The following is a 110940-nucleotide window of genomic DNA, read 5'->3' as shown; positions in this document are numbered from 1 at the left end:
GCCGCGCGCGCGAGAGCGGTTTCGTGCACGGCGTGAAGCTCTATCCGGCGGGCGCGACGACGAACTCGGACGCGGGCGTCACCGATCTGATGAAGTGCGCGAATACGCTGGAAGTGATGCAGGAAGTCGGCATGCCGCTGCTCGTGCACGGCGAGGTGACGGATTCGGACATCGATCTGTTCGACCGCGAGAAGGTCTTCATCGATCGCGTGATGATGCCGCTGCGCCGGGCGTTTCCGGCGCTGAAGGTCGTGTTCGAGCACATCACTACGAAGGACGCGGCAGACTACGTCCGCGAGGCGGGCGTCGCGCCGGAACTGCTAGGAGCTACGATTACCGCGCACCATCTGCTGTACAACCGCAATGCGATTTTCCAAGGCGGCATCCGTCCGCATTACTACTGCCTGCCGGTGCTCAAGCGCGAGACGCATCGCGTCGCGCTGGTGGAGGCCGCGACCTCGGGCGATCCGCGTTTCTTCCTCGGCACCGACAGAGCGCCGCATCCGAAGGGACTGAAGGAGCACGCGTGCGGCTGTGCGGGCTGCTACACCGCGCTGCACGCGCTCGAGCTCTACACCGAGGCATTCGACAAGGCCGGCGCGCTCGACAAGCTCGAAGGCTTCGCGAGCTTCCACGGGCCGGACTTCTATCGTCTGCCGCGCAATACGGAGAAGATCACGCTGCGTCGTGAGGAATGGACGCTGCCGGCCGAGCTGCCGGCTGGTGATACGCCGGTCGTGCCGCTGCGCGGCGGCGAATCGATTGGCTGGCGTCTCGTTTGAGGCTACGGCAGATGCCCGAGCGTGAGGCGGGGCAGCGCACTGCCAATATTGATGTGGCGGTGAACGCGGGCTTCGCGCTAGCGCATGAAGCCGCGGCCAAAGCTGCGCGCGGCATGGCACCCGTGCCTGTGCCAGCGGGCTTCGCCGCAATCGACTGGTCGGCGCCGTGGTTCGCGCAATTCGCCGCACGCGGTCAGCGTTGGCAGCAAGCCGCGCTGACCGGCTACGCTGACCTGCTCGCCGCGATGAATGCCGACGCGGCCCAGATGCAACAGAGCACCGGCCGCGGCCAGCGTCTCACGTTTATCGCGCAGGACGATCTGCCACCGGGCGCCGCGTACGAGGGGCATATCGCGTCGACCGGTTGCGTGCCGACGCGCCACAATCTGCACGACTTCTTCAACGGTTCGATGTGGTTCGCCTTTCCCCGCATCAAGGCGGCGTTGAACGCGCGCCAGTCGGCGGAACTCGACGTGCGCGGCGTCGGCTCGACGCGTGGCGGCGTGCGCGACATGCTGACGCTGTTCGACGAAAATGCGCTGCTGTTCGCTTGCGCCGATCCTGCGCTGAGCGCCGCGCTACGTGGTTTCGACTGGCAAACGCTGTTCGTCGCACGGCGCGATGCATGGGGGCGCGCCTGCGAAGTACGTTGCTTCGGTCATGCGCTGCTGGAAAAGCTGATCGCGCCATTCAAGGGCTGCACCGGCCATGCGTGGATCGTCGACGTTCCGGCCGAATATTTCGATTGGGACACCCCGGCGCGCGACGCATGGCTCGATGAAGTGGTCAGCACGGCGGTGCTCGGCACCGACGCTTTGACGAGCCGCCTGTTCGCACCCCTGCCGGTGCTCGGCATCCCGGGCTGGTGGCCCGAGAACGAATCATCCGCGTTCTACGACGACACGACCGTGTTCCGAGCGGGGCGGCGCAAGCGCTAGGCGCTTTTGCGTTCGGTGTTAAAATCGGCGCCAGCAAAGCAGGCCAGGCAGTCGCGGCCTCGACGGCTTCGGCCAACGAGGGCGAGGAAAGTCCGGACTCCACAGGGCAGGGTGATGGCTAACGGCCATCCGTGGCGACACGCGGAACAGGGCAACAGAAAGCAAACCGCCGATGGCCCGGCGCAAGCCGGGATCAGGTAAGGGTGAAACGGTGCGGTAAGAGCGCACCGCGGCTGTCGCAAGGCAGACCGGCACGGTAACCTCCACCCGGAGCAATTCCAAGTAGGCAGGCGCGCATCTTCGCGATGCGGGACGGGGCCCCCGTCTCGTCTGCGGGTAGGAAGCTTGAGCGCGTCAGTAATGGCGCGCCTAGAGGAATGGCTGCCACGCGCGTCGCGTCTCCGGACGCGGCGTGTGCACAGAATCCGGCTTATCGGCCTGCTTTGCCGCTGAATAAGAAAAGCCGGCGTCCGTTGGGACGCCGGCTTTTTCATTTGGGGGCGCGGATGGCGGCCGTGGCCGCTATCGCTATCGTGCTCAGAGCGCGACGATGTCGAACGAATGCGTGAGCTCGGCGGTCTTCGCGATCATGATCGACGCCGAACAGTATTTGTCGTGCGACAGATTGATTGCGCGCTCGACGGTCGCCGGATTCAGATTCTTGCCCGTCACCGTGAAGTGGAAGTGGATCTTCGTGAACACTTTCGGATCTTCGCTTGCGCGCTCGGCCTTCAGCGTCACCGAGCAGCCGGCGATCTCCTGGCGGCTCTTCTTCAGGATCATCACGACGTCGTAGGCGGTGCAGCCGCCGGTACCGAGCAGCACCATTTCCATCGGACGCGGCGCGAGGTTGCGTCCGCCACCCTCGGGTGCGCCGTCCATCGCGACCAGATGACCGCTGCCCGTCTCGGCCGCGAACGCCATTCCGTCTTGTCCCATCCAGCTTACTTTGCATTCCATGCTGTCACTCCCACCGCGCATCGCTTTGTCGAGACGGCATTGTAGCCCGGTGTCTGACAATTAGCTCAGGCCGACCGCAGCCGGTGTCCATGCACACTGCTTGCTTTTTGCTGCAGTGCGGAATGGACCGGCGATTTCCTAGTCCCGCACCCGGTTTAGGGGTTTTAGTCTAGAGGATATCTGATGCTGTTGGAATTATTTCGCCATTAGTGCTTGATCCAAAAGGAGTTTTGCCAAATCTTAGTAGTACACCGAATTTGCCGCATTATGAAAACGCATTTCGCAATGCAAATATTCTTGCGTTGCACAAGGGCGACTCTTATAATCCACCCATCGTTGCAGCAGTTCTGCAACCTCCGCTGTCTCCTCCACCTCCTCCTTTGGTGGATTAAACCCGAACCACTTGTTCGGGTTTTTTTTCACTTGGCTTTGTCCGCCGTTTGCCCCGATTTCGGACCGCTCATGGAGAGCGCATCGCACGTTTTGACTTGCGAGTACAAATTCCTTTATAATTCAGGGCTTTTCCGCATCCGCGCCCGCGGAAGAAGAACCAGGGAGAGCCTGCACGCGCCTCGATGCGCAAACTACAAGCAGGAAAGAACACATTGGGCGCAGCAATTTTTTTGGATCGATCATGAAGACGTTTTCCGCAAAAGCCCATGAGGTGACGCGCGAATGGTACGTGATTGACGCGACGGATAAGGTTCTCGGGCGTGTCGCCAGCGAAGTGGCACACCGTCTTCGCGGCAAGCACAAGCCTGAATTCACTCCCCACGTCGACACCGGTGATTTCATCATCGTTATCAACGCTGGCAAGCTGAAGGTCACGGGCAACAAGGTTACCGACAAGAAGTACTACCGTCACTCGGGCTACCCGGGCGGTATCTATGAAACGACGTTCGGCAAGATGCAGGAACGCTTCCCGGGCCGCGCGCTCGAGAAGGCGGTCAAGGGCATGCTGCCGAAGGGCCCGCTCGGCTACGCAATGATCAAGAAGCTGAAGGTCTACGCTGACGCAACGCATCCGCATTCGGCACAACAGCCGAAGGCGCTCGAGATCTAAGGGGAGCCCACATGATCGGTAACTGGAATTACGGCACGGGCCGCCGCAAGAGCGCCGTGGCACGCGTGTTCATCAAGGCAGGCAAGGGCGACATCGTTGTGAACGGCAAGCCCATCGCCGACTACTTCTCGCGCGAAACGTCGCTGATGATCGTGCGTCAGCCGCTGGAACTCACGAACCACGGCACCACGTTCGACATCAAGGTCAACGTGACGGGTGGCGGTGAAACGGGTCAGGCCGGTGCGGTTCGCCACGGCATCACCCGCGCGCTGATGGACTACGACGCAACGCTGAAGCCGGAACTGTCGAAAGCTGGCTTCGTCACGCGTGACGCTCGTGAAGTCGAACGTAAGAAGGTCGGCTTCCACAAGGCACGTCGCCGCAAGCAGTTCTCGAAGCGTTAATCGTTTCGGGCGCAATCCGGGCTTCACGCCGGTTTGCAGCAAAAGCCGCCAACGCCACGAGCGAAGGCGGCTTTTTTTATGCTTCGCTGGCGTTCGCGGGCTGATCTCGTCCGCTCAGCGGCAACGGCTCGCCTTGCATCGACCTTGCAACAAGAACCCATTGATTTTGTGGGCATCAGCACGATATCCGGAACAGCCCTACAATATCGGCTAAAGCTTTTTGGAGAGTTCGAATGAACGCAGTCACCGACACCCCCGTGACCGAGATGCCGGCCCCCTTCGTCTTCACCGACGCAGCGGCGGACAAGGTCAAGCAACTGATCGATGAGGAAGGCAACCCGGAGCTCAAACTGCGCGTGTTCGTGCAGGGCGGCGGCTGCTCGGGCTTCCAGTACGGCTTCACGTTTGACGAAGCGATCAACGAAGACGATACCGTGATGAACAAGAGTGGCGTGCAGCTTCTGATCGACTCGATGAGCTACCAGTACCTGGTCGGCGCAGAGATCGACTACAAGGATGACATCAACGGCGCGCAGTTCGTCATCAAGAACCCGAACGCGACCACGACGTGCGGTTGCGGTTCGTCGTTTTCGGTCTGAGCGGTAAGGCTCATTAAACCACAGCGAAAACGGGGTCTCGGCCCCGTTTTTTTGCTTCCGCGCCGCGGAAGCAGCGCACGAAGGTAAAAGGCGTCGGTTTCTTCGCCTTGACCTCTCATCAGCGCGGATAAATCGCCCCCAGAACCCGCTCCGCGGACGCCCCCGTCACGCTTGGCAGACTGCCCGGCAGACGCGCGATGCAGCGCATCGCGAGCCATGCGAACGCGAGCGGTTCGACCTGGCTCGGCGGCACGCCCAGCGCGTCGGTCGTCAACACGGGCACGCCGCTTACGCCGCTGTCTTCGAGCGCCTGCTGCAACGCCTTCATGATCTCCGGATTGCGCGCGCCGCCGCCACACACGTACACGGCCCGCGCGTCGGATGCATGCCGCTCGATCTCGCGCGCAACCGTCACCGCGGTCAGCGCGACGAGCGTCGCCTGTACGTCGGCCGGTGCGAGCGCGGCGAACGGCTCGAGTTTCGCATCGAGCCATGCGCTGTTGAACAGATCGCGGCCGGTGCTCTTGGGCGGCTGTTCGGCGAAGAACGGCTCGTCGAGCAGCGCGTTCAGCAGCTTGCGATCGATCTGGCCGCTCGCCGCGAAATGACCGTTTTCGTCGAATGGCTTGCCAAGATGGCGCTCGGCCCAAGCGTCGAGCAGCGCGTTCGCCGGGCCGCAGTCGAAGCCGCGCACCCCGCCGGTCGCGTTCAGGATCGTGATGTTGCTGATGCCGCCAAGATTGCAGACGACACGCGTTTCGTTCTTCGCCCCGAAGATCGTCGCGTGAAAAGCGGGCACGAGCGGCGCGCCCTGGCCACCCGCCGCGACGTCGCGGCTGCGGAAATCGGCGACCACGTCGATATGCAACATCTCCGCGAGCAGCGCCGGGTTGTTGATCTGCCGCGTATAGCCCTTTTCCGGCCGATGCCGCACGGTCTGCCCATGCACGCCAATGGCACGGACCTCGTCGGCCGATACGCGGCTATCGCGCAGAAGATCGTGGCAGCACACCGTGTAGCGCGTCGCTAGCGCGTTGGCGGCGAGAGCTTCGCGCTCGATCTCGTTGTCCCCCGGCTGTTGCAACGCGAACAGCGCCTCGCGGATGCCGGCCGAAAAGCCGACGAACGCCTCGGCCAGCACTTCGGGCGGTTTCCCCGTGGCAAACCGGACGGCGACGCCGTCCACACCGTCCATGCTGGTTCCCGACATCAGTCCGAAATAGATGCCGTCTGCGGGATCTTGCGCCACGTCGCTGCTCCTGTCGATGTTCATTGCGATTCGTTGTAGCAGATTATCGGCGCAAACGCGGTAGGTGACGCGAGCGGCAACGAAATCGCCCGTCGCGGAGCCGCACGGGGCGTGTCAGTGGGCGCGGCGGCGCGCATCTATGGGACAATCCTGTTTTTTCGCGACTTCACGTTTCCAGCATGAGCACCGAGTCCACCCAGCCCAATCCCGCTTCCGCCTTCCCGATCACCGACGAAGTCCGTCACGCGCTCGCCGTGACCAAGCGCGGCGTCGACGAACTGCTGATCGAAGACGAATTCGCGCAAAAGCTCGCGCGCAGCGCGGCGACGGCCAAGCCGCTGCGCATCAAGCTCGGGCTCGATCCAACTGCACCCGACATTCACATCGGCCACACGGTCGTGCTGAACAAGATGCGCCAGCTGCAGGACCTCGGCCACACGGTGATTTTCCTGATCGGCGATTTCACGTCGCTGATCGGCGACCCGTCCGGGCGCAACGCGACCCGCCCGCCGCTCACGCGCGAGCAGATCGAATCGAACGCGAAAACCTACTTCGAGCAGGCCGCCCTCGTGCTCGATCGCGACAAGACCGAGATCCGCTACAACAGCGAATGGTCGATGCCGCTCGGCGCCGACGGCATGATCAAGCTCGCGTCGCGCTACACGGTCGCGCGCATTCTCGAGCGCGAGGACTTCACGAAGCGCTTCCAGGGCGGCGTGCCGATCTCGATCCACGAATTCCTGTACCCGCTGATGCAGGGCTACGACTCGGTCGCGCTGAACGCGGACCTCGAACTCGGCGGCACGGACCAGAAGTTCAACCTGCTGGTCGGTCGCGAGCTGCAGAAGCAGTACGGCCAGGAGCAGCAGTGCATCCTGACGATGCCGCTGCTCGAAGGGCTCGACGGCGTCGAGAAGATGTCGAAGTCGAAGAACAACTACATCGGCATCAGCGAAAAGCCGACCGACATGTTCGGCAAGCTGATGAGCATTTCCGACACGCTGATGTGGCGTTACTTCGAGTTGCTGTCGTTCCGTCCGATGGACGAAATCGCCGGCTTCAAGCGCGAGGCCGAGGCGGGCCGTAACCCGCGCGACTTCAAAGTGATGCTCGGCAAGGAAATCGTTGCGCGTTTCCACTCGCAGGCGGATGCCGAGCGCGCGCTCGAGGACTTCAATCATCGCGCGAAGGGCGGCGTGCCCGACGATATTCCGGCCGTGACGCTCGCAGGCGCACCGCTTGCGATCGGCCAGCTGCTGAAGCAGGCGAACCTCGTGCCGTCGACGAGCGAGGCACTGCGCAACATCGAGCAGGGCGGCGTGAAGATCGATGGCACCGCGGTGTCCGACAAAGGCCTGAAGGTCGAAGCGGGCGAGTACGTCGTGCAGGTCGGCAAGCGCCGCTTCGCACGCGTGACGCTGACGGCGTGATCGCGCTGATCCAACGTGTGCGGCGCGCCGAAGTGCGCGTCGCCGATCGGGTAACCGGCGCGATCGACGCCGGCCTGCTCGCGCTCGTCTGCGCGGAGCGTGGCGACACCGAGGCCGTGGCCGACAAGCTGCTCGCCAAGGTGCTCGGCTACCGCGTGTTCAGCGACGCGGCCGGCAAGATGAACCTCTCGGTGCAAAATCTCGACGGCGCAGGGCGCGCGGGCGGCCTGCTGCTGGTGTCGCAGTTCACGCTCGCGGCAGATACCAACAGCGGCCTGCGCCCGAGCTTCACGCCGGCCGCGCCACCCGACGAGGGCAAGCGCCTGTTCGACTACTTCGTCACGGCGGCGCGCGCGAAGCATCCGATCGTCGAGACCGGTGAGTTCGGCGCGGAGATGCAGGTGTCGCTCGTCAACGACGGGCCGGTCACGTTCTGGTTGCAGACCAACGCGTAAAAGAGCGCAAACGGTACCAGCGCGCGGCCGCGGCATGCGAGCCGCGCCGCCGCTTTTTGCGACAATAGCCGCTGCACAACCGCGAACCGCACCTCTCTCTCATGACGACGCAGATCCTGTTTATCCGGCACGGCGAGACCGACTGGAACCGCATCAAGCGGATTCAAGGCCACATCGACATTCCGCTCGCGACGACCGGCATCGCGCAGGCGCAACGTCTCGCGCAGCGCCTCGCCGCCGAGGCGAAGCAGGGCGCCCGGCTCGACGCGATCTATTCGAGCGACCTGCAGCGCGCGCAGCAGACCGCGCAGCCGATCGGCGAGGCGCTCGACCTGCCGCTGCAATCGCGCGAGAACTTGCGCGAGCGCTCGTACGGCGCGTTCCAGGGCCATGACAGCGACGAGATCGCGCTACGTTTCCCCGACGAATACGCGCAGTGGCAAACCCGTGATCCCGGCTTCGCGCCGCCCGGGGGCGAGTCGCACCGCGTGTTCTACCACCGCATCATGCACGCGATCGAGCCGCTCGTCGCCGCGCATCCGGGTGGGCGCATCGTGTGTGTCACGCATGGCGGCGTGCTCGACTGCGTGCACCGCTTTGCAACCAGTATGCCGCTCGACGCACCGCGCAATTACCCGTTGCTGAACACCAGCCTGAACGTCGTGGATTACGGGAACGATCGCGCGACGATCGTGACGTGGGCGGACGTATCACATCTCGAAGCCGGCAGCGCCGACGATGACGGTTTCAGGAAGGGACCGGAGTCGAAGCGGTAAGCCGAAGCCGACAATGGCCCGGCTCGCGCGGCGCGATCAATCCTGCCGCCGCACCGCCGCCGCGCGCCGCCGCGCCCGCTTCGATACGCCATTGATCAACGCCCAGCGGATTACCGGCGCGACGACCCGCATGCCAGGCCGTGCGAGAGTTCGACGCAGCACCGCGTAGCGATTCAAATCGAGCATCGACTGCGCCCAGTCGGGCAACAGATCGACGCCCGCGTTGAGCATCAGCGTGCCGGCGGGCCGCATCGCGAAGCTCGGTGCCGGCGCGTTCATCAAAATCCTGACGACTTCGCGCGTGCGCTCGCTGGCGACGAGGGCGGGCCGCATCGCGAGCAGGTAGGCCTCGATCTCGGCGCGCGAGCGCGGAATATCGACGGCGCCGAGCATTTCCGCGATGCGCGCGGTTTCCGCGAAGTATTGATCCTGCGCGGTGACGGACAGCACCGGATTCACATAGCGCAGATGAGCGGTCATGAAGCTCGACACCTCCGCGACGTGCACCCACGTCAGCAGCGCGGGCTCACTTGCGCGATACGACTGGCCGTCCGGTGCGACGCCGGTCACGTCGAGATGGATGCGCTTCACACGCTCGATCAACGCGAGCGCATCGCTCTTGCTGCCGTACGTCGTGCCGGCGATGAACGTCGCCGTGCGACGCAGCCGGCCCAGGATGTCGGTGCGAAAACTCGAGTGGTCCCAGACGCCCGCGAGCGCGAGCGGATGCAGCGCTTGCAGCAGCAGCGCGCTGATGCCGCCCGCCATCATCGACGTGAAGTCGGCGTGGACTTTCCAGCAGACGGAGTTCGGCCCGAACAGGCCGGGATCGCCCGGCGGCGACGAGTAGTCGAGCACCGGTCCGCTACCGGTCGTCAGATGCGTGACGCCGGCGGCGAGTTTGGAGCGCAGGCGGTGGGTGAGGCGCTGTGTGAAATTGCCGGACGGGTCGCCGGCGGGATTGACGGGTGAACGATTGGGAGGGCCGGGTTGCTGGGTTTGGTCGGACATCCTGGTCGGCCTCGTCGCGTGACTCAGTTCTTGGAATCCCACAGGCCCGGCAGCGCGCTCGACGAATCCGGCGCGGCCAGCCCGAAGTGCCTATACGTGAGCAGCGTGGCGACGCGGCCGCGCGGCGTGCGCTGCAGGTAGCCCTGCTGGATCAGATACGGCTCGAGCACGTCTTCGATCGTGTCGCGCTCCTCGCCGATCGCCGCCGCGAGATTGTCGACGCCGACCGGGCCGCCGTCGAACTTGTACAGGATCGCTTCGAGCAGCTTGCGGTCCATCAGGTCGAAGCCGACCGCGTCGACGTCGAGCATGCTGAGCGCGGCGTCGGCCACCTGCGCGGTGATGTTGCCGTCGGCCTTCACTTCGGCGAAGTCGCGCACGCGCCGCAGCAGGCGGTTCGCGATACGCGGCGTGCCGCGCGCGCGACGGGCGATTTCGAAGGCACCGTCCGGATGGATCTGCGCGCCGAGCAGCGCGGCCGAACGCGTGACGATGCGCGCGAGCTCCTCGGCGTTGTAGAACTCGAGTCGCGCGACGATGCCGAAGCGGTCGCGCAGCGGATTGGTCAGCATGCCCGCGCGCGTGGTCGCGCCGACCAGCGTGAACGGCTGCAGATCGAGCTTCACGCTGCGCGCGGCGGGTCCTTCGCCGATCATGATGTCGATCTGATAATCCTCGAGTGCCGGATAGAGGATTTCCTCGACGACCGGTGAGAGCCGGTGAATTTCGTCGATGAACAGCACGTCGTTGGCTTCGAGATTGGTGAGCAGCGCGGCGAGGTCGCCGGCGCGTTCTAGCACGGGCCCCGACGTTTGCCGCAGATTGACGCCCATCTCGCGCGCGATGATGTGCGCGAGCGTGGTCTTGCCGAGGCCCGGCGGGCCGAACAGCAGCACGTGGTCGAGCGATTCGGAACGGCGCTTGGCGGCCTCGATGAAGATTTCGAGCTGGCCGCGGACTTTCTCCTGCCCGACATATTCGTCGAGCTGACGCGGGCGCAGCGCGCGTTCGAACGCTTCTTCGTTCGGCGACACGGGCGTGGCCGCGATGATGCGCTCGGCGGCGAGTTTGTCGGTTTCGATCATCTGCTCATTGTACCGCGCACGGATCGCGCATCAGCCCTTCGAGAGCGCCTTCAGCGCGAGCTTGATGCCCTCGGACACGCCTGTGCCGGCCGGCACGTTCTTGATCGCCGCGAGCGCTTCTTTTTCCGAGTAGCCGAGCGCGAGCAGCGCATTGAGGATGTCCGACGCGTGGTCGGATGGCGACGCGGCGCCCGCCATTGCGCCGAGGTCGGCGCCGAGCTTGCCCTTCAGTTCGAGCAGCAGCCGCTCGGCGGTCTTCTTGCCGATGCCCGGCACACGCGTGAGGCGCGCGGCGTCCTGCATCGTGACGGTCTGCGCGAGCTCCGCGACGCTCATGCCCGACAGCACCGCGAGCGCCATGCGCGCGCCGATGCCGGAAATCTTCAGCAGCTCGCGGAAGGTCGCGCGTTCCTGCGCGGTGCCGAAGCCGTACAGCAGATGCGCGTCTTCGCGCACGATCATCTGGGTGAGCAGCACGATGCGCTCGCCGGCCGACGGCAGGTTGTAGAACGTGCTCATCGGCACGTCCACTTCATAGCCGACGCCGTTGCAGTCGACGAGCAGATGCGGCGGGTTTTTTTCCAGCAGAACGCCGGCGATGCGACCGATCATGGCGGATAAGTTTTCAGAGTCGGATGGGAATGCGCGAGTGTAGCGCAGCGGGTCGGCGGCGCGAACGGCATCGTGTATCTGCGTCGCGCTAGCCGACGAGACGCCCGCGCCGCACCCGCAGACCCTTCTTCGCGAGCGCCGGTGCGATGCCGCCTAGCGTGCTCAGCGTCGAGCCGCCGTGCGCATGGCAGATGGCCATGCCGAGCGCGTCGGCGGCGTCGGTGCCCGGCACGCCCGACAGGCTCAAGAGCCGCACGACCATCTGCTGCATCTGCTCCTTGGTCGCTCGGCCATAGCCGACCACCGACTGCTTCAGTTGCAGCGCGGTGTATTCGGCGACCGGCACGCCGCCCGCGACGAGCCCGCAGATCGCGGCGCCGCGCGCCTGGCCGAGCAGCAGCGTCGACTGCGGATTGACGTTGACGAAGACTTTTTCGATCGCCGCCTGATCCGGCGCGTGCTCGCGGATCAGCGTCGAGATGCCTGCGAAGATGGTGCCGAGCCGCGACGGCAGATCGGCGTCGGCGGTGCGGATCACGCCGCTCGCGACGTAGCGCAGTGTGTGGCCGTGTTGTTCGATCACGCCGAAGCCGGTCACGCGCAGGCCGGGGTCGATGCCGAGAATTCTCATGAAGTGCCGCACAAGCGATAAAAACCAGGTGCCTGCGATACTACAACGAACGCGGCGTGCGGCGGACCGCTGGCAGCATGCCTGGCGGAATAAAAGCTGCTAAAGGCTTTGCACGAGGAGGGCGATCGGGAATGGAGCGCTACCGCAATCTCAGCCGCGACTCGGGCGTCGACGCCTATGAAATCGGCGACGATTTCATCAAGGTGCGCTTTCGGCCGGGCGTCGTGTATTGGTACACAGAGGCAAGTGTCGGCGCCGAGCATCTCGCGGTACTGAAGCGTCTCGCGCGGCGCGGCCAGGGTTTGGGCACGTACATCAGCCAGCATGCGCAAGTGCGGGACGGTTACGCGCGCAAAGATCCGGATGATTGAACGCGTCGCTGCAAGACAAAAAGCCCGGCGGGACAACCCGCCGGGCCTTTTCTCAGCTACCGAACTTCAGCCGATCAATGACGGAAGTGACGCACGCCCGTCAGCACCATCGCGATGTTGTGCTCGTCGGCGGCCATGACCACTTCGTCGTCGCGCACCGAGCCACCCGGCTGGATCACGCAGGTCGCGCCTGCCGCGACCACGACGTCGAGACCGTCGCGGAACGGGAAGAACGCGTCCGATGCGACCGCCGAACCGGCCAGCGTCAGACCGGCGTTCTGCGCCTTGATGCTCGCGATACGCGCCGAGTCCACGCGGCTCATCTGACCCGCGCCGACGCCGAGCGTCATGCCGTTCGCGCAGAACACGATCGCGTTCGACTTCACGTACTTCGCGACACGCCATGCGAACAGCAAATCGTCCATTTCCTTCGGCGTCGGATGACGCTTCGTGACGACGCGCAACTCGCGCGGCTGCACGTTCCTGGAGTCGAGCGACTGCACCAGCAGGCCGCCACCGACGCGCTTCAGATCGAAAGTGTTGTGGCCTTCGCCCAGCGCGATTTCGAGCAGACGCACGTTCTGCTTCGCCGCGAACACCTGACGCGCTTCGGCGCTGAACGACGGCGCGATGAGCACTTCGACGAACTGCTTCGCAACGGCAAGCGCCGCCGCTTCGTCGACTTCGCGGTTGAACGCGATGATGCCGCCGAACGCCGAGGTCGGATCGGTCTGGAACGCCTTCGAGTACGCTTCGTGCGCGTTCGCGCCCACTGCAACGCCGCACGGATTCGCGTGCTTGACGATCACGCAGGCCGGCACGTCGAAGGTCTTCACGCATTCCCACGCCGCGTCGGAGTCGGCGATGTTGTTGTACGACAGTTCCTTGCCCTGCAACTGGTTGTAGTTCGCGAGCGCGCCGTCCGGCACGGTCAGGTCGCGGTAGAACGCTGCGCTCTGGTGCGGGTTTTCGCCGTAGCGCAGGTCCTGCACCTTGTTGAACGCCATGTTGAAGGTGGCCGGGTACTCGTTGCGCGACGAGTGCTGCAACTCGTCGGTCAGGCTCGTCAGGTAGTTCGTGATCGCGCCGTCGTACTGCGCGGTGTGCGCGTACACCTTGGTCGCGAGACGGAAGTTCGTCTTGTACGACACCGTGTTGCCGTTCGCTCGCATTTCGTCGAGCACGACCGCGTAGTCGGCCGGATCGACCACCACCGTCACGTCACGATGATTCTTCGCGGCCGAGCGCAGCATCGTCGGGCCGCCGATGTCGATGTTCTCGATCGCGTCTTCGAGCGAGCACTGTTCCTTCGACACGGTCTGCACGAACGGGTACAGGTTCACGACCAGCAGGTCGATGGTCGGAATGTCGTGCTTCTCGAGCGCGGCCATATGCTCGGGCAGATCGCGGCGCGCGAGGATGCCCCCGTGCACCTTCGGATGCAGCGTTTTCACGCGCCCGTCGAGCATTTCCGGGAAGCCCGTGTAGTCGGCGACTTCGGTGACGGACAGGCCCGCGTCCGCGAGCAGTTTCGCGGTGCCGCCGGTCGACAGGATCTTGATGCCAAGGTCCGACAGCGATTTGGCGAAGTCGACGATGCCGGACTTGTCGGAAACGGAGATGAGCGCTTGCTTGATCATGATGAAGACGAAAAGCCGAAGGGGAAACGTGGCAGGGCGCGAGAAACTGCAACGCGCTACAGCAAACCGTGTTGTTGCAGCTTCTTGCGCAGCGTATTGCGGTTGATGCCGAGATACTCGGCGGCCAGCGACTGGTTACCGTTGGCCTGCTCGAGCACCACTTCGAGCAAGGGTTTTTCCACGCATGAAATGACCATGTCGTAGACGTCGTGCGGATTGGAGCCGTCGAGATCCTGAAAATACACATCCAGGCTGTCGCGGACAGATTGTTCGATGTTGTTCTTGCTCATGCTGCTAGTCGGTCGGTGTTGTCCTCGCCCTGGCTGTCGAGCCCGGGGTTGCCGGGCGCTTCGTCGACGTAGACGAGGCGGTCTGAGATCGCCTTTTGCGCGTCAAAGAACTCGTTGACGGCGAGGAGTTGTTCGCGCGTGGTGTCCAGCGTATTCATGCGATGCCGGAACAGGTTGGCGCCGGAAAGGCCGCGAGTGTACCAGCCGATGTGCTTGCGCGCAGTGCGGACACCGGTAAATTCCCCGTAAAAAGCGTAGTGATCTTCGAGATGTTCGTTCATCACCTGCTGGATTTCGTCGATGCGCGGCGGCGGCAGCAGCTCGTCCGTTTGCAGGAAATGTTCGATCTCGCGGAACAGCCACGGACGACCCTGCGCGGCCCGCCCGATCATGATCGCGTCCGCGCCGGTCGCGGCCAACACCTCGCGCGCCTTTTGCGGCGACGTGATGTCGCCGTTCGCGACGACCGGAATGTTGACCGCCGCTTTCACTGCGGCGATGGTTTCGTACTCGGCGTCGCCGTGGTACAGGTCGGCGCGCGTGCGGCCGTGCACGGTCAGCATTGAAATGCCCGCCGCTTGCGCGAGACGCGCGACGTTCAGCGCGTTTTTGTTCTCGCGATTCCAGCCGGTGCGGATTTTCAGCGTGACGGGTACCGCGTCGGGCCCGACGCCAACTGCGTTTACGACGGCCTCGACAATGCGCTGCACGAGGGGTTCGTTCTGCAGCAGCGCCGAGCCGGCTGCCACGTTGCAAACCTTCTTGGCCGGGCAGCCCATGTTGATGTCGATGATCTGCGCACCGTTCGCGACGTTGTAGCGGGCGGCCTCGGCCATCATGTCCGGGTCGGCGCCAGCGATCTGCACCGCGATCGGTTCGACCTCGCCCTCGTGATTCGCGCGGCGCATGGTCTTTTCGCTTTTCCACAACTGAGCGTTCGACGCGACCATTTCCGACACCGCGTAGCCCGCGCCGAGCCGTTTGCACAGCTGGCGGAACGGCCGGTCGGTCACGCCGGCCATCGGGGCGACGAACAGGTTATTGCGCAGAATGTGGGGGCCGAGAGTGGGCATGACGTGAGCGTGCGCCGACGTCGGGTCAGATTTGACAATCGTGACGGCCGGCGCAGCGCGAAATGCGAGGGAAAACGACCATTTTAGCGTTAACGGGTTGCCGAGACTCGCGAACCGGGTCTCGTAACCTGTTAAATCTTCTATGAAAGTCGCGCGGCTCATAGAGCCGCGCGGCGTTTTGCGTCCTTAGCGGCGCTGGCCGAACATCATCTGGCGGGCGAGCGCGGTTTTCACCGGCGGGACGAATTCGAGTGCGGTCAGCGCGAGGCCGCGCAGTACCGCGAGCGGCGCGAAGTCGATGGTAAACAGGCGCGCGAGCGTGTCGGTCGAACCGATCGTCAGGCGCCGGTCGAGCGCGCGGCGCTGCGCGAAAGTGGCGAGCGCGAGCGGTGTCGGGCCCTCGGCCGACAGCGCATCGGCGAGAGCGTGCGCGTCTCGCAGGCCCAGGTTGAGGCCTTGGCCCGCCACCGGATGCAAGGTCTGCGCCGCATTGCCGATCGCGACGATGTGGCCGTTCACGAGCGTGTCGACCGTGTTGAGACCGAGCGGAAACGACGCACGGCCCTTGATGTGCGTAAAGCGGCCCATGCGGTCGCCGAACGCGGCATCGAGCTCGCGCAGGAACGCTTCGTCGGAGAGCTGAGCGCGGCGCGCGGCTTCGTCGGGCGCGCAGCACCAGACGAGCGCGTAGTCGGCACCGCGCACGCCGCCCATCGGCAACAGCGCGATCGGGCCTTGCGACGTGAAGCGCTCCCATGCGACGTGCGGCTGCGGTGCGGACGCAGTGACCGTGCCGACCAACGCGGTCTGGCCGTAGTCGCGCGAGCCGGCGTGATTTTTACCGATGCTGCGTGCGCCGGCGTCTTCGTCCGTGGCGCGGCTCGGGATTTTCGCGTGCTTCTGGTCGCCGAACAGGCCGCCCTCGGCGTTCACCAGAATCCGCGTGCGCAACTGGCGCGCGACGCCCGCGGTTTCGATCGGCAGCGTGACGCCGTCGAGCTCCTGAACCGGCGCACCGGCCGACGTCGAGCGGAACCAATGGACCGGCGTCGCGTGCACGGCGTCGGCGAGGCCATGCACGATCGAGCCGTAACGCAGCACGTAGCCGAGCGCGGGCAGGCCGTGCTCGCGATGATCGATCAGCGTGCGGCCGAAATGACCGCGCTGCGACACGTGGATGCGCTCGATCGCGGTGGCGTCGGCCGGCCAGCGCAGCGGCTCGAGGATCATCCGGCTACCGTGCGAGACCGCGATCGCGCGCGGATCGGCGATCGAGTCTTCCGGCTCGCGCGCGTCGACGAGCGCGATCTTCAGCTCGCGCGTCACGCTGCGGCGCGCGAGCCAGCCGGCGAGCGCGAGGCCGACCGGACCGGCGCCGACGATCGTCACATCGAAATCGAACCCTTGCCGGTGGGAGGCGGGCCTCAGGATCACCGCCGATGGAGACGCTTCATTCATCGCCGATCAGGTCCTCTGTTGATGAGCCGCTCGTGCTTGCTGCATCAGCGCCTCGATCTCGTCGGCGGCGACCGGCACGTCGCGCGTGATCAGCTCGCAGCCGGTCGGCGTGACGATCGCGTCGTCCTCGATGCGGATGCCGATGTTCCAGTAGCGCTCGGGCACACCTTCGGCCGGGCGCACGTACAGGCCCGGCTCGATCGTCAGCGTCATCGACGCGCGCAGCGTGCGCCACGGCAGCGCGCCCGCTTCGTCGCGCGGCGCGCCGCGCTCGCGGTAGTCGCCGCAGTCGTGCACGTCCATGCCCAGCCAGTGGCCGGTGCGATGCATGTAGAACGGCGCGTAGGCGCGCTCGGCGATCACGTCGTCGACCGATGCGAACTTCGCGCGCGGCACGATGCCGGTGTCGAGCAGCCCCTGCGACAGCACGCGCAGCGCGGCCTGATGCGGATCGTCGAAGCTCGCGCCGGCGCGCGTCGCATCGAAGGCGGCTTGCTGCGCGGCCAGCACGATGTCGTACAGCTCGCGCTGCGCCGGTGTGAAGCGGCCGCTCGCCGGGAACGTGCGCGTGATGTCGGACGCGTAGCCGTCGAGTTCGCAGGCCGCGTCGATCAGGATCAGGTCGCCGTCGCGCGCGATCGCGTTGCCGGCGGGGTAGTGCAGCACGCACGCGTTCGCCCCGGCCGCGACGATCGACGTATAGGCCGGCGCCTGCGCGCCGAACTTGCGGAACGTATAGAGCAGTTCGGCCTCGAGTTCGTACTCGCGGATACCTGGCCGGCACACCGCCATCGCGCGACGATGCGCGGCCGCCGAAATCTGGCCGGCGCGGCGCATGATCGCGAGCTCGTGGTCGTCCTTGACGAGCCGCATCTCGTCGAGCAATGGCAGCAGATCGCGCGCGGCCGTGGGCGCGACGGTGCCGCTGCGGCTTTGCGCGCGCACCGCGTCGAGCCAGCCGCGCACCTGCTCGTCCAGATGCGCCGAGGTGCCGAGCGCATAGTGCAGCGCCGGCTTGTCGGCGATGATGCGCGGCAACTGTGTGCCGAGTTCGCCGATCGGGAACGCGGCGTCGAGCCCGAATGCTTCGCGCGCACCGTCGGGGCCGAAGCGGAAGCCTTCCCACGTTTCGCGCTCGACGCTCTTCTCGCGGCAGAACAGCACCGACGCGGGCGCGCCGGGCGCCGCGCTGGCATCGAGCACCAGCAGCGCTTCGGGCTCGGTGAAGCCGGTCAGATAATAGAAGTAGCTGTCGTGGCGGTACGGATAGTCAGTATCGCGGTTGCGCAGCGCTTCCGGCGCGGTCGGGACGATGGCGACGCCGCCGCCCGCGGCGCGCAGCGCGGCGAGAACGCGCTCGCGGCGCGTGCGGTAGACGTCGATGGCGATGGTGGGTTCGGTCGGCTGGTTCATCGTGCGATTGTAGCGCCGCGTGTCTCCTCTCCCCATTCTCCGCACACGACATCGACTCCCTTTGTGCGGATTCCGACGGCGCGGCGGCCGCCGTCATGTTGCAATCCGTCCACAGCGGCTCGGCGGGCAGTTCGCGAAGATGCCGCCAGCACGTTCGCGAAAGCTTTAGACCACTTATACTTTCGCCGGATTCAGAAAAAGGCAGAAGGTCATGATGAAACTCATCGGTTCGTTCGGCAGCCCGTATGTGCGTAAAGCGCGCATCGTGCTCGCCGACAAGAAGATCGACTACGAACTGGTGCCCGAGAACGTCTGGGCGCCGGATACCCGGATTCACACCTTCAACCCCCTCGGCAAGGTGCCGTGCCTCGTGATGGAAGACGGCGAAGCCGTGTTCGATTCACGCGTGATCTGCGAATACGTCGATACGCTGTCGCCGGTGGGCAAGCTGATTCCGCCGTCCGGGCGCGAGCGCATCGAAGTGCGGTGCTGGGAGGCGCTAGCCGACGGCGTGCTCGACGCGGCCGTGCTGATCCGTCTCGAAAGCACGCAGCGCGCGCCCGAGCAGCGCGTGGACGCATGGGTCGCGCGGCAGCAGCGCAAGATCGACGAAGCGCTGATCGCGATGTCGCAGGGGCTTGGCAGCAAGCCGTGGTGCGCGAGCAATCACTACACGCTGGCCGACATCGCGATGGGCTGTGCGCTCGGCTATCTGGACTTCCGTATGCCGGAACTGAACTGGCGCGAAGCGCATCCGAACCTCGACAAGCACTTCCAGAAGCTGTCGCAGCGGCAGTCGTTCATCGATACGGCGCCGAAGGATTGATGAAGCTCGAATGAGCATAAAAAAATGCGCCTGCATGTCAGGCGCATTTTTTTGCGGGCGTTGTTCGTTTGACGTGGGCGCCGGCGTTACCGCTTGCCGTTGCGCCGCCGCGCGATCCCCGGTCCGAACGCGAAACCGATCGCGAGCAGCAGCACCGACACCGCGAGCACCGAGTTGTTGCCGCTCGTCACGTACGGCGTGTTGCCGGCGGTGCCTTGCACGTTGACGTCGAGCGAGCCGACCGTGTATGGCGTCAGGCGCCCGATCACGCGGCCGTTCGCGTCGATTGCGGCGGTCATGCCGGTGTTGGTTGCGCGCAGCATCGGCCTGCCGGTTTCGAGCGAGCGCATGCGCGCGATCTGCAGATGCTGGTCGAGCGCGATCGTGTCGCCGAACCACGCGAGATTGGTCGAGTTGATCAGCACGCCGGCGGGCGTCGCGTTCTCGCGCAGCGTGCGCGCGATTTCCTCGCCGAAGATGTCCTCGTAGCAGATATTCACCGCGACCGGCTGGTTATGCACCATGAACGGCTTTTGCACAGGCGGGCCACGGAAGAAGTCGCCGAGCGGTATGTTCATCAGGTTCACGAACCAGCGGAAGCCCCACGGCACGAATTCGCCGAACGGCACCAGATGGTGCTTGTCGTAGCGATAGATTTCGTGCGAGCCGGGCGTGACGCCGAACAGGCTGTTGGTGTAGTCGACCACCCGGCCTTCCGGCGTGATCGTGCCGCCGATCGCGCCGAACAGCAGCGAGCTGCCGGTCGAATCGGTGAATTGGCGGATCGCGGCCGCGAAGTTCGGCGGCAGCTGCTGCGCGAGCACGGGGATCGCGGTTTCCGGCGTGACGATCAGATCGGCCGGCTTCGACGTGATCATTTTCTGATACTCGTCGACCGCCGCGCGCAAGCCGGCTTCCTCGAATTTCATCTCCTGCTTCACGTTGCCTTGCAGCAGCCGCACCGTCAGCGGCGCGTTGGCGGGTGTCGTCCACTGCACGAGCGGCAGCAGCAGGCCGATCACGAGCAGCGCGAGCGCCACGCAGGCTGGCACGGTGATGGCGGCAACGCGCGCGCCGCGGCTGTCGACGTCACCAGCGGCGCCGGCGTTCGGCTCGCGCGATTCATTGGCACGCCCGGGGCGCCACGACGGCAGCAGCGCCAACAACGCCTGCACGATCAACGCGGCCGTCAGCGCGACCATCCAGCCGACGCCATATACGCCGACCACCGGCGCAAACCCCGCCAACGGGCCGTCGACTTGCGCGTACCCGGTGGCGAGCCAGGGAAAGCCGGTGAACACCGTGCCGCGCAGCCATTCGCCGATCGCCCACGCGCTGGCAAAAGCCAGCGCGCCGTGCCAGGTCGGCGAGAATGGCGCACGGTCGTCGGCTGCGCCGTTGCGCGCATGGCCCGCGCAGAACGACCATATCCCCGCGGCGAGCGCCGGATAGAGCGCGAGATACAGCGAGAACAGCACGAGCGCCGTGCCGGCGAGTGGCGCCGGCATGCCGCCGTAGTAGTGCATGCTCACATACAGCCACCAGACCCCGCTCACGAAGTTGCCGAAGCCGAACGCGCCGCCCGTCAACGCGGCGCTTTTCCAGCCGGTGCTGCGCGTGAGCCACGCGAAGAAGAACACGAAGATCGCGAGTTGCAGCCAGCCGCCATGCGGCGTCGGCGCGAACGACAGCGTATTGGCCGCGCCCGCGGCCAGTGCGACGAGGTAGTGCCAGCGCGGCAGCGCGCGGCTGCGCGTGACGTCGTCGGTGGCAGCGGGGGCGGGAGCGCTCACGCCGCGGTGCGAACGGGAAGTGATCGGGTCGGCCATTGTTGCGCGGTCGGCGTCGGAAGTTGAAAGGGTAAATCAGCAGGCAAACGAGTCGGCGCACGGCGCCCGCAATAACAACGCGCGGGCGCTCGGGCCGTGCATCGGCCCGAGCCGCCGGCTCAGGTCTGCACGTGCTGCGACTCGCGTTCGCGCTGGCCCGCGAGCGGGTCGCGGCGCACCAGCAGCATGTGGATCTGGCGGGCGTCGCCGCGCAGGATCTCGAAGATCAGATCGTCGAGGCGCACTTTCTCGCCCCGATGCGGCACCCGGCCGAAGTGATGCGTGACCAGCCCGCCGATCGTGTCGACTTCTTCGTCTGAATATTGCGTGCCGAAGGTGTCGTTGAACTGCTCGATCTCGGTCAGCGCGCGCACCCGGAAGCGTCCGTCCGGCGACGCGATGATGTTGCCGCTTTCCTCGTCGAAATCGTATTCGTCCTCGATGTCGCCGACGATCTGCTCCAGCACGTCTTCGATCGTGATCAGGCCCGCGACGCCGCCGTATTCGTCGACGACCACCGCGAGGTGGTTACGGTTCACGCGAAAGTCGTGCAGCAGCACGTTCAGCCGCTTCGACTCGGGGATGAACACGGCCGGGCGCAGCATGCCGCGCACGTCGAATTCTTCTTCGGCGTAGTAGCGCAGCAGATCTTTCGCGAGCAGCACGCCGATGATGTTGTCGCGATTGCCCTCGTAGACTGGATAGCGCGAATGCGCTTTCTCCAGCACGTAGGGGATGAATTCGGCGGGATTGTCGGCGATGTTGATCGCGTCCATTTGCGCGCGCGGCACCATGATGTCGCGCGCGCTCAGTTCCGAGACCTGGAACACGCCTTCGATCATCGACAGCGAGTCGGCGTCGATCAGGTTGCGCTCGTGCGCGTCCTGCAGAATTTCCAGAAGTTCGGCCCGCGAGTCGGGTTCGGGCGAGATGAAGTCGGTCAGGCGTTCCAGCAGCGAGCGCTTTTCCTGCGGTTTGTCGAGATGGCGTCCGGTATGGCGTCGACTGGGATACGTGTCGTTCATGGTAGTGCGCCCGGCGAGACTGGGCGCGCTGTTACAGAGCGTTAAGGATACACCAGGCACATGGCGGAACCGTGTCCGGCCGGGCCTGGCGATGAGTGAAGCCAAGGTGAAACGGCCGCGCCGCGAAGGCGGAGCGTGGAATCATCCTAACCGATTACGCGGGCAAAAGCGCTCGCCGGCAAAAAAGTCGCGGGTGGGGTTTTCGCCGAGATGACGAAATTACACGGCCGGCTTGCAGCGCGCGAGCAGCGCTTCGAGCGCGCGGTCCGGCATGCCGCTTTCGCGCAGCGCATGCACGGTGCGGCTTACGTAATCGAAAGTCGTGCCGTAGCGGCCGCTCGCGCAGCCCAGCACGGTCTGAATGATGTCGTCGCGCAGCTTGCCGGTGTAGCTTGGCACGTCGCGGCGCATCACGAAGGCGAGCGCGTCTACGCGCCGGCCGTCCGCGAGGACGCACGGCAGCCACGCGGGACGGTACGAGCCCATCGGCATTTCGCGGCGCCACAGTGCTTCGAGATGCGGCATCGAGCCATCGGCCGCGAGCCGGAACGCCATGCCGGTGCACGAGCCGCCGCGATCCAGCGCGAGCACGAGGCCGGGCTGCTCGGGCGTGCCGCGATTCACACGCGACCACAGATAGAGGCCGCGGTGATAGCCGTGCACCTTCGAGCGCATCGCTTCGACGGTGGGCAGTCCCGGGTTCCAGATCAGCGAGCCATAGCCGAACAGCCACAGATCGCTCTGGCGGTCCCAGCCGCGCAACGTGCATTCAAGCGACGCGCGCAGTTCGTCGTCAGTCAGAAGCCGCGAGTCGCCGAGCACCGGCGGGTAGTCCGGACAGGGCACAGGAATCTCGGTTTCGGGGGACGGAGTGCTCACGGCGGGTTCGGTTGGAGGAGGGGCGGGGACGTCTATTGATAAGGGTCCGGAAACCCGAGCCTGGCGAGGATTTCGGTTTCGATCGCCTCCATTTCCTCTGCTTCCTCTTCAACCTCGTGGTCGTAACCCTGTGCATGCAGTGTGCCGTGCACGAGCAGGTGCGCGTAATGCGCGGCGAGCGGTTTGCCCTGCTCGGCGGCTTCCTTCTCGATCACCGGGCAGCAAAGAATCAGATCGCCCGTCACCGGGTCGTCTTCCGATTCGGCATAAGCGAAGGTCAGCACGTTGGTCGCGTAATCCTTGCCGCGATAGGTGCGGTTCAGCGTGCGGCCTTCTTCGGCGTCGACGAAGCGAACCGTCAGTTCGCCGTCTGCGAACAGCGCCGCCTTGATCCAGCCTGCCACCGTCGCGCGCGGCAGTAGCGCCTTGTGTTCCGGCCAGGCTTTGGCAGCGGGGAATTGCAGGCTCAGTGTTAGTTTCGGGGTGCGGCTCATGCGGTTTATGTGCGTGGCGTTCGTGGCTCAGTCGTTTTTTGCGGCATGGTGGCGAGGCCACGCGGGCCTCGCGCTGCGAAGCCCATCGCTTTAGCGCGAATCGGCCGCGGCGGTCGACTTCTGCGCATGCGCATCGTACGCCTCCACAATTCGCGCGACCAGCGGATGACGCACCACGTCCGCGCTCGTGAAGCGCGTGAGCGCGATGCCGCGCACGTTCGCGAGCACCTGCTGCGCTTCGATCAGCCCGCTCTTCTGGCCGCGCGGCAGGTCGACCTGGGTCGTGTCGCCGGTGACGACTGCCTTGGAGCCGAAGCCGATCCGCGTGAGGAACATCTTCATCTGCTCGGGCGTGGTGTTCTGCGCCTCGTCGAGGATGATGAACGCGTGATTCAGCGTGCGGCCGCGCATGTACGCGAGCGGCGCGATTTCGATCATCTGCCGCTCGAACATCTTCGCGGTTTTGTCAAAGCCGAGCAGGTCGTACAGCGCGTCGTACAGCGGACGCAGATACGGATCGACCTTCTGCGCCAGATCGCCCGGCAAAAAGCCGAGCCGCTCGCCTGCTTCGACGGCCGGGCGCGTCAGCACGATGCGTTTGACCTGGTCGCGCTCGAGCGCGTCGACCGCGCAGGCCACCGCGAGGTAGGTCTTGCCAGTGCCGGCCGGGCCGACGCCGAAGGTGACGTCGTGCGACACGATCTGCTTCAGGTACTCGCGCTGCGCCGGCGTGCGGCCGCGCAGATCCGCGCGCCGCGTGTACAGTTTCGGGCCGTATTCCTCGAAGTCGTCTTCGCTCGCATCGGCATCGGCGGGCTGGTCGAACGGGTGATCGGGATTGCCGGCGAAGTGCGGGTCGACGGCGTCGCCGCCGTTGCCATTGCCGTTGCCATTCGAACGATGGCGCGCCGGATGGCGCACTTCGACGAGCGCGAGCTGGATGTCGTCGACCGACAAGGGCTCGCGTGCGCTGTTGTAGAAGTTTTCGAGCGCGGTGAGCGCGAGTTTCGCGCCGCGCCCGCGGATCGTGATGCGGTGGCCACGGCGCTGCAGGGTCACGTCGAGCGCCTGCTCGATCTGCCGCAGATTTTCGTCGAGCGGTCCGCAGAGGTTGGCAAGCCGCGCGTTGTCTTCGCGCGGTGCGGTGAATTCCAGATGCTGCTGAGTGGTCTTCAAGGCGGTGAGTCGATCCTGTCGGTTGCGATACTCAGAATGTCGGTCAGTGCGCTTAGCGTGCTCAGTGCGTCACGGCGGCGCTGTCGTCGTGAACCATCACCAATTCGCCGCGCAGCGAGTGCGGGTACGCGTGCACGATCTTCACGTCGACCATCTGACCGATCAGCCGTGCATGCGACGCCACCGGCGCCGGGAAATTGACGACGCGGTTGTTCTCGGTGCGGCCCGCGAGCTCGTTCGGGTCCTTGCGCGCCGGGCGCTCGACCAGAATGCGCTCGACCTTGCCGACCATCGCGTCGCTGATGCGCTGCACGTTCTCTTCGATCGTGGCCTGCAAGTGTTGCAGGCGCTTCAGCTTCACCTCGCGCGGCGTGTCGTCGTGCAGGTTCGCGGCCGGTGTGCCGGGGCGCGGGCTGTAGATGAACGAGAAGCTCGTGTCGTACTTCATCTCTTCGACGAGCGCCATCATCTTCGCGAAGTCTTCCTCGGTCTCGCCGGGGAAGCCGACGATCATGTCCGTCGACAGCGACAGATCCGGGCGGATCGCGCGCAGCTTGCGGATCACGGACTTGTATTCGAGCACGGTGTAGCCGCGCTTCATCGCCATCAGGATGCGGTCGGAGCCGTGCTGCACGGGCAGATGCAGGTGACTGACGAGCTTCGGCACCTTCGCATAAGTGTCGATCAGGCGCTGCGTGAATTCCTTCGGATGCGACGTCGTGTAGCGAATCCGTTCGATGCCGGGGATGTCCGCGACGTATTCGATCAGCGTCGCGAAGTCGGCGATCTCGGTCGAGCCCAAGGTCAGTGCGCCACGATAGGCGTTCACGTTCTGGCCAAGCAGCGTGACTTCGCGCACGCCCTGGTCGGCGAGGCCGGCGATTTCGGTCAGCACGTCGTCGAGCGGACGCGACACTTCCTCGCCGCGCGTGTACGGCACGACGCAGTAGCTGCAGTACTTGCTGCAGCCTTCCATGATCGACACGAACGCGCTCGGACCTTCGACGCGCGCCGGCGGCAGGTGATCGAACTTCTCGATTTCGGGAAACGAAATATCGACCTGCGCGCGGCCGCTCGCGCGACGCTCGTCGATCATCTGCGGCAGGCGGTGCAGCGTTTGCGGACCGAACACGATATCGACGTACGGCGCGCGCGCGACGATCGATGCGCCTTCCTGGCTAGCGACGCAGCCACCCACGCCAATGATCAGATTCGGATTCGCGTCCTTCAGCTCGCGCACGCGGCCGAGGTCGGAGAAGACTTTTTCCTGCGCTTTTTCGCGCACCGAGCAGGTATTGAACAGGATCACGTCGGCGTCTTCCGGCGTGTCGGTCTTGACGAGTCCTTCAGCGGCACCGAGCACGTCGACCATCTTGTCGGAGTCGTACTCGTTCATCTGGCAGCCAAAGGTTTTTACATAAACTTTCTTGGTCATCGAATTTCGCCGGTCGCAGTGGTTAACCTGGGGGCGTCGTAAAAAGGTGAAGGAGGCCGCGGCGCGGGGCAGCGCGGCGCTTGGTGGCCGGCTTGCGCGTGTCTTTGCAGCGTAACTGCATATTATAGCCCTTCACGCTGCGGGGGTTTTAGCGCTCATCAGGCGCTCATTGGCTGCTCCAGCGGCAGTCCCAGCGGCAGTCCCAGCGGCAGTCCCAGCGGGCTTCCCGGTTGACCCGACACCTGCGCGAAGCGCTCGGCGAGGAAATCGAGCAGCGCGCGCACGCTCGCCCAAGGCGCGTGAGTCGTCAGTTGCTTGCCTCCGCCATGCTGATAACAGTGTGACGATAACTTCGTTGGGCGCGGCGAGAGCCGATGCTATCTTGCCTCCACTTACTGCTCTTGCGCCGCTGGGCGGCGCTCTGGAGGCCAATATGCATTCCCCGCTCGCGCTGGTCCGCGATCCTTCGGCCGATGGCGATACCAACGCCGCGCCGCGCTCTGCCGAACCCTTCGATGCGCTCGAACAGCTGGTCGGCGTGAATCTGGCGCGGCTGCGCGCCGAACGCCAGCTTTCGCTCGATGCGCTGGCGCGCGCGTCCGGCGTGTCGCGCGCGATGCTCGCGCAAATCGAGTCGGCGCGCAGCGTGCCGTCGATCAAAGTGCTGTGCAAGGTGGCGGCGGCGCTGAAGGTGTCGGTGGCGGCGTTCCTGCGGCGTCACGCGACCAACGGCTTCGAGCATCTGCCGGCCGAGCGTTCGGCCCGCGTGGTCAGCGCGAACGGGCGCTACTCGGTGCGCCCGCTGTATCCCGACGACGAGTCGATCGCCGCCGAGTTTCACGAGCTGCGGATCGCGCCGCTGCATACGGAGGCGGGCATTCGCCGCGCGCCGGGCACGACGGTGAATCTGGTGGTCAGCGACGGCACGCTCGAAGTCAGCGTGCACGACCAGCGCCAGCTGCTCGCGACCGGCGACGCAATCGTGTTCGACGCCGACCAGCCGCACAGCCTGCGCAATCCCGGCGACACCGAGGCGCGCGCGTTTCGCGTGACGCTGCGAGCTGAGACGCCGCCGCGCTGGGAAGTGCAGGCCGCGAGCGCCGCCCGCGATGAAGCTGCGCGCGAAGGCGTGCCGGGTTGAGAATCGACGGCATTCGAGGTTCTGGCGCAGCTCGGGGCGTCGATGCACGGCCAACGCCGTCAGTAGGGTCTTTGTTCGTCGCGCTGCAGCGCTTGCGCGACTGTTGTATGCTTCGCCGGCCGGTCAAACCGGCAATCAGTGCGTCTTCAGGGCGGGGTGCAATTCCCCACCGGCGGTAGGCCGACAGCGCGACAGCGTGAGCCGGCAAGCCCGCGAGCGCCCGCATCGAGTGGTCTTCGCAGTAGCGGAGCTTGCGGCGGGGTCAGCAGATCTGGTCAGAAGCCAGAGCCGACGGTGATAGTCCGGATGGAAGAAGATGTGCAGATAGTCATGTGCGTTCCGCGATGCCGCCCGTAGCTTGGGCGGCTGATGATCGTCCGCTTTCGTGCGGCGTGTCAGGCGGCAGCGCGTCAGTCTGTTTGCAATGCCCTGAAACGTTTTTCGCCCAACTTTTGCGATGAGCGTTTCAACATGTCCTTTGCTACTTTTCCCGCTCCGTCGACGATTGCAGACGATGCCTTCGCCGATCTCCCTCTGCTTGCCACTGAAGCCGTTCCGCCACGTATCGCCGCCGCCTTGCAGGCACTGCGCGAGGGTCGCGCCGTGGTGCTGCAGGACGACCACGACCGCGAGAACGAAGCCGATCTGATCGTCGCGGCCGAGCGCCTGTCGGTCGAAACGATGGCGCTACTGATCCGCGAATGCAGCGGCATCGTGTGTCTGTGCCTGCCCGACGACAAGATCCGCGCGCTCGAGCTGCCGCCGATGGCCGTCAACAACGAAAGCCGTCACGGCACCGCGTTCACGGTGTCGATCGAAGCGCGCGAAGGCGTCAGCACCGGCGTGTCCGCGCAGGATCGCGTGACCACGATCCGCGCTGCGATCGCCGATACGGCCACGCCCGCCGACATCGTGCGCCCTGGCCACGTGTTCCCGCTGCGCGCGATGCCCGGCGGCGTGCTGGCACGGCGCGGCCACACCGAAGGCACCATCGATCTGGCGATCCTCGCGGGCCTGAAGCCGGCCGGCGTGCTGTGCGAACTGATGAACGCCGATGGCACGATGACGCGCGGTGCGGACGTCGAACGCTTTGCCGCGCAACACGATCTGCCGATGCTGACGATCGCCGAGCTGGTCGAGTTTCGCGAGACGCTCGCGCGGGTGCGCGAGGGCGCGATGGCCGAGGCTTGAAGGGCCATCATGCTTCGAGGGGCACGCAGTGCCATGACGCAAAAAGCCGGTTCTTCGCAAGAAGAACCGGCTTTTTTTATCGGCGTTGCGCGAAACCGCTACGACTGCACGTCGCCGAACTCGCCGCGCACGCCCGCGTCGATCAGCGCCGGCAGTTCATCCATATGCTTGATGATTCGCGTGATGCCCATCGCGCGCAGCGCATCCGCATAGCCGTCCGGAATATGGCTCGCGCCGACGAAGGCGATCGTCTTCATGCCGGCCGCGCGCGCCGCGTTCAGGCCCGAGACGCTGTCTTCGACGACGAGGCAGCGCGCGGGCTCGACGCCGAGCGACGTGGCCGCGAACAGATAGACATCGGGATGGGGCTTTGGCCGCGCGACCTGCTCGGCGCTGAACACCCGCTCGCCGAAAATCTGCTGCAGACCGGCCCGCCGCACCGATGCGCTCACACGTGTCATGCGGCTGTTCGACACGACTGCGGCTGGCAGCGTCACGCGCTGCAGCGCGTCGCGCACACCGTGGATCGGACCGAGCGACGCGGCGAGCGCGAGCTCGACATTGTGCTCGATCGCATCGAGGAAGTTCGCGGGCAGTGTGATGTCGAACTGCTTTTCGAGGCCGGCGAGAAAGCGCGAGGTTTGCTGGCCGAACGCGGTTTTGATGACGGGGGCGAAATCGATGCCGGGGAAGGTGGCCGTCAGCGTGTCGAACATCACGCGACCGGCGATGACTTCACTGTCGACGAGCACGCCGTCGCAGTCACAGATGAGGTGGTCGATCATGCCTGAAAAACGATAAGCGCAACGCGCGCGGGCGGCGAGTTGCGGGGCCCGCGCGCCACGGTGAAAAGCGACATCATACGTGCTTTCGGACCACGTCCTTTCGATGTTCTGCGTGCCCGCGGCCTTACGACCTTACGGTGTATCGGCCCAAGCCTTCGCCGCGCGGATCGCGCGCTGCCAGCCATCGAGGCAGGTCCTGATCTCCGCGTGCGGCCGCGCCGGTGTGAAGCGATGTTCGAGCTTCCACTGGCTCTTCAACTCGTCGATATCCTTCCAGTAGCCGACCGCGAGACCGGCCAGATAGGCGGCGCCGAGCGCGGTCGTCTCCGACACCTGGGGGCGGACCGTGTCGACGCCGAGGATGTCGGCCTGGAACTGCATCAGCAGATTGTTCGCGCAGGCGCCGCCATCCACGCGCAGCTCGCCGATGCGAATGCCCGAGTCGGCTTCCATCGCCTTCAGCACATCGAGCGATTGATACGCGATCGAATCGAGCGCCGCGCGCGCGATGTGCGCGGAGGTCGTGCCGCGTGTGAGCCCGAACAGCGTGCCACGCGCATGCGCGTTCCAGTGCGGAGCGCCGAGGCCGGCGAACGCAGGCACGAGATACACGCCGTCGCAATGCGGCACGCTGCGCGCGAGCGTTTCGATTTCGGCCGCGCTCCTGATGATGCCGAGGCCGTCGCGCAGCCACTGCACCACCGCGCCGGCGATGAAGATGCTGCCTTCGAGCGCGTAGTCGATACGCTCGCCGATCTGCCAGGCGATCGTCGAGACCAGATTGTTCTTCGATTCGATCGGTTTGGCGCCCGTGTTCATCACGAGGAAGCAGCCGGTTCCGTAGGTGTTCTTGACCATGCCGGACTCGGTGCACATCTGGCCGAACAATGCGGCGTGCTGATCGCCGGCGATGCCCGCGAGCGGAATCTTCGATGCGAACACGGTGGTCACCGTCGGTCCGTACACCTCCGACGAGGGCCGCACTTCCGGCAGCATGTTGCGCGGAATGTCGAGTGCGGCGAGCAGTTCGTCGTCCCACTTCAGCGTGTGGATGTTGAACAGCATCGTGCGCGACGCGTTGGTTACGTCGGTGATGTGCAGCGCGCCCTTCGTGAAGTTCCACATGAGCCAGCTGTCGACGGTGCCGAACGCGAGCCGGCCCTGACGCGCTTTTTCGCGTGCGCCTTCGACGTTGTCGAGAATCCAGCGGATTTTGGTCGCCGAGAAGTACGAGTCGATCGGTAGACCGGTCTTCGCGCGCACGCTCGCTTCGAGACCTTGCGCTTTCAGTTCGTCGCAGAAGTCGGCGGTGCGGCGGTCCTGCCAGACGATCGCGTTGTAGATCGGGTGGCCGGTTTCGCGATCCCACACGATCGTGGTTTCGCGCTGGTTCGTGATGCCGATCGCCGCGATCGATGTGCCGTTCATGCCGGCTCGCGTTACCGCCTCGGCGGCGACGCCGGCCTGGGTCGACCAGATTTCCCGCGGATCGTGCTCGACCCAGCCAGGCTGCGGGTAGATCTGCTGGAATTCCTTTTGCGCGCTCGACACGACGTTGCCGCGCCGGTCGAACAGCATCGCGCGTGAGCTGGTGGTGCCTTGGTCAAGCGCGAGGACGTACTGATCCTGCATTGTCTCTTCTCCATGCATGTTATGGATCGCCGGATCGTTTGGCCGGCGATGCGAGCGGCGTGTTGTTGTGAGCGAGCCGCCATAGTTTGAGGGTGCGTGCCGGCGTCGTCCAGCCGAAGCTGCGGTGGGTGGCCGGCTCCGCTCGCCGGGTGTCGTCTGCCGCGTCGCCTAGGCGCTCTGCCGGACCGGTTCACGCGCGAACCACGCGTCGATGTCGCGCGTGACATGCTCGAGCGTGTCCGGCTCCACATGCAGGCCGAGCTTCGAGCGCCGCCACAGCACGTCCTGCGCAGTGCGCGCCCATTCGGTATCGCGCAGATAAATCAGCTCGGCTTCGTGCAGACCCGGCGCGAACTCGCGACCGAGCTCGGCGCGCGAGTGCGCCGAGCCGATAACGCGATTCGCGCGCGTGCCATACGCGCGCGCGAGCCGATGCGCGAGCGATGCCGGCAGCCACGCATGTTCGCGCGAGAACTCGCCGAGGAAGCGATTGAAGTTCGCCTGCGCGATGTCGCCGCCCGGCAGCGGCGCGTCGGCGGTCCACGCGGGCGCGCCGTGGTGCAGCGCGTCGGTGAGCGTATCGACGGCCTGCTCGGCGAGCTTGCGAAACGTCGTGATCTTGCCGCCAAACACCGACAGCAGCGGCGCCTCATTCGCGGGCGCATCGAGTTCGAGCGAGTAGTCGCGCGTGACCGCCGACGGATTGTCCGCGTTCTCGTCCTCCAGCAGCGGGCGTACGCCCGAATAGCTCCAGCGCACGTCGGCGGGCGAGATCTTCTGCCTGAAGTAGCGGTTGATCGAATCGCACAGGTACTGCGTTTCGTTGGCGTCGATCGCGACTTGCGACGGGTCGCCGCGATATTCGAGGTCGGTCGTGCCGATCAGCGTGTAGTCGTGCTCATAGGGAATCGCGAAGATGATCCGCTTGTCCGGGTTCTGAAAGATGTACGCGTGGTCGTGCTCGAACAGGCGCCGCGTGACGATGTGGCTGCCCTTGACGAGCCGCACGCTATGCGACGACGGCCGGCCGAGCGCGGCTTGCAGCAGCTCGCCGACCCACGGGCCCGCCGCGTTCGCGATCGCGGCGGCGCGCGCGTCGAGAGTCGTGCCGTCCGCGCGTTGCAGTTGCGCGCGCCACTCGCCGCCGGCGCGCACCGCGTTGAGCAGCTTCGTGCGCGTGAGGATCGTCGCGCCGCGCTCGTGCGCGTCGAGCGCGTTCAGCACGACGAGGCGCGCGTCGTTGACCCAGCCGTCCGAATAAACGAAGCCGCGCTTGATCGTGTCGACGAGCGGCGCGCCGGCCGGATGCCGGCTCATCACGATGCCGCGCGAGCCCGGCAGCAGTTCGCGTTTAGCCAGATGGTCGTACAGGAAAAGACCCGCACGGATCAGCCAGGCGGGGCGCAGCTCGGGCATGTGCGGCATCACGAAGCGCAGCGGCCAGATGATGTGCGGCGCCGCGCGCAGCAGCGTTTCGCGCTCCTGCAACGCCTTGCGCACGAGCCCGAACTCGCGGTACTCGAGGTAGCGCAGCCCGCCGTGGATCAGCTTGGTGCTCGCCGACGACGTGTGCGCGGCCAGATCGTCCTGCTCGCACAGCAGCACCGACAGGCCGCGGCCGGCCGCGTCGCGGGCGATGCCGGCGCCGTTGATCCCGCCACCGACGACGAGCAAATCGTATTTCGTGCGTTGCGTCACCTGCTGAGCCCTCTGGATCGAATCTGGAAGTCAGTTGGAAAGCAAATTGAACGAATCATGTTCGTTTTCGAACTTTAATGAACATATTCGAAAAAGTAAAGTTCGCTTGATTTGCACGAACGTGGATCGAATGGCGACCGAGTGGCGTAACGCGCGAGCGCGGACGATACTCTTGGCAGCAGCCATTTCGAGGTGATGAATGCGAGGATTTTTGATGATCGGCGCTGCCGCGCTTCTGGCAGGATGCGTGAGTACGCCGAGTCTGGAAGGGACCAGGGGCGCGACGTCGTTCGAGGCGTTGCAGAAGATGTGCTCGCCGCAGACCGTCGACTACGGCCACGACGCGCAGATCGTCTACGAGACGTTCTTCGATGCCTATGTGGCGAACCGGCGCGGCCGGCTGTCGAACGACGACTTCTGCGCGTTCCAGGCGTCGATCGCGCAGCGCCATGAGAGCGAGGGGACGAGCAGCGATCCGAAGGTGCGCAACCAGTGGGTCGAGTTCTTCAACGAGCAGCGCGCAAGGGCGCTCGGCTGGCGGGCGACTGTCGACCCGACCTTGCGTAGCGGCTAAGTGGCAGCGGGTTGACCGGTGGGCCCGACTCTCGCGCCGCCTGCCAGGCGCACCGGTTCACTTTTGCGGCGCCAACGCTCCGCGCCACAGCATGCGCAGGATCTGCGCGAACACCGCTTCGCGCGACGGCTCATGTGCGCCGTCGTCGGCGGAATCGGCCTGTCGGGCCGCCGGCGGCGGCAACTGGTTCGCGAGCGCGAGCATCGTGAAGCCGTGCAGGCTCGTCCAGTACGCGTAGCCGATCAGACGCGGATCGCCTTCGAGAACACCCGCCTCGACGAGCCGCTCGAAGTGCGCTTCCAGCAGGCGCCACGCGCGTTGCGACGCCGCGGCCAGCTCGGGGTAAGCGCCTTGCTGTTGCGGCGTCTGATCGAACATCAAACGATAGGCGTGCGGCTCGTCGAGCGCGAAGTCGACATAGGCCCGGCTGACGGCGCTGTGATCGATGGCGGGGGCGTTCGCGGGGATCGCTTTCGCGGCCGCTTCGAGGCGCGCGGCGAAGCGGTTGAACGCGGCGGCGCGGACCATCGCCAGAATTTCTTCCTTGTCGCGGAAATAGCGATACGGTGTCATCGCGCTGCAGCCGAGCTCCTTCGCCAGCTCGCGCATCGTCACGCCTTGTGCGCCGCGGGTCGCAAACGCGTTTTCCGCGACGCGTCGCATCGCTTCGCGAAACTGCTGGATGTCGTCGGCGGAGAGCGTCTTGGGCATGCGCGAGGGCGGGAAGTCCGTCGCATGAATTTACCGTGTAAATGAGATGCGCACAACAAAGGGCCGCAAAGGCGGCCCGCTGTCAACTGTAGCGAAAACTCACGAATAACGTTTGATGGCCCGCAATGCGGTGTCGCCGGTTTCCGTCACGCGCCACTCTTCGTTGCCCGATGCGAGGCGTTCGAGTTGCACCAGTTGGCGTTCGAGCAACGCGTCGAGTTCTTCTCGGTCCATTTCGACCTGGTTGGGGGCGTCCTTGACGAGCAACAACGTGGCGAATTCATGCGGACTCAGCATCGTTCTCTCCATGTCAGCAAATTGCGGACAGCCTTGCAGTCGACCGGTAGGCCGGGGCGGGGGTCCGCTAAAGATCAGGGCGGGAGGTACGGCTTACACGACAGGTTCACAAAACCGACGCCGTGCGAAACTCGCAACGTACGCTGGGGAACTGGAGTGTAGGCGAGCACCGATGAAACGCCAACCTGGTCCCCGTAAATTTTCCATTTGACAATTGGCCGCGCGATAGGCGGTCCGGCCCTGCAGCCAAATTCTTGATTTCACGCGAGGTTTTGCGTGCACCGCAGCATGGCGGAGAACGCCTGGAATTATCCGGCGATGTAGATTTGACAATTGGCGGCGTTCAGAGCGTCGGCCACGTCGGCGGGTGGGGCGGCGTCGGTGAACAGCGCGTCGATCTGCTCGAGATGTCCCTGGCGAACTAGCGCGGGACGACCAAACTTGGAGTGATCGGCGGCGAGGAAAACGGTGCGCGCGTGCTCGATGATCGCCTCGGCGACACGCACTTCGCGCGTATCGAAATCGCGCAGCGTACCGTCCGTTTCGATGCTCGACGTGCCGATGATCGCGAAATCGACCTTGAACTGGCGGATGAAGTCGATCGCCAGTTCCCCGACGATGCCCTTGTCCCACGGTCGCACGATGCCGCCCGTCACCAGCACTTCGCAGTCCGGGTAGCCGCTCATCATGCTCGCGACGTTCAGATTGTTCGTGATCACGCGCAAGCCGCGGTGGCGGTTCAGCGCGCGGGCCACTTCCTCGGTCGTCGTGCCGAGGTTGATGAACAGCGATGCCTGGTCCGGAATGTGAGTGGCCACCAGCGCCGCGATGCGTCGCTTCTCTTCATGGAACATGCGCTGGCGCGCGGTGTAGGAGACGTTCTCGGAACTGGTCGGCAGACTGGCGCCGCCGTGATAGCGGCGCAGCAGGTTCATATCGGCGAGCCAGTTGACGTCGCGGCGGATCGTCTGCGGGGTGACGTCGAAGTGGCTCGCGAGGTCGTCCACGGTCACGAAGCCGTCGCGTTGCACCCACTCCAGCAATTCCTGTTGCCGGGCGTTGAGAGTCAGGCGGGGGTCTCGTGTCATGTGTGGTGTGTCGTGGCTGTTGTGTCGCGATTGCGGCTATTGTAAGACCATCGCATCCCTTGTCCGCCAACTGGCGCAATCCGCTGGAATTCGCCGCGAGCAACCGCATCTGCTCGAAACCCATTCAGGCGCATTCCGCATTTATTCATTTGATAAATGAATTTGTTTTTTGGCTCGCTTCGCGATGCAATCCAGGGTTTCGCGATTTACCTGCTTTACAACCTTTCCCCTGATGTCCGGCGACTTTTTCGTGCCGGCCGCGCTTTCGAGAGTGTTCGACATGACTGGCTTCAGCAACTGGCAAAACCCTTATCCGACGCAACGTCTGCCCGTATTCGCACGCAATATCGTTTCGACCTCGCACCCGCTCGCCGCGCAGGCCGGGCTGCGCATGCTGTGGAACGGCGGCAATGCCGTCGATGCGGCCATCGCGGCCGCCGCCGCGATCACGGTGGTCGAGCCGGTGTCGTGCGGCCTGGGCGGCGACGCGTTCGCGCTCGTGTGGGACGGCAAGAAGCTGCATGGTCTGAACGCGTCGGGCGTAGCGCCGGCCGCGTGGAACGTCGATTACTTCAAGCGCAAATATGGCGAGGAAAACGGCCTCGCGCAGCAGCCGAAGCGCGGCTGGGATGCGGTCACCGTGCCGGGTGTGATCGCCGGCTGGGAAGCGCTGCACCAGAAGTTCGGCAAGCTGCCGTTCGCCGACCTGATGGAGTCGGCCATCGAAATTGCCGAGCGCGGTCACGCGGTGGCGAGCATCGTCGCTTACAAGTGGGCAGCCGCGGTGCCGGAACTGAAGGACCAGCCGGGCTTCGCGCAAACCTTCATGCCGCGCGGCCGCGCGCCCGAGGTCAGCGAGCTGGTGCGCTTCCCCGGTCACGCGAAGACGCTGCGCCTCATCGCCGAGCAAGGCCCGCGCGCGTTCTACGAAGGCGAGATCGCCGAGCGGATCGCCGCGTTCGCGCGCGCAGGCGGCGGCGCGCTGAGCGCCGACGATCTGCGCAACTACCGCGCTGACTGGGTCGAGCCGATCGGCAAGGACTATCGCGGCTACACCGTGCACGAGATTCCGCCGAACGGCCAGGGCATCGCGGCGCTGGTTGCGCTCGGCATCCTGGAAAAGTTCGACGTGAAGTCGCTAAAGGTCGACAGCGTCGAGTCGCAGCATCTGCAGATCGAAGCGATGAAGCTCGCGTTTGCCGACCTGTATCGCTATGTCGCCGATCCGCGTTCGATGGAAGTCACGCCCGAGCAGATGCTCGACGACGCGTATCTGAGTTCACGCGCGAAGCTGATCGATCCGAAGCGCGCGACGCACTTCGACTTCGGCATGCCGAAGTCGGGCGGCACGATCTACCTGTCGGCCGCGGACGAGAGCGGCATGATGGTCAGCTTCATCCAGTCGAACTACATGGGCTTCGGCTCGGGTGTCGTGGTGCCCGACAGCGGCATCGCGCTGCAGAACCGCGGCTGCGGCTTTTCGATGGACCCGAACTCGCCGAACGTCGTCGAGGGCGGCAAGCGGCCGTTCCACACGATCATTCCGGCATTCCTCACGCAGCAGGTGAACGGCCAGCAGGAAGCGGTGATGAGCTTCGGCGTGATGGGCGGCGACATGCAGCCGCAAGGTCATCTGCAGACCGTGGTGCGCATGCTCGACTACGGACAGCAGCCGCAGGCCGCGTGCGATGCGCCACGCTGGAAGGTCAACCGCGACTTCACGGTCGATATCGAGTCGACGCTGGATCCGAAGACCACCGAGGGCCTGCAGAAGCTCGGCCACACGATCAAGTCGGTCGACGATCCGTACATGGACTTCGGCTCCGGCCAGTTCGTCTGGAAGCTCGATCGCAACGAGCCGGAGCGCGGCTACGTGGCGGCCAGCGACAGCCGCCGCGACGGTCTGGCGGCCGGCTTCTAGGCCACGACGAGGCAACGCGCGGAGCTGAGCTCGACACCGGAGCTCAGCTCAGATACCCGGGCAACAGGCGACGAACGCGCGGCATTCCGTATGCCGCGCCAATGCGCGCCCACCAGCCGCCTCGCCGATGCAGGCGAAGCCGCGCCCGACACAGCTTTCACGCAGCAGACACGCAGGAGACCATCATGAACACCCCCGCGTCGCATTCGACAAGCGCTTCCCCTCACGCCGCGCCGCTTTCGAAAGCGATGGTGCGGCGGATCGTTTTCTCGTCGTCGATTGGCAACGCGCTCGAGTGGTTCGACTTCCTGGTTTATGGCTACTTTGCGACGATCATCGCGAAACAGTTCTTCCCGATGCAGGACGAGTGGCTGTCGACGCTGCTCGCGATCGCCACCTTCGGCATCTCGTTCCTGATGCGCCCGCTCGGCGCGATCGTGCTCGGCGTGTACGGCGACCGCAAGGGCCGCAAAGCGGCGCTGACGCTCGCGATCGCGCTGATGATGGTCGGTACTTTCACGATGGCCGTGATGCCGCCGTTTTCGACGATCGGGCTCGCGGCGCCGCTGCTGGTGCTGTTCGCGCGGCTCGTGCAGGGCTTCGCGGTCGGCGGCGAGTTCGGCAGCGCGACCGCGTTCATGGTCGAACACAGCGCGACGCGGCGCGGCTACTACGCGAGCTGGCAGTTCGCGAGCCAGGGTCTCGCGGCGATCACCGCGGCCGCCTTCGGTTCGCTGCTGACCGCGTGGCTGCCGGCCGAGCATCTGAACAGCTGGGGCTGGCGTGTGCCGTTCGTGTTCGGTCTGCTGGTCGGGCCGGTCGGCTATTACATCCGCTCGCATCTGGACGAGACGCCCGAATTCCTCGCATTGCGTGAAGAGCGGGCGGCTAGCGAAGCGGCCGGCGAACACAAGGCCGTGAACGGATCGAAGGACGCGTCGTTCGCGAATCAGTGGGTCAACCTGCTGCTCGCGATCGGCATCGTTGCGCAGTCGACGGTCGGGGTGTACGTGCTGCAGCTCTACATGCCGCTCTACGCGGTCAAGCAGCTGCATATGGCGGCGGCCGCCTCGTTCGGCGTGGTCGTGCTGAACGGCGGCATGCAGTTCATCTTCTCGCCGATCATGGGCGCGCTGTCCGATCGCATCGGCCGAATTCGTATCATGCTGAGCACGTCGATCCTGATGGGCCTGCTGATCTATCCGATGTTCGCATGGTTGCAGACACATCCGACGATTGGCTGGCTGCTCGTGCTGCAAGGCGTCGCCGGTATTTTCAAGGCCTCGTACTCGGGGCCGATGCCCGCGCTGATGTCGGAGATCTTCCCGACCCAGGTACGCTCGACTGGCCTTTCAATCGGTTACAGCATCGGCGTCACGATCTTCGGCGGCTTCGCGCCGACCATCGTCGAAACATTCATTCATCTGACCGGCGACAAACTCGCGCCGAGTTATTACGTGCTGCTTGCGGCGGTGCTTTCGGGCGCATCGCTGATCATCGTCGCGCTGCGCATGCGTCGTGTGCGTCCCGTCTCGGGCGAGGTACAACCTGCCTGAGGAAGAGAGGCCACCTCGGGCGCCCGTGTCCACAATCCGCCTGACGTGGTGTGTGTCCGAAAAGCCAGCCTTTTGGGCTGGTTTTTTTTTGCCTTGCGGACATCGTTTTTAATCCGCTGCAAGATTTCGACTATCTTGGAAGCGGAACTGCGTCGTTGCGGCATGGTCTGTGCTGTGTGAACTGCATGGTCGGATATCTCCGGCTAACATGCAGAGTACAAGGGCCCAACTCTAATTCACGGCGTTGTATCCGGCACGGAGAACATCACGGCGAGCGCGGGGGCGGTTGCGAAGAACTCCACGGGTCGGTACAGCATGGGAGCAAGACACAATGCACACGGAGCTGAACCATGTCATGCCCTGGCGGATCGAGGACATCGATCTGACGCGCATCGACCGGCAGAAGGCCGCTGCCAACGAAGACCTGCTGCTGTTGCTGTGCGCGGCATCGTTCATCGAAAGCGGCACTGATCTCTACACCAGCAATCTGAGTACATTTTTCAACGACGACCCGGAGGTCTCGGCCTGGCTCAACCACGAGTGGGAGCCCGAGGAAATGCAGCACGGCCGGGCGCTGCAGACCTATATCGCGTATGTATGGCCCGAGTTCGACTGGCATACCGCGTTCCGCAATTTCATGGGCGAGTATTCGCTGACTTGCTCGGTCGACGATTTCGAAAAGACCCGCGCCTTGGAGATGGTCGCGCGTTGCGTCGTCGAAACGGGTACCGCGACGCTGTATCGAGCGATCAACGAATGCTCGGATGAGCCGGTGCTCAAGCAGATCACCGACAACATCCGCACCGACGAAGTCCGTCATTACAAGCACTTTTTCAGGTACTTCAAGAAGTACAACCGGATCGAGGGCAACGGCCGGCTCGCGGTGCTCGGCGCGTTGATGCGTCGCGTGATGGAAATCAAGAACGAAGATTCGGAGATCGCATTGCGCCACGTGTTCGCGATTCGCTATCCGGAGCGCGTGCACGACTCCGCATATAACCGCGAGCGCGCGGCGCGCATCAATAAGCTGGTGCGGCGCAATCTGTCCGCCGACATGTGCGTGAAGATGCTGCTCAAGCCGCTCGATCTGCCGGCGCGCATTCAGCCGGGTGTGCATTATCCGCTCGCGAAGATCACGCAGCATGTGTTCTTTCGCTGAGCCTTGAAAGCGAATCAAAGAGCAAAGCCCGCATCAGCCCGCATCAGCGGGCTTTGCTTTTTTCGAGGCATGATTGAGCTTTACCCACTACTTCGACTGGATCGATGGCATGAGCGATTCCTCCTCCGCATCACCGTCCGCGCGTCCGCTCGAACAGAATGTGTTCGACGAATGGCCGGCCAACGTGCGCGCGTTGTTCGACGGTTCGTCGCTTGCGGACAAGGTGGGTTTCACCGCGTCGCTGTTGAGCGTCGATGCGAACGGGCACGTGCGCACATCGCTGTTGAGCGTCGGCGAACTCTATGCACCCGACTCGCGCACGCTGTGCATTGCGCTATGGCCGCAGGCGCGCGCGACGGGCGCGATTGCGCAAAGCGGGCGCGCGGCGCTGAGCTTTGTATGCGATGCGGCGTTCTATCAGGTGCAATTGCGTATCGCGCCGCTGCCCGGTGTTGCGGGCGATGACAGCGACCTCGTCTATCTGCTCGGCTCGATCGACACAGCGGAAGCGCAAAGCGTCCGTTATGCGCGCCTGACGGGCGGCATCACGTTCGAATTGCAGGGACAGGGGAGTGCAGTGCTCGAGCGATGGGAGCAGCAGATCGAGCATTTGAAGCGGGCTGCCGCCGCGAGCAGCCGTTAGTCTTCGAGCAGGGAAGCGCTAACGGCTGGTACGCACGCTGGCAGCCCTTAGGCCGAGCGACGCTTAACGGCCGCCGTCGCCGTTGCGCGACGGTTGCCCGCCACGCGGCGCATCGTTGCGCTTCACGCCGCCGCCGAGCAACGCGCCCGGATTGCCGTTGGGCGAACGATTGCCTTGCTGTTTGCGCGGCGCGTGGTGCGCGGTAGCGCCATCATGCGCGGCGGCACGCGGCCGATCGTCGTGCCGCTGAGTATCGCGACGCGGCTGACCGCCATTGCCGGCCGGCTTCCCACCTTGCGCGGGCTGAACGTTCGACACACGTTGTCCCGAACGCTGACCGGAGCCTTGAGCCGGCTTGGCCGATGCGCCACCACCAGCAGCGCCGTCACGACGCCCCGTGCCTTGTCCCTGGCGCTGTGAACGCCCGCCGCCACCCTGGCCGCGTCGCTGGATCGGCTCCGGCTTCGCGCTCGGGTCCGGCTCGAAACCGGTGATAACTTCCTGCGGGACCGGACGCTTGATCAGCTTCTCGATGTCCTTCAGCAACTGCAGTTCATCGACGCACACGAGCGACACCGCCTCGCCCGTCGCGCCCGCGCGACCCGTGCGGCCGATGCGGTGCACGTAGTCTTCCGGCACGTTCGGCAGATCGAAGTTGACCACGTGCGGCAGCTGATCGATATCGATGCCGCGTGCGGCGATGTCGGTTGCCACCAGCACCTGCAGCGTGCCGTCCTTGAACTCGGCAAGCGCGCGCGTGCGGGCCGATTGGCTCTTGTTGCCGTGGATCGCGAGCGCGCTGATGCCGTCCTTCGTCAGCTGCTCGGCGAGGCGATTCGCGCCGTGCTTGGTGCGCGTGAACACGAGCACCTGGAACCAGTTGTGCTGCCGGATCAGATGAGTGAGCAGCTCGCGCTTGCGGTCGCGATCGACCGGGTGAATCTTTTGCGCGACCGTTTCGGCCGTCGTGTTGCGGCGCGCGACTTCGATCAGCGCCGGTGAATCGAGCAGGCTGTCGGCGAGCGCCTTGATCTCGTCGGAGAAGGTTGCCGAGAACAGCAGATTCTGCCGCTTCGGCGGCAGCTTCGCGAGCACGCGCTTGATGTCGTGGATGAAACCCATGTCGAGCATGCGGTCCGCTTCGTCGAGTACGAGAATCTCGAGATGCGACAGGTCGATGGTCTTCTGCTGCATGTGATCGAGCAGACGGCCCGGCGTCGCGACGACGATGTCAACGCCGCGCTTGAGCGCATCGATCTGCGGATTGATGCCGACACCGCCGAACATCACGGTCGACTTCAGCTTCAGATACTTGCCGTACGCACGCACGCTTTCTTCGACCTGCGCGGCGAGTTCGCGCGTCGGCGTGAGGATCAGCGCGCGCACCACGCGCTTGCCGCCGGCGGCGGGCGACATCGAATTCAGGCGCTGCAGGATCGGCAGCGTGAAGCCGGCGGTCTTGCCGGTGCCGGTTTGCGCGCCGGCGAGCAGATCGCCGCCGTTGAGCACGGCCGGGATCGCCTGAGTCTGGATCGGAGTCGGGCTGGTGTAGCCGAGTTCATTGACAGCGCGGACCAGCGGTTCGGACAAGCCGAGGGAATCAAAAGACATAGAAGCTCTTTGCAATGCAGTTTCGCGAACGGCCCCGCTGAGCCCATAGGACCCCAACGCGGAAAAACCAGCGCGGCATCGACACGCCCGCATGGCGTGTGCGAGGCCGCAGCCCGGTTCCGTTCACGGAGAAATCGGCGGCACGCTTACAGATGTGCCGAATGTTTCAACGCGCTATGCAGACACGTCGACTGGCCTTAAGTTGCAATTCGTCGCCGTGGAACGTCACGCGACATAGCGCGCGACACTGACGAATTGACACAGACTGCCCGCCAGTACGAACAGGTGCCAGATACCATGTCCGTGGCGGATGCGCTCGTCGTTGATGAAGAAATAGATGCCGGCGCTGTAGATGACGCCGCCGGCCACGAGCCACGCGGTACCCGCGGCCGGCAATGCCTGCACCAGCGGGCGGACAGCTACGAGCGCGAGCCATCCCATCAACACATACAGCACCATCGACACGCTGCGGGTGCGTCGCCCGAGCGTGAGTTCCTGCACGATGCCGAGGGCAGCGAGCCCCCAGCTCACGCCGAATAGCGACCAGCCCCACGGTCCACGCAACGTGACGAGCGTGAACGGCGTGTAACTGCCGGCGATCAGCAGGTAGATCGCCGAATGATCGCATTTCTGCAGAATCGCCTTCAGTCGCGCATGGCTGACGCTGTGATACAGCGTCGAGATCGCATACAGCACGAACAGCATCGCACCATACACGCTGAAGCTGACGACCTTGTACGCGTCGCCGGCGAGCGCGCCCATCGTGACGAGCGCCGCCAGCCCCACCACCGACAGCACGGCGCCGACGAGATGGGTAATGCTGTTCAAACGCTCACCAAAGGGCACGACTCTTTCCTCCTGCACGGTCCCACGAAGGCGACTACCAACACAAACAGGCCCACATGATACCGGTCCTGAAAAAACGAAGGGCGCGGCCGCGAAACTCGCAGGCCGCGCCCAGGGTACGTGAAACCCTGCTTAGTCGAGCGGCGCCGAACGCAACTCGGCCACTTGCTGTGGCGACACGGCCGTACCGTGGTTGCCCCAAGACATACGGATGTACGTCACGACCGCTGCGACTTCCTGATTCGACAGAGACTGTGCGAACGGCGGCATGCCGTACGGATGCGGGTTCGCGTCCGTGCTCGGCGGATAACCACCGTTCAGCACCATGCGGATCGGGTTGACCGCCGACGGCATCTGGATCGACTGGTTATTCGCGAGCGGCGGGAATGCCGGCGGGCGGCCGAGACCATTGTCTTCGTGACACTTCGCGCAGTTGTCAGCGTAGATCTTCTGACCTTGCTTCAGCAGTTCGCCGCCGAACTTTTCCGAGGTTTCGAGCTGCAGCGGTTCCGGTGCTTCGCTCTTCTGCGGAATCGTCTTCAGGTACGTCGCCATCGCGTTGATGTCTTCGGCCGACAGATACTGCAGGCTGTTGTGAACGACTTCGGCCATCGGACCGAACACCGCGCCGCGGCTCGACACGCCGGTCTTCAGCAGATCGGCGATGTCCCTCAGGTCCCAGTCGCCGAGGCCGGCTTCCTTGTTCGACGTCAGCGACGGCGCATACCAGTTCTGCAGCGGAATCAGACCGCCCGCGAACGCCGCCGAGCTGACGGGGCCGCCCATCGCGTTGATCGACGTATGGCACATGCCGCAGTGGCCGAGGCCTTCGACCAGATACGCACCGCGGTTCCATTCGACCGACTTGGTCGGGTCCGGCTTGAACTCGCCTTCACGGAAGAACAGCGTGCGCCAGCCGATCAGCATGTTGCGCTGGTTGAACGGGAATTTCAGTTCGTGCGGACGGCTCGGTACGTTGACCGGCGCGACCGAGCGCAGGTACGCGTAGATCGCGTCGGAGTCGGCGCGCGTGACCTTCGTGTAGCTCGTGAACGGGAAGCCCGGATAGAGCAGGCTGCCATCTTTCGAGCGGCCAGTGTGCATCGCGCGATAGAAGTCGTCCTGGGTCCACTTGCCGATGCCGTACTGGTCGTCAGGCGTGATGTTCGGCGTGAACATCGTGCCGAACGGCGTGGCCATCGGCAGGCCGCCGGCGAACGGCAGTCCGCCGCGCACGGTGTGGCAGGCGATACAGTCGCCCGCGCGGGCGAGGTACTCGCCCTTCTTGATCAGGTCGGCCTGGTCCGCGGGCGTTGCCGCGACGGCCGCGCCGCTGCTATGCAGATGGTCGCCGCCCGACCACAGGACGGGAACGAGTGCGGCGGCCGCTACCACGACGACTGCCGAGAGGGCGAACAAAGACTTGCGTTTCATTTGAATGTCTCTCCCGGCGCCTTATTGCGGTTCGCTGCCGCAGGCAAGCGGAGTCTTCAAGGAGCGGGCCGGAGCCGGCACGGGGTTTTGCGGAGCCTGCTGCGTGGCAAGCCAGGCCGCGACGGCGTTCACGTCTTCGTCGCTAAGGCGCGTGGCGATTGTGTGCATGCAGTCCGGTGCGATCGCACGACGCGTGCCCGAACGCCATGAGCCGAGCTGCGCGCTGATGTAATCGGCGTGCAGGCCGACGAGACCCGGGATCGCCGGTTCCATACCGGTCAGTGCCTTGCCGTGGCAGGCCGCGCAAGCGGGCACCTGCTTGTTCGCATCACCATGCAGCACGATCTGCTCACCGCGCGCGAGCGTGGAGGCGGAGGCCGTCGGCTTGGCCGGCGTCGGATACGGTGGGCGCTGCTGCGAGAAGAAGGTGGCGATCTGATGCAGGTAGTCGTCGGAGAGGTACGTGACGAGGTAGTTCATCGGCGGGTACTTGCGGCGCCCTTCACGGAAGTTCTGCAACTGATTGAACAGATATCCCGCCGGCTTGCCCGCGAGACGCGGGAAGTAGTCATTGTCGGTGCCTTGCCCATGCGAGCCGTGGCAGGCCGTGCAGCCTTGCACGCGGGCTTCCATCGTGTCGGGGGCCTTCGGTTGAGTCTGCGCTTTCGCAGCGCTATAGACACCCGCGGAGCCGATCAGCAGAAGGGCAAGCAACGGGCGGAAGAGGCGTCTTGAAGACACGCGTAACTCCATCAGAATCGGGGACCTGACCGAACTTCGGGCGGCTCGGTGTGAAGGACAGCCGTCGCTGCGGCGACGCAGCATTCTATCATCGACGGGTGATGGTGACTATTTGCCGCATTAGATGCGGTTCCAGGTGTGACCGCCATGCGACAGTGTGTCGCGTTTGCCAGTTTCGGACTTCAGTTGCGTCGTGCGTCGAGATCAATATCGTTGTCTCATCAAGCAAGGTTGAACCGATCCCCGTGCGCGCCATCGAAGCGTACACTTCCGGGCTCGCCGGCCGTCGTGCAGATGATGCGCGTCGTCGGCCCGGCTCTGTTTCGTTCGTTCTCATCCGCTATCGGCCCCACATGAAGCTATTCGATTTCTCCTCATCGACGCTGCGAGCGTTGATGTCCGGCGCGGTGGCGCTGGCCATGTCATCCACCGCGTTCGCGCATGCGCACCTGATCTCGAGCGTGCCGGCCGCGAACGCCGAGGCCGTCGCGCCCGCCGACGTGACCATCCATTTCACCGAGCCGCTCGAGCCTGCGTTCAGCAAGATCACACTCGCCGATACAAGCGGCAAGCCTGCGACTTCGACCGCGTCGACGGTCGATAGCGCGGACGCCCGCGAGATGCACCTCGCGCTGCCTCAGTTGACGAGCGGCCGCTATTCGGTGCACTGGGTCGCGGTGGCCACCGATGGCCATCGTACGCAAGGCGACTTCGCGTTCAACGTCAAATGAACTTCGACGCACTGTGGATCGGGCAGGTCGCAATGGCCGCGCTCATGAACGTCGCGTTCGGCTTCGCCGTTGGCTCGGCGCTACTCGGCGCATGGCTCGCGAAGGACGCGCAGCAAGGCACTTCACCGGCGCGGCCCGGCTGGATGCGCGCACATCGCTCGATGTTCGCGGCCACCATCGTGCTGGTGCTCGCGGATCTCGGCTGGCTGCTGTATCAGGCGGCGTCGATGAGCGGCGTCGCGTTGCCCGCGGCGTTCGGCGTGGTGCCGACGGTGCTGACGCAAACGCATGTCGGCTATGGTTGGAGCGTCGCGTTCGGCGGCGCACTGGTGCTGCTCGGCACCGCGCTGAGCCACGGCACCGGCATGCTGCGTAACACGCTGCTGTGGCTCGCGGTGCTCGCGATCTCGGCGGGCAAGGCGTCGCTCGGTCATGCTGCCGATGCCGGCGTCGTATCGGCCGCGATCGGCATGCAGACGCTGCACGTGCTCGCGACGAGCGTATGGGGCGGTGTCGCGATGGCCGCGGGCTTCGCGGTGCTGCCGGCGCTCGGCGCATCGACCGCGCGCGGCATGCTGATTCGCACGGCGACCCAGGTGTCGAACGTGTCGCTCGTCGCGGTCGGGTTGGTGTTGCTGTCGGGCGTCTTTAATGCGGTGCGCGGCTCGGGTGGGTCGTTCGAAGCGATTCAGGGCAGCACGTGGGGCCATGTGTTGACATTGAAGCTCGTGCTGGTCGCGCTCGCGCTGGTGCTCGGCGCGCTGAACCGCACGTCGGCGCTGCCGCGCCTGCGTCGTACCGCGTCGACGATGGATGCGCATACCTTCGTCAACGTGATCTATCTGGAAGCGCTCGTGATGATCGGGGTGTTCGTCGTCGCGGCCGCGTTGTCGCACACCGTGCCGGCGTTCGCTGCGCTCGGCTGAACGCGCGGCGCGCCGCATAAAAAAGCGCCGCACTGCAAAGCACGTGCGGCGCAATACACACGGTCGCCTGGCTGAGGCCAGCGCATCCGCTACTACTCTTCAGGCAAGCAGCGCGTCGTCGCGCGCGCGTTCCAGCAATGCAGGCGTCAGTCGCATCACGCGGTCCGGCTCGCTGCGCGCTTACTCGAGGCCGAGGCGATGACCGAGAATCGGCGCGCAGAACAACGCGATCGCGCAGCCCGCGGCCTTCCCTTCGAGTTCGGCGCCGGCAGCGCGCGTGCCGACCATCTGCGTGAGCAGATCGAAAACCTGCGGCAGGCAGTACAGCAGTGCCGCGGCGATAAAGAATTTCCCGACCACCGCGATGCTCCATCCGCGCTCGTAGGCGACCATCGCGCCGATGATGCGCAGCACGCCGAAGACGACCAGCGCGCCGACCGCCGCCTGTTCGCGGATCAGATAGTCAGGAAGGAATTCGCCCATGGTGCTCCCCGCTGCATGCGTTGTCGGCATGCATTTCAGCAAGGAGCAGACCATGCGTCTGTCCGATACCGAACAAACGTCGCGAGAGCTGGGCGGGAGAAGGCTGTGCGGGTATCGAGGCAGGGAGGGGCCCGCGCGTCACGTGGCCGGAACGCGCGGGCGCAATGGCCCACGAATCACCATTCGGCGACGCTGCCGTCCGCGTGACGCCACACCGGATTGCGCCAGCGATGACCGACCTTCGCCATCTCGCGCACCTTCTCTTCGTTGACCTCGATGCCGAGGCCCGGGCCTTGCGGGATCGACACGAAGCCGTCTTCATACTTGAAGACTTCCGGGTTCTTGATGTAATCGAGCAGGTCGTTGCCCTGGTTGTAATGGATGCCGAGGCTCTGTTCCTGGATGAATGCGTTGTAGCTGACCGCGTCGATCTGCAGGCAGGTTGCGAGCGCGATCGGGCCGAGCGGACAATGCAGCGCGAGCGCGACGTCGTAGGCTTCGGCCATCGCGGCGATCTTGCGGCACTCGGTGATGCCACCCGCGTGCGAAGCGTCCGGCTGGATGATGTCGACGTAGCCGCCCGACAGGATGTGCTTGAAGTCCCAGCGCGAATACAGACGCTCGCCGAGCGCGATCGGTGTGTTGGTCTGATTGACGATGTCGCGCAGCGCCTCGGCGTTCTCCGACAGCACCGGCTCTTCGATGAATAGCAGCTTGTACGGATCGAGTTCCTTGGCGAGCACCTTCGCCATCGGCTTGTGCACGCGGCCGTGGAAGTCCACGCCGATGCCGATGTTCGGCCCGACCGCCTCGCGCACCGCCGCGACGTTGTTGATCACGCCTTGCACCTTGTCGAAGGTGTCGATGATCTGCAGTTCTTCCGAGCCGTTCATCTTGACGGCCTTGAAGCCACGCTCGACCACCGCGCGCGCGTTGTTCGCGACATCGCTGGGGCGGTCACCGCCGATCCACGAGTACACCTTGATCCTGTCGCGCACCTGGCCGCCGAGCAGCGCATGCACCGGCACGCCATGATGCTTGCCCTTGATGTCCCACAGCGCCTGATCGACGCCGGCGATCGCGCTCATCGTGATCGGGCCGCCGCGATAGAAACCCGCGCGGTACATCACCTGCCAGTGATCCTCGATCAGCAGCGGGTCCTTGCCGATCAAATAATCGGAGAGTTCCTCGACGGCCGCGGCGACCGTGTGCGCGCGGCCTTCCACCACCGGCTCGCCCCAACCGACGATGCCCTCATCGGTCTCGATCTTGAGGAAGCACCAGCGCGGCGGGACGACGAAGGTTTCGAGCTTGGTGATTTTCATGGTGTGTGTCTCCTGACGATCTGCCGGCACGCAAAAGAATTTTGGGAATTCCATGCTACAACAAAAGTGCATTTAAATACTATTAATAGTACTATTTGCCACATAGTGGTGAGATTTGGAATACTAGTTGCCGCGTTGCGCGACGAGACCACCACCCGCTAGGAGAAAACCATTCCGCACGATCTGCATGGGCGAGTCACCCAACTGCTCGCGACCGCGATTCTGCGCGGCGACTATGCGCCGGAGTCGATCCTGCCTCGCGAAGCCGAGTTAATGGAGACGTTCGGCGTGAGCCGCACGGTGTTGCGCGAGGCGCTGCGCACGCTGACGTCGAAAGGGCTGATCGAATCGCGGCCTCGCGTGGGTACGCGGGTGCGGGTCAAGTCCGCGTGGAACCTGCTCGATGCCGATCTGCTCGACTGGTATTCGCGCGTCGCCGAGCCGATGGCGTTTGCGCTCAAACTGCAGGAAATGCGCGAGATGATCGAGCCCTACGCGGCCGGCCTTGCGGCCACCGCGTGCACCGATGACACGTTGGGCGCGCTTGCGGCCGCTCATGCCGCGATGGTGGCGGCGCGTAACGTCGATGAGTGGGTGCGTGCGGATCTGCAGTTCCATCTGTGCGTGCTGACCGCGTGCAGCAACGAATTGCTGATTCCGCTTGGCGCGCTGATCGAGCGCACGCTCGAGGCACAGTTGCGGCTCAATGCGAAACGCGCCGATGTGTTCAACGCGTCGCTCGCCGAGCACACGGCGGTGTACGACGCCATCCGCGCGCGCGATGCCGCCGCGGCGTACGCGGCGATGTCGTCATTGCTTGGCGTGACGCGCGGGCGAATCGAAGGCTGAGACGGACGGCGCCGCGCTCGATCTCAATCCATCGCCGCATGCGCGGCCGACGCATCCAGCGCCTTATGCGACGGCCGGATCAGCAGCAATAGCGGGATGACCAGCAGCGTTGCCACGAACATCAGCTTGAAGTCGTTCAGATACGCGACCATCGCCGCCTGCTGCGTGATCGACGCGTTCAGTGCCGCGATGTCGTAGCGCGAGCCGCCGTCGAGCATCGACTGCAGCGCCGGATTGAACGCGGTAACGTTCGCGGCGAGGTCCGCGTGCGAGATTTGCGTGTTGCGCGTCATCAGCGTCTGCACGATCGAAATGCCGATACTGCTGCCGATATTGCGCATCAAGCTATAAGTCGCGGTGCCGTCCGCGCGCAGCTCCGGCGACAGCGTCGAGAACGTCAGTGCAGACAGCGGCACGAACACGAGACCGAGCCCGAAGCCCTGGATTACGCCGGGCCACACGATGTTCGACTCCGACAGCACGATCGTGTAATGCATCATCTGCCACAGCGCGAACGCCGAGATCAGGAAGCCGCAGAGCAATAGCAGCCGCGCATCGACGCGCTTGAGCAGCCGGCCGGCGATCAGCATCGCGACCATCGTGCCGGCGCCGCTCGGCGCGGTGACGAGGCCGGTGGTCGCGACCGGATAACCCATCAGGTTTTGCAGCATCGGCGGCAGCAGCGCGCGGGTCGCGTACATCACCGCGCCGATCACGAAGATGAAGAACGTGCCGGTCGCAAAGTTCGGGTCCTTCAGCAACTTGTACTTGAAAAACGAACGCTCGCCGACGGTCGCCGTGTGGACGAGGAAAAACGCGAAGCTGATCGCCGCGACCAGCGCCTCGATCACGATCTCGGTCGATGAAAACCAGTCGAGCTGCTCGCCGCGATCGAGCATCGCCTGCAATGCGCCGATCGCGAGGCCGAGCGTGATGAAGCCGAACGCGTCGAACTTCACGTCGTGCTTGGGCTCGCGCGTCGGCAGGAAGGTCGCGACGCCGAACAGCGCGAACGCGCCGATCGGCACGTTGATGAAGAACACCCAGCGCCAGTTGTAGCTATCGGTGAGCCAGCCGCCGAGCGTCGGCCCGAGAATCGGCCCGACCATCACGCCCATGCCCCACACGGCCATCGCCTGGCCCTGCTTTTCACGCGGGTTGATGTCGAGCAGGATCGATTGCGACAGCGGCACCAGCGACGCGCCGAAGATCCCTTGCAGCAAGCGCGACACGACGATCTGCGGCAGCGTCTCGGAGAGCCCACACAACGCGGACGCCGCCGTGAAGCCGCCGATCGCGATCAGCAGCAGCCGCCTGACGCTGAGGCGGTCCGCCAGCCAGCCGGTGAGCGGCGTGGCGATCGCCGCAGCGACGATATAGGAAGTCAGCACCCATGTGATCTCGTCCTGCGACGCGGACAGCGTGCCTTGCATATGCGGCAGCGCCACGTTGGCGATCGTGCTGTCGAGCGTCTGCATCAGCGTCGCGAGCATGATCGAGATCGTGATCATCGGCCGGTTGAGCAGCTCAGTGGCGCTCGCCGGTGTGGAGGCGGAAGACATGAAAGGTGGGGGGCGTCGATATCGTAAGCATGCTTAGTATATCGTCAATGCGTTTTGCGCGATCGGGAGTTGTGCTGAAGCCGGAACGCATGCGCACGCGCAGGCGCGCTGTAAGCCGAAGTGCTTCCGTATAATCCGCGCATGAAAACCCAATTCGAAGAGCGCTTCGGCTTTCTGATCTACGACGTCGGCCGGCTGGCGGGCAAGCGTTTCGACGATCATGCGAAGTCGTCGGTCGACCTGACTCGCGCGCAGTGTCGCGTGCTCGCCTATCTCGGCCATTACGGCGAGATCAATCAGGCCCGGCTCGCGGATCTGCTGGAGGTCGCGCCGATCTCGGCGGGCCGGCTGCTCGACCGGATGGAGGAGGGCGGCTGGATCGAGCGGACCGCGAATCCGCAGGATCGCCGCGAGCGCCAGGTGCGCATGACGCCGAAGGCCGAGCGCACGCTCGGCAAGGCGCGCAAGGTCGGCGACGAGGTCGCGCTCGAAGCGCTCGATGGTTTCAGCGATGAAGAAGCGGCGCAGTTGATCGCGCTGCTGCAGCGGGTGCGCGGCAACCTGAGCCGGCTGGTGGATCGCTGAAGCGTCGCGGTGTTGGCGAGACGCTGAAGTCTTTCCCGCGAGCCCGAGCGACGTTGGGCACGCGCTTCAAATCACATTATTTGGATTCCGACGCTGGCGCGCCGCCGCTCGGCGGTACCAGCTCGTAACAGCCCGCCGCCGCCGTTTTCGCTTTTGCTTCCGGTTGCTGCGCATCGATGCATTTGAACGCGCTCTGATCGCGCTGCACGAAGATCGTGTCGGCCGGCCCGTTGTTGACCACGGCGACGATCTTGTAGCCGTCCTGCAGCAGCGTCGCGAGCATGGTCGAGCTGGCGCGCCATTGACTGTCGGACGTGCTCGGCGTTTGGGCCTGTGCGGTGAGGGCGGCGGTCGTGCCGGCGAGCGTGAGCGCAGCGGTGGTTGCGGCAAGCGCGACGGTGCGGAACGTCATTAACGAACCTCCTCGAAGTTGCGACGGAATTGCGGAAGGAAGCCTGCCAGGTTCTGCATTGTGGACGCGCGTTGAACCTCCGGAGAGAACTTGCCAGACTTTCTCGGGGCGCTATTCTCTCAAGAGACGGAGCTGCCAACGAAACCGGCGGCGCTTCACTACCCATACTCTGCGACGCTGCTGCTCGTCGTTCGTTCCATCAATCGCGATGAACGAGCCGAACCCAGCGCTGGGCATTTCCCACACTTCGTCAGCAATTCTTGCGCCGCCATCGGTGACGCGCCACAGGGGTATTAGATTCAGCGATGCCAGATAAGATGGAGCGGTCGTAGCAAGTTGCGCTAGCGCTCGCATGCGACCGTGCCGTTTCGACCGCGTTATTTGACGCCATCCCTATCGAATGCGAAACGAATCGCAAGTCAATGCCGTGCGGCAGATTCCACGCAGCGTGTGGGTCCTAGGATGTGTGAGTCTTTTCATGGACATCTCATCCGAAATCATCCACAGCCTGCTGCCGATGTTTCTGTTGGCGAGCCTTGGGGCCGGGGCCGGCGCGATTGGGCTCATCGAAGGCGTCGCGGAGGCCACGGCCCAAATCGTCAAGGTGTTTTCGGGAACGCTAAGCGACTACCTCGGCAACCGAAAGTGGCTCGCCGTAGCCGGGTATGCGCTCGGCGCGATGAGCAAGCCGCTTTTTGCCATTGCGTCGTCGGTGGGAGTCGTGGTGACGGCGCGCGTCATCGACCGTGTCGGCAAGGGCATTCGTGGTGCGCCTCGCGATGCGCTCATTGCAGATGTCACGCCGCAGCACCTGCGTGGCGCGGCCTTCGGCCTGCGCCAATCGCTCGATACGGTCGGTGCGTTTCTCGGACCGCTGGTGGCGGTTCTCATCATGCTGATCTGGGCAGATAATTTTCGGCTTGCGTTCTGGCTTGCCGTCATTCCCGGCGTGCTCGCGGTCGCGCTGTTGGCGTTCGGTATCACGGAGCCTGAGCACGAGCCTCTTGCCAAAAGAAGCAACCCAGTGCGGTGGCAGAGTCTCAAGGACCTTGGTTTGGACTACTGGTGGGTCGTAGGGATAGGGGCTGTGTTCGCGTTGGCGCGATTCAGCGAGGCTTTCCTGGTTCTTCGTGCGATGGGCAGCGGCGTACCGATTGCGCTCGTTCCGCTGGTCATGGTGGCAATGAATGTGGTCTACGCGCTGTCCGCTTATCCGTTCGGGAAGCTCGCGGACACGATGCGTCATACGCGGCTGCTGATCGGTGGTCTGGTCGTGTTGATCGGCGCCGACCTCGTGCTGGCACACGGCACCCACTGGAGCATGGTCGTCGTCGGGGTAGCGCTTTGGGGGCTGCACATGGGGATGACGCAAGGCCTGCTCGCCACGATGGTCGCGCACACGGCGCCAGCGCATTTGCGTGGGACTGCGTTTGGTTTCTTCAATCTGCTGAGCGGCATCGTGACGCTGGTTTCGAGCGTTATCGCAGGTCAGTTGTGGGAACGTGTGGGTGCAGCCATGACGTTTTATGCGGGGGCGGCCTTCGGGCTGATGACCGTCGTGGCGCTTCTCTTTCACCAGACACCGGCCGGATCGGGCAACGACCTGAGTTGACGTGGCAGCGGTGAAAAACAAAAAAGCCGCTGTCCTTGTGGGACAGCGGCTTTTTCTTGAAGCTGGTGGCGAATCAGGGACTCGAACCCCGGACCTGCGGATTATGATTCCGTCGCTCTAACCGACTGAGCTAATTCGCCGAAAGAAGCGAGATTATGCTGGGGCAACCGGAGGCTGTCAACCCCCGGCGCACATCTTTTTCAGATAGCCCAGACTGGCGGTCCGCTCAATCTTTTGCGTAGATATCCGAGTCCTTGGTTTCGCGCACGAACAGCATGCCGATCACGAAGGTGATCACCGCGATGATGATCGGATACCAGAGCCCCGAGTAGATGTTGCCCCGCGCCGCGACGATCGCGAACGCGGTCGCCGGCAGGAAGCCGCCGAACCAGCCATTGCCGATGTGATACGGCAGAGACATCGATGTATAACGGATGCGCGTCGGGAACATCTCGACCAGCATCGCCGCGATCGGACCGTAGACCATCGTTACGTAGATCACGAGGATCGTCAGGATCACGATGCTCATCGGCCAGTTGATCTGAGCCGGATCGGCCTTCGGCGGGTAGCCGGCAGCCTTCAGCGTTGCGGCGAGCGTCTTCTCGAAGGCCTTGGCTTGCTCCTTCGCATCCGGGGCGCGGCCGTCGAACGTGTTGACGACCGTATCACCCACTCGGATCTGCGCGATCGTGCCGGCCGGCGCCGCGACGTTGTCGTAGTTCAGGCCGGCTCGCGACAGCGCGCCCTTCGCGATATCGCACGAGGTTACGAACTTAGCCGTGCCCACCGGGTTGAACTGGAACGAGCACTCGCCCGGATCGGCGATCACGACGATCGGCGACTTCGCGGTCGCGGCTTCGAGCGCCGGGTTCGTGTAGTGCGTGAGCGCCTTGAACAGCGGGAAGTACGTCAGCGCGGCGATCAGCAGCCCGGCCATGATGATCGGCTTGCGGCCGATGCGATCCGACAGCGAGCCGAAGAACAGGAAGAACGGCGTGCCGATCAGCAGCGCGAGCGCGATCATGATGTTGGCGCTCGAACCGTCGACCTTCAGGGTCTGCGTGAGGAAGAACAACGTGTAGAACTGGCCCGTGTACCACACGACAGCCTGGCCGGCCGTCAGGCCGAGCAGCGCGAGAATCACGACCTTCAGGTTCTTCCACTGGCCGAACGCTTCGGAGAGGGGCGCCTTCGAGGTCTTGCCTTCGGCCTTGATGCGTTCGAACACCGGCGACTCGTGCAGTTGCAGACGGATCCACACCGACACCGCGAGCAGCAGGATCGACACGACGAACGGAATGCGCCAGCCCCAGGCGCCGAACGAGTCCTCGCCCATGAACGTGCGCACGCCGAGGATCACGAGCAGCGACAGGAACAGGCCTAGCGTCGCGGTGGTCTGGATCCACGCGGTGTAGAAGCCGCGGCGGTTCGCCGGCGCGTGTTCGGCCACGTAGGTCGCGGCGCCGCCGTACTCGCCGCCGAGCGCGAGACCCTGCAGCAGACGCATCGCGATGAAGATCACCGGCGAAGCGATGCCGATCGCCGCATAGCCCGGCAGGAAGCCGACGAGGAACGTCGACAGGCCCATGATGATGATCGTGATCAGGAACGTGTACTTGCGCCCGACCATGTCGCCGAGCCGCCCGAATACGATCGCGCCGAACGGCCGTACCGCGAAGCCCGCGGCGAAGCTGAGCAGCGTGAAGATGAACGCCGCGGTCGGATTGACGCCGGAAAAGAAGCTCTTGCTGATGAAGGCCGCAAGCGAGCCGGCCAGATAAAAGTCGTACCACTCGAAAACCGTACCCAGCGACGATGCGAAGATCACCCGCTTCTCATCGCGCGTCATCGGCGCGTGCGAGAGTTGCCCGCCAACGGTAGCCATATGTCGTCTCCAATATTGATATACACACGGATCGCCAGCGCAGGCGTCCCCGTGCAACCGATTATTGGAGTGGAAACTTACGGCGTTCTGACTCGACGCCAAAACCTGGGGTAGTCCGGTAAACCGGCGAACAGGCAATCAATTTCGGTCATTGTGCGGCGATATTTGCGCAATCCGCGCTGAAATATCTCAAAAACACGCTGACGATCAAGCTGACAATGCGGCCGTGTTAGGGTAAGTCCCGCCCCCGTTCGAGCACCTGCAAGCTGACACGCACCAAGGTGCCGGCGAGTCGCGGCGACTCCTGGTAGACGTTGTCGTCGATGGCGAGCTCGCCGCCGTGCATCGCCGCGATCTCGCGCACGATCGCGAGACCGAGGCCACTGCCGTCGCCCTCGCGGCCCAGAATCCGGTAGAAGCGCTCGACCACGCGCGAGCGCTCGCTGGCCGGAATGCCGAGCCCGGTGTCCTCGACTTCCAGATGCACGAGCCGCGCCGGGGCGTCGTGGCGCACGCGCACGGTGATGCGGCCGCCCGCCGGCGTATACCGGATCGCGTTGTCGATCAGATTCGACAGCATTTCGCGCAGCATCACCGGATTGCCAGCGACTTCGACCGGCTCGTCGGGTGCTTCGTAGCCGAGGTCCATCTGCTTCGCGAGCGCCGCCTGCACCCATTCGCGCACCGCGCTGCGGGCGAGCTCGCCGAGTTCGACCGGCGTGAAGATCTGCCCCGACCGACGGTTCTCCGCGCGCGCGAGCGCGAGCAGCTGTGTGACGAGCCGCGCGGCGTGCTCGGAACTGGTCGCGATCTGTTCGAGCGAGCGATGCACCTCGGCCGACGCGTTCTGGCGCAGCGCAAGCTCGGCCTGCGTGCGCAGCCCGGCGAGCGGCGTTTTCATCTGATGCGCGGCGTCGGCGATGAAGCGCTTTTGCAGCTCCATGTTCTGTTCGAGGCGCGTGAGCAGATCGTTGAACGACGTGACGAGCGGCTCGATTTCCGGCGGCGCGCGGCGCGCTTCGAGCGGCGACAGATCGTCCGGCCGGCGTGCGCGGATATGCGCCTGCAGCGCATGCAGCGGTTCCAGCCCGCGCGACAGCCCGAACCACACGAGCAGGATCGCGAGCGGCAGGATCACGAACTGCGGCAGGATCACGCCCTTGATGATGTCGTTGGCGAGCTGGCTGCGCTTGTCGAGCGTTTCGGCGACCTGCACCAGCACCGGCTGCGCGCCCGGCGTCTGCGGAAACTCGACGGTCGTATACGCGACGCGGATGTCATTGCCGCGCAGCACGTCGTCGCGGAATTCGACGAGGCCCGGTGGCGGGCGGTCCTCCTCGTGCGGCAGCGGCATGTCGCGCTCGCCGGCCACCAGCTCACCGCGCGTGCCGAGCACCTGGAAGAACACGCTGTCGACGTTGTCGGCGCGCAGGAAATCGCGCGTCGACTCGGGCAGCGACAGCTCCGCGACGCCGTTGACCGGATGGATCTGGCGCGCGAGCACATAGGCGTCGGTTTCGAGCGCGCGGTCGAACGGGCCGTTCGCGATCGACTTCGCGACCAGATAGGTGACCGCGAGGCTCATCGGCCACAGCAGCAGGAGCGGCGCGAGCATCCAGTCGAGAATCTCGCCGAACAGGGAGCGCGGACGCGCTTCGGCGGCGGCTTCGGTTTCGTCGGGCGGGGCGAACGGGTTGGCGTAGCGCGCGTCGCGCGCCTCGTCGAGGTCCGCCGCGTGCGCCGTGGCGCGATCAGCGCGTGCGGACATCGCTGGCCTCTATTTGTAGTGATGGCTCGCCGGCATCGCGGCAGACGACGGCGGGGTGGATGGTGGTGCCGCTTGTGCCCCTTGTGCCGCTTGTGCCGTTTGCGGCTCGGAGCCGGCAGCGGCGGCGGGCGTGTTCGCATTCGCCGGCGGCGCCGCTTTTTCCAGGCAGTAGCCGAGCCCGCGCACGGTGATGATGCGCACGCCGCTCGGCTCGATCTTCTTGCGCAGCCGGTGCACGTAGACTTCGATCGCGTTGTTGCTGACTTCCTCGCCCCATTCGCACAGATGGTCGACCAGTTGCTCTTTCGAGACCAGCCGGCCGATCCGTTGCAGCAGCACTTCGAGCAGACCGAGCTCGCGCGCGGACAGATCGATCACCTGGTCATTGACATAGGCGATGCGGCCCACCTGATCGAACGACAGTGAGCCATGCCGCACGACGGTCGGGCCACCGCCGGCACCGCGCCGCGTCAGCGCGCGCACGCGGGCTTCGAGTTCGTTCAGCGCGAAGGGCTTGGCCATGTAATCGTCGGCGCCGAGGTCGAGGCCTTTGACGCGTTCGTCGACACTGTCTGCGGCGGTCAGGATCAGCACGGGCAGGTTCGAATTGCGCGCGCGCAGGCGGCGCAGCACCTCGAGCCCGGACATGCGCGGCAGGCCCAGATCGAGGATCAATAGGTCGAACGTCTGCATTGACAACGCGGTATCGGCTTCTACGCCGCTTTTGACGTGATCGACCGCATAGGCCGATTGGCGGAGTGATCGAACCAGACCGTCCGCGAGTATGCTGTCGTCTTCGGCAATCAGAATTCGCATGGTGCGCCAGCCTGGCTTTGCCGGCACCGTGGGGCTTGCCCCGGCGCGCAGCGGTCTCCGAACATTATTGTGGGTAGTGGGGGCGACGCGACAGTAAAAATGCGCGTTCGCATCATAATCGCGCTTGCCAAAACCACTGTTTTTTTATACAGTATCTGAGTTTCGTGTGATGTCCTGCAGGCTCCGCTCAATTCGAGTGAAACCACGGGTGCACACCTGCCTCAGACGCCGTTCATCATAGCAAAGGACGATTCATGGAAGAAAGCAAGAAAGGCTCGGCTGGACTGACTGCTGAAAAGAGCAAGGCTCTCGCCGCCGCGCTCGCGCAGATCGAAAAGCAGTTCGGCAAAGGGTCGGTCATGCGGCTCGGCGCAGGTGAGGCAGTCGAAGACATCCAGGTGGTCTCCACCGGATCGCTCGGCCTCGACATCGCATTGGGCGTCGGCGGATTGCCGCGCGGCCGCGTGGTCGAAATCTACGGTCCGGAATCGTCCGGTAAAACCACGCTGACGCTGCAGGTCATCGCCGAAATGCAGAAGCTCGGCGGCACCGCGGCGTTCATCGACGCGGAACACGCGCTGGACATTCAATACGCGGGCAAGCTCGGCGTGAACGTCGCCGACCTGCTGGTCTCGCAGCCGGACACCGGCGAGCAGGCGCTCGAAATCGCCGACGCGCTGGTGCGCTCGGGCTCGATCGACATGATCGTGATCGACTCGGTGGCGGCGCTGGTGCCGAAGGCGGAAATCGAAGGCGAAATGGGCGACTCGCTGCCGGGTCTGCAGGCGCGTCTGATGTCGCAGGCACTGCGCAAGCTGACCGGCACGATCAAGCGCACGAACTGCCTCGTGATCTTCATCAACCAGATCCGCATGAAGATCGGCGTGATGTTCGGCAACCCGGAAACCACCACGGGCGGTAATGCGCTGAAGTTCTACGCGTCGGTGCGTCTGGACATTCGCCGCATCGGTTCGATCAAGAAGAACGACGAAGTGATCGGCAACGAAACGCGCGTGAAGGTCGTCAAGAACAAGGTGTCGCCGCCGTTCCGCGAAGCGATCTTCGACATCCTGTACGGCGAGGGCATCTCGCGTCAGGGCGAAATCATCGACCTCGGCGTGCAGGCGAAGATCGTCGACAAGGCTGGCGCATGGTACAGCTACAACGGCGAGCGGATCGGTCAGGGCAAGGACAACGCGCGTGAATTCCTGCGCGAAAATCCGGACATCGCTCGCGAAATCGAAAATCGTATCCGCGAATCGCTGGGCGTCACCGCGATGGCGGACGCCGTGACTGGCGCGGACGCTGAAGTCGCGGACGAAGAAGAGTAAGCATCACGTGATACGCAAAGGCCGGCCGCTGTCCGGTTCCGACTCTGGACGCTACCCGGACGGCCCGCGCGACACGGCGGATGGATCGCCAGATTCCGGCGATCCATTCGATCCGTTCGAATCGTTCGACGCACACGACCGGGCCGCAGGCCGCGGTCCGCAGCGTACACGGTCTGCATCCCCTGCAGCATCGTCCAGCCCGGATTTCTCCGGGCGCGATTCCCGCCCCCCCTCCGAAGTCACCTACAGCCGTTCGCGTCGCCAGGCCGACGAAGTGAAGCCGGGGCAGGCCGACCAGGACGACAGCAGAAAATCCCAACGCCCAGCCCGTTCGCTGAAAGCACGGGCGCTCGGCTATCTGTCGCGTCGCGAATATAGCCGCGCCGAACTCGCGCGCAAGCTGAAGCCCTACGTCGAGGAAACCGATTCGCTCGACACGGTGCTTGACGCGCTGGAAGCCGAAAACTGGCTATCGGACTCGCGCTTCGCGGAAAGTCTGGTTCACCGGCGCGCATCGCGGCTTGGCACGAGCCGCATTCTCGGTGAACTGAAGCAGCACGCGCTGAACCCGGCGGTCGTCGAAGAGGCGAGTGCGCAATTGCGTGAAACCGAACTCGCGCGCGCTCAGGCGGTCTGGCGCAAGAAGTTCGGCCAGCTGCCGCAAACCCCGGCCGAGCGCGCGAAGCAGGCGCGCTTCCTCGCGTCGCGCGGCTTCTCCGGCGCGACGATCGGCAAGATCCTGAAGGGTATCGACGACATCTGGGACGGCGACTAGCGCGTCAGCCCTGACGGCCGTCGATTGCCACGCCGTAACCCGGCTCGAGGCCATGCGCAATCGGGGCTGTCCCAAATACCCGTTATGCTAAAATCCGGAGGTTTTCCAATCCGGCCTTTCCTTCCCGCATGTCGCTCTCCCCGCCAGTGTCCCGTCAGTTGCGCCATCGTCGCGCAATCAGAGCGGAAGCTTACGAGCGAGCCGATGGCCTGTGGGATGTGGAAGCGTGCCTGACCGACGAAAAGCCTCGCGATGTGGCGCTTCCGTCGGGAATCCGGCCCAATGGTCAGCCGATCCATGAACTCTGGCTTCGCATCACCATCGATCGCAAGCTCAACGTCGTTGACGCCGAGGCGTCGTCCGACTGGGTGCCCTATCCAGGGTTATGCCAGGCCAGCAATCCCGCCTACCGTGCCCTCATCGGGCTCAATCTGTTCCACAACTTCCGCCGCGATGCTGCCCGTTTGCTGGCCGGCACGGCCGGTTGCACGCATCTCACCGAGCTGTGCGCGATGCTGCCGACCGCCGCGATCCAGGCGTTCGCCGGCGAAGTGTGGAACACCGATGAAGGCACGCCGGGCGCGAACGCGGGTTCGGGAGACGAATCGTCTAACGGCACAGGCGAGCATTCCAACGACAAGCCGCCATTCCAGCTGGGACGCTGCCATGCGCTGCGTTTCGACGGCGAGGCGGTGAAACAGTTTTATCCGCGCTGGTATGGCCACGCACCGCGTCCGGCGGAACGCGCGGCCTCGTCGGACGACGCGGCGGCCCGCGCACGAGGCGGCGACGCGTCGGCCTGAACGGCGGCAAAACGGAATCGAAGTTCTATCCAACTCTCAGACTGAAGGGAATCACGCATGAAGATTCACGAGTACCAGGGTAAGGAAATCCTGCGGAAATTCGGCGTCGCGGTACCGCGCGGCAAGCCGGTCTTCTCGGTGGACGATGCGGTCAAGGCCGCTGAAGAGCTCGGCGGCCCGGTGTGGGTCGTCAAGGCTCAGATCCACGCAGGTGGCCGTGGCAAGGGTGGCGGCGTCAAGGTCGCCAAGTCGCTGGAACAGGTTCGCGAGTACTCGAACCAGATCCTCGGCATGCAGCTCGTCACGCACCAGACCGGTCCGGAAGGCCAGAAGGTCAACCGTCTGCTGATCGAAGAAGGCGCTGACATCAAGAAGGAACTGTATGTCGGTCTCGTGATCGATCGCGTTTCGCAGAAGATCGTCGTGATGGCGTCGAGCGAAGGCGGCATGGACGTCGAAGAAGTCGCGGAAAAGACGCCCGAGCTGATCCACAAGGTTGCGGTCGATCCGTCGACCGGCCTGAAGGACTCGGAAGCAGACGACCTCGCGAAGAAGATCGGCGTGCCCGACGCTTCGATCCCGCAAGCCCGCGCAATCCTGCAAGGCCTGTACAAGGCATTCTGGGAAACCGACGCATCGCTCGCCGAGATCAACCCGCTGATCCTGACCGGCGACGGCAAGGTCATCGCACTCGACGCGAAGTTCAACTTCGACTCGAACGCGCTGTTCCGTCACCCGGAAATCGTCGCTTACCGCGATCTGGACGAAGAAGATCCGGCTGAAATCGAAGCGTCGAAGTTCGACCTCGCGTACATCTCGCTCGACGGCAACATCGGCTGCCTCGTGAACGGCGCTGGCCTCGCCATGGCAACGATGGACACCATCAAGCTGTTCGGCGGCGAACCGGCGAACTTCCTCGACGTCGGCGGTGGCGCGACGACCGAGAAGGTCACCGAAGCGTTCAAGATCATGCTGAAGAACCAGAACCTGACCGCGATTCTGGTCAACATCTTCGGTGGCATCATGCGCTGCGACGTGATCGCGGAAGGCGTGATCGCGGCGTCGAAGGCCGTGTCGCTGAAGGTGCCGCTCGTGGTCCGCATGAAGGGCACGAACGAAGACCTGGGCAAGAAGATGCTCGCTGAATCCGGCCTGCCGATCATCTCGGCGGACAGCATGGAAGAAGCGGCTCAGAAGGTCGTCGCGGCTGCTTCGGGCAAGGCGTAAGCCACCTGTCTACGGCGCATTTACCAGCTCATTTGCCAAAATGACGAGTGGCGGCGCGCGAGCGACACAGGCGTGAAGCATCGCGCCGCGTGGCGCTGCCGCGCGACGCCAAACGAACAGAGGTCAATACATGTCGATTCTGATCAACAAAGACACCAAGGTCATCACGCAGGGCATCACCGGCAAGACCGGTCAGTTCCACACGCGTGCTTGCCGTGAATACGCAAACGGCCGCGAAGCGTACGTCGCGGGCGTGAACCCGAAGCGCGCCGGCGAAGATTTCGAAGGCATCCCCATCTACGCGAGCGTCGCTGAAGCCAAGGCTGAAACGGGCGCGACCGTGTCGGTGATTTACGTTCCGCCGGCAGGCGCTGCCGCGGCAATCTGGGAAGCCGTCGAAGCCGACCTGGATCTCGCAATCTGCATCACGGAAGGCATCCCCGTCCGCGACATGATCGAGATCAAGGACCGTATGCGTCGCGAAAACCGCAAGACGCTGCTGCTCGGACCGAACTGCCCGGGCACGATCACGCCGGACGAGCTGAAGATCGGCATCATGCCGGGTCACATCCACCGCAAGGGCCGCATCGGCGTCGTGTCGCGTTCGGGCACGCTGACGTATGAAGCAGTCGGCCAGCTGACCGCGATCGGCCTCGGCCAGTCGTCGGCAGTCGGTATCGGCGGCGACCCGATCAACGGTCTGAAGCACATCGACGTGATGAAGATGTTCAACGACGATCCGGATACGGACGCCGTCATCATGATCGGCGAAATCGGCGGTCCGGATGAAGCGAACGCTGCCGAGTGGATCAAGGGCAACATGAAGAAGCCGGTGGTTGGCTTCATCGCTGGCGTCACGGCGCCTCCGGGCAAGCGCATGGGCCACGCCGGCGCGCTGATCTCGGGCGGTGCGGACACCGCTGAAGCGAAGCTGGAAATCATGGACGCATGCGGTATCAAGGTCACGAAGAACCCGTCGGAAATGGCGCGTCTTCTGAAGGCGATGCTGTAAATCGAATTCGCGTGCCGTGCGCGCGCGATTTTGATACGCTTTCGAAGTCCTTTCGAGAGCGAGCGGTCCCGAAAAGCGGGGGAGTGCAGACTCCCCCGCTTTTTTTCGTCCGTGCTCGCGCCGTGATTCTGTCCGCCCGGTCGATTTTTTCTTATTCTTTTTCCATGCTGGAATTCTTCACGACGCTCAATTGGGGCGCGGTCTTTCAGATCATCGTCATCGACGTTCTGCTCGGCGGCGATAACGCGGTCGTCATTGCGCTCGCCTGCCGCAACCTGCCGCAGTCGCAACGCATGCGCGGCATCGTATGGGGAACCGCCGGCGCGATCCTGCTGCGCGTCGTGCTGATCGCGTTCGCAGTCGCGCTGCTCGACGTGCCGTTCCTGAAGTTCGCGGGCGGGTTGCTGCTGCTGTGGATCGGCGTGCGCCTGCTCGCGCCCGCGCACGACGTTCACGACAAGGTGAAGCCGGCCGACAAGCTGATCTCGGCGGTGAAGACGATCGTCTTCGCGGATGCGGTAATGAGCGTGGACAACGTGATCGCGATCGCGGGCGCGGCCGAAGCCGCGGAGCACGAGCACCGGTTGGCTCTGGTGATCTTTGGCCTCGTCGTGAGCATTCCGCTGATCGTGTGGGGCAGCCAGCTGATTCTGAAGCTGCTCGATCGCTTTCCGGGCATCGTGCTGTTCGGCGCGGGTCTGCTCGGCTGGATCGCGGGTGGCCTGATGGTCAACGACCCGGCCGGCGACCGCTGGCCGATCCTCGATACGCCCGTCGCCGAATACGGGATGAGCATCGCGGGCGCGCTGTTCGTCGTGATCGTCGGTTATCTGTTGAAGCGGCGCAACGCGAAACGCGCGGCGGTGTGAGCATGGCATTTACGGTGCGCCGCTGCCTAAGCCGTGATGCCGTCCGAATGCAGGCCTGGCCATCCGGCTGACTGTGACGCGCGAGCGTCGCTCGCTACGATTGAAACGCCTGTTCCCGATCCACGGGCCGGGCGTTTCTCGTATCAGGAGTCTGCCGATGATCGTTACCTTGCCATATTCCCCTTACTCCCAATCGACGCAATTCTCGCGCAGGTCACGCCGCGCTCGCTGGCGCGAGAATTGGTTCACGCGCCTCTGCCGGCGCTGCGGCCTCGGCTTCACGTTGATCGAGTTGATGATCGTGCTGGCGATCGTCGGCGTGATCGCAGCCTATGCGATTCCCGCGTATCAAGACTATCTGGCGCGCAGCCGGGTCGGCGAGGGCTTGTCGCTCGCGGCGTCGGCGCGGCTCGCGGTGGCCGAAAACGCCGCGAGTGGCAACACGTTCAGCGGCGGTTATGCGTCGCCGCCTGCCACACGCAACGTCGAGTCCATCCAGATCGACGACGACACCGGCCAGATCACGATCACGTACTCGACGCGCGTCGCGCAGGCCGGCGCGAACACGATGACGCTGGTGCCCTCGGTGCCGGACAACGCCGATGCGCCGAGCGCACGCGTCGCGTTGAGCAAGGACACGGTGCAGACCGGTGCGCTGACGTGGGAATGCTTTGCGAGCGGCAAGAGCGCGTCGTCGTTGCCGGCGCCGGGGTCGGGGCCGATGCCGGGTGAAGCGCCAACGCTCGCCGCGAATCTGGCGCCGCCCGAGTGCCGTTCGTAAGGGGGCAGATGAACGAGCGAACGAGGCGACGGCCGAGCGCTGACCGGACGACTCGTAGCCACAACGTAAAAGGCTGATTTGCAGCCTATTTCGGCCGAACCGGCGCACAGTGCAACGAAATTTTTGTATAGTGCGCCGGTTGCTGACGCCCACCGTTGATTCGATGCCCACCCCTTTCGCGCGCTACCTGTCTCTCGTACTGCTGGCTCTTGCGTTGATCGTCCCCTATGCGGTTGCCAACCATACGTATCCGATCCCAACTTTCTACGCCGAATTCACCTCGCTCGGGCTGTATCTGCTGACCGGGGTGGCCGTCGTGCTGATGGTCGCGACCACGCGGCCGCGCGTGAGCTTCGCGTCGCCCACGGTCGCGCTCGTGCCTGTGCTGTTCGGCCTCGTGCTGGTCGTGCAGACCTTCGTGCTGCCGGTCGCGAAGCCGTCGATGAACTGGCTCGGCGCGGGCTTCCTGCTCGCTGCGTGGATGGCCGTGCACGTGGGCTATGGCTTCGCGCGCGTGAAGCTCGACGAGACCGCGTTGCGCTGGGCGGCGGGGGCGTTGATCGTCGGCGGCCTGTTCGCGGTGTTCAGCCAGGTGATCCAGCTGTTTCACCTCGAAACGCGTGTGGCGCCGCTCGTCGTTGCGTACAACCTCACCGTCGATCGCCGGCCGTTCGGCAACATGGCGCAGGCGAACCACCTCGCGACCTATATCGCGTTCGCGATGGCGGGCGCGCTCTACCTCGTGCAGACGCGCCGCATCGCGGTCCCGATCTGGCTGCTCGTGTCGACGATTTTCTCGGTCGGCCTCGCGCTGACCGTGTCGCGCGGTCCGTGGCTGCAGATGGGTGTGATCGTCGTGGCCGGCTTCTGGATGGCGTTCGCGCAAACCCGCAACGAACCGCAATCGCGCCGTAGCAACCGTGACTGGCTGGTGCCGCTCGCGCTCGCGGTGCTGTTTTTCGTGGTCAATGCGGTGATTCGCTGGGCCAATGCGCGCTTTCACCTCGAACTCGGGCAGTCGGCGGCCGAGCGCTTCCAGGATGCCGGCCAGATCGCACCGCGCATCGCGCTATTGAAATACGGCTGGACGATGTTCAAGCAGCATCCGCTGCTCGGCGTCGGCTGGGGCGAATTTCCGAGCTATCAATTTGAGCTCGTCAGGCAACTGGGCGGCGTCGAAATCGCCAACAACTCGCATGACATCTTCGTCGATCTGCTCGCGAAAACCGGTCTGATCGGTCTAGGAATCGTGCTCGTGGGTCTCGTCGCGTGGCTCGTGCGTCTCGTGCGTGCGCCGCAAAGCGCCACGCGCGTGTTCGGCATCGCGCTGATCGGCGTGCTGACGATGCATGCGCTCGTCGAGTATCCGCAGCAGTACATGTTCTTCCTGTTGCCCGCGATGTTCGTGTTCGGCTTGCTCGAAACGCGGCCGTTGCGCGCGGTGCCCGCAAATCTGTCGCTCGGCGCGTTCGCGGTCGTGGTATTCGGCGGACTCGCCGCGCTGTATCCGATCTATCGCGACTATGCGCGTGCCGAGGTGCTGTACTACGGCCAGCGTCCAGCCGAACAGTACAGCGCCGCCCCGTCGTTCATGTTCGGCGCGTGGGGCGAATACGGTCTCGCGACGCTGCAGCCGATGAATCCACTGAACCTGCAACGCAAGCTCGCGATGCACAAGCAGGCGATCGCGCTATTGCCGGGCGAAACCGTGCTGCGTCGCTACGCGGTGCTGCAGGCGCTGACTGGCGATACCGCGGCGGCGCTCGATACGGTCGAACGCTTGCGGATTTTCGCCGAGGAGCTGAAGGACTGGCCCGCGCAGCTCGGCTATCTGTACCAGCTCGTCGACGAGCAGAAGTCGCTCGCGGGCTTCAAGGAGCAGTTGGTGAAGCGCTACGGCACGCCGGCAGCCGTTGCGGTACCGGACGACGACAGCGACGAAGATTGATCGAACCGCGGGGGCTCGAGCATGCTCCCGCCAAGGCAGGCCTCCGCGCCTCGAAGTTCAAAGCTCTGAATACTTCGCGGCGGTGCCTTTCGCCTTGTCGACGGGGTAGCGCGCTTCATTCAGCTGCAGTTTTTCCGCTGCCGCGTCAACGAGATCGAAGCCCGCGGTATGGGCCACCAGCAGCAGGTACATGAAGACGTCGGCGCACTCGTGCCGGAGGTTCGTCGATTGCTCGGGATCGCTGAGCAGCGTGTCGATCTGCGCGTCGGACTTCCATTGAATCGTCTCCAGAAGCTCGCCGGCTTCGATGCCGGTGGAGACGATCAGGTTGCGCAACGTATGAAACTGCCGCCAGTCGCGCGCGTCGCGAAACGCCAGTAGCTGCTTGAGCAGTTCGTCGATGGTCATGTTGCTACCCGGATAGTTGTCGATCCGCGCTTCAAGCTTGCGCGACCCAATCCCCCGATTTCCCGCCATGCTTTTCCATCACCTTCACATCGGTGATGGTCATGCCGCGATCCACCGCCTTGCACATGTCGTACACGGTCAGCAGCCCGACCTGCACGGCGGTGAGCGCTTCCATTTCGACGCCCGTGCGTCCAAACGTCTCGACCTGGACCGTGCAATGCACGCCGGGCATCTGCTCGTCGAGTTCGAAGTCGGCCTTCACGCGTGTCAGCGCGAGCGGATGGCACAGCGGAATCAGATCGGCGGTGCGCTTCGAGGCCTGGATCGCCGCGATCCGCGCGACGCCGATCACGTCGCCCTTTTTGGCGTTGCCGTCGCGGATCAGCGCGAGCGTGTCGGGCAGCATGCGGATCGAGCCACGCGCAATCGCGATGCGCCTGGTCTCCTGCTTGCCGCCGACATCCACCATATGCGCGTCACCGGACGCATCGAAATGAGTGAGTTCAGGCATGGTTGACTCCTTCAGAGGGCGCCTATCATAGCAGTGCGGCGTGGCCCCGAATCGTCGTGGCGACTGGTCACACTTGCGCTATGCCGTACCCTGCGTTTTGCCTCGTACGCGTCCTTCGACGCCCTTGCCCGCTATCTTAGTCCGGGCCACGGGCGACGTTTTTCGACTTCGTCAGACCGGCTTCGCGATGCATTCAAAACGATTTCTCGCTGCGTTGCTATCCGTCGCCCTCGCAATGCCGCCCGGCGCGTTCGCGCAATCGACCGGCGGGGTGGCCATCACGCCGGGAACCGCATCGTCCGAGGCGCCGCTCGTCAGCGGCCCGAGCGATGAGCATGCCGAGTCGATCCTGCCGCCCGACATCGCGCGCGGCGTGTTCGGCACCTACGGCGGCGCGCAGAGCCGTTTTTCCAATGGCGGCGCTAGCGGCAGCAATGGCGGCAAAACGGGCAGCAACGACTGGCGCGCGCCGATCGTCGCGCAGCAATTGCCCGATCTCGGCAGCGGCGGCGCCGGTTCGCTGACTCCACAGGCCGAACGCAAGCTCGGCGAGCGCGTGATGCGCGACATACGCCGCGACCCCGATTATCTCGACGACTGGCTCGTGCGCGACTACCTGAATTCGGTCGCCGCCAAGCTCGCGGCAGCGGCCAGCGCGCTGTACATCGGCGGTTATCGACCGGATTTCGAACTTTTCGCGGTGCGCGACGCGCAGATCAACGCGTTTTCGCTGCCGGGCGGTTTCATCGGCGTGAACACGGGGTTGATCGTGGCCACGCAGACCGAGTCCGAACTCGCGGCGGTGCTGGGTCACGAGATGGGGCACGTGCTGCAGCGGCACATCTCGCGGATGATCTCGAACGGCGAGCGCGGCGGCTACGCGGCGCTCGTCGGCGTGCTGTTCGGCGTGCTGGCAGGCGTACTCGCGCATAGCGGCGACCTCGGCAGCGCGATCGCGCTCGGCAGCGAGGCGTATGCGGTCGACAGCCAGTTGCGCTTCTCGCGATCGGCCGAGCAGGAGGCGGACCGCGTCGGCTTTCTGCTGCTCGTCGGCGCCGGCTACGATCCCTACGCGATGCCGACGTTCTTCCACCGGCTCGACCGCGCGGCGATGAACGAAAACGGCATTCCGGCCTACGCGCGCACGCATCCGCTGACCGGCGAGCGGATCGCCGACATGGAGGATCGCGCGCGCCGCGCGCCATACCGGCAGCCGCATCAAGACTCCGAGTACGGCTTCGTGCGGGCGCGCGCGGGTCTGTTGCAGGGCCATTCGCGCAGCGAATACGCGGATGAGATTTCGCGTTTGCGTTCGGAAATCGAGGACCGGACCGCGCTGAACGTCGCGGCGAACTGGTACGGCATCGCGTACGGGCAGATGCTGCTCGAGCGCTACGACGACGCGGCCGCCTCGCTCGCGAACGCGCGCGCGACCTTCGTCTCGGGCGCGCGTGCGGAAGGCGAGCCCGAGCGCGATTCGCCGAGTCTCGACGTGCTCGCGACCGACATCGCGCGGAGTGCCGGTCAGGCCGACGAAGCCGCGCGTCTCGCCGAGTTCGCGCAGAAGCGCTGGCCGCAGTCGAACGCGGCGATCGACATACATATCCGCACGCTGCTGACGCTGCACCGTTTCACCGACGCCCAGGCGCTCGCGAAAAACGAAACCCGGGCGCACCCCGATCAACCCGCGTGGTGGCTGTATCTCGCGCAGGCGAGTGCGGGCAGTGGCGATGCATTGACGCAGCATCGCGCGATGGCGGAGAAGTTCGCGCTGGAGGGTGCGTGGCCGTCGGCGATCCGGCAGTTGAAGGACGCGCGCGACCTGAAGACGATCGGCTATTACGACCTCGCGACCGTCGACGCGCGTCTGCACGAGATGGAGAACCGCTATAAGGAGGAGCGGCTCGACGAGAAGGGGTAGGGTGGACGCAGGCGCACGCCGGCGCGTGCGTCAGACCTGCGCCGCCGCCGGGCTCGCGACGAAGCCGAAGCGCGCGGCCACCTGATCGCGTCGCACGCTTTGCAGCGGCAGTGAGAGTTGAGCGCTCCAGTGGAATGCGCCGCTCAATGAGCCATCGTCGGCGAGCGTCGCGTGATCCGAGAAGATCTCCAGGTCGTGATCGTGCAGCGCCGCGATGCGTGCCGGCTGCGAGCGATCGGCGAACAGAATGCCGCCGTCTTCATCGACGAACACCGCCGCCGGCTCGAACGCGCCGCCGCCCTGGTCGTGCAGCGCGAGCGTTCCATCCGCGCGCGCGGACAATCTGACCACCCACGGCGTGTAAGCCAGCTCGACATAAACCCGCTGCGGCCCGTTCTGGAAATACCACTGCCCGCGCTCATCGGCCTCATAGTTCCGGTTGATGAATCCCAGCAGCGCTTCGTGCCGGATCGGCACGCCGTGCGCGCCGCTCGCCTGGGCCGCTTCGTCGCGCATGCGCCAGTTGCCGCGCCGGTCGAGCATCAACCAGCCCGTGCAACTCGGCACGTTCGGCCATTTGGCGAGCGACTGTTTGACGATGTCATCCATGATTGACGTGTCGCTCCAGATAGCCGAACACGCGCCGCGACAGCCAGTCGATGCGGCCCGGGAACGGCCCGGTCATGAAACCCGCGTGGCCGCCGTGCTCAGGCTGATAAAGCTCGACCGCCGCCGACACATCGTGTCGCGACGGCAGCGCTTCGGCCGGCAGAAACGGGTCATTGCGCGCGTTGAGCACCAGCGTGGGCACTTGAATGAGCGGCAGCAGCGGGCGGGTGGTGGCGGTGCTCCAGTAGTCGTCGGTATTGCGAAAGCCGTGCAGCGGCGCGGTCACGACGTTGTCGAACTCGTACATCGTGCGGCTCGCGAGCATCGCGTCGCGATCGAACAGGCCCGGGAACTGCGCGAGCTTCTGGTTGGCCTTGTGTTTTAGCGTCTTCAGGAAGCTGCGCGTGTAGACGAGGCCGAAGCCCTGCGACAGCGCGCGGCCGCCCGCATGGACGTCGATCGGTGTCGAAATCGCGGCGGCGGCGGCTACCACCTGCGCCGCATCGTCTTGCCGCTCGCCGAGCCAGCGCAGCAGCACGTTGCCGCCGAGCGACACGCCCGCCGCGACTACCGGCCCGCGATGCGCGGCGCGCAGGCGGCGCAGGATCCAGTCGACCTCGTTGCTGTCGGCCAGATGATAGAAGCGCGGCAGCCGGTTCAGCGGGCCGCTGCAGCTGCGAAAGTGCGGCACCACGCCGTGCCAGCCGTATTCGCGCGTGGCGGCCATCAGCGCGACCGCGTAATGCGACGACGAACTGCCTTCGAGGCCGTGGAACAGCACGAAGAGCGGGGCGGTATCGGTGAGCGGAGTATCGTGCGCGACCCAGTCGAGATCGATGAAATCGCCGTCCGGCGTGTCCCAGCGCTCGCGCCGAAACGACACGGCGGGGCGGCGCGCGAACAACGACGGGACGATCGTCTGCGCATGTCGGTTGGGCAGCCACAGCGGCGCGCGGTACAGCAGCTCGACGGTCGCCTCGACGGCGGCCGCCACCTTGGCGGGGGCCGTACCGGAGGAAGCGGGTTTATGTGGCGTCGAACTCATACCGGCGGAAAAGCGAAAAAACGTGAGTCTGAATCTGTCGTGGTGCCGCGCGTCAGTGCAGCGGGCCCTGGCCATGCCGCATCTTGGTCGCGAACTGGCTGGCGGCCTCGTTCGGCATCGGGCTCGCGTGAATATGCGCAATGCGCCATTCGCCGCGTTCGTGGACCATAACGTAGGTGGTGAAGACCATCGCGGGCGTGGCGGTCGGATCGGCCGGACGATGCGCTTCGGCAATCGCATAGACGACGGTGCCGAGGCTGTCGTAGACGCGGATGTCGAGCGGCTCGATCGACACCGGCAGCACCTCGAGCTGAGCCTGCAAGCCATTGCGGATGTTCTCGAGACCGTGCAGATGCGAGCCGTCCGCGCAGATGCAGCTGACGAACTCCTCGTCGATCCACAAACCCATCAAGCTGTCGATATTGACCTCGGCGACGGCCTGATAGTAGGCGGTCAGGGTATCGGCGGCGGCTTCGAAGATATGGGCAAAACGTGGCATGGCTCGTCAGTCTCTAGTGCGCGGCGCGCGGTTGCGGGTCAGCGGTAGCGGGACGGTCCAGAGCGCCGGACCATCGCCCCCGGCGTCAGCTTGCCCGTGCCGCAAGGCGCGAACATGACGCGACGCGCTCGGGGGCGTGCGGTGTTGCGTGCAAGTACCAGTCGGCTCAGCGCTGCGCGAGCAGCATGCCGCGCAAATCGCCAAAAACCTGCTCGGCGCTCAACTGCTTCAGACAGTTCAGATGACCGAGCGGGCACTCGCGCTCAAAACAGGGGCTGCATTCGAGATGAAGCCATTGTACCTTCGCGAGCTCGGACAAGGGCGGGGTGTGGCGCGGATCGGTCGAACCGAAAACGGCCACGAGCGGGCGGCGCAGCGCGGCGGCGACGTGCATCAGCCCGGAGTCGTTGGTGACGACCGCGTTGGCCCGCGAGATCAGCGCGCAAGCCTCGCCGAGCGCGGTCTGGCCGCACAGGTTGCGCACGTTCGGCGCTTTCTCGGCGATCGCCTGCGCGAGCGGCGCGTCTTTCGGCGAGCCGAGCGCGATGATCTGGGTGTACGGGAACGACTGGCCGACCATCTGCGCGAGCGCGGCAAAGTGCTCGGGCGGCCAGCGCTTGGCGGGACCGTACTCGGCGCCCGGGCAGAACACCAGCAGCGGCACGCGGGTATCGAGGTTGAAGCGCGCGGATACGCGCGACGCCTCGTTCAGATCCGTGTCGAGACGCGGCATCGGCAGGTCTTCGGGAACCTTGGCGCCGGGCGCGTAGGCGAGGGCGGCGTAGTGGCCGACCATCGGCGGCCGCGCGTCCTTGCGCGGATTCGCGTGACGCACGTTCAGCATGCCGTAGCGACTCTCGCCGGTGTAGCCGATGCGCAGCGGAATGCCCGCCAGCCACGGAATCAGCGCCGACTTGAACGAGTTCGGCAGCACGTAGGCCGCGTCGTAGCCGACGTCGCGCAGATCGCTCGACAGCTGCCAGCGGCGCAGCATCTGCAGCTTGCCGTGGGCGAGATCGGTCGCGTAGACGTCGCGGATTTCCGGCATGCGTTCGAGCACGGGGGCGACCCAGCTGGGCGCGACCGCGTCGATGACGATGCGCGGATGCAATTTCACGAGGCGCGCAAACAGCGGCTGCGCCATCAATGCGTCACCGATCCAGTTCGGTGCGATAACCAACGCGCGACGCATCAGAGTGGGTGTCCGGTGTCGATAACAAGCGCCGCGCGCGATGCGCGTGGCACTCGGATGGGTAAAAGGGGAAAGCGGAAAGCCGCGCGGCGCGACGGCCGCGCGGGTCCGGCGATCGAGCCTGCGGCGCGGCGAGCGCGCGATCGGAAAGTCACGCCTTGCGCCGCTGAAGCTGGCTCAGGACCGCTCGATGCGCTGGATCAATGACCCTTGATTACTTCGCCGTCGCGCAGCTTGTAGCGCGTGCTGCAATACGGGCAACGCGCTTCGCCGTGCGACACGTCGATGAACACGCGCGGATGCGCGCTCCAGCGCGGCATGGCCGGGTTCGGACAATATGCCGGCAGATCTTTTGCCGTCAGTTCGACCAGCGGCATTTCCTTGGTTTCGCTCATGACACTTTCTCGTTGTATGCGGGGTGCTTGCAGCGCGCCGCCGATGGGCGGCGCGGCACATCTCAAAACGTCGCTCAGATTTTCGTGAGCCAGTGCGTGTACTTCTCGCTCTTGCCGTTCACGACGTCGAAGAAGGCGGACTGCAGCTTTTCGGTGATCGGGCCGCGCACGCCGGCGCCGATCTTGCGATTGTCGAGTTCGCGGATCGGCGTGACTTCGGCTGCGGTGCCGGTGAAGAACGCTTCGTCGCAGGTATAGACTTCGTCGCGCGTGATGCGTTTTTCGATCACCTGGATGCCCATGTCGCGCGCGAGCGTGATCACGGTGTCGCGCGTGATGCCGTCGAGGCACGACGACAGGTCAGGCGTGTACAGCTTGCCGTTGTTGACGAGGAAGAAGTTCTCCCCCGAGCCTTCCGACACGTAGCCGTCGACGTCGAGCAGCAGCGCTTCGTCGTAGCCGTCGGCGATCGCTTCCTGGTTCGCGAGGATCGAGTTCACGTACCAGCCCGACGCCTTCGCGCGCACCATCGACACGTTCACGTGATGGCGCGTGAACGACGACGTCTTCACGCGAATACCCTTGGTGATGCCATCTTCGCCGAGGTAGGCGCCCCACGGCCACGCGGCGATCGCGACGTGAATCGTGTTGCCCTTGGCCGACACGCCGAGCTTTTCCGAGCCGACCCAGATGATCGGGCGCAGATAGCACGTCTCGAGCTTGTTCTCGCGGACCACTTCGCGCTGCGCGGCGGCGAGCGTTTCATGGTCGAACGGCACGTCCATCTGGAAGATCTTCGCCGAGTTCAGCAGGCGCTTGGTGTGCTCCTGCAGGCGGAAAATCGCGGTGGCGCCGTCGGCCGTCTTGTAAGCGCGCACACCCTCGAACACGCCCATGCCGTAGTGCAGCGTGTGGGTGAGCACGTGGATTTTGGCATCGCGCCAGTCGATGAGCTTGCCATCCATCCAGATCTTGCCGTCGCGGTCGGCCATTGACATACGGTTCTCCAGCAGGTGCGTTATGAGGTGCGGCCATGAGCGCAGGACATAGCCGGGAGCGCTATTTTAGCGTCTTTTGCACACACAACGGGCATTTGGGCGCACCCCGGACGCTATAATCCAGCGCACGCATAAATCAACTCCGGATGCGCCAGCGGGTGGTCTCGCAAGCTGGCGCCGGCCCGGCCTTCTTGACGGCGTTCCCTGCGCCCGCAATCTTCGCCCGATGCTCGCTCGACTGTCCGACACCGATCGCCGCGCTTTTCGTGAAGGCGCGCGCGCCTATGCCCCCACGCTGATGGCAATTTTTTCCTGGGGCCTCGTGACGGGCATCGCGATGAGCAAGTCCGTGCTGACGCTGCCGCAGGCGCTCACGATGTCCCTGCTGTGCTACGCCGGTTCGTCACAGCTGGCGGTGCTGCCGCTCCTCGCGGCGAAGCTGCCGGTGTGGACCGTGCTGCTGACCGCGGCGATGGTCAACACCCGCTTCGTGATCTTCAGCGTCGGCCTCGCGCCGCACTTCTCGTATCTGCCGATGTGGCGGCGCATCGTGCTCGGCTATTTCAACGGCGACGTGATCTATCTGCTCTTCGTCAAGAAGAGCTTTCCGACCGGTTACGTGCCGGGCAAGGAGGCGTACTTCTGGGGCATGGCGGTATCGAGCTGGCTGTCGTGGCAGGTGTCGTCGATCGTCGGCATCCTGCTCGCGAGCCTGATTCCGGACAACTGGGGGCTCGCGCTCGCCGGTACGCTCGCGCTGTTGCCCATCATGGTGTCGGCGGTCGCGACGCGCTCCACGCTGGCCGCGGTCAGCGTGGCCGCCATCGTGGCGCTGCTCGCGCTCGATCTGCCGTATCGGCTCGCGCTGCCGTTCGCGGTGATCGCGGCGATCGTCGCCGGCAGCGCAGCCGACCTGATGATCGAGCGCGCGGACCTGCGCCGCATCCGCGGCGTGAACGATCGCGCCGGAGATTCCCGATGACCTCAACGCAAATCTGGCTCGCCATCTTCGGCATGACCTTCGTCACCGCGCTCACGCGCGCGATGTTCCTGATCGGCGGCGAGCGCACGGTGCTGCCGGCGCGGGTGCAGAAGATGCTGCGCTACGCGCCGGCCGCCGCGCTCGCCGCCGTGGTGGTGCCCGACGTGCTGACGACGCCCGACGGACTGTCGTTGGCGGCTTCCAACCATGAGCTTTACGCGACCCTCGCCGGCCTCGGCTGGTTTTTGTGGCGCCGCACCATGCTCGGCACGATCGTGACCGGGATGGTCGTGTTCACGCTGATGCGCGTCTTCCTGTGATGGTCCGGCTCCAAGTGTGGAGATGATGCCGCGCCGCGCGGCAGCGACGGCCTCGCGGTCAAATACGCGAGATTCGCCGCGTCGCGGTCAGATGGCCGTTGGGATCAGTTAAAATGCCCTTTTCCGGGTTGAGCGCGCCCCCGCAAGGCGCCTGGTGCCGCGGCCGGCCGCCGGCGCCCGATCCCGCGGAGCCGTTGGGCCGAAGCGCCGGAGTTCGCCGCACCTCGTCCCCGCGCGCTGTCCGCCACCGCCTTCTCATCAACTCGCATACTCAAGCCCATGAACAAGGTATTGCGTCTCTCCGACCTGATCGCCGAAGGCAAGCTGTCCGGCAAACGCGTGTTCATCCGCGCCGATCTGAACGTGCCGCAGGACGATCAAGGCAACATCACCGAAGACACCCGCATCCGCGCTTCCGTGCCGGCCATCAAGGCCGCGCTCGACGCCGGCGCCGCCGTGATGGTCACCTCGCACCTGGGTCGCCCGACCGAAGGCGACTTCAAGCCGGAAGACTCGCTCGCGCCGGTGGCGAAGCGTCTCGCCGAGCTGCTAGGCCGTGACGTGCCGCTTGTCGCGCACTGGGTCGAAAACGGCGTGAACGTCGCGCCGGGCTCGGTCGTGCTGCTCGAAAACTGCCGCGTGAACAAGGGCGAAAAGAAAGATTCCGACGAGCTCGCGCAAAAAATGGCCAAGCTCTGCGATATCTACGTGAACGACGCGTTCGGCACCGCGCACCGCGCCGAAGCGACCACGCACGGCATCGCGAAGTACGCGCCGGTCGCCTGCGGGGGTCCGCTGCTCGCCGCTGAGCTCGAAGCGCTCGGCAAGGCGCTCGGCGCACCGAAGCGTCCGCTCGTGGCGATCGTCGCGGGTTCGAAGGTGTCGACCAAGCTGACCATCCTGAAGTCGCTCGCTGAGAAGGTCGACCAGCTGATCGTCGGCGGCGGCATCGCAAATACGTTCATGCTCGCGGCCGGCCTGAAGATCGGCAAGTCGCTCGCCGAAGCCGATCTCGTCGCCGAAGCGAAGGCGATCATCGACGCGGCCAAGGCCCGCGGCGCCTCGGTGCCGATTCCGACCGACGTGGTCACGGCCAAGGAGTTCTCGCCGACCGCGAAGGCCGAAGTGAAGGCCGTCGCCGATGTGCAGGACGACGACATGATTCTCGACATCGGCCCGGAAACGGCCAAGGTGCTCGCCGCACAGCTCGAGAAGGCCGGCACGATCGTGTGGAACGGCCCGGTCGGCGTGTTCGAGTTCGACCAGTTCGGCAACGGCACGAAGACGCTCGCGGACGCGATCGCGCGCTCGGCTGCGTTCTCGATCGCAGGCGGCGGCGACACGCTCGCGGCGATCGCCAAGTACGGCATCCACGATCAGGTCAGCTACATTTCGACGGGCGGGGGCGCGTTCCTCGAGTTCCTCGAGGGCAAGAAGCTGCCGGCGGTCGAAGTTCTGGAATCGCGGGCTTAACGTGGCGACGCGCTCCCCGGCGGCGAAGTCGACCAAGGCGCGTGGCGCGAAAGCGCCGCGCGGTAGCGCGACAACACCGGCACGGGAGCGCGCGGCACGCGCGGCCGCTGCGTCGGCGACGCCCGGACAGGACGTGGCCGCCGAGGCGCTGATAGCGCCCGCGGCCGCCGACGTGCAGCAACTGCCAACTTCTTCACAAGCCGAATCTGGTCAACACGATTCGGCCCAGCCGGAACAGCCTTCCGGCAAGCAGGACAGCAAATCTCCGGCGCGCGAGGCGCCGGTCCCGAATACCGCATTACCCGCCTCACCCGCCTCACTCCACAAAGCGACACCGGCCACAACCGGCGCGCGACCCCACGTAGCATCGTTCGATGCGCGAACTCCGCAGCAGCCCCGCAGCGCTCTTTCCAGCGATCCTATCCAGACGAGGAGACTCATGCATCGCGCCACCAAGATTGTCGCTACTGTCGGTCCGGCTTCCAGCACGCCGGAAATCCTGCTGCAAATGATTCAGGCAGGATTGGACGTGGTGCGGCTCAATTTCTCACACGGCACCGCCGACGACCATCGTCAGCGCGCCGAATACGTTCGCGAGGCGGCCCGTCAGGCGGGCCGCGAAGTCGCCATCATGGCCGACCTGCAAGGCCCGAAGATTCGCGTCGGCAAATTCGAAAACGGCCGCACGACGCTCGTCACCGGCAATCCTTTCATCCTCGATGCGGAATGCGAGCTCGGCAACGACGAGCGCGTCGGCCTCGACTACAAGGACCTGCCGCGCGACCTGAAACCGGGCGACGTGCTGCTGCTCAACGACGGCCTGATCGTGCTCAACGTGCAGCGCGTGATCGGCCAGGAGATCCACACGATCGTGAAGATCGGCGGTGAGCTGTCGAACAACAAGGGCATCAACCGCCAGGGCGGCGGCCTGTCGGCGCCCGCGCTGACCGCGAAGGACATGGAGGACATCCGCACGGCGATGTCGCTCGGTGTCGATTTCATCGCGGTGTCGTTCCCGAAGAACGCGACCGACATGGAAATGGCCCGCCAGCTCGCGAACATCGCCGGCGCGCCGTACGGCATCAAGCCGAAGATGATCGCGAAGATCGAGCGCGCGGAAGCGATTCCGGCGCTGCAAGGCATTCTCGACGCTTCGGACGGCATCATGGTCGCGCGTGGCGACCTGGCCGTGGAAGTCGGCAATGCCGCCGTGCCGGCGCTGCAAAAGCGCATGATCCGCATGGCGCGCGAGTCGAACAAGTTCGTGATCACCGCGACGCAGATGATGGAGTCGATGATCCACGCGCCGGTGCCGACCCGCGCGGAAGTGTCGGACGTCGCCAATGCGGTGCTCGACGGCACCGACGCGGTGATGCTGTCGGCGGAATCGGCGGCGGGCAAGTACCCGGTGCAGACCATCGAGACCATGGCCGCGATCTGCGTCGAAGCGGAAAAGTCCGAGCAGTCGGAGCTCGACAAGGACTTCCTCGACCGCACGTTCACGCGGATCGACCAGTCGATCGCGATGGGCGCGCTGTTCACCGCTTACCACCTCGGCGCCAAGGCGATCGTCGCGCTCACCGAATCGGGCTCGACCGCGCTGTGGATGTCGCGCCACTGGACCCACGTGCCGATCTTCGCGCTGACGCCGCGAGTCGGCAGCGAACGCGCGATGGCGCTATACCGCAACGTGACCTCGCTGCATCTGGACACCAACACCGACCGCGACACGGCGCTGCAGCAGGCGCTCGAAACGGTGGTCGGCAAGGGCTATGCGTCGCACGGCGATATGGTCGTGCTGACGGTCGGCGAGCCGATGGGGCAGGCGGGCGGCACCAATACCTTGAAGATCGTGCGGGTCGGTGAACCGTACTGATCAGGCAGGACTGCTCGATCGGCACGGGCTCGATTGAGCGAAGCAGGCCGGCGAAACCCGCACGGTCCATGTGCGACGGCGCACCAAAGCGCCGGTGTCGCCGCGGGAACGCCGCCTGCTTCGCGATAAAATCGCCGCAAAAGATGCCGACGGCAAAAGAATTCGTTTCAATCCAAGGAGTTTAAGCATGCCTCTCGTATCAATGCGTCAACTGCTGGACCATGCCGCGGAAAACGGCTATGGCCTTCCGGCATTCAACGTGAACAACCTGGAGCAGGTGCAGGCGATCATGGCCGCGGCCGACAAGGTCAACGCCCCGGTCATCATGCAGGCGTCGGCTGGCGCGCGTAAGTACGCGGGCGAGCCGTTCCTGCGTCATCTGATCGAAGCGGCGGTCGAGTCGTATCCGCACATTCCGGTCGTGATGCACCAGGATCACGGTCAGTCGCCGGCAGTGTGTATGGCGGCGATCCGCAGCGGTTTCACCAGCGTGATGATGGACGGTTCGCTCGAAGCCGACGGCAAGACGGTCGCATCGTACGAGTACAACGTCGAAGTGTCGCGCAAGGTCGTCGAAGCGGCGCACTCGATCGGCGTCACCGTCGAGGCGGAGCTGGGCGTGCTCGGTTCGCTCGAAACGATGAAGGGCGACAAGGAAGACGGCCACGGCGCCGAAGGTACGATGACGCGCGAGCAGCTGCTGACCGATCCGGAGCAGGCCGCCGACTTCGTCAAGCTGACCCAGTGCGACGCGCTGGCCATCGCGATCGGCACCTCGCACGGCGCCTACAAGTTCAGCAAGAAGCCGACGGGAGACATCCTGTCGATTCAGCGCATCAAGGAAATCCATCAGCGCATTCCGAACACGCACCTCGTGATGCACGGCTCGTCGTCGGTGCCGCAGGAGCTGCTCGCGGAAATCCGCGAATTCGGCGGCGACATGAAGGAAACCTACGGCGTGCCGGTCGAGGAAATCCAGGAAGGTATCCGTCACGGCGTGCGCAAGGTCAACATCGACACCGACCTGCGTCTGGCGATCACGGGCGCGATCCGCCGCTATATGGCGACCAACCCGGGCAAGTTCGATCCGCGCGATTACCTGAAGCCGGCGCGCGAAGCGGCGATGAAGATCTGTATCGACCGTTACATGCAATTCGGCTGCGAAGGCCAGGCTGGCAAGATCAAGCCGGTTTCGCTTGATAAAATTGCAGAGAAGTACAAGTCGGGCGAGCTCGCGCAAGTCGTCCGCTAAGCTGTAGTTTTGGCTCCGCACCTGGCCGTTTGGCCAGGTTGTCGTCCGATCGCCGTTCCCGCATCATCGGGGGAACGGCGTTTCCCTTTTGTTCCGGTCACATTTTTTGCCCCACTTTTAGCGAACCACGACGATGTCTACCCTTTACGAATCCACGCTCCGCTCGCTGCCGCTGCTCGGCCGCGGCAAAGTCCGCGACAACTATGCGGTGGGCAACGACCAGTTGCTGATCGTCACGACCGACCGTCTGTCGGCGTTCGACGTGATCATGGGCGAGCCGATTCCGAACAAGGGCCGCGTGCTCAACGCAATGGCGAACTTCTGGTTCGAGAAGCTGCAGCACGTGGTGCCGAACCACCTGACGGGCGTCGCGCCCGAGTCGGTGGTCGCGCCGGACGAAGTCGAGCAGGTCAAGGGGCGCGCGGTGGTCGTCAAGCGTCTCGAGCCGATCCTCGTCGAAGCGGTGGTGCGCGGCTATCTGGCCGGCAGCGGCTGGAAAGATTACCAGGCCACCGGGTCGGTCTGCGGCGTGCAACTGCCGGCGGGCCTGCAAAACGCGCAGAAGCTGCCCGAGCCGATCTTCACGCCGGCTGCCAAGGCCGAGATGGGCCACCACGACGAAAACATCACCTACGACGAGATGGAGCGCCGCATCGGCACCGAGCTGTCGGCCACGATTCGCGACATCTCGATCCGCCTGTACAAGGAAGCCGCTGATTACGCGGCGACGCGCGGCATCATCATCGCGGACACGAAGTTCGAATTCGGTCTCGACAACCACGGCAAGCTGTACCTGATGGATGAGGCGCTCACGGCCGATTCGTCGCGCTTCTGGCCGGCCGACCAGTACCAGGTCGGCACCAACCCGCCGTCGTTCGACAAACAGTTCGTGCGCGATTGGCTCGAAACCCAGCCGTGGAAGAAAGAGCCGCCGGCGCCGAAGCTGCCGGACGAGGTGGTCGTGAAAACGGGCGAGAAGTACCAGGAAGCGCTCGAGCGCCTGACCGGGCACAAGCTCGACTAATCTGATTGCGCGCGCCGTGTCAGGCGCGCATCGCCCGGAAACAAGGAAGCCGTAAAGATGAGTGAAGCACAAACCGCCCATAAGCATGATGCGCCGGTCGTCGGCGTATTGATGGGCTCCAGTTCCGACTGGGAAGTGATGAAAAACGCCGTCGCGATTCTGCAGGAATTCGGCGTGCCGTACGAAGCGAAGGTAGTGTCCGCGCACCGCATGCCGGACGAAATGTTCGCCTATGCTGAAAGCGCGCGCGAGCGCGGCATTCGCGCAATCATCGCGGGCGCGGGCGGCGCGGCGCACCTACCCGGCATGCTGGCCGCGAAAACCACGGTGCCGGTGCTCGGCGTACCGGTCGCGAGCAAGTATCTGAAGGGCGTCGATTCGCTGCATTCGATCGTGCAGATGCCCAAGGGCGTGCCGGTCGCGACGTTTGCGATCGGCGAAGCGGGGGCCGCGAACGCGGCGCTGTTCGCGGTGTCGCTGCTGTCCGGCACCAGCGCCGAATACGCGGACAAGCTCGCTGCATTCCGCGTGCGCCAGAATGAAGCGGCTCACGCGATGGTATTGCCGGCGCTGTAAGCGCGCCGGTTGTTTGATAAGACGTCCCCTGTCCGACCCCCGGCCGGATGCCCGCCGCTCGGTATGCGAGCGCGACGCGTATCCGGCCGCGACCGACCACCAAGATGAACCCTGACAACACACCGGTTTCACCGATTCTGCCCGGCGCATGGCTTGGCATGGTCGGTGGCGGCCAGCTCGGCCGCATGTTCTGTTTTGCCGCCCAGGCGATGGGCTATCGCGTTGCCGTCCTCGATCCGGACGAAACCAGCCCGGCCGGCGCGGTCGCCGACCGCCACCTGCGCGCGGCCTACGACGACGAAGCGGCGCTGACCGAGCTCGCGCGGCTGTGCGCGGCGGTGTCGACCGAATTCGAGAACGTGCCGGCCGCGAGCCTCGACTTTCTCGGCAAGACCACCTTCGTGAGCCCGGCGGGGCGTTGTGTCGCCGTCGCGCAAGACCGGATCGCCGAGAAGCGCTTTATCGCGTCGTCGGGCGTGACGGTCGCGCCGCACGTCGTGATCGAGTCGTCGGATGCGCTTGCGGGGCTGGGCGATGCCGAGCTCGAAGCGGTGCTGCCCGGTATTCTGAAAACGGCGCGCATGGGCTACGACGGCAAGGGTCAGATTCGCGTGCGTAACGCCGAGGAAGTGCGCGAGGCGCATGCGTCGCTCGGCGGCGTGCCGTGCGTGCTCGAGAAGCGCCTGCCGCTGAAGTTCGAAGTGTCGGCGCTGATCGCGCGCACGGCGAGCGGGGCGTCGGTCGTCTATCCGCTCGCGCAGAACACCCATCGAGATGGCGTGCTGTCGCACACCATCGTTCCCGCGCCGGATGCATCGCCCGCGCTGGTGCAGCAGGCGCAACAGGCCGCGCTGCGGATCGCCGAGACACTCGGCTATGTCGGCGTGCTCTGCGTCGAGTTTTTCATTCTCGAGGACGGCTCGCTGGTCGCCAACGAAATGGCGCCGCGTCCGCACAACTCCGGCCACTACACGGTCGACGCGTGCGCGACGAGCCAGTTCGAGCAGCAGGTGCGCGCGATGACCAGCATGCCGCTCGGCGACACGCGCCAGCATTCGCCGGCGGTGATGCTGAACATCCTCGGCGACGTGTGGTTCCCGGACGGTCCGAAGCGCGCGGCGGTCACGCCGCCGTGGCAGGAAGTCGCGGCGATGCCGGCCGCGCGCCTGCATCTGTACGGTAAGGAAGAGGCGCGTTGCGGCCGCAAGATGGGTCACGTGAACTTCACCGCGTCGACGCTCGAAGAAGCCCGCACGGCGGCGCGCGATTGCGCGCGGCTGCTGCACATTGCTACCAGCTGAAGCTTGCGCCATGCCGGATCAACAGAAACCCGCCGAGGACGCCACCGACGCGTTGCCGGTCAGCGCCGCGCAGATCGAGCACGCGGCGGCCTTGCTCGACGCGGGTGGGCTGGTCGCGTTTCCGACCGAGACCGTGTACGGCCTCGGCGGCGATGCCGAGAACCCGGACGCGGTCGCGCGCATTTACGCGGCGAAGGGGCGGCCGGCCAATCATCCGGTGATCGTGCATCTCGCGCCGCATGGCGATCCGAACTACTGGGTCGAGCATTTGCCGGCCGATGCGCAACGCCTGATCGACGCATTCTGGCCGGGGCCGCTCACGCTGATCCTCAAGCGCGCCGCGCGGATTCCCGCGGCGGTCAGCGGCGGGCAGGATTCGGTGGGATTGCGCTGCCCGTCGCATCCGGTAGCGCAGGCCTTGCTCGAAGCGTTCAGCGCGTTGCGCGGCGGGCATGGCGGCGTCGCCGCGCCGTCGGCGAACCGCTTCGGACATGTGAGCCCGACCACCGCGCAGCATGTGCGCGACGAGTTCGGCAGCGCGATTCATGTGCTCGATGGCGGCGCGTCGGATGTCGGCATCGAGTCGACGATTCTGGATCTGTCGCGCGGCTTTCCGGCGCTGCTGAGGCCCGGTCGCGTGACGCCGCAGGATATCGCCGACGTGCTTGGCGAGGCGCCGCGTCTGCCCGACGGGTCGGATGCGACCGCGCCGCGCGCGTCGGGCACGTTGAAAGCGCATTACGCGCCGCGCACGCCGCTCGCGCTGCTGCCGTTTAGCGAACTCGAGCCGCTGCTCGCGGTGCGCGCGCCGGGCGAGCGCGTCGCGCTGGTCGCGCGCGCGTCGCGTGCGGGACAGTGGGCCGATGCCGACGGCGTGCATTTCGTCGCGGCGCCGGAAGACCCGCACGTCTATGCGCGCGAACTCTACGGCTTGCTGCGCGCGCTCGATCGCGCGAACGTCACGCGGATTCTGATCGAGAAGCTGCCCGACACGATCGAATGGATCGCGGTCAACGATCGGCTCGGGCGCGCGGCAGCGGCATTCGAAGCGCAGCGCTGACGCTCTCGGCTCGCTGCGCTGCATAGCGTGGCTAGCGAATAAAACGAAGGCCCGGCTCGTTCCAACGAGTGAGCCGGGCCTTTTGCTATCCAGGCAACCTTGACGCCGCGTTACTTCCCAAGCCCGCTGGCAGCGATCTGCTTCTCGATCTGCTGCGCGATCAGCGCTCCCGTATGCGTGGTCGGATGCACGAGGTCGGCGAAGATGTAGGTTTGGTCCGCGCCGGCCACCGTGTAGGTCTCCGGCGAACAGAACAGCGACGACGCGAGGGCGGTGCCGAAAGCCGCCGCCGTCTGGCCGGATGCGAGCACGCTCGGGTTCTTCGTCGCGTACGCGGTCGCGGCCGCAGCCATCGACGTCAGGTTACATGCGGTGCCCGTATTCGACACGGTGAAGCCGAGCGCCTGGTAGTTGGCCAACGTCTGGTCCAGCAGCGTGTACGAGTCCAGATAGATGACCTGCGAGGTCGACGCGAGGCCTTGCTTCAGCACGTTGTTGTAGGCTTGCACGAGCCCGTCGATGACTGCCTGGCCTTGTGCGCCCGCGGCGAGGCCTTGCGGCGTTTTCGCGATATCCGGCACGTTTGACACCACCACATGTTGCGCGCCTGCCGCGACGATCTTTTGCACCGTGCCGACGAACGTGGTCGCCGCGGTCACGATCGCCGCTCCTTGGGCCTGCGTGACCGACTGGATCGCGGCCGTTGCCGCCGCCTGCGCGTCGGCCGGGTTGGCGCCGTTAGCGATCGCCGTCGCCGCCGCTGCCGCTGCCGCCGCGCTGGCAGCCGAGATCGTTTGCACCGCGACGAAGATATCGTTCGCGCCGCCGTTGATCAGCACGAGCTGGTTCGAATTGAAGCTGTTGTTGTGCGCAGACAGATACTCGCTGACCTGTGTCGTGACCGGCACCGTAGTCGCGGCCATGTTGTTCGGCGCGAAGCCGACGCCCGGCTGCAGATCGACACGCGAGCCGCCTTGCGCATAACCGAGACCGCCCGCCGCGGTGAGCGGGTTGCCGAAGCCGCCGACGTACGCGGGGGTGAGCGTGCCGCCATAGTACTCGGCGACCTTCTGCGTCCAGATTTCGCCCGGATTCGTCGTGAAGCGGCCGCCGCCCGTGCCGACGTTCGCCTGAACCGCCGCCTGGTAGGTGCCGACATCCGACAGACTGTCGCCGAACGACACGACCTGCAGCGAGACGCCCCCCGGCGGCGTGTTGCTGCTCGAACTATTGTTGTCGCCGCCACCGCCGCACGCTGCGAGCGCTGCGAACGCTGCGCTCGCCACGGCGATCTGCGTGACGCGCAACCATTGCTGTTTCTTCGAAGCGGTTTGATTCATGTTGACTACATCTCCTCGTATGTGTGGCCCTTGATGCCATGTGTTGCAGGCGGCGTCCACCGCGTTGGCGGCGTGACGACAGCTTACAGAATCTTCTACGGCGTGCGCGATGTCCGCAGCGCGGCCATATGGTTTGGGCTCAAGCCGGGTAGTTCGGCGGTGGCTTTGCTCATGGTGTCGTTCGTACCCGCATGCGGATGCGCGTTCGATCCGGCGCGGAGGCCGCTGGCGCCGCCAGGCATCACCGCGCGCTGCGCATGATAAGCGGCGGCCCAAGCGGGCGGCGCGAACAGCGCGCGCCACTTGTTGCGCCAGCCGCGCACGCTTGCGAAGTCCGCGGCCATCGACGCCCATTCGTGGAACGTCGCCTTCAGCGGGTTGTACGTGTAAAGCGGCTCGACGATGCCGTATTGCGGCGTCTCGTGCGGATCTTCGTCGACGTAGCTGCCGAACAGGCGATCCCAGATCACCAGCACACCTGCGTAATTGCGATCGATGTAGCGATCGTTGCGCGCATGATGCACACGATGGATCGACGGCGTGTTGAACACGTACTCGAGCCAGCCGAGCTTGCCGATCACCTGCGTATGCACGAAGAACTGGAAGCCGAGATTGATCAGCACGATCGCGACGATCTGCGTCGGGGCAAAGCCGAGGAACGCGAGCGGAATCCAGAACACCCACATGCCGGCGATCGGGTACATCAGGCTCTGGCGGAAGGCAGTCGAAAAATTCATCCGCTCCGACGAGTGATGCACGACGTGCGCCGCCCACAGCCAGCGCACCCGATGACTGCAGCGATGAAACACGTAATAGAGCAGGTCCTGCGCGACGAACAGCACGACGAAAGACAGCCACGTCGCTGGCCATGCATGAATGCGGTAGTGCTCGTAGAAGAACGCGTAGACAGGGATGATCGCGAGCCACGCGAGTTTGTCGGCGGCCTGCTGCAGCAGCGCGAGCGCGGCGTTGCACAGCGTGTCGCGCCAGCTGTAGAGCTGCTCGGCCGGGCGCGTGCGGCTCACGTGCCACGCCTCCCAGCCGATGCAGGCAAGAAAGACGGGCGCCATGGCGAGCAGCAGCAATTCGGCATCGAATTGCATCGTGTCTCCCTTCCTGGTCCCTGACCGCCGCGCGGTACGCGGCGGGTGGTGTCGTTATCGTTGGTGAAGGTCGCGCGGTCCGACGACCGGCGCCCTGCGCGGCAAGCGCGTGGTGCCGCGCACCGCATGATGCCCGACAGCGTACACGGTTAGAAGCTTGCCGCGCGCGGCATCGCTAGAAGGAATACTCAGTGGCCGCCGCGCTTGCGCGGGTTTTTCCTGGGCTTCTCGCGCACTGCCTCGATGGGCGCGGCGACCTTCGTGAAGCCCTGCGACGGGCCTTCGTACACCCATTCGAGCAGCGCGTCGTGCGCGGCGCGCGCCGCTTCGGAATGCGGATCGTTGATCAGGCTGACGACGATGTAGCTGTTGCCGTCGGCCGATGCGACGTAGCCCGCGATCGCGCGCACGTCGCGCAGCGTGCCGGTCTTGATGTGAGCGTTGCCGCCCGCGCCCTGGCTGGTCAGGCGGTTGCGCATCGTGCCGTCCACACCGGCGATCGGCAGCGAATCGACGAACACCTGCGCGACCGGGCTCGCGTTCGCGCGCTGCAGCACATCGGCGAGCGCGAGCGCGGTGATGTGCTCGTCGCGCGACAGGCCCGAGCCGTTGTCGAGCGACAGGTATTCGGTGTTCAGGCTGTCGCGGGTCAGGAAAGCTTCGACCGCGCGCGCGGCTTTCGCGGGCGTGGCGGGCGCTCTTTCCTCGGCGGCGCCGATGGTCAGGAACAGGTTGCGCGCCATCGTGTTGTTGCTGAACTTGTTGATGTCGCGAACGATGTCCGACAGCATCGGCCCCTCGTGCGTCGCGACGAGCTTCGCGCCAGCGGGCACCGCGCCTTCGCGGGTCGTGCCCGTGAAAGTGCCGCCAGTTTGCTGCCACAGCGCGAGGAAGCCGCGCGCGAAGAACGTCGAGTGATCGAGCACGGCGACGTTGATCGTGCGCGAATCGCAACGCACCGGCAGGTCGCCGATGAACGACGCAACGAGCGTGCCGTCAGGCTGTGGCGTGACGGTCGGCGTCGGCAATTCGCCGCGGCATGGGCCGTTCGTCGCGCGCAACTGGTTGTCGATGCGCAACTGAGCGAGCGCGGGCAGCACGTCGATCGCCACCGTGCCGTCCGGCGATGGCGTCAGCGTGAACGACAGCGATTTGAACGCGTACAGCAGCGGATCGGGGCCGACGTTGTACGGTGCGTTCACGTCGTCGTCGAACGCGGGCAGGTCGCGGGTCGACGGATCGAAGTAGCGCTTGTCGAGCACCAGCGCGCCGTCGATGCCGTTGATGCCCGCCTTGTGAATCTTCTGCACGAGGTCGATCAGTTCTTCGGGCACGAGCTTCGGATCGCCGGTGCCCTGGATGTACAGATTGCCGTGCAGCACGCCGTTCGCGTCGAGCGGGCCGTCCGCGTACGCGCTGGTGCGCCAGCGGTAGCCGGGGCCGAGGATCGACAGGCCTGCATAGGTGGTGACGAGCTTCATCGTCGAGGCGGGCATCATCGGCTTGCCGGCGTTCAGCGCGAGGATCGGCGTGCGATCGCCGACCTTTTCGACGACCACGCTGATCGACGACAACGGCACGTGCGCGCGGTGCAGGCCGACCATCACCGGTTGCGGCAGTACCGTCGTGACGTTGATGCTCGGATGGGTGGCCTTGATGCGTGCCTGCGCGGCCAGCGGCAGCAGCGCGCCCGCGCCGAGCGTGGCGGCGCAGAGCCAGACGGCGGCGCGCGTCGCGAAGCGGTTAGGCATGAAGACTGCGCGATGGAGCATACGGCGCGAGCGCAGCGCCATACGGCGTGCGATGGAAGACAGAAAAGCGTGCGTCATGAACGGGTGAACGGGCAAACGGACGAGCGGGATTTCAAGGTGTGCGGCGTGCAGCGTGCGCGGGACAATGAAACGGCAAGCTGGTCGGTTCGACGGCGCGGTAGCGCGCCGTCGCGCTACCCAACGGCCGTCGCGCGACGCAAAGCGCCCATTGTAGTGACATGCCGCGACGCTGCGGTGAAAAAAGCGCCACACACCGCGCAGGCCGGAAGCGGGCGCTAGAATGCGGCATCATCCAATCATTTGGAACGGACAACCATGCGCATCCTGCTAGTCGAAGATGACCGGATGATCGCCGAAGGCGTGCGCAAGGCGCTGCGCGGCGAAGGCTTCGCCGTCGATTGGGTCGAGGACGGCGAAGCGGCGCTGCACGCGGCGGCAGCCCAGCCTTACGATCTCGCGTTGCTCGATCTCGGTCTGCCCAAGCGGGACGGTCTCGAGGTGCTGCGCGCACTGCGCGCGCGCGGCAATGCGCTGCCGGTACTGATCGTCACGGCGCGCGACGCGGTCGCCGATCGTGTCAAAGGCCTCGACGCCGGCGCTGACGATTATCTTGTCAAACCTTTCGATCTCGACGAGCTCGGCGCGCGCATGCGAGCGCTGATCCGGCGCCAGTCCGGCCGCAGCGATTCGACGATTCGCCACGGCAACTTGACCCTCGATCCCGCGTCGCACCAGGTGACGCTCGATGGCGCGCCGGTCGCGCTGTCCGCGCGCGAATTCGCGTTGCTCGAAGCGCTGCTCGCGCGGCCCGGCGCGGTGCTGTCCAAGAGCCAGCTGGAGGAAAAGATGTACGGCTGGGGCGAGGAGATCGGCAGCAATACCGTCGAGGTGTATATCCACGCGCTGCGCAAGAAGCTCGGCGCCGATCTGATCCGCAACGTGCGCGGGCTAGGCTACATGATCGCGAAGGACGCCTGAGCCGATGCGCTCGATTCGCCGACAACTGTTGTTCTGGCTGCTCGCGCTCATGCTGCTCGGCGTCGGCATCGCGGGTTGGCTGATCTACCGGCAGGCGCTCGCCGAAGCGAACGAACTGTTCGACTACCAGCTCGAGCAGATCGCCGCGGCGCTGCCGGCGGAGCCGTTCTCGCAGGTGCTCGGCCGCGATACCGGCGACGAGGGCATCGTGCTGCAGATCTGGAACCGCAACGGCATGCTGATGTATTACTCGCGGCCGCGCGCGCCGCTCGCGCCGCGCGCCGAACTCGGTTTTTCGACCGAGCGCACCGACCGCGGCGAATGGCGCGTGTATGGCGCGATCGTCGGCGATAACGTCGTGCAGCTCGCGCAGCCGCTGTCGGTGCGCAACCGGCTCGCCGCCGATGTCGCGCTGCGCACGCTGTGGCCGCTGATCGTGCTGCTGCCGCTGCTCGGGCTCGCGGTGTGGCTGATCGTCGGCCGTGGGCTACAACCGCTGCGGCGCGTGACGAGCGCGCTCGACACGCGTCATCCCGAAGCGCTCGATCCGTTGCCCGATCAGCGCTTGCCGCTCGAAGTGCGGCCGCTCGTGCGGGCGCTGAACGGGCTGCTGCAACGGCTCGCGACCGCACTAGATATCCAGAAGGCGTTCGTTGCCGATGCCGCGCACGAATTGCGCACGCCGCTTGCCGCGGTACAGATTCAGGCGCAACTGGTCGCGCGAGCCAGGGACGACACGGCCCGCGGCGAGGCGCTCGCCGATTTGCAGGCGGGCGTCACGCGCGCGACGCGCCTCGCCGAGCAACTGCTCGCGCTCGCGCGCGCCGAGCCGGACGGCGCCGCCGTCGTCGGGATGCTCGATCTGCGCGAGCTGCTTCAGGAGTGCGTCGCGACCTACGCGCCGCTCGCGGTGAATCGCGGCGTCGACCTCGGCATCGAGGCGAGCGAGCCCGCCAGCGTGACCGGCGACGCCGAAGCGCTGCGCGTGATGTTCAACAACCTCCTCGACAACGCGACCAAGTACACGCCGCGCGGCGGCAGTGTCGACGTCAGCCTGCGCGTCGAGGACGGCCGTCCGGTGGTGCGGATCGCCGACAGCGGCCCCGGTATCGATCCGGCCGATCGCGAGCGCGTGTTCGACCGCTTCTATCGCGCGGGAGCGGGCGCGAATCGCGCGCGCACCGACGTGACGGGCAGTGGCCTCGGTCTCGCGATCGTGCGCCGGATAGCCACTCAACATCACGCTCAAGTCTCGCTCGGTGAATCGCCGGCCGGTGGTTTGCAGGTCATCGTCCGCTTTTGAGCATGGTGGTTTACTGTTCGGCCAAAACCGGCGTTGATGCCGTCGCGACGGGATGTTTCGGCCGGTCCGATAAGGTTCCCGCGATCTGTCGCTGCTTAAGCCTCGTTTAAGTGACGCCCCTTACGCTCCTCGACATCCAAAGTCACTTTCTCCAGTCAGGAGCTCATGATGAACGCGAAAACCTTGTCCCGCGGCGCCGTTGCGGTAGCTGTGGCCGCTGCGCTTTCAGCCGGCTATGTGGCGGGCCATCGCGATGTGCCCGCACCGCAGATCATCTCGCCGGCGGAAGCCGCCGCGATGATGCCGGCCGAAGCTGCCGCCAAAACCGGTATCCCCGATTTCTCCGGTCTCGTCGAGACCTACGGTCCGGCCGTCGTCAACATCAGCGCGAAGCACGTGGTCAAGCAAGCGGCGATGCGCGGTAATGGCGGCAACCGCCATGGCAACCAGTTGCCGATCGATCCGAACGATCCTTTCTATCAGTTCTACAAGCGGTTCTTCGGCGGCGTGCCCGGCATGCAAGGCGGCGATGGCGGCGATGGCGGCGACGCGCCCGACCAGCCGAGCGCGAGCCTCGGCTCGGGCTTCATCATCAGCAATGACGGCTACATTCTGACGAACGCGCACGTCGTCGATGGCGCGAACGTCGTCACCGTGAAGCTCACCGACAAGCGCGAGTTCAAGGCGAAGGTGGTTGGCGCCGACCAGCAGTCCGACGTCGCCGTGCTGAAGATCAACGCGAGCGATCTGCCGACTGTGAAGATCGGCGATCCGCGCCAGAGCAAGGTTGGTCAGTGGGTCGTCGCGATCGGTTCGCCGTATGGCTTCGACAACACCGTGACCTCGGGCATCATCAGCGCGAAGTCGCGCACGCTGCCCAACGAAAACTACACGCCGTTCATCCAGACCGATGTGCCGGTGAATCCAGGCAACTCGGGCGGTCCGCTCTTTAATCTGCAAGGCGAAGTCATCGGCATCAATTCGATGATCTACTCGCAGACGGGCGGCTTCCAGGGCCTGTCGTTCGCGATCCCCATCAGCGAGGCGATCAAGGTCAAGGACGATCTCGTCAAGACCGGTCACGTGAGCCGCGGCCGTCTCGGCGTCGCGGTGCAGGGCTTGAACCAGACGCTCGCCGAGTCGTTCGGCATGCAGAAGCCGCAAGGCGCGCTGGTCAGCTCGGTCGACGCCAACGGTCCGGCGGCCAAGGCTGGCTTGCAGCCGGGCGACGTGATCTTGTCGGTGAATGGCGACGAAGTCAGCGATTCGACGGATCTGCCGTCGAATATCGCAGGCCTCGCGCCGGGCAGTTCGGCAACGCTGAAAGTGTGGCGCGATAAGGCCAGCAAGGACCTGAAGGTGACGATTGGCTCGTTCTCGGACGTGAAGGTCGCGTCGGCGAGCAAGACCGATCAGCAGACCCAGTTGCAAGGCCGTCTCGGTGTCGCGGTGCGGCCGCTGACGCCGGAAGAGAAGAGTAGCGCGTCGGTGTCGCACGGTCTGCTCGTGCAGCAGGCGGGCGGTGCGGCGGCGAGCGCCGGCATCCAGGCGGGCGACGTGATTCTCGCCGTCAACGGCCGTCCGGTCACGAACATCGATCAGTTGAAGCAGATGATTTCGGGCGCAGGCAACAGCATTGCGCTGCTGATCCAGCGGGACAACGCGCAAATTTTCGTGCCTGTTGATCTCGGCTGATCCAGTTATCTGGGCGGTTCGAAGGGATCTCCCACCCCAGTTTGAGCTGTAGTAGCGATTGCCGGTCCTTTGCATTTACTGCAAGGACCGGCTTTTTTTCGCCCGTCCGAACCGCGCTGCAGCGAGCGGCACGGGACAGACCGAGGGGGGCAGGCGGCTTGGTGCCACGATGGTCGTGCATGTTGGTCGACGCTGCGGAGTGGTTGGCACATAGGTTGCTTCAATCGTTCAGGGTCTGGACAAGGCCTCGAACAAGGAGAGCGAACCGATGAAGACCCAACGCAAGCAGCAAAGGATCGTAGCCGCTGCGCTGTGCGCGGCGCTCACGCTCGGACTGGCGGGGGGCGCGCACGCGCAGCAGGCGGGCGTGACCGGTGGCTCGACGACCGACGACACCAGCGCGGGCAACACCAACGGCGGCGGTCTGCCGCAAGTCCAGCAGCAGGGCGACGTATCGTACGTATCGGGTGGTGTCGGCCTCGACGAATCGCGGGCGCTGCGACAAGCGCAAACCCAGTGGCCACTGACCTTGCGTTTCACGGGACCCAACGCAGAGTTTCTTGCCGATGTGCACGTGCGCATCGTGGATGCACATAACAGCGAAGTGCTGAACACGACGTCGCGCGGACCATTCATGCTGGTGCGCCTGAGCCCCGGCCGCTATACGGTGCACGCGAATTACAACGACAGCGAACAGACGCGCTCGGTTAGTGTGCCCGCGCACGGCAACGTAAAATCCGCGTTCACCTGGAACGTGAAGTAACGGCTCGATCCGTCCGCTGCCGCGCAGGAAGCGCGCGCAATCGGCCGGAGTTTGGCCGATAATGAAGCCACGGGCGTGTCCCGTGGCTTTGCCGTTGTTGCGGCAATAGCCGGTAGGGTAGTGCAGCGCACACCCCATCATGGAGCCTGGACATGAGCGATGCGTCGACATCTGCGGAACGGCCGGACGGCCATACCATCGTGATTCGCGACAACGGCCATCGCGTGCGCGTGATTCACGGCGGCGTGACGATGGCCGACACCCAGGCTGCGCTGACGCTATCGGAGACCGGCCTCGCCGACGTGTTCTATTTCCCGCGCGAGCACGTGAATATGGCCCGGCTCGAACGCTCGACGCACACGTCGCATTGCCCGTTCAAGGGCGACGCGTCGTACTTCCATCTGCGCACCGAAGACGGCGTGATCGAGAACGCGGTGTGGTCTTACGAAGCGCCGTTCGAGCAGGTCAGTCGCATCAAGGGCTATCTCGCTTTTTACGCATCGCGTGTCGACCGCATCGATCAGACGTCCTGATCCCGCAGTCGGCGCGTTCATCGGGGGAGGTTGTCATGGAACTGAACGACGCGTTACGGATTCCGCTGCCGCCGTCCGAGGTCTGGGACGCGTTGCAGGACCTCGCGCTGTTGCGTGCCAGCCTTGACAACTGCGAGTCGTTCGTGCGTCTCGCCCACGGCGAATACGCGCTGACGATGACTGTGCCGCTCGGCCCGTTGCGCGCGCATTATCAGGCGCGCGCGCACGTTGCCGGCCAGGATTCCGGCCCGGCGGACGCACAGCGCCGCACCATCAACTTCAAGGCGCGAGCCGAGGGCATCGGCGCGCTGCGCGGTCAGATCGAAGTGCGATTGCGCGCGGACGACGGGCGCGAGCGCGGCACGCGCATCGATTACACGTTGTGGGCAACGTCATCGGGTCCGCTGACCGAGCTGCCGACGCGCCAGCTCGAGAACGCCTTGCGGCAGATCGCCGACGATTTTTTCGCCGAGTTCGACGCCGTCGTGCGCGCCAAGCACGGCAAGGGGCCGAACCGTGCGCGTGGCACGGCGCCGCGTCGCCAGTACGTGTTTTTGCGGCCGATCACACTTGGCGGCATCGCGCGGCGCACGCGCATCGAGCACGGCCAGGCTCTGCCCGGACGCACGGCAAGCGCGTCGCACAGCTGGTCGCATGGCGTGCCGCATCAAGAGCCTGGTCAGCATGTCGTGCCGTACTGGGCGTGGGCCGGGATGATCTTTCTGGTCGCGCTGTTGTTGTACGTCGCGCGCTGGCTCAGCGAGCATTGACGCCGCGCGGCGCGCAGCGCCTGATCCAACGCGCGATAAACATCCCCGCGCGACTACGAAATCCCGGCGGCGCACTACGAAATAGCGGTGCTCCCGCCACCTTCAACTAATCCCCGCGAAACTCCCGCCGCCACGCGCTGGGCGACGTTCGAAACGCGTCCGCGAAATGCTGCCGCAGCGATGCGGCCGAGCCGAATCCGGCGCCCGTCGCGATCGCTTCGACCGACTCGTCGGTGCTCTCCAGCAGTTGTTGCGCCCGCGCGAGCCGCTGCGCGAGCAGCCACGCGCCGACGGTGGTGCCGGTCGCGAGCCGGAAGCGTCGCGTGAAGGTGCGGCGGCTCATCAACGCGCGCGCGGCGAGTGTGTCGAGCGTATGCGGCGCGGCCAGGTTGCCGCTCACCCAGTCGAGCAGGCCAGACAGACGGTCGCCACGCGGGTTCGGCGGCATCGGCTGCTGCACGTATTGCGCCTGACCTCCCTGGCGATGCGGCGAGACGACCAGCCGGCGCGCGACGTGGTTAGCCACCCGCGCGCCGCAAATCTTGCGCAGCACATGCAGGCAGCAGTCGAGGCCGGCGGCGGTGCCGGCCGAGGTCAGCACGTTGCCGTCGTCGACGTACAGCACGTCGGGGTCCAGCCGCACGCGCGGGTAGCGGCGCGCGAAGTCGTCGGCCCAGGCCCAGTGCGTCGAAGCGGGCCGTCCATCGAGGATGCCCGCCGCGGCCAGCACGAAAGCGCCGAGGCACAGGCCGACAAGCAGCGCGCCGCGCGCATGCGCGGCCCTCAGCGCGTCGAGAAGCGCGGCGGACGGCGTTTCGTCGGGATCGCGCCAACTCGGCACGATGATCGTCTGCGCGTCAGCAAGCGCTTCGAGTCCGTGCGTGACCGCGATCGAGAAGCCCGCGGTCGTCGCGAGCGCGCCCGTCTCCACGGCGCAGACGCGGAAGTCGAAGGCGGGGACACCGCCGCCGCGGCGGTCCTCGCCGAACACGACGCACGGCACCGACAGATGGAACGGGCTGATGCGATCGAACGCGACGACGGCGACGACGTGGCGCGGCACCTGATCGGAGATATCGTCGGAAGATGCGAAGGTGGTCATGCCGCACGCCTCATTCATGAATGCCAGAAGTATGGCCCGATTCTAGCGAAGCTTGTCATTTGGGCCGCTGTCGGCGGACAGGCAGCGGAGCAACAATGCCGTCATTGCCGTCGCGCCGCGGCCATCTCGCCGGGCGCGCGCCATCGACCGTTTTTCTGACAAGGAGCCCTGCCATGAACACACCTGCGCCGCGCCGTGCGCTGATCGTCATCGACGTGCAGAACGAATACGTGAGCGGCGACCTGCCGATCGAATTTCCGGACGTGCGCACGTCGCTCGCCAACATCGCTCGCGCGATCGATGCGGCGCGCGCCGCCCACTTGCCGGTCGTCGTCGTGCAGAACGTCGCGCCCGCCACCTCGCCGCTGTTCGCGCGCGGCAGCGCGGGCGCGGAACTGCACACGGTCGTGAGCTCGCGCGCTCATGATCATTTCGTCGAGAAGTCGCTGCCGAGTGCATTCGCCGGCACCGATCTGGCCGACTGGCTCGCCACCCGGCAGATCGATACGCTGACCGTTACCGGCTACATGACTCACAACTGCGATGCGTCGACGATCAACCACGCGGTACATGCCGGCCTCGCCGTCGAATTCCTGCACGATGCGACCGGCTCGGTGCCGTATGAAAACAGTGCAGGCTTCGCGAGCGCGGAAGAGATTCATCGCGTGTTCAGCGTGGTGCTGCAGTCGCGCTTCGCGGCGGTTGCGAGCACCGACCAGTGGATCGCGGCGCTAAACAGCGGCGCGCCGCTCGAGCGCGGCAACATCTATGCGTCGAATCAGGCGGCGCGAGCGCGCCGTGCGGTTGCCTGAACCCGGCGCGGGGGCGGGTGGCCCGTTCCACAAATAGAAAGCGGGCGGTTCACCGAACCGCCCGCTGTGCCAATCCTCAACCCTTGCGCGCCTTCTACGCCGCCTTTCTGCGCAACGCCGGACTGACGCGCAAGCCGTCGAACATCACTTCTACCATCTGCTGCGCGTGCGCGCCGAAGTCGGTCGCGTCGGGCAAAAACAGCATGTCGCGCAACGAGCCGCCGACGAACGCGTGCACCATCGCCGCGGCAAGTTTCGTGTCGAGATCGGCGGGCATCTGACCTTTCGAGATCGCGTTGCGCAGACCGCCCTCGAGCTTCTCGAGCCCTTCGCGCATATTGGTCTGATAGCGTTCCATCACCGGCCCCATCTCTTCGACCAGCTCGCATTTCAGGAACAGGATGTCGAACACGCGGCGACGGCGGGGATCGTTGGCGGTGTCGCGCAGGCAGACCACGCAGATTTCCATGATGCGCCCGAGCGGATCGGTTTCGTTGGGATCGAGCGATGCCGCTTTCAGCTCGTCGAGCGGCAGCAGCACGCGGTCGAACATTTCGGTGAAGAGCTCGCTCTTGTGTGCGAAATGCCAATAAATGGCGCCGCGCGTCACGCCTGCGGCCTGGGCGATATCGGCCAGCGACGTGCGCGATACGCCCTTCTGGAAGAAGATCCGTTCGGCCGCGTCGAGAATGCGGTTGCGCGTCTCCAGCGCCTCTTCTTTGGTTCTTCTGACCATATTGGTATGACCTGCGCTGATCCTGGGGTTTATGCGGGCGTTTTTAAGTCGGCCTGATGACAATTTGACTATTTCTAAACCGAATTGCGACGCGAATTTGCGGCCCCCGATCCCTGGAAGATATAAACGCACTTTTACATGCATTCGTGAATGTATATATAATAGCACCCCACGATCGGATAGCCCAAGCCGTGACGACCGGTTAATATCCGTCACTGTTGTCTTCCAAAACGCTATGGCAGCCGCCAAACGACGGTGCTGTGCGGCATTCCCCGGTATGGCGCATTAGTAGCAGGCTGCCCTGCAGGCGCAGGTTTGCATCCGTGGGCTTCCGGTTGAGCGTCGAGAGACGCTTGTGTGCGCTGTCGTCCCCGGGGTAGGGATGCGCGCACTTTTTCATTCTCAGTCTTTGACAGAGGTCGCTCCATGCGCGTCGAACGGGTTTCATTCCGCTTAATTAGTGCCGCGACGGCTGCCATCTTGCTGGCGGCGTGCGGACCAAAACAATCTGCCCCGCCGCCCCAGACGCCCGAAGTCGGCGTCGTCACCCTCCAGCCGACGACCGTGCCCGTCGTCACCGAACTCCCCGGCCGCACCAGTGCCTTCCTCGTCGCGCAAGTGCGCGCGCGGGTCGACGGCATCGTGCTGCGCCGCGAGTTCACCGAGGGTAGCGAGGTCAAGGCCGGTCAGCGTCTGTACAAGATCGATCCGGCGCCCTTTATCGCGTCGTTGAACAACGCGAAGGCATCGCTTGCGAAGGCGCAGGCGAACCTCGTGACAACCACCGCGCAGGCCAGTCGCTACAAGGTGCTGGTCGCGGCGAACGCGGTCAGCAAGCAGGACTACGACAACGCGGTCGCCGCCGAAGGCCAGGCCGCCGCCGACGTCGCCGCCGGCAAGGCCGCGGTCGATACCGCGCAGATCAATCTCGGCTATACCGACGTGACCTCGCCCGTAACCGGCCAGATCGGCGTGTCTCAGGTCACGCCGGGCGCCTTCGTGCAGCAGAGCGCGGCCACACTCATGGCCACGGTCCAGCAGCTCGATCCGATGTATGTCGACCTCACGCAATCGAGCCTCGATGGTCTGAAGCTGCGCCGCGACATGCAGGAAGGGCGTCTGAAGACGACCGGCCCGGGCGCCGCGCAGGTCACGCTGGTGCTGGAGGACGGCCGCATCTATTCCGAGAAGGGCAAGCTGCAGTTCACCGACGTGACCGTCGACCCGGGCACCGGCTCGGTCACGGTGCGCGCGATCTTCAAGAACCCGAACCACGTGCTGCTGCCGGGCATGTTCGTGCGCGCGAAGATCGAAGAAGGCGTGAACCAGAATGCGCTGATCGTGCCGCAAGTCGGCGTCACGCACGACCAGAAGGGTCAGCCCACTGCGCTCGTCGTCGACAACGACAACAAGGTCGAGCTGCGTCAGCTCGTCACCACGGGCACTTTCGGCTCGTACTGGGTGGTGTCGAACGGCCTGAAGCCGGGTGACCGCGTGATCGTCCAGGGCACCGACAAGGCGCGTCCCGGCCAGCAGGTCAAGCCCGTGCCGGCGCAACTGCCCGGCACCCCGGCTTCCGACGCGGCCGCTGGCGGCGCCCAGACAGGTCAACCCGCGGCTCAGCCTGCCTCAGCCGCTTCGGGCGCGTAATAACAGGGAGCCCGCCTCATGGCAAAGTTCTTTATTGATCGCCCGATTTTTGCATGGGTGATCGCCATCATCCTGATGCTCGCGGGTCTCGCGTCGGTGTTCACATTGCCGATCGCGCAATACCCGACCATCGCGCCGCCGGCCATCCAGATCAGCGCAACCTATCCGGGTGCCTCGGCGGAGACGGTGCAAAACACCGTCACGCAGGTGATCGAGCAGCAGATGAGCGGTCTGGACCACCTGCTGTACCTCGCGTCGACCTCGGACGACTCGGGCACGGCCACCATCACGCTGACGTTCGCTGCCGGCACCAACCCTGACATCGCGCAGGTGCAGGTGCAGAACAAGCTGCAGCTCGCCACGCCGCTGCTGCCGCAGGCGGTGCAGCAGCTCGGCACCCGGGTCACGAAGTCGAGCAGCAGCTTCCTGCTGGTCATGGCGTTCGTGTCGACCGACGGCAGCATGAACAAGTACGACCTCGCGAACTACGTCGCGTCGAACATCCAGGATCCGATCAGCCGTATCGACGGTGTGGGCACTGTGACGCTGTTCGGCTCGCAGTACGCGATGCGGGTCTGGCTCGATGCCAACAAGCTGAATAACTTCAGCTTGACGCCGCTCGATGTCCAAGCCGCGCTGCAGGCGCAGAACGTGCAGGTCGCGGGTGGCGCGCTCGGCGGCACGCCGTCGGTGCCGGGTCAGGTGCTGCAGGCCACGATCACGCAAGCCACGCTGCTCAATACGCCCGAGCAGTTCGGCAACATTCTGCTGAAGGTGAATCAGGACGGCTCGCAAGTGCGTCTGCGCGACGTGTCGCACATCGAGCTCGGCGGCGAAAACTACAACTTCGACACCAAGTACAACGGTCAGCCGACGGCAGGCTTCGGTATCCAGCTCGCCACGGGCGCGAACGCGCTCGCCACCGCGAAGGCGGTGCGCACGAAGATCGCCGAACTGTCGAAGTACTTCCCGCACGGACTGGTGGTGCAGTACCCGTACGACACGACGCCGTTCGTGCGCCTGTCGATCGAGGAAGTGGTCAAGACGCTGCTCGAAGGTATCGTGCTGGTGTTCCTCGTCATGTACCTGTTCCTGCAGAACCTGCGCGCCACGCTGATCCCGACGATCGCGGTGCCGGTGGTGCTGCTCGGTACGTTCGCGATCATGAGCGTGGTCGGCTTCTCGATCAACGTGCTGTCGATGTTCGGTCTCGTGCTCGCGATCGGCTTGCTGGTGGACGACGCGATCGTGGTGGTGGAAAACGTCGAGCGGGTGATGCAGGAGGAGGGCTTATCGCCTCGCGAGGCAACCCGCAAGGCGATGGACCAGATTACCGGCGCGCTCGTCGGCGTGGCGCTCGTGCTGTCGGCGGTGTTCGTGCCGGTGGCGTTCTCGGGCGGTTCGGTCGGAGCGATTTACCGGCAGTTCTCGCTGACGATCGTCGCGGCGATGGTGCTGTCCGTGCTCGTCGCGTTGGTTCTGACGCCGGCGCTGTGCGCGACGATCCTGAAGCCGATTCCGAAGGGTCATCACGAAAAAGCCACCGGCTTCTTCGGCTGGTTCAACCGTACCTTCAACCGGAGCCGCGACAAGTATCACTCGGGCGTGCACCACGTGATCAAGCGCTCGGGCCGCTGGCTCATCATCTATATGGTGGTGATCTTCGCGGTGGGCCTGCTGTTCGTGCGCCTGCCGAAGTCGTTCCTGCCTGACGAAGACCAGGGCACGATGTTCGTGCTGGTGCAAACGCCGTCGGGTTCCACGCAGGAAACCACCGCGCGCGCGCTGAAGGACGTGTCGGACTACCTGCTGACCGACGAGAAGGCGATCGTCGAATCGACCTTCACGGTGAACGGCTTCAGCTTCGCGGGTCGTGGCCAGAACGCGGGTCTGGTGTTCGTGCGGATGAAGGACTACGCGCAGCGTCAGCATGCGGACCAGAAGGTGCAGGCACTGGTGCGGCGGCTGTTCATGCACTTCAGCGGCTACAAGAACGCGGTCGTGTATCCGGTCAATCCCCCGTCGATTCCTGAACTCGGCACCGCGGCGGGCTTCGACTTCCAGTTGCAGGACCGCGGGGGCATCGGTCACGCGAAGCTGATGGAAGCGCGCAACATGCTGCTCGGTCTGGCGGCGAAAGATCCGACGCTCGCGCAGGTGCGTCCGAACGGCCTGAACGATACACCGCAGTTCAAGGTGAGCATCGACCACGAGAAGGCTTCGGCGCTCGGCGTGTCGCTCTCCTCGATCGACCAGACTTTCTCGATCGCCTGGGCCTCGGCGTACGTGCAAAACTTCCTCGACACCGACGGCCGGATCAAGAAGGTGTACCTGCAGGGCGACGCGCCGTTCCGGATGAAACCGGAAGACGTGAATGCCTGGTTCGTGCGCAATGGCGCGGGCGCGATGGTGCCGTTCTCGGCCTTCACGAACACCGCGTGGACCTTCGGTTCGCCGAAGCTCGAGCGCTATAACGGTATCCCTTCGGTGGAAATCCAGGGTGCGGCCGCGCCGGGCAAGTCGACCGGTCAGGCGATGGTGGCGATGGAGCAGATCGTCACCAAGCTGCCGGCGGGTGTCGGCTACGAGTGGACGGGTCTGTCGCTGCAGGAGCGTCAGTCGGGCTCGCAGGCGCCGATCCTGTACGGCATCTCGATTCTCGTCGTGTTCCTGTGTCTCGCGGCGCTGTATGAAAGCTGGTCGATCCCGTTCTCGGTGATCATGGTGGTGCCGCTCGGCGTGATCGGTGCGCTGCTGGCCGCGACGCTGCGCGGGCTCGAGAACGACGTGTTCTTCCAGGTGGGTCTGCTGACCACCGTGGGTCTGTCGGCGAAGAACGCGATTCTGATCGTGGAATTCGCGCGAGAACTGCAGCAGAGCGAAGGCATGGGGCCGATCGAGGCCGCGCTCGAAGCGGCGCGTTTGCGGTTGCGACCAATTCTGATGACCTCGCTCGCGTTCATTCTCGGCGTGCTGCCGCTCGCGATCAGTAACGGCGCGGGTTCGGCCAGCCAGCACGCGATCGGTACCGGCGTGATCGGCGGCATGTTGACGGCGACCTTCCTCGCGATCTTCATGATCCCGATGTTCTTCGTCGTGATTCGCGCGAAGTTCGGCGGTGAGAAGGAAGACCCGGACGAGGCGCTGCGCCACTACGAACAGCACCATCCGCACGATCCGCAAGGCGGCGCGACGGGTGGCACGACCGACGGGTCGAATGGCAATGGCTCGGGCAAGGATGGGCATTGAGATGCAAAAACACTCTTTGATTGCAGTGGCAGTCGCGCTGCTCGCCACGGGTTGCACGCTGGCGCCGCATTACCAGCGGCCCGCGGCGCCCGTAACGGCGACCTTCCCGACCGGCGGCGTGTACGACCAGCAGCCGGGCGCGCAGGGCGCGCGCAGCGCGAACGGCCAGGCCGCCGCCGACATCGGCTGGCGCAACTTCTTCGTCGATCCGCGTCTGCAGCAGCTGATCGAAATCGCGCTGAAGAACAACCGCGATCTGCGTGTGTCGGTGCTGAACATGCAGGCGTCGGCGGCGCAGTACCGCATCGTGCGCGCGGGTCTGTTCCCGACGCTCGACGCCGCGGCTTCGCAAAGCAGGTCGCGCACGCCGAAGGACCTGACTTTCACCGGCGTGACGATCTCCAACACGTATTCAGTGGGCTTGAACGCGTCGTGGGAAATCGACTTTTTCGGGCGCGTGCAGAGTCTGAAGGATCAGGCGTTGGCCAAGTATCTCGGCACCGCGCAGGCGCGCAAGGCCGCCGAAATCGCGCTGGTCTCGCAGGTGGCGAACCAGTACATGACGGTGCTCGAACTGGACGATCTGCTGAAGGTCACGCAGAACACGCTGGTTACGGCGCAGGAGTCGTATCGCATCACCAAACTGCAGTTCGACAACGGCACGGGATCGGAACTCGATCTGCGCCAGTCGCAAACGGTCGTCGAGACCGCGAGCGCGAACCTGCAGTCGCAGATGCGTTTGCGGGCCCAGGCCGATAACGCGCTGGTGCTGCTGATCGGCGAGCCGTTGCCGGCGGATCTGTCGCCAGGCCTGCCGCTGAGCGACCAGAATCTGCTCACGGATATTCCGGCGGGCCTGCCGTCCGATCTGCTGACGCGTCGTCCGGACATCATGGAAGCCGAGGAGAATCTGCTCGCGGCCAACGCGAACATCGGCGCGGCGCGCGCCGCGTTCTTCCCTAAGGTCACGCTGACGGGCAGCGCCGGCACGTTGAGTCCCACGCTCGGCGGCCTGTTCAAGCCGGGTTCGGCGGCATGGAGTTTCGCGCCGTCGATCACGCTGCCGATCTTCGAGGGCGGTCAGAACATGGCCAATCTCGATCTCGCCAACATCGAGAAGAACGTGCAGATCGCCACCTATGAAAAGGCGATCCAGACGGCCTTCCGTGAAGTGGCGGACGGACTGGCCGCGCGCGGCACCTACGACGAGCAGATCGCGGCGCTCGAGCGGGATGTCGCGGCCGAGCAGCGCCGGCTGGATCTGTCGACCCTGCGTTACAAGAACGGTGTCGACAGCTATCTGTCGGTGCTGACCGCGCAGACCGCGCTGTACGTCGCTCAGCAGACGCTGGTGACCGCGCGCATGGAGCGTCTGCAGAACCTGGTCACGCTGTATCAGGCGCTCGGCGGCGGCTGGATCGAGCACAATGGCGACCAGCCGCGTCCCGCCGACGCGCCGGTCGACTACGGTGCGGCCAGTGCACCGGTCGCGGCTTCGGCGGCGACGGCGGGGTGAGCCCGGCAGGTTGATGAAACGCTGAAGCAAAACAGAAACGCCACGGCATGCCGTGGCGTTTCTGTTTATGCGCGGCGCTCGGTGCCGCGTGAAGCATCAGCGATGCATCAACGGGCTCAATGCAGATCCGCCGCCCGCAGCATCTCGTTGCCCTGCGGCCCGCTGCCCGCGCTATTGTCGAGATCGTGCCTGGCGCGGCGAAGCTCGCTCTTCGCCTTCTTCTCGCTCTTCACGCCGTTGAAGATCAGATTCAGCACGACCGCCGACACCGACGCAAGCAGAATCCCGCTGTGCAGCAGCGGCGACAACGCCGGCGGCAGTTGCGAGAAGAAGTGCGGCGACACCACCGGCACGAGGCCGAGCCCGATGCTGACCGCGACGATGAACAGATTGTGCTGATTCCTGACGAAGTCGACTCGCGACAGCACCTTGATGCCGTTCGCCGCGACCATGCCGAACATCACGATGCCCGCGCCGCCGAGCACGAACGCCGGCACCGACGCGACCACCTGCGCCATCTTCGGAAACAGTCCGAGCAGCACGAGGATCACGCCGCCCATCGCGCAGACGAAGCGGCTCTTCACGCCGGTCACGCCGATCAGCCCGACGTTCTGCGAGAACGAAGTATGCGGGAACGAGTTGAAGATGCCGCCGATCAGCGTGCCGAGACCATCGACGCGCAAGCCGCGCACCAGCGTTTTCTGATCGACCGGACGATCGACCATGTCGCCGACCGCGAGGAACATGCCGGTCGATTCGATGAATGTGACGAACATCACGGTGACCATCGTCGCGATCGATAGCGGATCGAAGCGCGGCAGACCGAAGTGGAACGGCATCACGAAGCCGACCCACGGCGCGTGCATGACGCCGTCCAGGTTGACGCGGCCGAGCATCAGCGCGATAGCGAAGCCCGCGACGATACCGAGCAGCACCGAGATATTGGCGACGAACCCCCTGGCAAACTTGTTGATCAGCAGGATCAGCGTCAGCACGAGCAACGACAGGCCGAGGTAGACCGGATTGCCGTATTCGGGATTGCCGACACCGCCGGCCGCCCAGTTGATCCCGACTTCCATCAGCGACAAACCGATCACCGAAATCACGACGCCGATCACGACCGGCGGGAAAAAGCGCAATAGCTTGCCGACCGCGGGCGCGAGCAGGATACCGATCACGCCGGCCGCGATCGTCGAGCCGAAGATGTCGAGCAGGCCGAGCGAAGGATTGGTGCCGATTGCGACCATCGGGCCGACGGCCGCGAACGTGCAGCCCATGATGACCGGCAAGCGGATGCCGAAGATCCACAGTCCGAGCGTCTGGATCAGCGTGGCGATGCCGCAGGAAAACAGATCGGCGCTGATCAGAAAGGCGACCTGGTCTTTCGGCAGCTTCAGCGCGGCGCCGATGATGAGCGGCACCGCGACCGCGCCAGCGTACATGACCAGCACGTGCTGGATGCCGAGAGTAAGCAACTGGCCGGCCGGTAGGCGCTCGTCGCACGGGTGAACCGTGTTCGCTTGCATATCGTCTGTCTCCACCATCTCGTTTTGGGATGACTCCAAGGTATCGGGGACGAAAAGTCGCAACAAGACCATACGTGGCTATTCCGGCATTCCCGGCGATGATATGCACAGGCCTATATTGAAAGGCAAATCAAAGCCGCGCGTGGGACGGATCGGTAGCGCAGCGGCGGCAAGCCCTATGCGGCGGCGATTGCCGGCGGTGCGTCGCGTGCGCGGCGCCGCTTCGTCGCTGGCGGGGATATGTGTGAGAATCAATGGCGTGTATCACGCTTCACGCATAGTCCTGTTTTGACGACGCTCGCCGCACGAGGGGGTTAACTCGCGAATGGGCTTTTTTCCGCGAGTTTTTCGACCCGTTCGCCGAACGTTCGCGGTGTCGCGGCGGCCTGGTTTATTTGCTTCGCTTGCATGTCTCGTCGCCAGCCTCGCTGGCTCCTTCCTCGTCGTCATTCCAACGTCCCTGCGCTCATGAGTTTTCTCGGCATCGACCTCGGCACCGGCTCCCTGAAAGCGGCAATCGTCGACGAACATGGACGCGAGCAGGCGGTATCGAGCGTCGCGTATGCGCTGGTTACGCCGCACGCGGGTTGGGCCGAAATCGACGTCCAGACGTGGTGGAACGCGCTCGTCGATGCGATGGCGGGCCTGCCGCGCGAGCTGCGTGATGGCGTGCGCGCGATCGGCTTCTCCGGTCAAATGCACGGCGTCGTGCTGCTCGAGGCAAGCGGCGCGGCGGTGCGGCGCGCGATGCTGTGGCCCGACTCGCGCGCGCTCGCCGTGCTCGACGCGTGGCCGGAGCCGCAACCGAATCCGGTCGCGCCCGGCATGGCCGGTCCGCTGCTGCGCTGGCTCGTGCTGCATGAACCGGAGGCCGCGCGCCGCACGCGCTGGGCGTTGCAGCCGAAGGACTGGCTGCGCGTCGCGCTCGGCGGCGCGTGCGTAACCGATGCGTCCGACGCGTGCGCGACCGCGCTCGCCGATCCCGACGGCGCGTGGGACACGGCGCTGCTGGAGCGGCTCGAGAGTCCGCGCGAGTGGTTCGCGCCGCTGGCGTCGTCGTATGCGGCGTCAGGCGCGCTGTCGCCGCAGGCCGCGCAGGCACTCGGTTTGCGGGCCGGTATCGTGCTCGCGACCGGCGCCGCGGACACACCGTGCGCGGCGCTCGGCAGCGGACTCGCGCAGGACGGCGACGCGCTGCTGACGACCGGCAGCGGCGGACAGATCGTCGTGCTCGCGAACGACGAGCCGGCGCCGCTGAAGGGTTTGCATCGCTATCGGGCGGCGAGCGATCACTGGTATCGGATGGCGGCGATGCAGAACGTCGGCATCGCGTTGGAGCGGGTGCGCGGGTGGCTGTCGTATGAGTGGGCGCAGGCTTACCGCGACGCATTCGGCGATGCCGCTGACGCAGCCGCCGATGCGACGGATCACGCCGCGTCGACGCTGACTTTCCTGCCGTACCTGACCGGCGAGCGCACGCCGTGGCTGAACCCGCAGGCGCGCGGCGGCTGGCTCGGTTTATCGCTCGAGCATACGCGCGGGGCGATGATGCGCGCCGCGTTCGAGGGCGTGGCGTTCTCGTTGCGCGCGGGGCTCGACGCGATTCGCGGGAGCGGCGCGCCGGTCGATTGCCCGAACGCGGCGCCGCGCGGCGCGGCGATCCTTGGCGGCCTCGCGTGCGGCCACTGGCTAACGCGCGATCTCGCCGCGCTCGCGCCGGGCGCGACGCGCGTCGCGGGTCCGCGAGGTGATGCGGCCCTTGCTGAACGGTATGCGGGCTTCGTCGAGCTGTACGGCCGGGTCGAGCCGTGGTTCGGTGGCGGGGCACCGCGCGGAGCGCAGTAGCAGCGGCGGCGCAGCCTTCGCGCGCTATGCAATACCATTACGCTTTTCGTGCGCCACGTGGTCGCCGGGCACGCGATGCCCATTTCGCATTCACGCACTCACGCATTCACGGACTGGGAGGAGCATTGACGATGAAGAGCAAAGCAGCAATCGCATGGAAAGCCGGCGCCCCGTTGACCATCGAGGCGGTCGATCTCGAGGGTCCGCGCGCCGGTGAAGTCCTGATCGAGGTGAAGGCGACGGGCATCTGCCACACCGACTACTCCATCACGCACCGTCTGCCGCTCGAACGTATCAACGAGGGCTTTGATCTGATGAAGAAGGGCGAGTCGATCCGCTCGGCCGTGCTCTACTAAGCGAGGAATCTCACGATGCTGGAACTACTATCGTCGCACGCCTGTCATGGCGGCGAGCAGCGCTTTTACCGGCACCAGTCGCGCGCGATCGGTCTGCCGATGCGCTTCTCGGTCTATCTACCGCCGCAGGCATTGCATGAGAAAGCGGGACGTGTGCCGGCGTTGTTCTATCTGGCCGGACTGACCAGCACGGAAGAAACGTTTCCGATCAAGGCCGGCGCGCAGCGCTTCGCGGCACAGCATGGGCTCGCATTGATCGCGCCGGACACGAGTCCGCGCGGCGCGGGCGTGCCAGGCGAAAGCGATGCGTGGGACTTCGGCGTCGGCGCGGGCTTTTATGTGGACGCGACCGAGGAGCCGTGGTCCAGGAACTACCGGATGTACTCATACGTGCGGGATGAACTGCGCGAGACGGTCGTGAACGAATTGCCGGTCGACGGCGCGCGCCTCGGCATCTTCGGTCACTCGATGGGCGGGCACGGTGCGCTGGTGCTCGCGCTGCGCAATCCGGACATTTATCGGTCGGTGTCGGCGTTCGCGCCGATCGCGGCGCCGATGCGTTGTCCGTGGGGCGAGAAGGCGTTCAGCGGCTATCTCGGCAAGAACCGTGAAGCGTGGAAGCAGTACGACGCGAGCGAGCTGGTCGCGCACGGGACGCGCAAGTTCGCGGCAGGGATTCTCGTCGATCAGGGACTCGCGGATCAGTTCCTGCCCACGCAGCTGAATCCCGACGTGTTCGAAGCGGCGTGCAAGGCCGCCGGGCAGCCGTTGACGTTGCACCGGCATGAAGGCTACGACCACGGCTACTACTTCATCTCGACGTTCATCGAGGATCATCTCGCGCATCACGCGAAGGTGTTGCTCGGCTGAAAGACGTCGTAGAACGCGGCGCTAAATGAACAAACGGCGGCACCTCACGTGCCGCCGTTCGTTCATGTGATCGACGAAAGCGCCGCTCAATGCCGCTTCAGCAGACTCCCGCCATACACCGCCGCCGACAGCACGGTGATCCAGAAGCTCGTCGGCCAATCGGTATAGAACGCGAGCGACAAGCCGAGCCACGCCTGCGCGAGTGCGAAGACGGCCGCGAGCACGAGACCGGTGGACAGCCGCGTGCTCAGGTTCTGCGCGGCGGCGGCCGGGCCTACCATCAGCGTGAACACGAGCAGCACACCGACGATCTGCGTGCAGGCGGCAACGGCCAGCGCGGCGATCGCGAGAAACAGCACCGACACGCGGCGCAGCGACACGCCCTTCGCTTCGGCCAGCTCCGGCTGCAGCGACGCGAACAGCAGCGGCCGCATGATCGCCGCGAGCGCCACGAGACTCACTACCCCGAGCGCGGCAAGCACCCCGAGCGTCGACGCATTGACGCCGAGCACGTTGCCGAACAGCAGCGCCGTCACCTGTGTCGCATACGCGGTGAAGAAGTGCAGAAACAGCAGCCCGAAGCCGAGCGACAAGGAAAGGATCACGCCGATCGCGACGTCGCGGCCAGCGAGCCGTTCGCCGAGCGCGCCCATGCCGACACCGGCCGCGAGCGTGAAGCCGATCATCCCCCAGATCGGCGAGATGCCGATCAGCACCGCGCCGGTCGCGCCGGTGAAGCCGACATGCGACAGTGCGTGGCCCGCGAAGGTCTGTCCACGCATCACCAGAAAATAGCCGACCACGCCGGCCAGCACCGCGACGATCCCCGACGCCGCGAATGCGTTCACCATGAAATCGTATTCAAACATCGTGCTTGTGTCCGTCGCGTGAGTCGTGCGGGTTCGAGTGACTGTGTGAGTGGCCGTGCGAATGACCGTGGCCGTGGTCATGCGGGTGGCCGTGCGAATGCGTATGTCCGCCTTCCTCGTCGTGTTCGTGCTCGTGATCGTGCTTCTCGACTTCGACGCCGCCCGACATCACGAAGATGCGGCCATTCACGCGCATCACGTCGATCGGCGAACCGTACAGACGCGACAACACCGGCCGCGTGATCACTTCGTCGACGGTGCCGAGCGCCGCGACGCCGCTGCCGAGATACAGCACGCGATCGATCGAGTTCAGCAGCGGATTGAGTTCATGCGCGGAGAACAGCACCGAGATGCCGAGCTCCCGCTGCACGCGCCGCACGAGGTTGACGACGCTCTTCTGATGATGCGGATCGAGACTGATCAACGGCTCATCGAGCAGCAGCAGTTTGGGATTACCGAGCAGGCATTGCGCGAGCAGGAGCCGCTGCCGTTCGCCGCCGGACAACTCCGACAGCGGCCGCTTCGCGAGATTCGTTCCACCGACGAGTTCGAGCACCCGATCGACGTCCGCGCGCGTTTTCGCATCCGCATGCGGCAAGCCCCAGCGATGACCATCGGCGGCCATCGCGACGAAATCGCGGCCGCGCACACGGCGGCCGGCGAGCGCGCTGCGCGTCTGCGGCATATAGCCGATCGACGCGTTGCCGCGATCGACCGTTTGCCCGAGCAGGCGAATCGCGCCGGCCGCGGCGGGCACGAGGCCGAGTACCGCGCGCATCAGCGTCGTCTTGCCCGCGCCATTCGGCCCGAGCACACCGATGAACTCGCCCTGGTTCACGTCGAAACTGGTCTCGCGCAGGATCGTGCGGCCGCCCAGATCGAGCGTCACGTTGTCGAGTTCGAGCACGGGCGTGTCGCCGCGCGCGGTCGGTGCGCTTGCCGGCGCACCTGCTGGCGTTCGATGGCCAGTCGGAGTCATGGAGTCTGTCCTTTTGCGTTGGTCGCACCGTTCGGGCCGTTTGTATCGCCCGCCGCGAGCGCCCCCTGCAGCGCGTCGAGCTGCGTCAGCATCCACGTCTGATAGGTCTTGCCGGCCGGCAGGGTTTCGGTGACGCTTATCGTCGGTACCTTCGATTGTTGCGCGAGCTTCAGCATGCGTCGGGTCAGCGCCTCGGTGGCCTGGCTGTTGTAGATCAGCACGCGCACGCGCCGCTCGCGCAGATCGCGTTCGAACGCGGCGATATCGGCCGCGCTCGCTTCGGTGTCGTTCATCGCGGCGAGCTGGAAGCGCTGGTTGCGCATATTCAGGCCGATCGCGTCCGACATATAGCCGAACACCGGCTCGGTCGCCGTGACCGGCAGGCCCGCATAGCGGCCATGCAGCTCGGCTACCTTCGCGTCGATCGGCTTCAGCGAATCGAGAAACTTCGCGAGGTTCGCATCGTACGCCGACTTGTGCGCCGGGTCAGTAGCGCTGAGCGCGTCGCTGACCGCGCGCGCGACTTTGGGCATCGTCGCCGGGTCGTACCACAGGTGCGGATTGTCGCCACCTTTTTTGCCCACCAGATCGGCCGCGACGATCACGGTGCGCTGCGCGCCTTTCGACGCGGCCAGCAGCTTCGCCATCCACGGATCGTAGTCGGCGCCGCTGTAGACGATGAGACTCGCGTGCTGCAACGCGCGCGCAGTGGCCGGGCTCGCTTCGAACAGATGCGGGTCCTGGTTCGGGTTGTTGAGGATGCTGGTCACGTCGACACGATCGCCGCCGAGTTGCCGCACCACATCGCCATAAAAATTCTCCGCGGCGACGACCGAAATCTTCGCGTCGGCGGCGAACGCGCCATGGCCGAAGCCGAGCGCCGCGAGCGCGAGCAGACACGTGCGCAGATGGGTGCGTACAGACATCGAACCCTTCAGCGCGCGCTGCGCTCGGGACAACATCAAGCGGATCGTTTTCATCGTTGTTTCCTGCTGCTTGAGAGTTTGAATGAGTTACTCGGGGTGGCAAGGCCAAATACAGCGCGGCGCCGCGCGTCTGATTACGACGAAGCGCCCGCTGCGCCGCCGCCAGGCTTCGC

105 protein-coding genes, 1 tRNA gene, 1 other RNA gene, 1 pseudogene and 1 riboswitch (2 of these 109 only partly in view) are annotated in these 110940 nt (G+C 65.1%); of the genes and pseudogenes, 54 read left to right on the top strand and 54 right to left on the bottom strand.

The window, feature by feature from the left end; genetic code table 11:
- From pyrC to rnpB, 3 genes are all read left to right on the top strand, one after another.
- Window positions 1-782, top strand: the 3' portion of a protein-coding gene (gene pyrC / locus AB4Y34_RS08990) for a dihydroorotase (RefSeq protein WP_368715809.1). The gene continues 280 nt to the left of window position 1, outside the view; 782 of the gene's 1062 nt are visible here — the last part of the coding sequence; the start codon falls outside the window, past its left edge; it ends in the stop codon at window positions 780-782.
- An 11-nt stretch (window positions 783-793) separates the two neighbouring features.
- Window positions 794-1720 (top strand): DUF3025 domain-containing protein, encoded by a 927-nt coding sequence (locus AB4Y34_RS08985; RefSeq protein ID WP_176380893.1) that lies wholly within the window; start codon window positions 794-796, stop codon window positions 1718-1720.
- A 35-nt stretch (window positions 1721-1755) separates the two neighbouring features.
- An RNA gene (gene rnpB, locus AB4Y34_RS08980) (RNase P RNA component class A) lies at window positions 1756-2169 on the top strand.
- Between the two features lie 88 nt (window positions 2170-2257).
- Here rnpB and AB4Y34_RS08975 read toward each other — a convergent pair.
- Window positions 2258-2680: an OsmC family protein gene (locus AB4Y34_RS08975; protein WP_026226035.1), complete on the bottom strand. Its 423-nt coding sequence runs from the start codon at window positions 2678-2680 to the stop codon at window positions 2258-2260.
- Window positions 2681-3314: 634 nt separating this feature from the next.
- Between AB4Y34_RS08975 and rplM the strand changes: the two genes are divergently transcribed.
- From rplM to erpA, 3 genes are all read left to right on the top strand, one after another.
- Window positions 3315-3743, top strand: coding sequence for a 50S ribosomal protein L13 (rplM, locus tag AB4Y34_RS08970; RefSeq protein WP_013090508.1), 429 nt, complete (start codon window positions 3315-3317; stop codon window positions 3741-3743).
- 11 nt (window positions 3744-3754) lie between these two features.
- Window positions 3755-4147 carry a 30S ribosomal protein S9 gene (gene rpsI / locus AB4Y34_RS08965; RefSeq protein ID WP_008919630.1) on the top strand — a complete coding sequence of 131 codons (393 nt, stop codon included), beginning with the start codon at window positions 3755-3757 and terminating at the stop codon, window positions 4145-4147.
- Between the two features lie 233 nt (window positions 4148-4380).
- Entirely contained in the window at window positions 4381-4746 is a 366-nt protein-coding gene (erpA, locus tag AB4Y34_RS08960; protein WP_013090506.1) for an iron-sulfur cluster insertion protein ErpA, read from the top strand.
- Between the two features lie 118 nt (window positions 4747-4864).
- On the opposite strand, the gene AB4Y34_RS08955 is transcribed toward erpA, so the two are convergent.
- Window positions 4865-5995, bottom strand: coding sequence for an anhydro-N-acetylmuramic acid kinase (locus AB4Y34_RS08955; protein ID WP_176380962.1), 1131 nt, complete (start codon window positions 5993-5995; stop codon window positions 4865-4867).
- Between the two features lie 179 nt (window positions 5996-6174).
- On the opposite strand from AB4Y34_RS08955, the gene tyrS reads away from it, so the two are divergent.
- The 3 genes from tyrS (at window position 6175) to AB4Y34_RS08940 (ending at window position 8656) form a co-directional block, all read left to right on the top strand.
- Complete coding sequence (gene tyrS, locus AB4Y34_RS08950; RefSeq protein WP_368715808.1) at window positions 6175-7425, top strand: tyrosine--tRNA ligase; 1251 nt, start codon at window positions 6175-6177, stop codon at window positions 7423-7425.
- Window positions 7422-7880, top strand: coding sequence for a D-aminoacyl-tRNA deacylase (gene dtd / locus AB4Y34_RS08945; RefSeq protein WP_176121816.1), 459 nt, complete (start codon window positions 7422-7424; stop codon window positions 7878-7880). The genes tyrS and dtd overlap by 4 nt, the downstream gene beginning before the upstream one ends.
- Window positions 7881-7981: 101 nt before the next feature.
- Window positions 7982-8656, top strand: a complete 675-nt coding sequence (locus AB4Y34_RS08940; protein ID WP_176121815.1) for a histidine phosphatase family protein — start codon at window positions 7982-7984, stop codon at window positions 8654-8656.
- Between the two features lie 36 nt (window positions 8657-8692).
- On the opposite strand, the gene AB4Y34_RS08935 is transcribed toward AB4Y34_RS08940, so the two are convergent.
- From AB4Y34_RS08935 to ruvC, 4 genes are all read right to left on the bottom strand, one after another.
- The gene (locus tag AB4Y34_RS08935; RefSeq protein ID WP_368715807.1) at window positions 8693-9667 is read right to left on the bottom strand and encodes an oxygenase MpaB family protein; all 975 of its coding nucleotides are present in this window, start codon (window positions 9665-9667) and stop codon (window positions 8693-8695) included.
- 23 nt (window positions 9668-9690) lie between these two features.
- Window positions 9691-10752, bottom strand: a complete 1062-nt coding sequence (gene ruvB / locus AB4Y34_RS08930; protein WP_368715806.1) for a Holliday junction branch migration DNA helicase RuvB — start codon at window positions 10750-10752, stop codon at window positions 9691-9693.
- Window positions 10753-10782: 30 nt separating this feature from the next.
- On the bottom strand, window positions 10783-11364 hold the full coding sequence (ruvA, locus tag AB4Y34_RS08925) for a Holliday junction branch migration protein RuvA (RefSeq protein ID WP_176380888.1): 582 nt from the start codon (window positions 11362-11364) through the stop codon (window positions 10783-10785).
- 88 nt (window positions 11365-11452) lie between these two features.
- Window positions 11453-11995, bottom strand: a complete 543-nt coding sequence (ruvC, locus tag AB4Y34_RS08920; RefSeq protein WP_008919621.1) for a crossover junction endodeoxyribonuclease RuvC — start codon at window positions 11993-11995, stop codon at window positions 11453-11455.
- A 131-nt stretch (window positions 11996-12126) separates the two neighbouring features.
- On the opposite strand from ruvC, the gene AB4Y34_RS08915 reads away from it, so the two are divergent.
- Entirely contained in the window at window positions 12127-12366 is a 240-nt protein-coding gene (locus AB4Y34_RS08915) for a hypothetical protein (protein ID WP_176121812.1), read from the top strand.
- A 74-nt stretch (window positions 12367-12440) separates the two neighbouring features.
- Here the strand turns inward: AB4Y34_RS08915 and purH are convergent, their stop codons facing one another.
- The 5 genes from purH to AB4Y34_RS08890 all read right to left on the bottom strand — a co-directional run bounded on the left by purH (window position 12441) and on the right by AB4Y34_RS08890 (window position 18240).
- A complete protein-coding gene (purH, locus tag AB4Y34_RS08910; protein WP_368715805.1) occupies window positions 12441-14006 on the bottom strand; it encodes a bifunctional phosphoribosylaminoimidazolecarboxamide formyltransferase/IMP cyclohydrolase in 1566 nt (521 codons plus the stop codon).
- A 56-nt stretch (window positions 14007-14062) separates the two neighbouring features.
- Entirely contained in the window at window positions 14063-14296 is a 234-nt protein-coding gene (locus AB4Y34_RS08905; RefSeq protein WP_013090496.1) for a Fis family transcriptional regulator, read from the bottom strand.
- Window positions 14293-15369 (bottom strand): tRNA dihydrouridine synthase DusB, encoded by a 1077-nt coding sequence (gene dusB / locus AB4Y34_RS08900; protein WP_176380885.1) that lies wholly within the window; start codon window positions 15367-15369, stop codon window positions 14293-14295. Before dusB ends, AB4Y34_RS08905 begins: the two co-directional genes overlap by 4 nt.
- 186 nt (window positions 15370-15555) lie before the next feature.
- Window positions 15556-16827: a UbiH/UbiF/VisC/COQ6 family ubiquinone biosynthesis hydroxylase gene (locus tag AB4Y34_RS08895; protein ID WP_368715804.1), complete on the bottom strand. Its 1272-nt coding sequence runs from the start codon at window positions 16825-16827 to the stop codon at window positions 15556-15558.
- Between the two features lie 6 nt (window positions 16828-16833).
- Window positions 16834-18240, bottom strand: a complete 1407-nt coding sequence (locus AB4Y34_RS08890; protein ID WP_368715803.1) for an aminopeptidase P N-terminal domain-containing protein — start codon at window positions 18238-18240, stop codon at window positions 16834-16836.
- A 211-nt stretch (window positions 18241-18451) separates the two neighbouring features.
- Between AB4Y34_RS08890 and AB4Y34_RS08885 the strand changes: the two genes are divergently transcribed.
- Entirely contained in the window at window positions 18452-19066 is a 615-nt protein-coding gene (locus AB4Y34_RS08885; RefSeq protein WP_176105091.1) for a glutathione S-transferase C-terminal domain-containing protein, read from the top strand.
- A gap of 86 nt (window positions 19067-19152) precedes the next feature.
- Here AB4Y34_RS08885 and lnt read toward each other — a convergent pair whose 3' ends face one another.
- The 7 genes from lnt to AB4Y34_RS08850 all read right to left on the bottom strand — a co-directional run bounded on the left by lnt (window position 19153) and on the right by AB4Y34_RS08850 (window position 26188).
- Window positions 19153-20895 carry an apolipoprotein N-acyltransferase gene (lnt, locus tag AB4Y34_RS08880; RefSeq protein WP_368715802.1) on the bottom strand — a complete coding sequence of 581 codons (1743 nt, stop codon included), beginning with the start codon at window positions 20893-20895 and terminating at the stop codon, window positions 19153-19155.
- Window positions 20896-21014: 119 nt separating this feature from the next.
- Window positions 21015-21920 (bottom strand): HlyC/CorC family transporter, encoded by a 906-nt coding sequence (locus AB4Y34_RS08875; protein WP_368596410.1) that lies wholly within the window; start codon window positions 21918-21920, stop codon window positions 21015-21017.
- Window positions 21921-22139: 219 nt separating this feature from the next.
- Window positions 22140-22799, bottom strand: coding sequence for a gamma-glutamylcyclotransferase (locus AB4Y34_RS08870; RefSeq protein ID WP_176121805.1), 660 nt, complete (start codon window positions 22797-22799; stop codon window positions 22140-22142).
- 32 nt (window positions 22800-22831) lie between these two features.
- Window positions 22832-23293 (bottom strand): rRNA maturation RNase YbeY, encoded by a 462-nt coding sequence (ybeY, locus tag AB4Y34_RS08865; protein ID WP_176105095.1) that lies wholly within the window; start codon window positions 23291-23293, stop codon window positions 22832-22834.
- 90 nt (window positions 23294-23383) lie between these two features.
- Window positions 23384-24469: a PhoH family protein gene (locus tag AB4Y34_RS08860; protein ID WP_176380881.1), complete on the bottom strand. Its 1086-nt coding sequence runs from the start codon at window positions 24467-24469 to the stop codon at window positions 23384-23386.
- Between the two features lie 61 nt (window positions 24470-24530).
- A complete protein-coding gene (gene miaB / locus AB4Y34_RS08855) occupies window positions 24531-25904 on the bottom strand; it encodes a tRNA (N6-isopentenyl adenosine(37)-C2)-methylthiotransferase MiaB (protein WP_176380880.1) in 1374 nt (457 codons plus the stop codon).
- Between the two features lie 158 nt (window positions 25905-26062).
- Entirely contained in the window at window positions 26063-26188 is a 126-nt protein-coding gene (locus AB4Y34_RS08850; protein WP_368715801.1) for a hypothetical protein, read from the bottom strand.
- Window positions 26189-26337: 149 nt separating this feature from the next.
- Between AB4Y34_RS08850 and AB4Y34_RS08845 the strand changes: the two genes are divergently transcribed.
- Window positions 26338-27045 carry a helix-turn-helix domain-containing protein gene (locus tag AB4Y34_RS08845; protein ID WP_176365614.1) on the top strand — a complete coding sequence of 236 codons (708 nt, stop codon included), beginning with the start codon at window positions 26338-26340 and terminating at the stop codon, window positions 27043-27045.
- Between the two features lie 138 nt (window positions 27046-27183).
- Window positions 27184-27367, top strand: a riboswitch (FMN riboswitch).
- Window positions 27368-27516: 149 nt separating this feature from the next.
- Window positions 27517-28236 carry a 3,4-dihydroxy-2-butanone-4-phosphate synthase gene (gene ribB / locus AB4Y34_RS08840; RefSeq protein ID WP_368715800.1) on the top strand — a complete coding sequence of 240 codons (720 nt, stop codon included), beginning with the start codon at window positions 27517-27519 and terminating at the stop codon, window positions 28234-28236.
- Window positions 28237-28334: 98 nt separating this feature from the next.
- Here the strand turns inward: ribB and AB4Y34_RS08835 are convergent, their stop codons facing one another.
- The 3 genes from AB4Y34_RS08835 to glpD form a co-directional block, all read right to left on the bottom strand.
- On the bottom strand, window positions 28335-29021 hold the full coding sequence (locus AB4Y34_RS08835) for an HAD family hydrolase (protein ID WP_368715799.1): 687 nt from the start codon (window positions 29019-29021) through the stop codon (window positions 28335-28337).
- 132 nt (window positions 29022-29153) lie between these two features.
- Window positions 29154-30653 (bottom strand): glycerol kinase GlpK, encoded by a 1500-nt coding sequence (glpK, locus tag AB4Y34_RS08830; RefSeq protein ID WP_368715798.1) that lies wholly within the window; start codon window positions 30651-30653, stop codon window positions 29154-29156.
- A gap of 168 nt (window positions 30654-30821) precedes the next feature.
- Window positions 30822-32351, bottom strand: coding sequence for a glycerol-3-phosphate dehydrogenase (gene glpD / locus AB4Y34_RS08825; RefSeq protein WP_368715797.1), 1530 nt, complete (start codon window positions 32349-32351; stop codon window positions 30822-30824).
- 214 nt (window positions 32352-32565) lie between these two features.
- Between glpD and AB4Y34_RS08820 the strand changes: the two genes are divergently transcribed.
- Complete coding sequence (locus AB4Y34_RS08820) at window positions 32566-32925, top strand: hypothetical protein (RefSeq protein WP_368715796.1); 360 nt, start codon at window positions 32566-32568, stop codon at window positions 32923-32925.
- Window positions 32926-32982: 57 nt separating this feature from the next.
- On the opposite strand, the gene AB4Y34_RS08815 is transcribed toward AB4Y34_RS08820, so the two are convergent.
- The 3 genes from AB4Y34_RS08815 to AB4Y34_RS08805 all read right to left on the bottom strand — a co-directional run bounded on the left by AB4Y34_RS08815 (window position 32983) and on the right by AB4Y34_RS08805 (window position 35021).
- Window positions 32983-33636 (bottom strand): TetR/AcrR family transcriptional regulator, encoded by a 654-nt coding sequence (locus AB4Y34_RS08815; RefSeq protein WP_176380875.1) that lies wholly within the window; start codon window positions 33634-33636, stop codon window positions 32983-32985.
- Window positions 33637-33735: 99 nt separating this feature from the next.
- Window positions 33736-33933: a hypothetical protein gene (locus AB4Y34_RS08810; protein WP_013090475.1), complete on the bottom strand. Its 198-nt coding sequence runs from the start codon at window positions 33931-33933 to the stop codon at window positions 33736-33738.
- Between the two features lie 308 nt (window positions 33934-34241).
- Window positions 34242-35021, bottom strand: a complete 780-nt coding sequence (locus AB4Y34_RS08805; protein WP_176380874.1) for a DeoR/GlpR family DNA-binding transcription regulator — start codon at window positions 35019-35021, stop codon at window positions 34242-34244.
- Window positions 35022-35301: 280 nt separating this feature from the next.
- Between AB4Y34_RS08805 and AB4Y34_RS08800 the strand changes: the two genes are divergently transcribed.
- The 4 genes from AB4Y34_RS08800 (at window position 35302) to AB4Y34_RS08785 (ending at window position 40300) form a co-directional block, all read left to right on the top strand.
- Entirely contained in the window at window positions 35302-36942 is a 1641-nt protein-coding gene (locus AB4Y34_RS08800; RefSeq protein WP_368715844.1) for a gamma-glutamyltransferase family protein, read from the top strand.
- 185 nt (window positions 36943-37127) lie between these two features.
- Complete coding sequence (locus AB4Y34_RS08795; protein WP_176380873.1) at window positions 37128-38498, top strand: MFS transporter; 1371 nt, start codon at window positions 37128-37130, stop codon at window positions 38496-38498.
- 331 nt (window positions 38499-38829) lie between these two features.
- Window positions 38830-39657 carry a ferritin-like domain-containing protein gene (locus AB4Y34_RS08790; RefSeq protein ID WP_176380872.1) on the top strand — a complete coding sequence of 276 codons (828 nt, stop codon included), beginning with the start codon at window positions 38830-38832 and terminating at the stop codon, window positions 39655-39657.
- Window positions 39658-39766: 109 nt separating this feature from the next.
- Window positions 39767-40300, top strand: a complete 534-nt coding sequence (locus AB4Y34_RS08785) for a hypothetical protein (protein ID WP_368715795.1) — start codon at window positions 39767-39769, stop codon at window positions 40298-40300.
- 63 nt (window positions 40301-40363) lie between these two features.
- Here the strand turns inward: AB4Y34_RS08785 and AB4Y34_RS08780 are convergent, their stop codons facing one another.
- The 4 genes from AB4Y34_RS08780 to AB4Y34_RS08765 all read right to left on the bottom strand — a co-directional run bounded on the left by AB4Y34_RS08780 (window position 40364) and on the right by AB4Y34_RS08765 (window position 44944).
- The gene (locus tag AB4Y34_RS08780) at window positions 40364-41911 is read right to left on the bottom strand and encodes a DEAD/DEAH box helicase (RefSeq protein ID WP_368715794.1); all 1548 of its coding nucleotides are present in this window, start codon (window positions 41909-41911) and stop codon (window positions 40364-40366) included.
- Window positions 41912-42136: 225 nt separating this feature from the next.
- Window positions 42137-42757: a hemolysin III family protein gene (locus AB4Y34_RS08775; protein WP_176105111.1), complete on the bottom strand. Its 621-nt coding sequence runs from the start codon at window positions 42755-42757 to the stop codon at window positions 42137-42139.
- A 132-nt stretch (window positions 42758-42889) separates the two neighbouring features.
- Window positions 42890-44191, bottom strand: a complete 1302-nt coding sequence (locus tag AB4Y34_RS08770) for a cytochrome c (protein ID WP_368715793.1) — start codon at window positions 44189-44191, stop codon at window positions 42890-42892.
- Window positions 44192-44212: 21 nt separating this feature from the next.
- On the bottom strand, window positions 44213-44944 hold the full coding sequence (locus AB4Y34_RS08765) for a c-type cytochrome (protein WP_176380868.1): 732 nt from the start codon (window positions 44942-44944) through the stop codon (window positions 44213-44215).
- Window positions 44945-45285: 341 nt separating this feature from the next.
- Between AB4Y34_RS08765 and copC the strand changes: the two genes are divergently transcribed.
- Complete coding sequence (gene copC, locus AB4Y34_RS08760; protein ID WP_176105114.1) at window positions 45286-45663, top strand: copper homeostasis periplasmic binding protein CopC; 378 nt, start codon at window positions 45286-45288, stop codon at window positions 45661-45663.
- Window positions 45660-46589 carry a CopD family protein gene (locus AB4Y34_RS08755; protein WP_176380867.1) on the top strand — a complete coding sequence of 310 codons (930 nt, stop codon included), beginning with the start codon at window positions 45660-45662 and terminating at the stop codon, window positions 46587-46589. Before copC ends, AB4Y34_RS08755 begins: the two co-directional genes overlap by 4 nt.
- A 180-nt stretch (window positions 46590-46769) precedes the next feature.
- On the opposite strand, the gene AB4Y34_RS08750 is transcribed toward AB4Y34_RS08755, so the two are convergent.
- Both AB4Y34_RS08750 and dgoD read right to left on the bottom strand, forming a co-directional pair.
- A complete protein-coding gene (locus AB4Y34_RS08750; RefSeq protein WP_176380866.1) occupies window positions 46770-47072 on the bottom strand; it encodes a hypothetical protein in 303 nt (100 codons plus the stop codon).
- A 176-nt stretch (window positions 47073-47248) separates the two neighbouring features.
- Window positions 47249-48397 carry a galactonate dehydratase gene (dgoD, locus tag AB4Y34_RS08745; RefSeq protein WP_368715792.1) on the bottom strand — a complete coding sequence of 383 codons (1149 nt, stop codon included), beginning with the start codon at window positions 48395-48397 and terminating at the stop codon, window positions 47249-47251.
- Between the two features lie 171 nt (window positions 48398-48568).
- Here dgoD and AB4Y34_RS08740 point away from each other — a divergent pair, with 171 nt between their 5' ends.
- On the top strand, window positions 48569-49246 hold the full coding sequence (locus tag AB4Y34_RS08740; RefSeq protein WP_176121936.1) for a FadR/GntR family transcriptional regulator: 678 nt from the start codon (window positions 48569-48571) through the stop codon (window positions 49244-49246).
- A 23-nt stretch (window positions 49247-49269) separates the two neighbouring features.
- Here AB4Y34_RS08740 and AB4Y34_RS08735 read toward each other — a convergent pair whose 3' ends face one another.
- Window positions 49270-50808 carry a DHA2 family efflux MFS transporter permease subunit gene (locus AB4Y34_RS08735; protein WP_368715791.1) on the bottom strand — a complete coding sequence of 513 codons (1539 nt, stop codon included), beginning with the start codon at window positions 50806-50808 and terminating at the stop codon, window positions 49270-49272.
- A gap of 141 nt (window positions 50809-50949) precedes the next feature.
- Here AB4Y34_RS08735 and AB4Y34_RS08730 point away from each other — a divergent pair, with 141 nt between their 5' ends.
- Window positions 50950-51393 carry a MarR family winged helix-turn-helix transcriptional regulator gene (locus AB4Y34_RS08730; protein WP_176105119.1) on the top strand — a complete coding sequence of 148 codons (444 nt, stop codon included), beginning with the start codon at window positions 50950-50952 and terminating at the stop codon, window positions 51391-51393.
- Between the two features lie 76 nt (window positions 51394-51469).
- Here AB4Y34_RS08730 and AB4Y34_RS08725 read toward each other — a convergent pair whose 3' ends face one another.
- Window positions 51470-51805 (bottom strand): hypothetical protein, encoded by a 336-nt coding sequence (locus AB4Y34_RS08725; protein WP_176121782.1) that lies wholly within the window; start codon window positions 51803-51805, stop codon window positions 51470-51472.
- 400 nt (window positions 51806-52205) lie between these two features.
- Between AB4Y34_RS08725 and AB4Y34_RS08720 the strand changes: the two genes are divergently transcribed.
- Window positions 52206-53417, top strand: coding sequence for an MFS transporter (locus tag AB4Y34_RS08720; RefSeq protein WP_368715790.1), 1212 nt, complete (start codon window positions 52206-52208; stop codon window positions 53415-53417).
- Window positions 53418-53480: 63 nt separating this feature from the next.
- Here AB4Y34_RS08720 and AB4Y34_RS08715 read toward each other — a convergent pair.
- From AB4Y34_RS08715 to AB4Y34_RS08700, 4 genes are all read right to left on the bottom strand, one after another.
- Window positions 53481-53557, bottom strand: a tRNA-Met gene (locus tag AB4Y34_RS08715).
- A gap of 86 nt (window positions 53558-53643) precedes the next feature.
- Entirely contained in the window at window positions 53644-55302 is a 1659-nt protein-coding gene (locus AB4Y34_RS08710) for an MFS transporter (protein WP_176121780.1), read from the bottom strand.
- 229 nt (window positions 55303-55531) lie between these two features.
- The gene (locus AB4Y34_RS08705) at window positions 55532-57070 is read right to left on the bottom strand and encodes a sensor histidine kinase (protein ID WP_176105123.1); all 1539 of its coding nucleotides are present in this window, start codon (window positions 57068-57070) and stop codon (window positions 55532-55534) included.
- A gap of 9 nt (window positions 57071-57079) precedes the next feature.
- On the bottom strand, window positions 57080-57886 hold the full coding sequence (locus AB4Y34_RS08700) for a response regulator transcription factor (protein ID WP_176380861.1): 807 nt from the start codon (window positions 57884-57886) through the stop codon (window positions 57080-57082).
- A 254-nt stretch (window positions 57887-58140) separates the two neighbouring features.
- Between AB4Y34_RS08700 and recA the strand changes: the two genes are divergently transcribed.
- From recA to AB4Y34_RS08660, 8 genes are all read left to right on the top strand, one after another.
- A complete protein-coding gene (gene recA, locus AB4Y34_RS08695; RefSeq protein WP_013090445.1) occupies window positions 58141-59217 on the top strand; it encodes a recombinase RecA in 1077 nt (358 codons plus the stop codon).
- Window positions 59218-59224: 7 nt separating this feature from the next.
- Window positions 59225-59992: a recombination regulator RecX gene (gene recX / locus AB4Y34_RS08690; protein WP_176380860.1), complete on the top strand. Its 768-nt coding sequence runs from the start codon at window positions 59225-59227 to the stop codon at window positions 59990-59992.
- 128 nt (window positions 59993-60120) lie between these two features.
- Window positions 60121-60795 carry a DUF2889 domain-containing protein gene (locus AB4Y34_RS08685; RefSeq protein WP_176105127.1) on the top strand — a complete coding sequence of 225 codons (675 nt, stop codon included), beginning with the start codon at window positions 60121-60123 and terminating at the stop codon, window positions 60793-60795.
- 57 nt (window positions 60796-60852) lie between these two features.
- Window positions 60853-62022: an ADP-forming succinate--CoA ligase subunit beta gene (sucC, locus tag AB4Y34_RS08680; protein WP_368715789.1), complete on the top strand. Its 1170-nt coding sequence runs from the start codon at window positions 60853-60855 to the stop codon at window positions 62020-62022.
- A 130-nt stretch (window positions 62023-62152) separates the two neighbouring features.
- Complete coding sequence (sucD, locus tag AB4Y34_RS08675) at window positions 62153-63034, top strand: succinate--CoA ligase subunit alpha (RefSeq protein WP_008920420.1); 882 nt, start codon at window positions 62153-62155, stop codon at window positions 63032-63034.
- 164 nt (window positions 63035-63198) lie between these two features.
- Window positions 63199-63903, top strand: coding sequence for a TerC family protein (locus AB4Y34_RS08670; protein ID WP_176384346.1), 705 nt, complete (start codon window positions 63199-63201; stop codon window positions 63901-63903).
- Between the two features lie 157 nt (window positions 63904-64060).
- Window positions 64061-64684, top strand: coding sequence for a pilin (locus AB4Y34_RS08665; RefSeq protein ID WP_176384348.1), 624 nt, complete (start codon window positions 64061-64063; stop codon window positions 64682-64684).
- A 163-nt stretch (window positions 64685-64847) separates the two neighbouring features.
- Complete coding sequence (locus tag AB4Y34_RS08660) at window positions 64848-66632, top strand: PglL family O-oligosaccharyltransferase (protein ID WP_368715788.1); 1785 nt, start codon at window positions 64848-64850, stop codon at window positions 66630-66632.
- A gap of 57 nt (window positions 66633-66689) precedes the next feature.
- Here the strand turns inward: AB4Y34_RS08660 and AB4Y34_RS08655 are convergent, their stop codons facing one another.
- Both AB4Y34_RS08655 and moaC read right to left on the bottom strand, forming a co-directional pair.
- Window positions 66690-67040, bottom strand: a complete 351-nt coding sequence (locus AB4Y34_RS08655) for a nucleotide pyrophosphohydrolase (RefSeq protein ID WP_176110255.1) — start codon at window positions 67038-67040, stop codon at window positions 66690-66692.
- 31 nt (window positions 67041-67071) lie between these two features.
- A complete protein-coding gene (moaC, locus tag AB4Y34_RS08650) occupies window positions 67072-67551 on the bottom strand; it encodes a cyclic pyranopterin monophosphate synthase MoaC (protein WP_176121772.1) in 480 nt (159 codons plus the stop codon).
- A gap of 187 nt (window positions 67552-67738) precedes the next feature.
- On the opposite strand from moaC, the gene AB4Y34_RS08645 reads away from it, so the two are divergent.
- Window positions 67739-69472 carry a M48 family metalloprotease gene (locus AB4Y34_RS08645; protein WP_368715787.1) on the top strand — a complete coding sequence of 578 codons (1734 nt, stop codon included), beginning with the start codon at window positions 67739-67741 and terminating at the stop codon, window positions 69470-69472.
- A 30-nt stretch (window positions 69473-69502) separates the two neighbouring features.
- On the opposite strand, the gene AB4Y34_RS08640 is transcribed toward AB4Y34_RS08645, so the two are convergent.
- The 6 genes from AB4Y34_RS08640 to AB4Y34_RS08615 form a co-directional block, all read right to left on the bottom strand.
- Entirely contained in the window at window positions 69503-70081 is a 579-nt protein-coding gene (locus tag AB4Y34_RS08640) for a DUF2946 family protein (RefSeq protein WP_176365633.1), read from the bottom strand.
- Window positions 70074-71126, bottom strand: coding sequence for a YheT family hydrolase (locus AB4Y34_RS08635; RefSeq protein ID WP_368715786.1), 1053 nt, complete (start codon window positions 71124-71126; stop codon window positions 70074-70076). The genes AB4Y34_RS08640 and AB4Y34_RS08635 overlap by 8 nt, the downstream gene beginning before the upstream one ends.
- A gap of 52 nt (window positions 71127-71178) precedes the next feature.
- Entirely contained in the window at window positions 71179-71625 is a 447-nt protein-coding gene (locus AB4Y34_RS08630) for a nuclear transport factor 2 family protein (protein ID WP_368715785.1), read from the bottom strand.
- A gap of 166 nt (window positions 71626-71791) precedes the next feature.
- A complete protein-coding gene (waaF, locus tag AB4Y34_RS08625; protein WP_176384358.1) occupies window positions 71792-72817 on the bottom strand; it encodes a lipopolysaccharide heptosyltransferase II in 1026 nt (341 codons plus the stop codon).
- A 200-nt stretch (window positions 72818-73017) separates the two neighbouring features.
- Entirely contained in the window at window positions 73018-73212 is a 195-nt protein-coding gene (locus AB4Y34_RS08620; protein WP_368596440.1) for a zinc-finger domain-containing protein, read from the bottom strand.
- 74 nt (window positions 73213-73286) lie between these two features.
- On the bottom strand, window positions 73287-74210 hold the full coding sequence (locus tag AB4Y34_RS08615; protein ID WP_368715784.1) for a branched-chain amino acid transaminase: 924 nt from the start codon (window positions 74208-74210) through the stop codon (window positions 73287-73289).
- A gap of 226 nt (window positions 74211-74436) precedes the next feature.
- Here AB4Y34_RS08615 and AB4Y34_RS08610 point away from each other — a divergent pair, with 226 nt between their 5' ends.
- The 9 genes from AB4Y34_RS08610 to AB4Y34_RS08570 all read left to right on the top strand — a co-directional run bounded on the left by AB4Y34_RS08610 (window position 74437) and on the right by AB4Y34_RS08570 (window position 84074).
- Complete coding sequence (locus AB4Y34_RS08610) at window positions 74437-75192, top strand: AzlC family ABC transporter permease (protein WP_176121766.1); 756 nt, start codon at window positions 74437-74439, stop codon at window positions 75190-75192.
- A complete protein-coding gene (locus tag AB4Y34_RS08605) occupies window positions 75189-75512 on the top strand; it encodes an AzlD domain-containing protein (RefSeq protein ID WP_176105140.1) in 324 nt (107 codons plus the stop codon). Before AB4Y34_RS08610 ends, AB4Y34_RS08605 begins: the two co-directional genes overlap by 4 nt.
- A 279-nt stretch (window positions 75513-75791) precedes the next feature.
- Complete coding sequence (locus AB4Y34_RS08600) at window positions 75792-76985, top strand: phosphoglycerate kinase (RefSeq protein ID WP_368715783.1); 1194 nt, start codon at window positions 75792-75794, stop codon at window positions 76983-76985.
- Window positions 76986-77424: 439 nt separating this feature from the next.
- Window positions 77425-78861 (top strand): pyruvate kinase, encoded by a 1437-nt coding sequence (gene pyk, locus AB4Y34_RS08595; RefSeq protein WP_013090425.1) that lies wholly within the window; start codon window positions 77425-77427, stop codon window positions 78859-78861.
- A 187-nt stretch (window positions 78862-79048) separates the two neighbouring features.
- On the top strand, window positions 79049-80113 hold the full coding sequence (gene fba / locus AB4Y34_RS08590; protein WP_090801723.1) for a class II fructose-bisphosphate aldolase: 1065 nt from the start codon (window positions 79049-79051) through the stop codon (window positions 80111-80113).
- A 133-nt stretch (window positions 80114-80246) separates the two neighbouring features.
- On the top strand, window positions 80247-81137 hold the full coding sequence (locus AB4Y34_RS08585; RefSeq protein ID WP_176384366.1) for a phosphoribosylaminoimidazolesuccinocarboxamide synthase: 891 nt from the start codon (window positions 80247-80249) through the stop codon (window positions 81135-81137).
- 57 nt (window positions 81138-81194) lie between these two features.
- Window positions 81195-81713, top strand: coding sequence for a 5-(carboxyamino)imidazole ribonucleotide mutase (gene purE / locus AB4Y34_RS08580; RefSeq protein ID WP_013090423.1), 519 nt, complete (start codon window positions 81195-81197; stop codon window positions 81711-81713).
- Window positions 81714-81817: 104 nt separating this feature from the next.
- A complete protein-coding gene (locus AB4Y34_RS08575) occupies window positions 81818-83014 on the top strand; it encodes a 5-(carboxyamino)imidazole ribonucleotide synthase (RefSeq protein WP_176105145.1) in 1197 nt (398 codons plus the stop codon).
- Between the two features lie 10 nt (window positions 83015-83024).
- Window positions 83025-84074, top strand: a complete 1050-nt coding sequence (locus tag AB4Y34_RS08570; protein ID WP_176384368.1) for an L-threonylcarbamoyladenylate synthase — start codon at window positions 83025-83027, stop codon at window positions 84072-84074.
- 110 nt (window positions 84075-84184) lie between these two features.
- Here the strand turns inward: AB4Y34_RS08570 and AB4Y34_RS08565 are convergent, their stop codons facing one another.
- From AB4Y34_RS08565 to dacB, 3 genes are all read right to left on the bottom strand, one after another.
- On the bottom strand, window positions 84185-85414 hold the full coding sequence (locus AB4Y34_RS08565) for an SGNH/GDSL hydrolase family protein (RefSeq protein ID WP_368715782.1): 1230 nt from the start codon (window positions 85412-85414) through the stop codon (window positions 84185-84187).
- Window positions 85415-85509: 95 nt separating this feature from the next.
- On the bottom strand, window positions 85510-86517 hold the full coding sequence (locus AB4Y34_RS08560; RefSeq protein WP_368715781.1) for a sterol desaturase family protein: 1008 nt from the start codon (window positions 86515-86517) through the stop codon (window positions 85510-85512).
- Between the two features lie 188 nt (window positions 86518-86705).
- Window positions 86706-88346, bottom strand: coding sequence for a D-alanyl-D-alanine carboxypeptidase/D-alanyl-D-alanine-endopeptidase (gene dacB, locus AB4Y34_RS08555; RefSeq protein WP_368715780.1), 1641 nt, complete (start codon window positions 88344-88346; stop codon window positions 86706-86708).
- 258 nt (window positions 88347-88604) lie between these two features.
- Between dacB and AB4Y34_RS08550 the strand changes: the two genes are divergently transcribed.
- The 6 genes from AB4Y34_RS08550 (at window position 88605) to AB4Y34_RS08525 (ending at window position 94331) form a co-directional block, all read left to right on the top strand.
- Window positions 88605-89267 (top strand): response regulator, encoded by a 663-nt coding sequence (locus AB4Y34_RS08550; RefSeq protein ID WP_013090417.1) that lies wholly within the window; start codon window positions 88605-88607, stop codon window positions 89265-89267.
- A 4-nt stretch (window positions 89268-89271) separates the two neighbouring features.
- Window positions 89272-90570 carry an ATP-binding protein gene (locus AB4Y34_RS08545; protein ID WP_368715779.1) on the top strand — a complete coding sequence of 433 codons (1299 nt, stop codon included), beginning with the start codon at window positions 89272-89274 and terminating at the stop codon, window positions 90568-90570.
- Between the two features lie 168 nt (window positions 90571-90738).
- The gene (locus AB4Y34_RS08540) at window positions 90739-92265 is read left to right on the top strand and encodes a DegQ family serine endoprotease (RefSeq protein WP_368715778.1); all 1527 of its coding nucleotides are present in this window, start codon (window positions 90739-90741) and stop codon (window positions 92263-92265) included.
- A 268-nt stretch (window positions 92266-92533) separates the two neighbouring features.
- Window positions 92534-93028 (top strand): carboxypeptidase regulatory-like domain-containing protein, encoded by a 495-nt coding sequence (locus tag AB4Y34_RS08535; RefSeq protein WP_176384380.1) that lies wholly within the window; start codon window positions 92534-92536, stop codon window positions 93026-93028.
- A 152-nt stretch (window positions 93029-93180) separates the two neighbouring features.
- The gene (locus AB4Y34_RS08530) at window positions 93181-93561 is read left to right on the top strand and encodes a DUF427 domain-containing protein (RefSeq protein ID WP_368715777.1); all 381 of its coding nucleotides are present in this window, start codon (window positions 93181-93183) and stop codon (window positions 93559-93561) included.
- 35 nt (window positions 93562-93596) lie between these two features.
- Window positions 93597-94331, top strand: a complete 735-nt coding sequence (locus AB4Y34_RS08525; RefSeq protein WP_368715776.1) for a CoxG family protein — start codon at window positions 93597-93599, stop codon at window positions 94329-94331.
- A 106-nt stretch (window positions 94332-94437) separates the two neighbouring features.
- Here the strand turns inward: AB4Y34_RS08525 and AB4Y34_RS08520 are convergent, their stop codons facing one another.
- Complete coding sequence (locus AB4Y34_RS08520) at window positions 94438-95433, bottom strand: helix-turn-helix domain-containing protein (protein ID WP_176121754.1); 996 nt, start codon at window positions 95431-95433, stop codon at window positions 94438-94440.
- A 173-nt stretch (window positions 95434-95606) separates the two neighbouring features.
- On the opposite strand from AB4Y34_RS08520, the gene AB4Y34_RS08515 reads away from it, so the two are divergent.
- Window positions 95607-96245 carry a cysteine hydrolase family protein gene (locus tag AB4Y34_RS08515; RefSeq protein ID WP_368715775.1) on the top strand — a complete coding sequence of 213 codons (639 nt, stop codon included), beginning with the start codon at window positions 95607-95609 and terminating at the stop codon, window positions 96243-96245.
- 94 nt (window positions 96246-96339) lie between these two features.
- Here the strand turns inward: AB4Y34_RS08515 and AB4Y34_RS08510 are convergent, their stop codons facing one another.
- Window positions 96340-96981, bottom strand: coding sequence for a TetR family transcriptional regulator (locus tag AB4Y34_RS08510; protein WP_176384456.1), 642 nt, complete (start codon window positions 96979-96981; stop codon window positions 96340-96342).
- 426 nt (window positions 96982-97407) lie between these two features.
- On the opposite strand from AB4Y34_RS08510, the gene AB4Y34_RS08505 reads away from it, so the two are divergent.
- Genes AB4Y34_RS08505 through AB4Y34_RS08495 form a run of 3 tightly spaced genes read left to right on the top strand, consistent with a single transcriptional unit; the run spans window position 97408 to window position 103396 of the window.
- A complete protein-coding gene (locus AB4Y34_RS08505; RefSeq protein WP_176384388.1) occupies window positions 97408-98631 on the top strand; it encodes an efflux RND transporter periplasmic adaptor subunit in 1224 nt (407 codons plus the stop codon).
- A gap of 18 nt (window positions 98632-98649) precedes the next feature.
- On the top strand, window positions 98650-101880 hold the full coding sequence (locus AB4Y34_RS08500; RefSeq protein WP_176384390.1) for an efflux RND transporter permease subunit: 3231 nt from the start codon (window positions 98650-98652) through the stop codon (window positions 101878-101880).
- 1 nt (window position 101881) lies between these two features.
- Window positions 101882-103396 carry an efflux transporter outer membrane subunit gene (locus AB4Y34_RS08495; protein ID WP_368715774.1) on the top strand — a complete coding sequence of 505 codons (1515 nt, stop codon included), beginning with the start codon at window positions 101882-101884 and terminating at the stop codon, window positions 103394-103396.
- A gap of 116 nt (window positions 103397-103512) precedes the next feature.
- Here the strand turns inward: AB4Y34_RS08495 and AB4Y34_RS08490 are convergent, their stop codons facing one another.
- Window positions 103513-104922, bottom strand: coding sequence for a nucleobase:cation symporter-2 family protein (locus tag AB4Y34_RS08490; RefSeq protein WP_368715773.1), 1410 nt, complete (start codon window positions 104920-104922; stop codon window positions 103513-103515).
- Window positions 104923-105390: 468 nt separating this feature from the next.
- Between AB4Y34_RS08490 and AB4Y34_RS08485 the strand changes: the two genes are divergently transcribed.
- From AB4Y34_RS08485 to fghA, 3 genes and pseudogenes are all read left to right on the top strand, one after another.
- Complete coding sequence (locus AB4Y34_RS08485) at window positions 105391-106767, top strand: xylulokinase (protein WP_368715772.1); 1377 nt, start codon at window positions 105391-105393, stop codon at window positions 106765-106767.
- Between the two features lie 131 nt (window positions 106768-106898).
- Window positions 106899-107039, top strand: a pseudogene (locus AB4Y34_RS08480) (S-(hydroxymethyl)glutathione dehydrogenase); the annotation flags it as partial.
- Between the two features lie 99 nt (window positions 107040-107138).
- Window positions 107139-107993, top strand: coding sequence for an S-formylglutathione hydrolase (gene fghA, locus AB4Y34_RS08475; RefSeq protein WP_368715771.1), 855 nt, complete (start codon window positions 107139-107141; stop codon window positions 107991-107993).
- 86 nt (window positions 107994-108079) lie between these two features.
- Here fghA and AB4Y34_RS08470 read toward each other — a convergent pair whose 3' ends face one another.
- The 4 genes from AB4Y34_RS08470 to AB4Y34_RS08455 all read right to left on the bottom strand — a co-directional run.
- The gene (locus tag AB4Y34_RS08470) at window positions 108080-108862 is read right to left on the bottom strand and encodes a metal ABC transporter permease (RefSeq protein ID WP_176384402.1); all 783 of its coding nucleotides are present in this window, start codon (window positions 108860-108862) and stop codon (window positions 108080-108082) included.
- A complete protein-coding gene (locus tag AB4Y34_RS08465) occupies window positions 108855-109841 on the bottom strand; it encodes an ABC transporter ATP-binding protein (RefSeq protein WP_368715770.1) in 987 nt (328 codons plus the stop codon). Before AB4Y34_RS08465 ends, AB4Y34_RS08470 begins: the two co-directional genes overlap by 8 nt.
- Window positions 109838-110821, bottom strand: coding sequence for a metal ABC transporter solute-binding protein (locus AB4Y34_RS08460; RefSeq protein ID WP_368715769.1), 984 nt, complete (start codon window positions 110819-110821; stop codon window positions 109838-109840). Before AB4Y34_RS08460 ends, AB4Y34_RS08465 begins: the two co-directional genes overlap by 4 nt.
- An 80-nt stretch (window positions 110822-110901) precedes the next feature.
- Window positions 110902-110940, bottom strand: the end of a protein-coding gene (locus AB4Y34_RS08455; RefSeq protein WP_176384408.1) for a Fur family transcriptional regulator. Its footprint extends 453 nt past the window's final position; the window shows 39 of its 492 coding nt (coding positions 454-492); the start codon falls outside the window, past its right edge; it ends in the stop codon at window positions 110902-110904.

Origin of the sequence: Paraburkholderia sp. BR10954 (assembly GCF_040965775.1) — a bacterium.
Taxonomy (GTDB): Bacteria; Pseudomonadota; Gammaproteobacteria; order Burkholderiales; family Burkholderiaceae; genus Paraburkholderia; species Paraburkholderia youngii.
Note: the sequence above shows the minus strand (reverse complement) of the source record. Positions and strands in the feature narration are given on the sequence as shown.

What these genes read in the sequence shown, in the direction of transcription:
- AB4Y34_RS08985 (WP_176380893.1), top strand. Translation starts at nt 794, where the DNA reads ATGCCCGAGCGTGAGGCGGGGCAGCGCACTGCCAATATTGATGTGGCG.
- AB4Y34_RS08975 (WP_026226035.1), bottom strand. Translation starts at nt 2,680, where the DNA reads ATGGAATGCAAAGTAAGCTGGATGGGACAAGACGGAATGGCGTTCGCG.
- rplM (WP_013090508.1), top strand. Translation starts at nt 3,315, where the DNA reads ATGAAGACGTTTTCCGCAAAAGCCCATGAGGTGACGCGCGAATGGTAC.
- rpsI (WP_008919630.1), top strand. Translation starts at nt 3,755, where the DNA reads ATGATCGGTAACTGGAATTACGGCACGGGCCGCCGCAAGAGCGCCGTG.
- erpA (WP_013090506.1), top strand. Translation starts at nt 4,381, where the DNA reads ATGAACGCAGTCACCGACACCCCCGTGACCGAGATGCCGGCCCCCTTC.
- tyrS (WP_368715808.1), top strand. Translation starts at nt 6,175, where the DNA reads ATGAGCACCGAGTCCACCCAGCCCAATCCCGCTTCCGCCTTCCCGATC.
- AB4Y34_RS08940 (WP_176121815.1), top strand. Translation starts at nt 7,982, where the DNA reads ATGACGACGCAGATCCTGTTTATCCGGCACGGCGAGACCGACTGGAAC.
- AB4Y34_RS08935 (WP_368715807.1), bottom strand. Translation starts at nt 9,667, where the DNA reads ATGTCCGACCAAACCCAGCAACCCGGCCCTCCCAATCGTTCACCCGTC.
- ruvB (WP_368715806.1), bottom strand. Translation starts at nt 10,752, where the DNA reads ATGATCGAAACCGACAAACTCGCCGCCGAGCGCATCATCGCGGCCACG.
- ruvA (WP_176380888.1), bottom strand. Translation starts at nt 11,364, where the DNA reads ATGATCGGTCGCATCGCCGGCGTTCTGCTGGAAAAAAACCCGCCGCAT.
- ruvC (WP_008919621.1), bottom strand. Translation starts at nt 11,995, where the DNA reads ATGAGAATTCTCGGCATCGACCCCGGCCTGCGCGTGACCGGCTTCGGC.
- AB4Y34_RS08915 (WP_176121812.1), top strand. Translation starts at nt 12,127, where the DNA reads ATGGAGCGCTACCGCAATCTCAGCCGCGACTCGGGCGTCGACGCCTAT.
- purH (WP_368715805.1), bottom strand. Translation starts at nt 14,006, where the DNA reads ATGATCAAGCAAGCGCTCATCTCCGTTTCCGACAAGTCCGGCATCGTC.
- AB4Y34_RS08905 (WP_013090496.1), bottom strand. Translation starts at nt 14,296, where the DNA reads ATGAGCAAGAACAACATCGAACAATCTGTCCGCGACAGCCTGGATGTG.
- dusB (WP_176380885.1), bottom strand. Translation starts at nt 15,369, where the DNA reads ATGCCCACTCTCGGCCCCCACATTCTGCGCAATAACCTGTTCGTCGCC.
- AB4Y34_RS08895 (WP_368715804.1), bottom strand. Translation starts at nt 16,827, where the DNA reads ATGAATGAAGCGTCTCCATCGGCGGTGATCCTGAGGCCCGCCTCCCAC.
- AB4Y34_RS08890 (WP_368715803.1), bottom strand. Translation starts at nt 18,240, where the DNA reads ATGAACCAGCCGACCGAACCCACCATCGCCATCGACGTCTACCGCACG.
- AB4Y34_RS08885 (WP_176105091.1), top strand. Translation starts at nt 18,452, where the DNA reads ATGATGAAACTCATCGGTTCGTTCGGCAGCCCGTATGTGCGTAAAGCG.
- lnt (WP_368715802.1), bottom strand. Translation starts at nt 20,895, where the DNA reads ATGGCCGACCCGATCACTTCCCGTTCGCACCGCGGCGTGAGCGCTCCC.
- AB4Y34_RS08875 (WP_368596410.1), bottom strand. Translation starts at nt 21,920, where the DNA reads ATGAACGACACGTATCCCAGTCGACGCCATACCGGACGCCATCTCGAC.
- ybeY (WP_176105095.1), bottom strand. Translation starts at nt 23,293, where the DNA reads ATGAGCCGCACCCCGAAACTAACACTGAGCCTGCAATTCCCCGCTGCC.
- miaB (WP_176380880.1), bottom strand. Translation starts at nt 25,904, where the DNA reads ATGACCAAGAAAGTTTATGTAAAAACCTTTGGCTGCCAGATGAACGAG.
- AB4Y34_RS08845 (WP_176365614.1), top strand. Translation starts at nt 26,338, where the DNA reads ATGCATTCCCCGCTCGCGCTGGTCCGCGATCCTTCGGCCGATGGCGAT.
- ribB (WP_368715800.1), top strand. Translation starts at nt 27,517, where the DNA reads ATGTCCTTTGCTACTTTTCCCGCTCCGTCGACGATTGCAGACGATGCC.
- AB4Y34_RS08835 (WP_368715799.1), bottom strand. Translation starts at nt 29,021, where the DNA reads ATGATCGACCACCTCATCTGTGACTGCGACGGCGTGCTCGTCGACAGT.
- glpK (WP_368715798.1), bottom strand. Translation starts at nt 30,653, where the DNA reads ATGCAGGATCAGTACGTCCTCGCGCTTGACCAAGGCACCACCAGCTCA.
- AB4Y34_RS08820 (WP_368715796.1), top strand. Translation starts at nt 32,566, where the DNA reads ATGATCGGCGCTGCCGCGCTTCTGGCAGGATGCGTGAGTACGCCGAGT.
- AB4Y34_RS08815 (WP_176380875.1), bottom strand. Translation starts at nt 33,636, where the DNA reads ATGCCCAAGACGCTCTCCGCCGACGACATCCAGCAGTTTCGCGAAGCG.
- AB4Y34_RS08810 (WP_013090475.1), bottom strand. Translation starts at nt 33,933, where the DNA reads ATGCTGAGTCCGCATGAATTCGCCACGTTGTTGCTCGTCAAGGACGCC.
- AB4Y34_RS08805 (WP_176380874.1), bottom strand. Translation starts at nt 35,021, where the DNA reads ATGACACGAGACCCCCGCCTGACTCTCAACGCCCGGCAACAGGAATTG.
- AB4Y34_RS08800 (WP_368715844.1), top strand. Translation starts at nt 35,302, where the DNA reads ATGACTGGCTTCAGCAACTGGCAAAACCCTTATCCGACGCAACGTCTG.
- AB4Y34_RS08795 (WP_176380873.1), top strand. Translation starts at nt 37,128, where the DNA reads ATGAACACCCCCGCGTCGCATTCGACAAGCGCTTCCCCTCACGCCGCG.
- AB4Y34_RS08790 (WP_176380872.1), top strand. Translation starts at nt 38,830, where the DNA reads ATGCACACGGAGCTGAACCATGTCATGCCCTGGCGGATCGAGGACATC.
- AB4Y34_RS08785 (WP_368715795.1), top strand. Translation starts at nt 39,767, where the DNA reads ATGAGCGATTCCTCCTCCGCATCACCGTCCGCGCGTCCGCTCGAACAG.
- AB4Y34_RS08780 (WP_368715794.1), bottom strand. Translation starts at nt 41,911, where the DNA reads ATGTCTTTTGATTCCCTCGGCTTGTCCGAACCGCTGGTCCGCGCTGTC.
- AB4Y34_RS08770 (WP_368715793.1), bottom strand. Translation starts at nt 44,191, where the DNA reads ATGAAACGCAAGTCTTTGTTCGCCCTCTCGGCAGTCGTCGTGGTAGCG.
- AB4Y34_RS08765 (WP_176380868.1), bottom strand. Translation starts at nt 44,944, where the DNA reads ATGGAGTTACGCGTGTCTTCAAGACGCCTCTTCCGCCCGTTGCTTGCC.
- copC (WP_176105114.1), top strand. Translation starts at nt 45,286, where the DNA reads ATGAAGCTATTCGATTTCTCCTCATCGACGCTGCGAGCGTTGATGTCC.
- AB4Y34_RS08755 (WP_176380867.1), top strand. Translation starts at nt 45,660, where the DNA reads ATGAACTTCGACGCACTGTGGATCGGGCAGGTCGCAATGGCCGCGCTC.
- AB4Y34_RS08750 (WP_176380866.1), bottom strand. Translation starts at nt 47,072, where the DNA reads ATGGGCGAATTCCTTCCTGACTATCTGATCCGCGAACAGGCGGCGGTC.
- dgoD (WP_368715792.1), bottom strand. Translation starts at nt 48,397, where the DNA reads ATGAAAATCACCAAGCTCGAAACCTTCGTCGTCCCGCCGCGCTGGTGC.
- AB4Y34_RS08735 (WP_368715791.1), bottom strand. Translation starts at nt 50,808, where the DNA reads ATGTCTTCCGCCTCCACACCGGCGAGCGCCACTGAGCTGCTCAACCGG.
- AB4Y34_RS08730 (WP_176105119.1), top strand. Translation starts at nt 50,950, where the DNA reads ATGAAAACCCAATTCGAAGAGCGCTTCGGCTTTCTGATCTACGACGTC.
- AB4Y34_RS08725 (WP_176121782.1), bottom strand. Translation starts at nt 51,805, where the DNA reads ATGACGTTCCGCACCGTCGCGCTTGCCGCAACCACCGCTGCGCTCACG.
- AB4Y34_RS08720 (WP_368715790.1), top strand. Translation starts at nt 52,206, where the DNA reads ATGCGAAACGAATCGCAAGTCAATGCCGTGCGGCAGATTCCACGCAGC.
- AB4Y34_RS08710 (WP_176121780.1), bottom strand. Translation starts at nt 55,302, where the DNA reads ATGGCTACCGTTGGCGGGCAACTCTCGCACGCGCCGATGACGCGCGAT.
- AB4Y34_RS08705 (WP_176105123.1), bottom strand. Translation starts at nt 57,070, where the DNA reads ATGTCCGCACGCGCTGATCGCGCCACGGCGCACGCGGCGGACCTCGAC.
- AB4Y34_RS08700 (WP_176380861.1), bottom strand. Translation starts at nt 57,886, where the DNA reads ATGCGAATTCTGATTGCCGAAGACGACAGCATACTCGCGGACGGTCTG.
- recA (WP_013090445.1), top strand. Translation starts at nt 58,141, where the DNA reads ATGGAAGAAAGCAAGAAAGGCTCGGCTGGACTGACTGCTGAAAAGAGC.
- AB4Y34_RS08685 (WP_176105127.1), top strand. Translation starts at nt 60,121, where the DNA reads ATGTCGCTCTCCCCGCCAGTGTCCCGTCAGTTGCGCCATCGTCGCGCA.
- sucC (WP_368715789.1), top strand. Translation starts at nt 60,853, where the DNA reads ATGAAGATTCACGAGTACCAGGGTAAGGAAATCCTGCGGAAATTCGGC.
- sucD (WP_008920420.1), top strand. Translation starts at nt 62,153, where the DNA reads ATGTCGATTCTGATCAACAAAGACACCAAGGTCATCACGCAGGGCATC.
- AB4Y34_RS08670 (WP_176384346.1), top strand. Translation starts at nt 63,199, where the DNA reads ATGCTGGAATTCTTCACGACGCTCAATTGGGGCGCGGTCTTTCAGATC.
- AB4Y34_RS08665 (WP_176384348.1), top strand. Translation starts at nt 64,061, where the DNA reads ATGATCGTTACCTTGCCATATTCCCCTTACTCCCAATCGACGCAATTC.
- AB4Y34_RS08660 (WP_368715788.1), top strand. Translation starts at nt 64,848, where the DNA reads ATGCCCACCCCTTTCGCGCGCTACCTGTCTCTCGTACTGCTGGCTCTT.
- AB4Y34_RS08655 (WP_176110255.1), bottom strand. Translation starts at nt 67,040, where the DNA reads ATGACCATCGACGAACTGCTCAAGCAGCTACTGGCGTTTCGCGACGCG.
- moaC (WP_176121772.1), bottom strand. Translation starts at nt 67,551, where the DNA reads ATGCCTGAACTCACTCATTTCGATGCGTCCGGTGACGCGCATATGGTG.
- AB4Y34_RS08645 (WP_368715787.1), top strand. Translation starts at nt 67,739, where the DNA reads ATGCATTCAAAACGATTTCTCGCTGCGTTGCTATCCGTCGCCCTCGCA.
- AB4Y34_RS08640 (WP_176365633.1), bottom strand. Translation starts at nt 70,081, where the DNA reads ATGGATGACATCGTCAAACAGTCGCTCGCCAAATGGCCGAACGTGCCG.
- AB4Y34_RS08635 (WP_368715786.1), bottom strand. Translation starts at nt 71,126, where the DNA reads ATGAGTTCGACGCCACATAAACCCGCTTCCTCCGGTACGGCCCCCGCC.
- AB4Y34_RS08630 (WP_368715785.1), bottom strand. Translation starts at nt 71,625, where the DNA reads ATGCCACGTTTTGCCCATATCTTCGAAGCCGCCGCCGATACCCTGACC.
- waaF (WP_176384358.1), bottom strand. Translation starts at nt 72,817, where the DNA reads ATGCGTCGCGCGTTGGTTATCGCACCGAACTGGATCGGTGACGCATTG.
- AB4Y34_RS08620 (WP_368596440.1), bottom strand. Translation starts at nt 73,212, where the DNA reads ATGAGCGAAACCAAGGAAATGCCGCTGGTCGAACTGACGGCAAAAGAT.
- AB4Y34_RS08615 (WP_368715784.1), bottom strand. Translation starts at nt 74,210, where the DNA reads ATGTCAATGGCCGACCGCGACGGCAAGATCTGGATGGATGGCAAGCTC.
- AB4Y34_RS08610 (WP_176121766.1), top strand. Translation starts at nt 74,437, where the DNA reads ATGCTCGCTCGACTGTCCGACACCGATCGCCGCGCTTTTCGTGAAGGC.
- AB4Y34_RS08605 (WP_176105140.1), top strand. Translation starts at nt 75,189, where the DNA reads ATGACCTCAACGCAAATCTGGCTCGCCATCTTCGGCATGACCTTCGTC.
- AB4Y34_RS08600 (WP_368715783.1), top strand. Translation starts at nt 75,792, where the DNA reads ATGAACAAGGTATTGCGTCTCTCCGACCTGATCGCCGAAGGCAAGCTG.
- pyk (WP_013090425.1), top strand. Translation starts at nt 77,425, where the DNA reads ATGCATCGCGCCACCAAGATTGTCGCTACTGTCGGTCCGGCTTCCAGC.
- fba (WP_090801723.1), top strand. Translation starts at nt 79,049, where the DNA reads ATGCCTCTCGTATCAATGCGTCAACTGCTGGACCATGCCGCGGAAAAC.
- AB4Y34_RS08585 (WP_176384366.1), top strand. Translation starts at nt 80,247, where the DNA reads ATGTCTACCCTTTACGAATCCACGCTCCGCTCGCTGCCGCTGCTCGGC.
- purE (WP_013090423.1), top strand. Translation starts at nt 81,195, where the DNA reads ATGAGTGAAGCACAAACCGCCCATAAGCATGATGCGCCGGTCGTCGGC.
- AB4Y34_RS08575 (WP_176105145.1), top strand. Translation starts at nt 81,818, where the DNA reads ATGAACCCTGACAACACACCGGTTTCACCGATTCTGCCCGGCGCATGG.
- AB4Y34_RS08570 (WP_176384368.1), top strand. Translation starts at nt 83,025, where the DNA reads ATGCCGGATCAACAGAAACCCGCCGAGGACGCCACCGACGCGTTGCCG.
- AB4Y34_RS08565 (WP_368715782.1), bottom strand. Translation starts at nt 85,414, where the DNA reads ATGAATCAAACCGCTTCGAAGAAACAGCAATGGTTGCGCGTCACGCAG.
- AB4Y34_RS08560 (WP_368715781.1), bottom strand. Translation starts at nt 86,517, where the DNA reads ATGCAATTCGATGCCGAATTGCTGCTGCTCGCCATGGCGCCCGTCTTT.
- dacB (WP_368715780.1), bottom strand. Translation starts at nt 88,346, where the DNA reads ATGACGCACGCTTTTCTGTCTTCCATCGCACGCCGTATGGCGCTGCGC.
- AB4Y34_RS08550 (WP_013090417.1), top strand. Translation starts at nt 88,605, where the DNA reads ATGCGCATCCTGCTAGTCGAAGATGACCGGATGATCGCCGAAGGCGTG.
- AB4Y34_RS08545 (WP_368715779.1), top strand. Translation starts at nt 89,272, where the DNA reads ATGCGCTCGATTCGCCGACAACTGTTGTTCTGGCTGCTCGCGCTCATG.
- AB4Y34_RS08540 (WP_368715778.1), top strand. Translation starts at nt 90,739, where the DNA reads ATGAACGCGAAAACCTTGTCCCGCGGCGCCGTTGCGGTAGCTGTGGCC.
- AB4Y34_RS08535 (WP_176384380.1), top strand. Translation starts at nt 92,534, where the DNA reads ATGAAGACCCAACGCAAGCAGCAAAGGATCGTAGCCGCTGCGCTGTGC.
- AB4Y34_RS08530 (WP_368715777.1), top strand. Translation starts at nt 93,181, where the DNA reads ATGAGCGATGCGTCGACATCTGCGGAACGGCCGGACGGCCATACCATC.
- AB4Y34_RS08525 (WP_368715776.1), top strand. Translation starts at nt 93,597, where the DNA reads ATGGAACTGAACGACGCGTTACGGATTCCGCTGCCGCCGTCCGAGGTC.
- AB4Y34_RS08520 (WP_176121754.1), bottom strand. Translation starts at nt 95,433, where the DNA reads ATGACCACCTTCGCATCTTCCGACGATATCTCCGATCAGGTGCCGCGC.
- AB4Y34_RS08515 (WP_368715775.1), top strand. Translation starts at nt 95,607, where the DNA reads ATGAACACACCTGCGCCGCGCCGTGCGCTGATCGTCATCGACGTGCAG.
- AB4Y34_RS08510 (WP_176384456.1), bottom strand. Translation starts at nt 96,981, where the DNA reads ATGGTCAGAAGAACCAAAGAAGAGGCGCTGGAGACGCGCAACCGCATT.
- AB4Y34_RS08505 (WP_176384388.1), top strand. Translation starts at nt 97,408, where the DNA reads ATGCGCGTCGAACGGGTTTCATTCCGCTTAATTAGTGCCGCGACGGCT.
- AB4Y34_RS08500 (WP_176384390.1), top strand. Translation starts at nt 98,650, where the DNA reads ATGGCAAAGTTCTTTATTGATCGCCCGATTTTTGCATGGGTGATCGCC.
- AB4Y34_RS08495 (WP_368715774.1), top strand. Translation starts at nt 101,882, where the DNA reads ATGCAAAAACACTCTTTGATTGCAGTGGCAGTCGCGCTGCTCGCCACG.
- AB4Y34_RS08490 (WP_368715773.1), bottom strand. Translation starts at nt 104,922, where the DNA reads ATGCAAGCGAACACGGTTCACCCGTGCGACGAGCGCCTACCGGCCGGC.
- AB4Y34_RS08485 (WP_368715772.1), top strand. Translation starts at nt 105,391, where the DNA reads ATGAGTTTTCTCGGCATCGACCTCGGCACCGGCTCCCTGAAAGCGGCA.
- fghA (WP_368715771.1), top strand. Translation starts at nt 107,139, where the DNA reads ATGCTGGAACTACTATCGTCGCACGCCTGTCATGGCGGCGAGCAGCGC.
- AB4Y34_RS08470 (WP_176384402.1), bottom strand. Translation starts at nt 108,862, where the DNA reads ATGTTTGAATACGATTTCATGGTGAACGCATTCGCGGCGTCGGGGATC.
- AB4Y34_RS08465 (WP_368715770.1), bottom strand. Translation starts at nt 109,841, where the DNA reads ATGACTCCGACTGGCCATCGAACGCCAGCAGGTGCGCCGGCAAGCGCA.
- AB4Y34_RS08460 (WP_368715769.1), bottom strand. Translation starts at nt 110,821, where the DNA reads ATGAAAACGATCCGCTTGATGTTGTCCCGAGCGCAGCGCGCGCTGAAG.